This is a genomic window from Bacillus badius NBRC 15713, assembly GCF_001591605.1.
Lineage (GTDB): Bacteria > Bacillota > Bacilli > Bacillales > Domibacillaceae > Pseudobacillus > Pseudobacillus badius.
Map to the genome: position 1 here is coordinate 1 of NZ_BCVF01000013.1, position 91,877 is coordinate 91,877.

Annotated in this window: 89 protein-coding genes and 2 other annotated features; of the genes, 22 read left to right on the forward strand and 67 right to left on the reverse strand. The window is 44.2% G+C overall.

Going from position 1 to position 91,877, the window contains the following annotated elements:
• Window positions 1-36 precede the first annotated feature (36 nt).
• The 5 genes from BBA02S_RS08460 to BBA02S_RS08480 all read right to left on the reverse strand — a co-directional run bounded on the left by BBA02S_RS08460 (window position 37) and on the right by BBA02S_RS08480 (window position 5,870).
• Window positions 37-465: an RDD family protein gene (locus BBA02S_RS08460; RefSeq protein ID WP_041113987.1), complete on the reverse strand. Its 429-nt coding sequence runs from the start codon at window positions 463-465 to the stop codon at window positions 37-39.
• 21 nt (window positions 466-486) lie between these two features.
• Window positions 487-1,902, reverse strand: coding sequence for a M48 family metallopeptidase (locus BBA02S_RS08465; RefSeq protein ID WP_041113988.1), 1,416 nt, complete (start codon window positions 1,900-1,902; stop codon window positions 487-489).
• Between the two features lie 326 nt (window positions 1,903-2,228).
• Window positions 2,229-2,762 (reverse strand): MFS transporter, encoded by a 534-nt coding sequence (locus BBA02S_RS08470; protein WP_041097662.1) that lies wholly within the window; start codon window positions 2,760-2,762, stop codon window positions 2,229-2,231.
• Window positions 2,759-4,195: an FAD-binding oxidoreductase gene (locus BBA02S_RS08475; protein ID WP_041098263.1), complete on the reverse strand. Its 1,437-nt coding sequence runs from the start codon at window positions 4,193-4,195 to the stop codon at window positions 2,759-2,761. Before BBA02S_RS08475 ends, BBA02S_RS08470 begins: the two co-directional genes overlap by 4 nt.
• A 226-nt stretch (window positions 4,196-4,421) precedes the next feature.
• Window positions 4,422-5,870, reverse strand: coding sequence for an N-acetylmuramoyl-L-alanine amidase (locus tag BBA02S_RS08480; protein WP_052475138.1), 1,449 nt, complete (start codon window positions 5,868-5,870; stop codon window positions 4,422-4,424).
• Between the two features lie 243 nt (window positions 5,871-6,113).
• Between BBA02S_RS08480 and BBA02S_RS08485 the strand changes: the two genes are divergently transcribed.
• On the forward strand, window positions 6,114-6,257 hold the full coding sequence (locus BBA02S_RS08485) for an acid-soluble spore protein N (protein ID WP_041097666.1): 144 nt from the start codon (window positions 6,114-6,116) through the stop codon (window positions 6,255-6,257).
• A 57-nt stretch (window positions 6,258-6,314) separates the two neighbouring features.
• Here BBA02S_RS08485 and BBA02S_RS08490 read toward each other — a convergent pair whose 3' ends face one another.
• Entirely contained in the window at window positions 6,315-7,133 is an 819-nt protein-coding gene (locus BBA02S_RS08490) for a squalene/phytoene synthase family protein (RefSeq protein ID WP_041097668.1), read from the reverse strand.
• Between the two features lie 360 nt (window positions 7,134-7,493).
• On the opposite strand from BBA02S_RS08490, the gene BBA02S_RS08495 reads away from it, so the two are divergent.
• Window positions 7,494-8,516: an AI-2E family transporter gene (locus tag BBA02S_RS08495; RefSeq protein ID WP_041097670.1), complete on the forward strand. Its 1,023-nt coding sequence runs from the start codon at window positions 7,494-7,496 to the stop codon at window positions 8,514-8,516.
• Between the two features lie 56 nt (window positions 8,517-8,572).
• Here BBA02S_RS08495 and BBA02S_RS08500 read toward each other — a convergent pair whose 3' ends face one another.
• From BBA02S_RS08500 to BBA02S_RS08520, 5 genes are all read right to left on the reverse strand, one after another.
• Window positions 8,573-8,785, reverse strand: a complete 213-nt coding sequence (locus BBA02S_RS08500) for a hypothetical protein (protein WP_041097672.1) — start codon at window positions 8,783-8,785, stop codon at window positions 8,573-8,575.
• Between the two features lie 54 nt (window positions 8,786-8,839).
• On the reverse strand, window positions 8,840-9,340 hold the full coding sequence (locus BBA02S_RS08505; RefSeq protein ID WP_052475139.1) for a DUF1648 domain-containing protein: 501 nt from the start codon (window positions 9,338-9,340) through the stop codon (window positions 8,840-8,842).
• A gap of 106 nt (window positions 9,341-9,446) precedes the next feature.
• Window positions 9,447-9,824 carry a hypothetical protein gene (locus tag BBA02S_RS08510; protein ID WP_041097675.1) on the reverse strand — a complete coding sequence of 126 codons (378 nt, stop codon included), beginning with the start codon at window positions 9,822-9,824 and terminating at the stop codon, window positions 9,447-9,449.
• A gap of 63 nt (window positions 9,825-9,887) precedes the next feature.
• Window positions 9,888-11,603, reverse strand: coding sequence for an assimilatory sulfite reductase (NADPH) hemoprotein subunit (gene cysI, locus BBA02S_RS08515; RefSeq protein ID WP_061786749.1), 1,716 nt, complete (start codon window positions 11,601-11,603; stop codon window positions 9,888-9,890).
• A 28-nt stretch (window positions 11,604-11,631) separates the two neighbouring features.
• A complete protein-coding gene (locus BBA02S_RS08520; RefSeq protein WP_041113989.1) occupies window positions 11,632-13,452 on the reverse strand; it encodes an assimilatory sulfite reductase (NADPH) flavoprotein subunit in 1,821 nt (606 codons plus the stop codon).
• A 333-nt stretch (window positions 13,453-13,785) separates the two neighbouring features.
• Here BBA02S_RS08520 and BBA02S_RS08525 point away from each other — a divergent pair, with 333 nt between their 5' ends.
• Window positions 13,786-14,226: a YueI family protein gene (locus tag BBA02S_RS08525; protein ID WP_052475140.1), complete on the forward strand. Its 441-nt coding sequence runs from the start codon at window positions 13,786-13,788 to the stop codon at window positions 14,224-14,226.
• Between the two features lie 78 nt (window positions 14,227-14,304).
• On the opposite strand, the gene BBA02S_RS08530 is transcribed toward BBA02S_RS08525, so the two are convergent.
• The 3 genes from BBA02S_RS08530 to BBA02S_RS08540 form a co-directional block, all read right to left on the reverse strand.
• Window positions 14,305-15,390 (reverse strand): M42 family metallopeptidase, encoded by a 1,086-nt coding sequence (locus BBA02S_RS08530; RefSeq protein WP_041097683.1) that lies wholly within the window; start codon window positions 15,388-15,390, stop codon window positions 14,305-14,307.
• A 77-nt stretch (window positions 15,391-15,467) separates the two neighbouring features.
• Entirely contained in the window at window positions 15,468-15,956 is a 489-nt protein-coding gene (locus BBA02S_RS08535) for a dUTP diphosphatase (RefSeq protein WP_041097685.1), read from the reverse strand.
• A 14-nt stretch (window positions 15,957-15,970) separates the two neighbouring features.
• Window positions 15,971-16,213, reverse strand: coding sequence for a DUF1294 domain-containing protein (locus BBA02S_RS08540; RefSeq protein ID WP_041098268.1), 243 nt, complete (start codon window positions 16,211-16,213; stop codon window positions 15,971-15,973).
• A gap of 175 nt (window positions 16,214-16,388) precedes the next feature.
• Here BBA02S_RS08540 and BBA02S_RS08545 point away from each other — a divergent pair, with 175 nt between their 5' ends.
• A complete protein-coding gene (locus BBA02S_RS08545; RefSeq protein WP_041113990.1) occupies window positions 16,389-16,604 on the forward strand; it encodes a hypothetical protein in 216 nt (71 codons plus the stop codon).
• Window positions 16,605-16,656: 52 nt separating this feature from the next.
• Here the strand turns inward: BBA02S_RS08545 and BBA02S_RS08550 are convergent, their stop codons facing one another.
• The 4 genes from BBA02S_RS08550 to BBA02S_RS08565 are packed head-to-tail and all read right to left on the reverse strand — an operon-like array spanning window position 16,657 to window position 20,650.
• On the reverse strand, window positions 16,657-17,913 hold the full coding sequence (locus BBA02S_RS08550) for a peptidase (RefSeq protein WP_041113991.1): 1,257 nt from the start codon (window positions 17,911-17,913) through the stop codon (window positions 16,657-16,659).
• Between the two features lie 58 nt (window positions 17,914-17,971).
• Entirely contained in the window at window positions 17,972-18,613 is a 642-nt protein-coding gene (locus BBA02S_RS08555) for a 3-oxoacid CoA-transferase subunit B (protein WP_041113992.1), read from the reverse strand.
• Entirely contained in the window at window positions 18,598-19,293 is a 696-nt protein-coding gene (locus BBA02S_RS08560) for a CoA transferase subunit A (protein ID WP_041113993.1), read from the reverse strand. Before BBA02S_RS08560 ends, BBA02S_RS08555 begins: the two co-directional genes overlap by 16 nt.
• The gene (locus BBA02S_RS08565; protein WP_041113994.1) at window positions 19,268-20,650 is read right to left on the reverse strand and encodes an aspartate aminotransferase family protein; all 1,383 of its coding nucleotides are present in this window, start codon (window positions 20,648-20,650) and stop codon (window positions 19,268-19,270) included. The genes BBA02S_RS08560 and BBA02S_RS08565 overlap by 26 nt, the downstream gene beginning before the upstream one ends.
• A 135-nt stretch (window positions 20,651-20,785) precedes the next feature.
• Between BBA02S_RS08565 and BBA02S_RS08570 the strand changes: the two genes are divergently transcribed.
• The 4 genes from BBA02S_RS08570 (at window position 20,786) to BBA02S_RS08585 (ending at window position 24,874) form a co-directional block, all read left to right on the forward strand.
• The gene (locus BBA02S_RS08570) at window positions 20,786-22,330 is read left to right on the forward strand and encodes a PucR family transcriptional regulator (RefSeq protein WP_041113995.1); all 1,545 of its coding nucleotides are present in this window, start codon (window positions 20,786-20,788) and stop codon (window positions 22,328-22,330) included.
• 285 nt (window positions 22,331-22,615) lie between these two features.
• Window positions 22,616-23,338 (forward strand): amino acid ABC transporter ATP-binding protein, encoded by a 723-nt coding sequence (locus tag BBA02S_RS08575; RefSeq protein ID WP_041097699.1) that lies wholly within the window; start codon window positions 22,616-22,618, stop codon window positions 23,336-23,338.
• 34 nt (window positions 23,339-23,372) lie between these two features.
• The gene (locus BBA02S_RS08580; RefSeq protein ID WP_041113996.1) at window positions 23,373-24,161 is read left to right on the forward strand and encodes an ABC transporter substrate-binding protein; all 789 of its coding nucleotides are present in this window, start codon (window positions 23,373-23,375) and stop codon (window positions 24,159-24,161) included.
• A gap of 11 nt (window positions 24,162-24,172) precedes the next feature.
• Entirely contained in the window at window positions 24,173-24,874 is a 702-nt protein-coding gene (locus tag BBA02S_RS08585) for an amino acid ABC transporter permease (protein WP_041097701.1), read from the forward strand.
• Window positions 24,875-24,927: 53 nt separating this feature from the next.
• Here BBA02S_RS08585 and BBA02S_RS08590 read toward each other — a convergent pair whose 3' ends face one another.
• From BBA02S_RS08590 to BBA02S_RS08695, 22 genes are all read right to left on the reverse strand, one after another.
• Window positions 24,928-26,112, reverse strand: coding sequence for a thiolase family protein (locus tag BBA02S_RS08590; RefSeq protein ID WP_041113997.1), 1,185 nt, complete (start codon window positions 26,110-26,112; stop codon window positions 24,928-24,930).
• 185 nt (window positions 26,113-26,297) lie between these two features.
• A complete protein-coding gene (gene rplT, locus BBA02S_RS08595) occupies window positions 26,298-26,657 on the reverse strand; it encodes a 50S ribosomal protein L20 (protein ID WP_041097705.1) in 360 nt (119 codons plus the stop codon).
• Window positions 26,658-26,689: 32 nt separating this feature from the next.
• Window positions 26,690-26,890 carry a 50S ribosomal protein L35 gene (gene rpmI, locus BBA02S_RS08600; RefSeq protein ID WP_041097707.1) on the reverse strand — a complete coding sequence of 67 codons (201 nt, stop codon included), beginning with the start codon at window positions 26,888-26,890 and terminating at the stop codon, window positions 26,690-26,692.
• 22 nt (window positions 26,891-26,912) lie between these two features.
• Window positions 26,913-27,431, reverse strand: coding sequence for a translation initiation factor IF-3 (gene infC / locus BBA02S_RS08605; RefSeq protein WP_082028145.1), 519 nt, complete (start codon window positions 27,429-27,431; stop codon window positions 26,913-26,915).
• A 72-nt stretch (window positions 27,432-27,503) separates the two neighbouring features.
• Window positions 27,504-27,635 (reverse strand) — a sequence feature (ribosomal protein L20 leader region).
• Window positions 27,636-27,755: 120 nt separating this feature from the next.
• Window positions 27,756-29,696, reverse strand: a complete 1,941-nt coding sequence (gene thrS, locus BBA02S_RS08610) for a threonine--tRNA ligase (RefSeq protein ID WP_041113998.1) — start codon at window positions 29,694-29,696, stop codon at window positions 27,756-27,758.
• A gap of 52 nt (window positions 29,697-29,748) precedes the next feature.
• Window positions 29,749-29,974, reverse strand: a binding site (T-box leader).
• Window positions 29,975-30,037: 63 nt separating this feature from the next.
• The gene (gene dnaI, locus BBA02S_RS08615; RefSeq protein WP_170808512.1) at window positions 30,038-30,970 is read right to left on the reverse strand and encodes a primosomal protein DnaI; all 933 of its coding nucleotides are present in this window, start codon (window positions 30,968-30,970) and stop codon (window positions 30,038-30,040) included.
• The gene (locus BBA02S_RS08620; RefSeq protein ID WP_041114000.1) at window positions 30,954-32,357 is read right to left on the reverse strand and encodes a replication initiation and membrane attachment family protein; all 1,404 of its coding nucleotides are present in this window, start codon (window positions 32,355-32,357) and stop codon (window positions 30,954-30,956) included. Before BBA02S_RS08620 ends, dnaI begins: the two co-directional genes overlap by 17 nt.
• Window positions 32,358-32,442: 85 nt before the next feature.
• The gene (gene nrdR, locus BBA02S_RS08625; RefSeq protein ID WP_041097719.1) at window positions 32,443-32,901 is read right to left on the reverse strand and encodes a transcriptional regulator NrdR; all 459 of its coding nucleotides are present in this window, start codon (window positions 32,899-32,901) and stop codon (window positions 32,443-32,445) included.
• A gap of 118 nt (window positions 32,902-33,019) precedes the next feature.
• Window positions 33,020-33,397 (reverse strand): adenosylmethionine decarboxylase, encoded by a 378-nt coding sequence (speD, locus tag BBA02S_RS08630; protein WP_041097721.1) that lies wholly within the window; start codon window positions 33,395-33,397, stop codon window positions 33,020-33,022.
• Window positions 33,398-33,769: 372 nt separating this feature from the next.
• On the reverse strand, window positions 33,770-34,798 hold the full coding sequence (locus BBA02S_RS08635) for a glyceraldehyde-3-phosphate dehydrogenase (RefSeq protein WP_041097723.1): 1,029 nt from the start codon (window positions 34,796-34,798) through the stop codon (window positions 33,770-33,772).
• Between the two features lie 143 nt (window positions 34,799-34,941).
• Window positions 34,942-35,256, reverse strand: coding sequence for a hypothetical protein (locus BBA02S_RS08640; RefSeq protein WP_041114001.1), 315 nt, complete (start codon window positions 35,254-35,256; stop codon window positions 34,942-34,944).
• Window positions 35,249-35,458: a helix-turn-helix transcriptional regulator gene (locus tag BBA02S_RS08645; RefSeq protein WP_041097727.1), complete on the reverse strand. Its 210-nt coding sequence runs from the start codon at window positions 35,456-35,458 to the stop codon at window positions 35,249-35,251. Before BBA02S_RS08645 ends, BBA02S_RS08640 begins: the two co-directional genes overlap by 8 nt.
• 134 nt (window positions 35,459-35,592) lie before the next feature.
• Complete coding sequence (coaE, locus tag BBA02S_RS08650; protein WP_041097729.1) at window positions 35,593-36,195, reverse strand: dephospho-CoA kinase; 603 nt, start codon at window positions 36,193-36,195, stop codon at window positions 35,593-35,595.
• Between the two features lie 18 nt (window positions 36,196-36,213).
• Entirely contained in the window at window positions 36,214-36,846 is a 633-nt protein-coding gene (ytaF, locus tag BBA02S_RS08655) for a sporulation membrane protein YtaF (protein WP_041097731.1), read from the reverse strand.
• A 66-nt stretch (window positions 36,847-36,912) separates the two neighbouring features.
• Window positions 36,913-37,749, reverse strand: a complete 837-nt coding sequence (gene mutM / locus BBA02S_RS08660) for a DNA-formamidopyrimidine glycosylase (RefSeq protein WP_041097733.1) — start codon at window positions 37,747-37,749, stop codon at window positions 36,913-36,915.
• 30 nt (window positions 37,750-37,779) lie between these two features.
• Complete coding sequence (gene polA, locus BBA02S_RS08665; protein ID WP_041097735.1) at window positions 37,780-40,407, reverse strand: DNA polymerase I; 2,628 nt, start codon at window positions 40,405-40,407, stop codon at window positions 37,780-37,782.
• On the reverse strand, window positions 40,382-42,181 hold the full coding sequence (gene pnpS / locus BBA02S_RS08670) for a two-component system histidine kinase PnpS (protein ID WP_041114002.1): 1,800 nt from the start codon (window positions 42,179-42,181) through the stop codon (window positions 40,382-40,384). The genes polA and pnpS overlap by 26 nt, the downstream gene beginning before the upstream one ends.
• Window positions 42,178-42,891, reverse strand: a complete 714-nt coding sequence (locus BBA02S_RS08675; RefSeq protein WP_041098272.1) for a response regulator transcription factor — start codon at window positions 42,889-42,891, stop codon at window positions 42,178-42,180. The genes pnpS and BBA02S_RS08675 overlap by 4 nt, the downstream gene beginning before the upstream one ends.
• 158 nt (window positions 42,892-43,049) lie before the next feature.
• The gene (gene mdh, locus BBA02S_RS08680; RefSeq protein ID WP_041114003.1) at window positions 43,050-43,988 is read right to left on the reverse strand and encodes a malate dehydrogenase; all 939 of its coding nucleotides are present in this window, start codon (window positions 43,986-43,988) and stop codon (window positions 43,050-43,052) included.
• Window positions 43,989-44,071: 83 nt separating this feature from the next.
• A complete protein-coding gene (gene icd, locus BBA02S_RS08685) occupies window positions 44,072-45,361 on the reverse strand; it encodes an NADP-dependent isocitrate dehydrogenase (protein WP_255211750.1) in 1,290 nt (429 codons plus the stop codon).
• Between the two features lie 86 nt (window positions 45,362-45,447).
• On the reverse strand, window positions 45,448-46,566 hold the full coding sequence (citZ, locus tag BBA02S_RS08690) for a citrate synthase (RefSeq protein WP_041097742.1): 1,119 nt from the start codon (window positions 46,564-46,566) through the stop codon (window positions 45,448-45,450).
• Window positions 46,567-46,850: 284 nt separating this feature from the next.
• Window positions 46,851-47,306, reverse strand: a complete 456-nt coding sequence (locus BBA02S_RS08695; protein ID WP_087903769.1) for a DUF441 domain-containing protein — start codon at window positions 47,304-47,306, stop codon at window positions 46,851-46,853.
• Window positions 47,307-47,411: 105 nt separating this feature from the next.
• Here BBA02S_RS08695 and ytvI point away from each other — a divergent pair, with 105 nt between their 5' ends.
• Window positions 47,412-48,542, forward strand: coding sequence for a sporulation integral membrane protein YtvI (gene ytvI / locus BBA02S_RS08700; protein WP_041097744.1), 1,131 nt, complete (start codon window positions 47,412-47,414; stop codon window positions 48,540-48,542).
• A gap of 117 nt (window positions 48,543-48,659) precedes the next feature.
• Here the strand turns inward: ytvI and BBA02S_RS08705 are convergent, their stop codons facing one another.
• The 8 genes from BBA02S_RS08705 to dnaE form a co-directional block, all read right to left on the reverse strand.
• Window positions 48,660-49,046, reverse strand: coding sequence for an FxsA family protein (locus BBA02S_RS08705; protein ID WP_041114004.1), 387 nt, complete (start codon window positions 49,044-49,046; stop codon window positions 48,660-48,662).
• Window positions 49,047-49,219: 173 nt separating this feature from the next.
• On the reverse strand, window positions 49,220-50,980 hold the full coding sequence (gene pyk, locus BBA02S_RS08710) for a pyruvate kinase (protein ID WP_041097749.1): 1,761 nt from the start codon (window positions 50,978-50,980) through the stop codon (window positions 49,220-49,222).
• A gap of 28 nt (window positions 50,981-51,008) precedes the next feature.
• Window positions 51,009-51,968: a 6-phosphofructokinase gene (pfkA, locus tag BBA02S_RS08715; protein ID WP_041097751.1), complete on the reverse strand. Its 960-nt coding sequence runs from the start codon at window positions 51,966-51,968 to the stop codon at window positions 51,009-51,011.
• 284 nt (window positions 51,969-52,252) lie between these two features.
• Window positions 52,253-53,203 carry an acetyl-CoA carboxylase carboxyl transferase subunit alpha gene (accA, locus tag BBA02S_RS08720; protein ID WP_041114005.1) on the reverse strand — a complete coding sequence of 317 codons (951 nt, stop codon included), beginning with the start codon at window positions 53,201-53,203 and terminating at the stop codon, window positions 52,253-52,255.
• Entirely contained in the window at window positions 53,200-54,072 is an 873-nt protein-coding gene (accD, locus tag BBA02S_RS08725; protein ID WP_041097755.1) for an acetyl-CoA carboxylase, carboxyltransferase subunit beta, read from the reverse strand. The genes accA and accD overlap by 4 nt, the downstream gene beginning before the upstream one ends.
• Window positions 54,073-54,150: 78 nt before the next feature.
• Window positions 54,151-54,759, reverse strand: coding sequence for a FadR/GntR family transcriptional regulator (locus BBA02S_RS08730; protein WP_223661929.1), 609 nt, complete (start codon window positions 54,757-54,759; stop codon window positions 54,151-54,153).
• 4 nt (window positions 54,760-54,763) lie between these two features.
• Entirely contained in the window at window positions 54,764-56,002 is a 1,239-nt protein-coding gene (gene ystJ / locus BBA02S_RS08735) for an NADP-dependent malic enzyme (protein WP_041097757.1), read from the reverse strand.
• A 108-nt stretch (window positions 56,003-56,110) separates the two neighbouring features.
• On the reverse strand, window positions 56,111-59,443 hold the full coding sequence (gene dnaE / locus BBA02S_RS08740; RefSeq protein WP_370670948.1) for a DNA polymerase III subunit alpha: 3,333 nt from the start codon (window positions 59,441-59,443) through the stop codon (window positions 56,111-56,113).
• A gap of 147 nt (window positions 59,444-59,590) precedes the next feature.
• On the opposite strand from dnaE, the gene ytrH reads away from it, so the two are divergent.
• The gene (gene ytrH, locus BBA02S_RS08745; RefSeq protein WP_041097759.1) at window positions 59,591-59,926 is read left to right on the forward strand and encodes a sporulation membrane protein YtrH; all 336 of its coding nucleotides are present in this window, start codon (window positions 59,591-59,593) and stop codon (window positions 59,924-59,926) included.
• Complete coding sequence (ytrI, locus tag BBA02S_RS08750; RefSeq protein ID WP_041097760.1) at window positions 59,923-60,432, forward strand: sporulation membrane protein YtrI; 510 nt, start codon at window positions 59,923-59,925, stop codon at window positions 60,430-60,432. The genes ytrH and ytrI overlap by 4 nt, the downstream gene beginning before the upstream one ends.
• Before the next feature lie 3 nt (window positions 60,433-60,435).
• Here ytrI and BBA02S_RS08755 read toward each other — a convergent pair whose 3' ends face one another.
• On the reverse strand, window positions 60,436-61,377 hold the full coding sequence (locus BBA02S_RS08755) for a DHH family phosphoesterase (RefSeq protein WP_041114006.1): 942 nt from the start codon (window positions 61,375-61,377) through the stop codon (window positions 60,436-60,438).
• A gap of 96 nt (window positions 61,378-61,473) precedes the next feature.
• On the opposite strand from BBA02S_RS08755, the gene BBA02S_RS08760 reads away from it, so the two are divergent.
• Window positions 61,474-61,779 carry a YtpI family protein gene (locus tag BBA02S_RS08760; protein WP_041097764.1) on the forward strand — a complete coding sequence of 102 codons (306 nt, stop codon included), beginning with the start codon at window positions 61,474-61,476 and terminating at the stop codon, window positions 61,777-61,779.
• A gap of 74 nt (window positions 61,780-61,853) precedes the next feature.
• Here BBA02S_RS08760 and BBA02S_RS08765 read toward each other — a convergent pair whose 3' ends face one another.
• Together BBA02S_RS08765 and BBA02S_RS08770 are read right to left on the reverse strand one after the other, a co-directional pair.
• On the reverse strand, window positions 61,854-63,167 hold the full coding sequence (locus BBA02S_RS08765) for a DRTGG domain-containing protein (RefSeq protein WP_041097766.1): 1,314 nt from the start codon (window positions 63,165-63,167) through the stop codon (window positions 61,854-61,856).
• A gap of 114 nt (window positions 63,168-63,281) precedes the next feature.
• Window positions 63,282-63,962: a metal-dependent hydrolase gene (locus BBA02S_RS08770; protein ID WP_041097768.1), complete on the reverse strand. Its 681-nt coding sequence runs from the start codon at window positions 63,960-63,962 to the stop codon at window positions 63,282-63,284.
• A gap of 143 nt (window positions 63,963-64,105) precedes the next feature.
• On the opposite strand from BBA02S_RS08770, the gene BBA02S_RS08775 reads away from it, so the two are divergent.
• Both BBA02S_RS08775 and BBA02S_RS08780 read left to right on the forward strand, forming a co-directional pair.
• Window positions 64,106-65,200, forward strand: a complete 1,095-nt coding sequence (locus BBA02S_RS08775) for a M24 family metallopeptidase (RefSeq protein WP_041097770.1) — start codon at window positions 64,106-64,108, stop codon at window positions 65,198-65,200.
• An 81-nt stretch (window positions 65,201-65,281) separates the two neighbouring features.
• Window positions 65,282-65,731 carry a universal stress protein gene (locus BBA02S_RS08780; RefSeq protein WP_041097772.1) on the forward strand — a complete coding sequence of 150 codons (450 nt, stop codon included), beginning with the start codon at window positions 65,282-65,284 and terminating at the stop codon, window positions 65,729-65,731.
• Between the two features lie 152 nt (window positions 65,732-65,883).
• Here the strand turns inward: BBA02S_RS08780 and argH are convergent, their stop codons facing one another.
• Window positions 65,884-67,278 (reverse strand): argininosuccinate lyase, encoded by a 1,395-nt coding sequence (gene argH, locus BBA02S_RS08785; RefSeq protein WP_041114007.1) that lies wholly within the window; start codon window positions 67,276-67,278, stop codon window positions 65,884-65,886.
• Window positions 67,275-68,483 carry an argininosuccinate synthase gene (locus tag BBA02S_RS08790; RefSeq protein ID WP_041097777.1) on the reverse strand — a complete coding sequence of 403 codons (1,209 nt, stop codon included), beginning with the start codon at window positions 68,481-68,483 and terminating at the stop codon, window positions 67,275-67,277. The genes argH and BBA02S_RS08790 overlap by 4 nt, the downstream gene beginning before the upstream one ends.
• Window positions 68,484-68,699: 216 nt before the next feature.
• Between BBA02S_RS08790 and BBA02S_RS08795 the strand changes: the two genes are divergently transcribed.
• The 4 genes from BBA02S_RS08795 to BBA02S_RS08805 all read left to right on the forward strand — a co-directional run bounded on the left by BBA02S_RS08795 (window position 68,700) and on the right by BBA02S_RS08805 (window position 71,521).
• Window positions 68,700-69,017, forward strand: a complete 318-nt coding sequence (locus BBA02S_RS08795) for a hypothetical protein (RefSeq protein ID WP_041114008.1) — start codon at window positions 68,700-68,702, stop codon at window positions 69,015-69,017.
• Between the two features lie 219 nt (window positions 69,018-69,236).
• Window positions 69,237-69,368: a cytochrome c oxidase subunit 2A gene (locus tag BBA02S_RS20600; RefSeq protein WP_156136609.1), complete on the forward strand. Its 132-nt coding sequence runs from the start codon at window positions 69,237-69,239 to the stop codon at window positions 69,366-69,368.
• Between the two features lie 15 nt (window positions 69,369-69,383).
• Complete coding sequence (locus BBA02S_RS08800; protein WP_041097781.1) at window positions 69,384-69,872, forward strand: cytochrome c oxidase subunit II; 489 nt, start codon at window positions 69,384-69,386, stop codon at window positions 69,870-69,872.
• The gene (locus BBA02S_RS08805) at window positions 69,869-71,521 is read left to right on the forward strand and encodes a b(o/a)3-type cytochrome-c oxidase subunit 1 (protein ID WP_041114009.1); all 1,653 of its coding nucleotides are present in this window, start codon (window positions 69,869-69,871) and stop codon (window positions 71,519-71,521) included. The genes BBA02S_RS08800 and BBA02S_RS08805 overlap by 4 nt, the downstream gene beginning before the upstream one ends.
• 37 nt (window positions 71,522-71,558) lie before the next feature.
• Here the strand turns inward: BBA02S_RS08805 and BBA02S_RS08810 are convergent, their stop codons facing one another.
• From BBA02S_RS08810 to sppA, 8 genes are all read right to left on the reverse strand, one after another.
• Window positions 71,559-72,410, reverse strand: a complete 852-nt coding sequence (locus BBA02S_RS08810; protein WP_041114010.1) for an EcsC family protein — start codon at window positions 72,408-72,410, stop codon at window positions 71,559-71,561.
• A gap of 327 nt (window positions 72,411-72,737) precedes the next feature.
• Window positions 72,738-73,928: an acetate kinase gene (locus BBA02S_RS08815; protein WP_041097789.1), complete on the reverse strand. Its 1,191-nt coding sequence runs from the start codon at window positions 73,926-73,928 to the stop codon at window positions 72,738-72,740.
• 56 nt (window positions 73,929-73,984) lie between these two features.
• Window positions 73,985-74,977, reverse strand: coding sequence for a class I SAM-dependent methyltransferase (locus BBA02S_RS08820; protein WP_041114011.1), 993 nt, complete (start codon window positions 74,975-74,977; stop codon window positions 73,985-73,987).
• A gap of 74 nt (window positions 74,978-75,051) precedes the next feature.
• Window positions 75,052-75,552: a thiol peroxidase gene (tpx, locus tag BBA02S_RS08825; RefSeq protein ID WP_041097793.1), complete on the reverse strand. Its 501-nt coding sequence runs from the start codon at window positions 75,550-75,552 to the stop codon at window positions 75,052-75,054.
• A gap of 111 nt (window positions 75,553-75,663) precedes the next feature.
• Entirely contained in the window at window positions 75,664-76,107 is a 444-nt protein-coding gene (gene ytfJ, locus BBA02S_RS08830) for a GerW family sporulation protein (RefSeq protein ID WP_041097795.1), read from the reverse strand.
• A gap of 27 nt (window positions 76,108-76,134) precedes the next feature.
• Window positions 76,135-76,752 (reverse strand): DUF2953 domain-containing protein, encoded by a 618-nt coding sequence (locus BBA02S_RS08835; RefSeq protein ID WP_052475141.1) that lies wholly within the window; start codon window positions 76,750-76,752, stop codon window positions 76,135-76,137.
• A gap of 107 nt (window positions 76,753-76,859) precedes the next feature.
• Window positions 76,860-77,453, reverse strand: coding sequence for an RDD family protein (locus tag BBA02S_RS08840; protein ID WP_082040252.1), 594 nt, complete (start codon window positions 77,451-77,453; stop codon window positions 76,860-76,862).
• A gap of 14 nt (window positions 77,454-77,467) precedes the next feature.
• Window positions 77,468-78,478, reverse strand: a complete 1,011-nt coding sequence (sppA, locus tag BBA02S_RS08845) for a signal peptide peptidase SppA (protein WP_041097797.1) — start codon at window positions 78,476-78,478, stop codon at window positions 77,468-77,470.
• 141 nt (window positions 78,479-78,619) lie between these two features.
• Between sppA and BBA02S_RS08850 the strand changes: the two genes are divergently transcribed.
• A complete protein-coding gene (locus BBA02S_RS08850) occupies window positions 78,620-79,420 on the forward strand; it encodes an NAD kinase (protein ID WP_041097799.1) in 801 nt (266 codons plus the stop codon).
• 38 nt (window positions 79,421-79,458) lie between these two features.
• On the opposite strand, the gene rarD is transcribed toward BBA02S_RS08850, so the two are convergent.
• The 5 genes from rarD to ezrA form a co-directional block, all read right to left on the reverse strand.
• Window positions 79,459-80,388, reverse strand: a complete 930-nt coding sequence (rarD, locus tag BBA02S_RS08855; protein WP_052475142.1) for an EamA family transporter RarD — start codon at window positions 80,386-80,388, stop codon at window positions 79,459-79,461.
• A 204-nt stretch (window positions 80,389-80,592) separates the two neighbouring features.
• Entirely contained in the window at window positions 80,593-82,173 is a 1,581-nt protein-coding gene (gene mbcS, locus BBA02S_RS08860; RefSeq protein ID WP_041114012.1) for an acyl-CoA synthetase MbcS, read from the reverse strand.
• A 161-nt stretch (window positions 82,174-82,334) separates the two neighbouring features.
• A complete protein-coding gene (gene thiI / locus BBA02S_RS08865) occupies window positions 82,335-83,537 on the reverse strand; it encodes a tRNA uracil 4-sulfurtransferase ThiI (RefSeq protein WP_041114013.1) in 1,203 nt (400 codons plus the stop codon).
• A gap of 5 nt (window positions 83,538-83,542) precedes the next feature.
• Entirely contained in the window at window positions 83,543-84,679 is a 1,137-nt protein-coding gene (locus tag BBA02S_RS08870) for a cysteine desulfurase family protein (protein WP_041114014.1), read from the reverse strand.
• Between the two features lie 247 nt (window positions 84,680-84,926).
• A complete protein-coding gene (ezrA, locus tag BBA02S_RS08875; protein ID WP_041097807.1) occupies window positions 84,927-86,615 on the reverse strand; it encodes a septation ring formation regulator EzrA in 1,689 nt (562 codons plus the stop codon).
• Between the two features lie 192 nt (window positions 86,616-86,807).
• On the opposite strand from ezrA, the gene hisJ reads away from it, so the two are divergent.
• Complete coding sequence (gene hisJ, locus BBA02S_RS08880) at window positions 86,808-87,638, forward strand: histidinol-phosphatase HisJ (protein WP_052475143.1); 831 nt, start codon at window positions 86,808-86,810, stop codon at window positions 87,636-87,638.
• 3 nt (window positions 87,639-87,641) lie between these two features.
• Window positions 87,642-88,121 (forward strand): GAF domain-containing protein, encoded by a 480-nt coding sequence (locus BBA02S_RS08885; protein WP_041114040.1) that lies wholly within the window; start codon window positions 87,642-87,644, stop codon window positions 88,119-88,121.
• Window positions 88,122-88,233: 112 nt separating this feature from the next.
• On the opposite strand, the gene BBA02S_RS08890 is transcribed toward BBA02S_RS08885, so the two are convergent.
• Window positions 88,234-90,054, reverse strand: a complete 1,821-nt coding sequence (locus BBA02S_RS08890; RefSeq protein WP_052477339.1) for a sensor domain-containing diguanylate cyclase — start codon at window positions 90,052-90,054, stop codon at window positions 88,234-88,236.
• 541 nt (window positions 90,055-90,595) lie between these two features.
• Between BBA02S_RS08890 and rpsD the strand changes: the two genes are divergently transcribed.
• Window positions 90,596-91,198, forward strand: coding sequence for a 30S ribosomal protein S4 (rpsD, locus tag BBA02S_RS08895; RefSeq protein ID WP_041097809.1), 603 nt, complete (start codon window positions 90,596-90,598; stop codon window positions 91,196-91,198).
• Window positions 91,199-91,877: the final 679 nt, after the last annotated feature.

Here is a 91,877-nt window from a genome sequence, read left to right on the forward strand (position 1 = left end):
AGCTGCCTCTAGGAGAAGAGGCAGCTTCTTGTTTTCTTACAGCCAGACGATTTTCTCTGATTCTGGCTTTTCGCTTGTTACATACGTGCCGGCAATAAAATCATGAATTGCACGCTTATCCTCACGCAAACCGACCATGAAGGCGCTGATAATCAAACCGATTCCTAAAGTCAGCACATACACAAGCCCAGCTACTACTGTTCGCATAAACATCGCTCCGATTCCTAGTTTTTCCCCATTCACCTTCACAATGCGAATGCGCATGATCTTCTTTCCAATCGTATAGCCGGACCAAACAACAGGGGTAATTAAAGCATAAACAAAATTCAATGAATTCGTAAATGCATCTCCATCCCAATCACCCGCAATAAAATAGCTAATAATAGACAAAGGCACTCCAATAATCAGTCCATCTAATAAGTTGGCTACCAGCCTTATCCAAAACCCTGCCGGTTGTGTCATCATATCATTTCTCTCCTTTTCTGATCATTCACTTGCTTTCTTTAGTGATTCAATTATATGACGATTGCCTGTCTCAATTGCATGCATTAAAATCGTTATATTTTCGCTATCCTTGTGCTCCGCATCCGCCCCGAGCTCCAAGAGTGCCGAGACTGTCGCTGGATCTTCGCTGAGAACCGCATAGAATAAAGGCGTTGTTTCAGCCTCCTTACTTTGATAGTTTGGATCGCCTCCTGCTCTTCCCAGACGTTTCACCATTTCGGCATTGCCCTGCTCAGCGGCTTTGGCCAATGGAGTCATTCCATAATAATCTTCCTCATTGGGATTGGCTCCTGCTTTCAACAGCAACTCTACCATTTTCGGATTATTATCAAGCACCGCCCAATGAAGCGGCGTATACCCTTGATTATCGATCGCATGAACATCCTCGTCTTTTTCAATAAAGGCGGCTACTTTTTCTGTATTTCCGGCCACAGCTGCTTCAATGATTGGCGGGATTGGCTCTGCCGTCCCTTCCTCTTCACCGTAATCTTCATACTCTTCATAGCCTTCTCCAGCTGTCCATTCGGCGATTTTTTCAAAAGCGTAAACTCCCGCCGCTACAAACAAGGCAAAAATAGCTGCAGTTGTCGGCACCCACAGCCAAATAAGCTTAGATGTTTTTTTCTCAATGACGGTTTGCTCCGGTTCACCAAAGAATACAGCAATCTCATTAATTCTTTTTGGCAAAGGCGGGTGTGTAGACAGCATTTCGCTTAGCCAGACAAAAAAACCTTTTTCCTTATTCATCTGATCTAAATACTCTGCTCTGTTCACCTGCTGATAAAGTTCCTTGCCCACGGCAAGAATGGTTAAACTTCTCTTGGCAGCTTCCCTATTATTAATGTAATAAGCAGCGTACCTGTCGCACGTATACTCACAAGCCCGCAAATACAATTCGGCAATGCCGGGAATCCACATAGCCGGCAGGATAAACATCATTTTAGTGAGATGATTCCGCTTTATATGAGCTAACTCATGTGCAATGACAAACGTTAATTCATCTTTGGCCTCATGATGAGCCAGTTCAAAAATCTCTGAATATAGCACAACCATATTCCGTCCGAAAAAGCGCGTGGCAAAAGCATTTAGTATGCCTTGCGATTCCATCACATACACATCCGGCACCTGTTTAATTTCCATTGCCTCACTTAGTTTTTTGACTTGCCCATACACTTCTGGAAATTGGTTTTCTGTCAGCTTGACTGCATTTGCGCGAATATGCCCAAGCGAAAGTGCATGCAAAAACAATGAAAGAGCAAACAACCCTAAAATAATAAAAATACCTATAATCGAAGCTATTAAACCCACATAAGTAACAAGACTTATGATAAGAACAAGCCAAAAGTATTTTTTCTCGTTTTTATGAACGAGACTCTGAAGAGGAATTTCTTGATTCATTTTACTTATCTTAGCTCCTTTTTTAATCATCATCTTAGAATAACAGCGAAACGTAAAACATGCTATAGGAATAGAGCAGAAAAGTGAGTTTCTGCCTAAAGTGACGACTATTTATTTCAATGGATTTACATTTAAAGGAAGAAACACAAAAAACCTAGGGGACTCTAGAAGAAGGTTCCCTAGGAGAGGGGCGATTCATCGGAAAAGCCTGAAGAATATTGCTGTAAAAAGTTCACCAAGCCAATGAACGCTGTCTTTTCATCTGCCTTTCTCTTCATTGCTATGCGCAAGGCAGATAAAGCTGCCAGACTGTCTGCCTTGCTAAATTAAGGCTTTTGTTTCCATAACATCCATCCGCTAATCACATACACGATCGAAGCCAGATAGAAGATCGTTCCGATTGTGAGAAAGTCAACAATATAGCCGGTTAAAATAATCGCAATGGCCGCTGCGATAGATGTCCATGTATGATAATGGCCGATTTGCCTTCCGGCCGTTTCCTTCGCAACATAGCGGGCGAGTGACGTTTTTTCGGTATTTTTCTGCAAGGCGCCCAAAAGCCCCATAACAATTTGCAATATGTACACTTGCCATACTTGATCAACCAGCGGGAAAAACAACAGAATGACGGCCGTCCCCCACGTATACGTAACGAGTAGCACTTTATCGCCCAAATGATCAGCCATCTTTCCGATCACTGGATAGGCTAGTGCAGAGGTTAATGCAAATAAACCGTATGCCCATCCAAATTGCGCATAACTATCGCCTACGTTTCGCAACAGCAGGACGTAAAAGGGAAAAATCATGCTGCCGGCCATCATAATTAAGCTTTGTGCCCATATAAACTGGCGGAAATTCATCTTCCATACTCCTCATAGAAAAAATTCATAAAACGTTCATCCGGATCGTACTTTCTTTTCATCTGAAAAAATTCTTTGCTGCGCGGATATGCACGGTGCAATTGTCTTTTATCCGGATAAGAATAATAGGGCAAATAGTAGCTGCCATCGTGTGCAAGCGTGACATCAATCATTTTTCTAATAACCGTTTCCGTATGCCGCCTGTCCGCAGTGGACGTTCCTTGATTAATCAGCAAAACCAGTGCAAACATGTCTGCTTTGGCATAGGACAACACAGCCTGTTCATCTTTCTCCACATAGCGGATTGTAATATTCAGCAAATTAAACTTCTCTTCCTGCTGCAGCACTTCCCGCAGATCATCGATGTAGTCAGTAAATTGATTGACGGGAACAAAATATTCCTGCAGCACCTCGGTTCGGCTGCTGCTCTCATATTCCATGAATGCTGTTTCCGATCTCATGACATTGTTTCTAGTCTCAAACTTGCCATTTCCCCGCTCCATATACATTCGCTGCAGCTCCCAAAACTTATCCTTTCCCCAATCACTATAACGGGACAGGCCCAGCAGCAGCTTAGGCGCAGCAATGATTCGGTCTTTTTTCAACTGACTGTAGCCGGTCCGGTCATGCTTGCTGGCCGCCTTTGTCCAGTTTGTTACATACATCTCCCGCAAAAAACTATCAGGCGCTATCGAGATCCGGGCCAGATGCATTTTAACCTGCGGCTGACCGGCTGCTTTACGAAAGTAGGACGCATATTCCTTGTAATCTATCATTCTCGTATGCGTTTCATATAATTCATCCTCTGCTAACGTAAGGGTGACATCCAGAATGATCCCGAATAGGCCGTAGCCCCCGATGACGAGCGGAAACAGCTCTTTATTTTCTTCTCTGCTGACGTTAATAATTTTGCCTTCAGGCGTTAGCAGCCGAAAAGATTCAACCGTGTCAATTAACGAGCCGTAGCGAATGTCCCGCCCATGGACGTTGACGCTGAGCGAGCCGCCGACAGTGAAGATATTCTGTGATTGCATCACTTTGACAGCGAGCCCATAAGGATTAATCCGCTGCTGAATATCGTCCCAGGTCGCTCCGCTTTGCACAGTAATTGTCCGCTTTTTAGGATCAAAATGCAGAATTTTATTATACTTCTTCATATCAATCATGATCGCATTCGGATAATATGTATGACCTCCCTGGCTATGCTGCATGCCGGCAATAGACAGCTTGCTGTCTGTATCATTTGCCTCACGGACAATTTTTTGCAGCTGCTCTTCTCCTGCTGCCTGTTGGATGCTTTTTACCTCTGTAGGCAGCAGCCGGCCGGCATCATTGGCGAGCGGGCGGGAAAAGTGCTGGTTATACATATAGGCAGAGCTTGCAAACAGCACACTATATCCAATTAAAAAAGAAATGATTGCTCTTTTTCCCATAAGCCCTCCGGAAAAAATTGTCTGTTTTTGTTCCATCTATCATTTAACACCATTTTACTTTTTAATTAAAATTTGGTTATTTACCTTATTATGCATGAATTCGACAAGTTTTTCTATCATTATTTTTCGGGAAATAAAGTCAAGAAACGGCTGATCACCTTATAAAAAAAGAAGCTGCTCAACGAGCTGGCATCTTGCCGCTGTTGAGTAGCTTCTTGATTTTAGATTATTTTGCTGCGCTATAAAGGGAGTCCACTTGATAGCCTTTGGCTTTATAGTAGTCTAGAATTCCAAGATAAAGCGCTTTGGCGGCTTGTGTACGCCAGTAATCTGACTTCAGCTTTTCATTGTCCTTTGCATTGTCAATGAATCCAAGCTCAGCAAGCGCAGCCGGCATGCTGTTGTATTTGATTACATAATAACCGTATGGTTTAACTCCGCGGTTTTTCAACTGTAAAGCATCAAGCATCCGCTGTTGAATTTTTGTGGCTAGCAGTTTGCTGTCAGATACATAAGGGTTAGTGGCTGCTGATGAATAATAATAGGTTTCTGTACCATTCCCTGCCCCGTTGCTAGCATTTGCATGAATGCTGACAAAGACATTGCCGTTTTTGCTTTTAGCAAACTTCGTGCGGTCTGATAGGGACGGGAACGTATCGCCGGTACGGGTCATATACACTTTAAATGGTGTTTTCTTGAATAATTCATTTGTTTTTAATCCAGTATCAAGCACAACATCCTTTTCGCGCAAGTTAAAGCCTGAGGCGCCAGGATCAGTGCCGCCGTGTCCAGGATCAAGAATGATTACTTGATTGGCAAGCCGCGGATCGGCATTGCCGATGGTGCCGGGGTTGCTGCCATTGTCATCCTCGCCCGGCCGGCTGTTACTGGCTTCTTCTGTATTTCTCAGATAGCTTTTATGGACAAAGCCAGTGCCATTAGCTGATTTAATATAAACCCAACTGCCAACTTCATGGCTGCTTACTACTTTTACATCTTTTTGCAGAGAAGCACTTTTGCTGTACCTCGTAGATGGGCCTGTACGGACATTTAAATTGTTTGTGTTCACCCAAAATGTTTGTTTGAAGCTTGCTGTCTGTTTCATGCGAAATTCCGGATTGATTGCACGGGCAAGAAACACAGAAAAGTCTACACGAGTAATTTGTTTGTCCGATCCAAATGTGCCATCTTCCATTCCGCTTGCAATTCCGCGGGATGTTAGCGCTTTGGCTGCCCCGGACAGGCTGCCTCCAAACTCATAGCCGAACGCTCTTGACATCATGACAGCCATTTCGCCGCGTGTGACGTCTTTATCAGGAAGAAATCTTCCGCCGCTGTAGCCTGACAGAATTCCTTTATCAACTGCTGATTGAATATAACCGGAAGAAGGATTGCTTGCTGCTACATCCTTAAAAACCGTCTGCTTCTGTTTTCCATCTAATTGCAGGGCGCGCGCAATAAACGTCGCTGCTTCCGCTCTTGTCACGATTGTATCAGGGGCAAAGATTGTTGCAGATGAACCAGTGGCAATTCCCCCTTCCGCCAGATAATTTACTTCTTTTAATGCCCGCTTAGGCACATCGGTGAAACCGCTTGCCTGGGCTGTCGTATGAAATCCAAATAGAGGAAGAATAAAGCAAAACGCCAGCGTCAAAATAATTGAACTCTTTCTCACAAGTGTATCTCCCTTCACAAAATTTACCATTTATATTCTAGCATATAATATGTCTGCTAAACATACAAAATTCGACTCTTATTGTATTCTTCGGTAAAAAAGGCTAAATATATAGGTTTCTCGACTTCTTGTAACGATAAAAATATCTTTGTAATGTTTTTGTAATAAAATATCCCAAAGTGACGCCAGTATAAATATTTCCTCCTGTTTTGGCAAAGCTATCATCGAAAGGAGGGATAGACAATGAGTAAGCCGAGAACAAGCAGAAATCAATTTGCCTCAAACCGCACTGGTTCTCCTCCTACTTCCTTCGAAGGAAACAAAGGAAAAAAGATGCAGGATACATCAGGAAAGCATGCGCAAGTGATCCAGACGAAAGGCGAGTAATCTCTTGGTTCACAAAAAAAGACAGGAAGCTGCCGTAACAGCCTCCTGTCTTTTTTTTCATTTTTCTATTACTTGGCTCACCATTTCTGTGACCTCTGCTCTGCTCATTTTTTCTTTTCCTTTTTCCAAAGCAGACAGTGTGCCGTGAGCAAGGGCCAAAGGGATTTTGCAGAAGTTAAGAATCGAGCCCGGCTGGATATCTTCTATGTAACGGTCAGCCATGGCCAAGTTGCGTTTTGCGTAGCTGAACATGTCCTCTAATTCCCAGCCCTCGGGAAAAAAGCTGACACCTCGCTCGCGATCTTCCACATGATTGCGGAGAATATTAACCGACTGCAAGCCGCGCCCATAAGCAATCGCTAATTGTTTATCGGTTTCAGTGCCATCATGCCACTTCCAAATATCAGAAAGCATAACACCTACGAGCCCGGCAACATAATACGTATAATCATCTAAGTCTTGCTCGTCCTTCACTTTCCAGCCTTTCATCGCCCAGTCAGCCATGCCTTTTGCCATAATAGATGTCGCCTGTAAAACCGTATCAGCTGCTGTCTCTGGACAATACTCAATCCAATCCGCCAGCCGCAAAGTCACCTCCGGCAAAAATGCCCGATGCGGCGCAACAATAGACTCAAAGCTTTCCCGGTTGAACGGTCCTTCCAAGATCTCGCTGATAGAATTCAGCAGCTCGCTTTTCAACGCTGGCTCAAGTTCCGGATGGTCTTCAATTTCGTCGATCGCTCTCATGCATAAATAAGCTGCTGCTACCGCCTCCTGTACACCCGGATCAAGTTGGCTGATCGGAATAAAAAACGTTCTGCTCGTTTCTTTCAGTACATTGATCGCATCTCTTTGTAATTCATTTCTTTCGCTCATCTGTTGCTGCCTCCTACTATTTTCACGGTCACCCACTAAATGTTTTTAGAAACCTGATAGTATTTTCACTGATAACAGTATTTTAACATAAAAGAACCGCTTCTCCTTATATTTGATTTTCAAATCATCAATCTGTTAATTTATGGGACCGTTTCTGTCCTCCTTCAAAAGAATGCTTTGCACATTTGCTTGCAGAACTCCAAAAAACGAGTGATTGATCATGCGGCAGAGTTTATTCCTTTGTTATTCTTAGAAAAACTGCCTTAAGTACTTGTAAACTTTTGATGGCAAGTTAATAATAAAAATAAAGAAGAACAAATGTATGAACAGATAAGAAACTTGCTAAGGAGTCGTAGTGGAATGGATGAGATCAAGGGGTTTTTTCAAAGAACAGGAGTTAAGCGCTTTCTTATTGCCGCTTTAATTATACTGATTTTATATTTAATGAGAAGCATGATTAATTTAATCTTATTTACGTTTATTTTTGCTTTTTTAATGGACCGTCTCGTAGAGTTTACAGCTAAGCGCATCCCGTTGAACCGCAAGCTTCTCGTTTTATGCATGTATTCCCTCATTGTTACTTTATTAACATTTGGGCTCGTGAAATACCTGCCTATTATTACTGTAGAAATCGGCCAGCTGATCAAGCGTATTACCGCGTTTTATGCCCAGCCGCACGACAATGTTTTTATGAACTATATTGAAGAGGTCATCTCCAGCGACCAAATTACTGCTTATTTAGAAAATGGCGTATCTTTTCTGATTAAATCTTTTAGTGACATCAGCAAAACGAGCATCAATATCCTCATATCGCTAATCCTGAGCTTGTTTTTCCTGCTAGAGAAACCGCGCTTACAGGAGTTCACACAGAAATTTAAGCATAGTAAAGTTGCCCCCTTTTATTATGAAATTGAGTATTTCGGAAGAAAGTTTACTCGCACATTCGGCAAAGTTATTGAAGCACAATTTATTATCGCCTTTATTAATTGCATACTGTCGGTTATTGCATTGATGATTTTAGGTTTTCAGCAAATCTTCGGATTGGCCATTATGATTTTCTTTTTGGGGCTGATTCCTGTTGCTGGAGTGATTCTTTCACTCGTCCCGCTTTGCTTGATTGCTTATACGATTGGCGGGTTCATTAAAGTCATCTATGTTATCATTGCGATCGCCATTATCCATGCGATTGAAGCGTATATTTTAAATCCGAAGCTGATGTCTTCAAAAACAGATCTGCCCGTCTTCTATACGTTTGTCGTGCTGATCTTCTCTGAGCATTTCTTCGGCGTCTGGGGACTGATCATCGGTATCCCTGTATTTGTCTTCCTGCTGGATGTACTAGAAGTGACCAATAAAGACACAGCGCCTCTTCCTCCATACTAACAGCAGCTTTGCAGCCTGTCCTGAAGACAGGCTGCTTTTTTTAAGCGACTAAGTCTTTACTCCAAGTCTTTTGATTGCGCTGCTGCTTTGATCAATTCCCCAAGCTTCTCGTTTCTCTCTCGGTCGAGCTTGATTTTCGTGTTCATAAACTGGAGCGTCTTCATCACAAAATAGATGCCGAGACTAATAAAAATAATATTTATAATAATCGGCCAGAATGTGAAGAAAACAATCAGTCCATCTGATGCAAACAATGTGTCATTAAGCATGAATATTCCTCCTGTCCTACTAGTCGATTCTGTTTACAAGAAAGGGCAGCGTGGCTAGACTCCTTTCCTGCTGATTTTATAATTCCGGTAAAGAAAAACACCCATTGTGCCAAAAACAGCGAGGAGAAAGACAGGAAGCTCAAAATATCCTAACCCTGCTTCATTGCCGCGCGACCATTGCACACTTTGCCAGCTAGTATACACAAGGAAAATAATAATTTCGCTTTTCATTACATTAAGCATAGCCCGGGTATTCATAAACAGCTGTTCTTTATTTTCTTCCGTTAAGTTAGGAATATTATAAAGGTGCGGCATTCTTTCCAGTGCGGTCATCACCCCCCATAACAGAAAAGCGATGAAAGGAAGAAACCAGACCATTCCCTTGCCTCCCCAGCCATCTGCTTCTCCTTTCGCATTAAAATGAATCGGTACTTGCCCAGGGATTTCCTTCCATTGAACAAGTAAATAAATGATATTAATGATAATAAAAGCGAACGACACAAACGTAGACACTTTCTCAAGTGTTCTTTTTTCCGGCTGACTATCTGTATTCACTTAATCCCTCCTTCATGACGCCCCTTTCTTAACGAGCGCTTCTTATTCTAAGGGCTCTGTAAACCCATCATATCCTTTGCCTTCACTGACCTGATTCCCTGCTTTTTCATTTAGCCTCTTTCATCCTCAAAATAAACTCTTCGATGATTGGCCAGTTCCTTATCCAAGTGAGCATTCGGACAATATGAAACGGAGCGGCCAGTACGATTACAAGCAGAATAAGAAAAAACAAGGCAATGCCGGCAAACTTCATCTTGCCCGCTTCCTTGTAAAGGATGGCCTTATAACCGGCGAGCGCTCCTCCAAGCATAAAGAGCAGGCCGACAGCAAATAAATACTCCACAAAATCGGTAAGGAGAAAAGAAAGTCCGGCAAATACCGCTCCAATTAAGGTAAAGAGGACTGACGACAAACTATAGATTTGCATATTTTCACCCTTTTTCTTAATTGTACCAATTATTCCTTCCCTTGGGTATTGCTGCAAATAAAAACCACCCGCAGCAACGGGTGGTTAAACATATCAACTTAATCTAGCCTGCTTTATCGGTCAATCGTGAAAATCAGTTCCAGAATAAACCTCTTTTACAATACCGGCACGAATGACAAAATCGCCGAAGCGTTCGCCCTCTTGCCGTTCTTTTGCATACTGAAAAAGAATAGAGCGCAATGCCTCCAAAATTTCTTTTTCGCCAATGTTTTCTTTGTAAAGCTTGCTTAAACGGTTTCCCGAAAAACCTGCTCCCAAATACATATTGTACTTGCCTGGAGCTTTGCCGATAAAGGCGATTTCCGCCAGAGCCGGACGGGCGCAGCCATTTGGACATCCAGTCATGCGAATAGTGATCTCTTCTTCATGCAAGCCGCTTTCCTCTATAATCTCCTCAATCTTTTCCAATAAATTCGGCAGATAGCGCTCTGCTTCAGCCATGGCGAGTCCGCATGTAGGCAGGGATACACACGCCATTGAATTTCTGCGCAACGCTGAGTAATGCTTGCCGTCTGTCAGCCCATACTTTTGAATCAGCCCAACAATTTGCTCTTTCTGCTCGCCTGTCACATTGGCAATCACAAGGTTTTGGTTCGGAGTAAGCCGAAAGTCACCGGTATGGACGTTAGCAATCTCCCTCAAGCCCGTCATCAGCGGATAGCCTTCTAGGTCCGTCACTCGGCCATTTTGAATAAATAATGTAAAGTGCCAGTTGCCGTTGCGGCCTTCCACCCAGCCATAACGGTCACCATTATGATCAAAGCGGAAGGTGCGCGCTTCTTCCAGCTCCCAGCCCAGCCGCTTATGCAGTTCTTGCTTGATCGCATCGAGCCCCAGCCGGTCCACTGTATATTTGAAACGGGCATACTTTCTCACAGAACGATTGCCGTAGTCACGCTGGATAGTAATCACTTTTTCGGCGACATCAAGGATTTGATCCGGCCGGCAAAAGCCAATCACTCTCGCCAGCTGCGGATACGTATTTTTATCGCCATGCGTCATTCCCATTCCTCCGCCGATTGCTACGTTAAAGCCGGCCAATTTCCCATTTTCCATGACCGCGATAAAGCCAAGATCCTGAGAAAAGACATCCACATCATTAGAAGGAGGAACGGCGATGCCGATCTTGAACTTTCGAGGCAAATAGAGCTCTCCGTACATCGGCTCTGTCTCCTCTTCCGGCGTGCCGGCCACCTTTTCCTCGTCCAGCCAAATTTCATGGTAAGCCCTCGTACGCGGGGAAAGATATTCACTCAGCTGTCTAGACCATTCATACACTTCTGCATGAACCTCTGACTGATACGGATTCGGATTGCACATCACATTCCGGTTCACATCTCCGCAGGCAGCCAATGTGTCCATTAACACAGCATTGATCTCTTGAATGCTTTTCTTCATGTTCCATTTTAAAATACCGTGCATTTGAAAAGCTTGGCGGGTAGTCAGCTTGAGCGTGCCATTTCCATACTTGCGGGCAATCTCATCCATTGCAAGCCATTGCTCCGGCGTTGCTACTCCTCCCGGCGCACGTACCCGCACCATAAACTGATAGGCCGGTTCAAGCTTTTGGCGTTCGCGCTCATTTCTTACATCCCTGTCATCCTGCAGGTAGCTTCCATGAAATTTCATCAGACGGTTATCATCATCCGGAATTCCCGCCGTAAGCGGATCAGCCAGCGTTTCGGCCAGTGTGCCGCGCAAATAATTGCTCTCTTCCTTTATCCTTTCTACGTCGCTTGGAGAGCCTTCCGGCGCCTTCAATGCTTTATCTTCAATCATTTCTCTTGCTCCTTTCAGTCAAGGCTTAATATACATCGCGCTGATAACGTTTAGAATGCTGCATCTCGGCAAGATAAGCCTCTGCCTGCTCCCGGTTAAATCCGCCTTCTTTTTCAATAATTTGGATCAGCGTTTCATGAACATCATGCGCCATGTTTTTCTCGTCGCCGCACACATAAACGACTGCCCCTTCTTCAAGCCACTGGTACAATTCTCTGCTTTGCTCCAGCATACGATGCTGCACGTATGCTTTTTTCTCTGTATCCCTTGAGAAGGCAACATCCATTTTCGTTAACACATCTTTCTTTAACCATTGCTGCCACTCAGTCTGATACAGAAAATCCGTGACAAAATGCTGATCGCCGAAGAATAACCAGGTTTTCCCTTGAGCAGCCAGCTCTTCTCGCTCTTGAAGGAACGACCTGAACGGGGCCACACCCGTTCCCGGACCAACCATGATAATCGGTGTCTCAGGATGAGGAGGAAGCTTAAAGTTCTGATTGCGCTGAATATAGACCGGCAAATAGTCTCCCGGCTGAATTCTCTCTGCACATTGGATAGAGCAAACACCTTTGCGGCTTCGCCCGTGTGCTTCATACCTCACCGTACTAATTGTCAGGTGCACTTCATCCGGATTCGCCCGTAAGCTGCTGGCGATGGAATAAAGGCGGGCCGGCATTTTCCGCAAAATCGAGACGAAGGAACTCGCTGTGACTTCCTTAAAATTGAAATCACGGATAAGATCCAACAAATCTCTTCCTTCAATATATGCACGCAGTTCTTCTTCCTGTCCAGGCAATAACAGCTGGTCTAATGGAGTCTCCGACAGTAATTCCGCTGCTTTTTGCAAAAGTGGCTTGGTCAATACAGTAATTTCATAATAAGAAATGAGCGCCTCACGTAATGAACGTGTTTCTCCTTGTTTATTGACCGTGATAACTTCATCTGGATTCCAATTCATTTCTTGAATAATCCCGTCGGCCAGCTCGGGGTCATTTTCAGGGTAAATGCCTAAGCTGTCTCCCGGCTCAAACTCCAAATGAGAGCCTTCAAGCGAAAGTTCTAAATGCCGCGTTTCTTTGTTTGATCCGCGCCCGTTCAAGTTGATATTTTCAAGCACCTCTGCTTTAAATGGATTTGTCCGTGAGTAAACCGGCTGGCCTGCCGATGTTCCCGCTTTAACAGAAGCAGGACGAAAAGCAGCTTCCGGACTTTTTCTTTCACTTAAACCTTTCACAACACCCTCCAGCCATTCAGCCGCGGGCTCATCATAGTCCAAGTCACAATCAAAACGCGGGTACAGGCGCTGACCGCCCAGCTCCTCTAGGCGCTTGTCGAAATCCTTTCCTGTTTGGCAAAAAAATTCGTAAGAGCTGTCTCCTAAGGAAAGAACAGAAAAACGGAGATCCTTCAGCTGGGGCGCCCGTCTCCCGTGAAGAAATTCATAGAGAGAAAGGGCATTATCCGGCGGGTCTCCTTCTCCGTGTGTGCTTACTAAGATCAGAAGATTTTGAACCTTTTTGATATGATTTGCCTTAAACTCATTCATCGAAGCAAGCACCACTTGAAAGCCATGCTCTCTCAGCTTTTCAGCCGCCTTCTCCGCAAGTGCTTGAGCATTGCCTGTTTGGGAGCCAAACAAAACAGTTACTTCTTTCGATACAGCGGAAGCTTGTTGTTCAGAAAGTATTTCACCTTCAGCCAGCTGCGGCAAAGCCGTGCCCGCTGCTCCCGCAAGATAGCCGCTTAACCACAGCTTTTGCGGTTCTGTCAAGGTTGGCAATAAACGATTAAGGAGCTCTGTCTGCTCCTGAGTCAAAGGACTATTCATTACTTGCAGTTGCAATGATATCCACCTCACAAAGGAATATAGATCACCCGTCATTCATCCTAAAGAAGAAATGACGGCATTCGCCATCATCAGAAATAGCAAAAAGGGAACGAAATGAATGCGCCCTTTTGACGAGGCTATGTAGTCATAGAAAAAGCCTGAAGGCCTCAATAATTAAGTTTTATATTATATTTATTAATCCTATATGTCAAGTAGGTTTTATGCCCATTAGTCTGTCTTTTCTCATTATTTTTATTAATCGGCCAGCAGATACATAGGAATGAGGACTTTCCAAAATGAACTTTCTGGCATATCGTTTAATATACTATGAAAAAATTGAGGAGTTCGATGATGGTCAAAAAAAGCGTGGATGATGTTTTACAAGAAGGGATTTACGGAAAGAAAGAGCTTCATCCAGAGGAGCGGCGCAAGTTTCTTGGCACATTAAGAGAAAGAATTATTGCCGCACTGCGACAAAGCCAAGTGAGAGAAAAAGAAACATACCCCGAATTAATTGAACTGATGAAGCAGCACCCTCAAGCCAAGCTGTATTTAAACGGAGCATTAAATATTACGTTTCTAAAAAAATACATCACAGCTGCCGACAAACATAAGCTGGACTATACGGTTGTCATCAACAAAAATCACGATACCGATATTGGGCTCGTGCTCGCTTACGACTATGCTGTTGATCAAGAGGAGATTTTCCTGTCCAGACCGAAAAAACAGCAAAAACCAGCCAAGAACAGCAAGCTAGCCTCTCTTTTCAATTGGTTCAGACGGAAATAGCAGACCTGGAATCGAAAGATTATTGAAGCTTCTTTTATAAAAAAACGGTCACGGGAAGTTCCCGTGACCGTTTTTCTATTAGTCAAATTTAATTTTGTTGACCGTTTCCTGATCCAAACGCAGGATAACTTCACCGATCAGTTTCACAGCATTTTCATAATCATCGCGGTGGAGCATAGCAGCATGTGAATGGATATAGCGGGTAGCAATAGTGATGGATAAGCTTGGCACACCGCCTGATGTCACATGAATAGCGCCTGAGTCTGTTCCGCCGCCAGCCATTGCATCAAATTGATAAGGGATATTAAGCTCATCAGCCACGTCGGTCACAAAGTCGCGCAGCCCTTTGTGAGAAACCATAGAAGCATCGTATAAAATAATTTGCGGCCCGTCGCCCATTTTGCTCATCGCTTCTTTGCTGGACACTCCAGGCGTATCGCCGGCAATGCCAACATCTACCCCAAACGCAATATCCGGCTGAATCGCTTGAGCAGAGGTTTTCGCCCCGCGGAGCCCAACCTCTTCCTGCACCGTGCCGACACCATATACTGTATTTTTATGCTGCTTGTCTTTAACATACTTCATCACATCAATGGCAATCGCACACCCGATGCGGTTATCCCATGCTTTCGCAAGCAGCATTTTTTCATTATTCATTACAGTAAATTCAAAATAAGGAACGACCATATCGCCCGGGCGCACGCCCCACTCCTGTGCTTCTTCTTTGCTGGAAGCACCGATATCAATAAACATGTCTTTAATATCCACCGGCTTTTTGCGCGCTTCAGGAGACAGAATATGCGGCGGCTTTGAGCCAATCACTCCTGTAATGTCGCCTTTGCGTGTCACAATTGTCACGCGCTGGGCCAGCATGACCTGGCTCCACCAGCCGCCAACTGTTTGAAAGCGGAGAAAGCCTTTATCATCAATTTGTGTAATCATAAAGCCCACTTCATCTAAATGGCCGGCAACCATGATTTTCGGCCCATTAGCATCGCCTGACTTCTTGGCAATTAAGCTCCCTAGATTATCCGTTGTTACTTCATCAGCAAACGGCTCTATGTATTTTTTCATTACAGCTCGGGCTTCCCGTTCATTTCCGGCAATTCCCTTTGCATCCGTTAAGTCTTTCAGCATGGTTAAAGTTTCATCCATTTTGGCCATACATCATTCCTCCTGTAAAAAAATATGGATCCGTTTTCATTATACGTATTTTTCTGATTTTATACAAAAATTTCCGCTCAATAGCCTTGCTGCTGCCGTTCATAGTTAACTTCATTTTTGGCGACGTATGCCTTTTCCACCTCTTCTGCGGAAAACCCTAACAGCCGGCCCAGAGCAAAATAATCATTCAGCATTCTGCTATATGCTTCCGCTGACTTTTCCTTCTTAAATAACTGGACAGCTTCATATACAAGAAGAAACTGCTCTGTAATGGAAGCGCTCGGATCTTCTTCTGTGACATCCGCTTCTTCTTCTAAAGAACACGTCAATCCAAGTGATAAAATAAAATGGACGCCATCCACAAATTCTTCCAAGATCACTTGGCGCTCACTTGGCTTTTTTAAGCTCCAAAATTTAAAGCAGCGCGTTTCATTAGCTAATTCTCCAATTTCAACAAGCAGGGCAAGTACTTTTTTATCAAACAAGTCAGCCTCCTGCAAGCCATGTTCTGTCTCAATATATTGATCGAGTGCCCGCTGCATGCGAAACAGCTTTGATACGTTCATTTCCATTCCTCCATTCATGAAAAGTAAACAAGTACACTAAGGTCAATGACCGCTAAGATGGGCATGCCGTATTTAAATGCCGGGTGCTTCGTCTTATGGCGATGCGTTTGCATAGCTACCCAGCTGCCTGCCGCACCGCCCATGAGAGCTAAGAGCCAAAGCGTGCTCTCACGCGTCCGCCATTTTCCCTGCTTGGCCTTGCGCTTGTCATTTCCCATTACGATATAGCTGATTAAGTTAATAAACACAAAATACATAAGCACGCCATTCACTCCCCTTTGTTAGTGTAGCAAAAAAGCCGGAAGATAGTGAGAGACAAATGTCTTTTTACGCTGTAATGTTTTCCTGCAATCTCCCGTGTTCATATAGCGCATAACCCGTCAGGAAAAGCAAATAATAGAACAAACTATATATGGAAGCAGGTGAAGGACTATGCCGCGCGAAAGAGAAAACATCCAAACGAATAATGGGGACCCGCACTTTGACGGGAAATACGAAGGAGTGATTGCTGTTCCTGAGGGGACAGAGCAAATGGGCATCCGGATAGACCGCAAGCAGTCAGAAAGTGCGTATGATGTGACTAAATTAAAGATAGATCCTGCCCTCCAAAGATTTCAACAGTTTTTTAAAGGAAGCAAGCCAAAGTAAATAATATGAAAAAAGACTGCCGGCAGCAGTCTTTTTTTAGCTTGTTCAGCTCTCAACCTGAAACTTCACACCACTCCAATATGGTTAGTGCAATCACTTCCGCACAGGCAATCATTTTATCCAGCTCAATATACTCATTTGGATAATGTGCCATGCCAGTAATGCCCGGACCAAATACTATAGAAGGCACTTCGCCAACTTTATTTAACAACCCTCCGTCTGTTCCCCATGGGGAGGCTTCTACCATCGGCTCACATTTCATTACTTGACGGAATTTGCTAATAATCTGATTCATTAAGAGGTGCTCGGGATCGATCGTTCCTGGCACCCACTGCGCTCCGAACCATTCTAATTGAGGAGGCTCGCTAAACCAATCATCAAGGTGCGAAAGATGATTCAAAGCCTCCTCCATTTCTTTCTTTGCTTGCTCCATATTTTCCTCCGGTGCTACTCCCATTCGCCCTTGCAATTCTACTTGATCAGGTACAGAAGAAGGCCAGTCTCCTCCTTGAATGACCCCTATATTAATAGGAATGGGGATAGGGATATTCTGGTAAAGAGGATCGGTTACTCTTTCATTTCTTTTTTTCTCCAGCCTCTGAATTTCTTCAATCACAATCATGCTTTTTTCGATCGCACTTATACCTTCATACCTAGTTCCCCCATGAGCAGACCGGCCTTTTACTCGAATCTTAAACCACATAGATCCTTGCTGCTTCGGAAAAATTTTCATGTCAGTCGGTTCAGGAATAATTGCTGCATCTGCCCGGTAGCCGCGCAAGATGGCAGATAGCGTACCGCCACCGCCGCTCTCTTCTTCGATGACGCTTTGAAAAATAACATCTCCTTTTAATTTAATGCCCAACTTCTTCAAGCACTCGATGGCGAACAACAGAGAAGCATTCCCTCCCTTCATGTCAGTTACTCCCCTGCCATACATTTTTCCACCTGTCACCTTGCCGCTGAATGGATCATGAAGCCATTGCGTTTCATCGCCCGCTGGCACGACGTCAATATGGCCATTAAGGATTAATGATTTTCCGCCGCCGGTTCCTCGCCATACCCCTACAACATTAGGACTTCCAGCAAAGTCCGTGCGAGTCGCACAGAAATAAGGATGCTTAATAAACTCTTCTCCACCAGGCTCCCAAATATCAACCTCTAACCCCATTTGTTTTAACTTATTAGCTACCTTTTCCTGAGCTCCGATTTCTTTTCCTTGAATACTCGGCTCTTGTACAATCTCTTTTAAAAAATCAATCGCTTGCTGCTGATTAGCATGCATCCACTCTTTGACAACCCGTTCCATAGTCACTCTCCCCCTGTCAGGTCAATTATTGTACAGCTTAAATCCAGACAATAGAACGTTAAGAAAAATGCAGCTCGGCTTCTGTACTCGAAATGACTTCCTCCATAGTGTATGGAGCCAAAATTCTCCGAACATGAAGTTCATTGTTGATTACATCAATAATCGCCCGTTCGGTAATAATGACGTCTACACAAGATGGAGCCGTCAGCGGCAAGGTGCATTTCTTAACAATTTTGGCCTCTCCTGATTTATTGGTATGATTCATTAAAACAATTACTTTTTTCGACTTTTGAGCCAAATCAATTGCTCCACCCATTCCCGGAACCCGTTTTCCCGGTACAATCCAATTAGCAAGATCTCCTGCTTCACTGACTTGGAGCGCCCCTAAAATAGTGACATCCAAATAACCGCGGCGAATAATTCCAAAGGCCATCGTGCTATCAAAAAAAGAAGCCCCAGGGACAGCGGTTACTGGAAACCCGCCAGCATCACATAAGTTTTCATCTTCCCCTCCTTTGATCGGATAAGGGCCTGTTCCTAAGATTCCATTTTCAGCATGGAACATCACATTATAATGTTCAGGTACAAAACCGGCGACAAGTGTAGGCATGCCAATCCCAAGATTCACATGCATGCCAGGCTTAATTTCTTTAGCAGCCCATTCAGCAATGACTCGACGATAATCTACTCCCACATCCACTGCCAGTTCACCCCTTCACTTTGTACGATGTAATCGACGAATACACCCGGTGTTACAATGTTTTCTGGATCCAGTTCGCCATTCGGCACAATTTGTTCTGCTTCTACAATGGTGACATCCGCCGCCATGGCAACAAGCGGGTTAAAATTTCGTGCGCTCTTATCAAAAACTAAATTACCGTATTCATCAGCCTGCTTTGCATAAACAATTGCCACTTCAGCTGTAAGCGCTTCCTCAATTAAGTATGTTTTATTTTGTATCTCTACTTTTTCTCTGCCTTCTTCCGCCATGGTTCCAAGGCCGACATCCACCAAAATACCGCCAAGCCCCATGCCGCCGGCTCGGATTTTCTCTGCCAGCGTTCCTTGCGGAAAAAAAGTAACATCTAGTTTGTTTTCCGTCATCAATCTGCCGGCATTAGGGTTGGAACCGATATGAGAAGTAAGGAGTGAACGGGCGCGTCCTTCACTAATCAATCGGCCGATCCCAATGTTCGGAAAGCCAGCATCATTTCCAATTAAATCTAACTGACTAACCTTCATTTGCAATAATGCTTCAATGATACTTGGCGGGCTGCCTATCCCCCCAAAACCGCCATACATTAGGCTGGTTCCCCGCTTTATATGGGACAGCGCTTCTTTCAATGACACAACCTTAGATATCTGACGGACATGATTCATTCTCTATTACTCCCTTCTCAATCAGCTCTTCTGTCAATTGTCTAATCGTTTCATCCAGTATACTTAGTAAATGGTCGATCTCTCTTTCACTAATGACAAATGGAGGAGCAATAATAATAGCATCACCAGCCTGGCCGTTAACGGCTCCCGATGCATTATAAACAAGCAATCCGTTTTTCATAGCCTGATTAATCAATTGGTCTGTTATTTTTTCAGATAACGGAAACGGTGATTTTCCGACTCGGCTATTTTTAACGAATTCTATGCCATAAAGCAGGCCCTTGCCCCGAATATCTCCTATAATTGAATGCTTCTGTTTTAGCTGCTGCATGCCTCTTGATAAATATAACCCTCTCTCATTTACTTGGTTTAACAATTGCTGTTCGTCAATATAATTCATCACAGCAAGTGAAACAGCGGCAGACTGCGGATTGGCGCTATAAGTATGACCGGACATAATAGACTGCGAGCCTTCGCGGATCACCTCAATAATTCTGTCGCTTACAATAGCAGCAGCCATCGGTGTATAGCCTGCACTCATGCCCTTGCCCAGAGTCATTATGTCTGGAATCACTCCCCAATGGTCAATTCCAAACCTTTCGCCGGTTCGTCCATTTCCTGTCATCACCTCATCGGCAATAAATAATATGTCATTTCTCTCGCAAATTTCTTTAATCCGGTTGTAATATTGCGGCGGCGGCGTGACTGCCCCTCCCGCTGCCCCGATGATCGGTTCGGCAATGAATGCGGCAATATTCTCAGCTCCGATACGCTGAATTACTGTCTCCAATTGCTCAGCACAATGCAAACGGCAATCAGGATAGCTAAGGTTAAAAGGACAACGGTAGCAATAAGGAGGCTCCAAAACAGGCGCCGGTTCAAGTGTTGAAGCAAATCGCTTTCTCCGTGAAATATGTCCAGATAAGGATAAAGCCCCCAGCGTAATCCCGTGATAGCTCATCCAGCGTGACAGGATTTTATTTTTTCCTTTACAGCCTTTTTCTTGCCAGTACTGAATGGCAACTTTCATAGCTGTCTCATTTGCCTCCGATCCACTGTTGACAAAGAATACTTGATTTAAGTCTCCCGGTGTCCAGCTTGCAATTTTCTCTCCCAGCTGCTCTGCCGGTTCACTTGTGAATTGAGAACGATAAGTAAAAGAAACTTTGTGTGCCTGGTCGCACATTGCTTGGATTACCTCCCGTACGCCGTGGCCAATATTAGCTGTCACCGCTCCACTGCATCCATCCAGGTACGCTTTGCCGTTCACATCATATAAATAAACACCGCTGCCATGAGAAACAGTCGGATACACTTGATCTAAATACGGTTTGATAACGTTTGTTTGTAATTCCAATCTTTTCTCCCTCCTTATTTCCCTCTCTTATTTCCTCCATAATAACAAAGCAAGTTTTCTGAAAATATTATCAATATAAGAGGATTTTATAGTATAATTTTTGTACTTTATGTATAAGAAGGAGGTGATTTGGCGATGTCGATCACAGTGAAGGAAGCCCTTTCGCTTCCAGATTTTCAACAAATAAAGTTAATTGCCGGTGAAGCAGGCGCTCATCGGATCATTAAATGGGTAACCATTGTAGAGATTATTGAAGATGTCACCCGTGTCCAGGCAGGAGAGTTCCTGATTACAACCGGGTATGGCATGGAGGTAGAAGAGAACCGCCGCCGTTTGATTGATCAGTTGGCTAATCAGCGATTATCAGCTATCGCTGTTCACACAGGCTTTTACCTCAAAACCATCCATCCGGATTTAATCGACGCTGCCAATCGCTATGAACTTCCCTTAATAGAAATTCCCAAGCATCTTAATTTCTCTGATGTTACACAAACTTTGCTTGGACATATTGTTAATAAGAATTTCCAAAATATTCAAATCACTCAAAAAGTTCATCATGAACTTACTTCTCTTGTTCTAAGCAATAAAGGGCTTTCTGCTGTTTTGGCTACTTTATCCAAGCATATGGAGGCGGAGGTTTACTTGTATAATTCATTGCAGGGATGCTTTGAAGGAGAATACATCCCAGTTGAACTATCCGACTGGAAATTAGCTCCTCCGGCAAAACCTACATTGATTAATGACAGTCAATTCGTTTATCCGATTGCAACAGATCAGAATTATTATGGGTATTTAATGGTCGTTAAACATATTCCGCTAACCGAGCTAGATGACTTATTGCTTGAACAGGCCAGCATTGTATGTGCGCTTGAGTTTCTAAAACAAAAAACGGTACAGGAAGTGTTTCTTCGCCTGCAAGGAGACTTTTTTGATGAACTATTAGAACAACCAGAACTAGACCCAAAATATATCCAGGAACAATGTTATAAACTGAATTACGATTCATCAGGAGAATTCTTGATCATGCAATTACACAGCACGACAAGCGAAAGCGCTGTACTTACGTCTTTTATCAGGTATTGGAATATGACATGCAAAGTAAATATTCTCATACGGGAGAAATATCATTCTGTTATCCTCTTAATAAAACTGCCAGTAAATAAAGAAGAACGCTCGACTATGATTCAAACGATCGTTCAAGGCTGGAAAAATTATGCGAAGGAGCCTCTTTACATTGGAATAAGCGATGCCTTTCAAGGCCTTAATGACGTTTCCGTCCGTGCTCGTGAAGCAAAATATGCCTTACAGACAGCTTTATTAACAAAAAAACAGGTTTTATCCTATCGGGAAATTGGCGCCTATGAAGCTCTCTTTGAGATGAAAGAAATGAAAGTAGACTTATCCAAGTTTTATTCTAAGTGGCTTCAGCCCCTGCTGGCCTATGATGAAAAACATGAAAGCTATTTGCTCAATACATTGGAATGCTACTTACAAAACAAAACAAATATAAAGAATGCAGCAGCCGAACTCTTTATTCACCGCCATACATTAAAGTACCGTCTTGAAAAGATTGAAGAAAAAACGGGAAGAGACCTTCAGGATGCTCATAACTTAACACAATTTCACCTCGCTATAATGGCTTACCGGCTAGATCATTCCGATTCATCCCTCTTTTATTAAAGAGTCTTTTGCAGAGAGCCTGTCCTCTTTTACAGAGGACAGGCTCTTAAAAGTGAATAGAACCGTTCACAAAAATATTTTTATTAAAATATTCTGATTATACACAATGTATAGAAAATAATATTTTTTTTATCATTATTGCAGATAGGCACCAGAACTTCTGTCTATTATTATTACCTTATCAGAAAAGATAGAAGTTGATTTAGCAAGAGCAGACTTGTTTTCCCGCTGCTTCTCTTTATGAAAGCGTTCACACTATTATACTTAATTGATTGGAGGCTTTATATGATTTGTATAAAACAGCTGCATAAGTCTTTTGGTTCATTAGAAGTATTGAAAGGGATCGATTTAACAATCAACAAAAATCAGGTAGTTGTTCTATTAGGATCAAGCGGATCCGGTAAAAGCACCCTCCTGCGGTGCATCAACTTCCTGGAATTTTATGATCAGGGAGAAGTATGGATCAACAATAAAAAAATAGATTTTCATCAAACGGACTTAAACAAAGTAAGAGAAGAAGTCGGTATGGTTTTTCAGCATTTCAATCTCTTCCCTCACAAAACTGTGTTGGAGAACATCATAGAGGCTCCTATTTATGTGAAAAAGATGAAAAAACAAGAGGCTGAGCACACAGCTTTAGAACTGCTCGCTAAGGTAGGGTTGAAAGATAAAGCAGGTGAATATCCACATATGCTTTCAGGAGGCCAGAAGCAGCGGGTAGCTATAGCAAGAGCACTTGCCATGGAACCTAAAGTGATGTTATTTGATGAGCCAACTTCTGCTTTAGACCCGGAATTAGTCGGAGAAGTGCTGCAGGTAATGAAACAACTAGCAAGTGAGGGGATAACTATGGTAGTGGTGACCCATGAGATGGGGTTTGCCAAGGAAGTCGCTGATCAAGTTGTGTTTATGGATGAGGGAAAAATCCTTGAGCAGGCACCGCCCCATGTATTTTTTAACCAGCCAGAAAGCGAGAGATCAAAGAAATTTTTGCGGAGAGTATTATAATCATTCTTTTTATAATTAAATGGGGGGATAAAAAATGAAAAACTATCGAAATTATCTTATATGCTTATTTGTACTATCATTATCTTTATTCATAGCTGCCTGCGGTTCAAAAACAGAAAATCAGGACTCAGGCCAGGATAATGAACAAAAAACATTCCGCTACGCAATGAGTGGTCTGTACAAGCCATTTAACTTCAAAGAAGGCGGACAATTGGCCGGATTTGATGTAGAAATCGGCCAAGCATTAGCCAAAAAAATGAACATGAAGGCAGAGCCGGTAACAAACCCGTGGGAAACCATTATCCAAGGGCTCCAATCCAATAAGTATGACGCCATTTTAGGCAGCATGGCAGTCACTGAAGAACGGAAAAAAGCCGTCAGTTTTACCACTCCTTATTATCGTTCCGGCACACAAATATTTGTGGCGCAGGGCCATTCATCAATTAAATCTGCTAAAGATTTAAAAGGAAAGAAAATAGGGGTTGTAAAAGCCAGTCCTTATAAAGATCTTGCTGAAAAGTATACAGATCAGGTACAAGAATACGATAGTGATTTAACTGCTTTGCTCGACATTACAACGGGACGGTTAGATGCCGTCATTACCGATCAAATGGTCGGCTTCCGGGTCATGAAAGAGAAAACAATGAAGATCAAAGATGTTGGAAAGCCATTAACGTATGATGAAATGGCTATTGCAGTTAGAAAAGACGACAAAGAACTGGAGGATAAGTTAAATAAAGCCCTTGCAGAGATTATCGAGGACGGCACTTATGAAAAAATAAGCGACAAATGGTTTGGCCGGAATATTTATAAAAATGATTAGAGGTGTTCGATGTGATTGATATTTTTTTATCAACATATAAATTTTTTTTAGGAGCGACATGGTTAACCTTAAAATTAACTCTTACTTCTCTTTTTTTAGGAAGTTGCATCGGCATCATCTTTGCTTTCTTCCGGCTCTCAAAGAAAAAAGCGCTGAATTATTTGGCTACTATCTATATTAATGTCATTCGCGGCACGCCGCTCATTGTACAAATTGCCATTCTCTACTTCGGAATAGCGAATATCGTCACATTGTCTCCATTTTGGGCAGGCTCACTGGCACTTGCTATTCATAGTGGAGCCTATATTGCAGAAATCTTTCGCGGTTTAATTCAATCTATTGATAAGGGGCAAATGGAAGCTGCTCGCTCTCTTGGAATGCCCTACCATTTAGCTATGAGACGAATTGTATTGCCCCAAGCATTTAAGTTAGCTATCCCCCCGCTTGGAAATCAATTTATTATCGGCTTGAAAGATTCTTCACTTGTCGCTTATGTTGGCATGCAAGACCTATGGGGAGCTGCATTAAGTGAAGCTTCCTCCAACTTTCAACAAATGAATACCTATATTATAGTCGGCTTATATTATTTGGCGCTTGTGCTTATCCTTTCTTATTTAGTCGGCAAATTAGAGGCGAGATTAGAGGTAGATTCAAAAAATAGACCAAACCGGACTTTCAAAAATTTATTTCAATTTAAAACGGCCAGTTCATAAAAAGCAAAAAACTCCTGTTGCCATATTGAAACAGGAGTTTTTTGTCTAGAACGTCAGCAGCTATTCATATTTTCATAGATCACTGTCAATCCCATTCCGCCGGCCATACACAACGTGACCATTCCATATCTTTCCTGCGAGCCGATCATTTCATACATAAGACTGACCGTTAGCTTGGCACCCGTTGCCCCAACTGGGTGACCTAGAGCAATAGCACCGCCGTTTACATTTACGCGCTCAGGATGCATCTTCAATTCTTTCATGACTGCTAAAGCCTGTCCGGCAAAGGCTTCATTCAATTCAACTCGTCCAATGTCCTCTAACGACAGCCCTGCTTTTTCCAGCGCTTTTCTTGTTGCCGGCACAGGACCGATTCCCATGATGCCCGGATCAACCCCTGCACTAGCAAAAGCTTTAATTTTTACCATTGGCTCAAGCCCTTTCTCTATCGCTTTTTTGTGCGACATTAAAACGACAGCCGCTGCCCCGTCATTCATTGGGCAAGCGTTCCCCGCTGTAATGGTCCCTCCTTCTTCAAATACGGGACTTAATTGCGCAAACTTGGAAAAGCTAGCCTCTGGCCGCACCGATTCATCCTTTGCAAATATGAATGCTTTCTTTTTTCCTTTGACTTGCAGCGGGATGATTTCCTCTTGGAAGCGGTCCTCTTCGATCGCTTTCTTTGCCTTTTGATGGCTTCGAAAAGCAAAACTGTCTTGTTCCTCGCGGCTAATATTATATTTTCGGGCCAGCCTTTCAGCAGTTGCTCCCATATGCTCATTTTCTAACGAGCATGTTAAGCCGTCTGTTAACAAAGCATCCTCTATTTGTAAATGGCCAAACTTGCCTCCCCAACGATTTCTCAAAAGGTAAGGCACCTGGCTCATACTTTCTACTCCTCCGGCGATGACAATTTCCTCCTGCCCTGCCATGATTGCTAATGCCCCGCTTGTGATCGCCTTTAAACTGGAGCCGCAAGCCTTAATAATAACATGTGCTGGAATGCTCTCGGGAAAGCCGGCTTTTTGTGAAGCGATGCGGGCGGAGTTTAGCCCTCCTCCATGCACATATCCATGTCCAAAAATAATTTCATCCACTTCTTTCTTTTCAATGGGCACTTTTTTCATAACCCCTTCGAGAACTTGCTTTCCTAACTCTACTGCCGAAACCTCTTTTAATGATTTTCCAAATGCGCCAACCGCCGTACGTCCCCCTGCAACGATCACGACATCCTCCATATGATCCACTCCCCTCTGTCTACTTCCTTTAGTATACCGAGGGGGTCTCTTTGCTTTCTATTCTACATATACAACAAAAAGCAGGGAAATATATATACAGGATAGAGAATACCAGTACTCTGCTTTCTTTATCTGAGCCAATAAAAAAACAGACCCGTCAAAACGGATCTGTTTTTCAAACGATCTTATTTATTTAACTGAGCTTTAGCTGCTTCAGCCAATTGGTTGAATGCTGGTAAATCGTTAACAGCTAGATCAGCAAGCATTTTGCGGTTAACTTCGATGCCTGCAAGTTTTAAACCGTGCATTAAACGGCTGTAAGAAAGGCCATTCATGCGTGCAGCTGCGTTGATACGAGTGATCCAAAGCTTACGGAAGTCGCGCTTTTTCTGGCGACGGTCACGGTAAGCATATTGCAGGGATTTCATAACCTGCTGGTTGGCTACTTTATATAAACGGTGTTTAGCACCGAAAAAACCTTTTGCTAATTTAAGAACTTTTTTACGACGTCTGCGAGTTACTGTTCCGCCTTTTACGCGTGGCATAATATTTACCTCCTAAAATATAAGTGCTAATCTTACTTAAGATTGTCTAACATGTGACGAATGCGTTTGAAATCGCCTTTAGATACGAGAGTTCCTTTGCGGAGCTTACGTTTTTGTTTTGTAGATTTGTTAGCAAATAAGTGGCTAGTATAGCCATGAGAACGCTTCAGTTTACCAGAACCTGTTTTCTTAAAACGTTTCGCTGAGCCGCGGTGAGTTTTCATTTTTGGCATTTTGTATTCCTCCTCAAACTGGTTACTTTTCGTTTTTAGGTGCTAATACTAAGAACATACTGCGGCCGTCCATTTTCGGCTTCGTTTCCACAGTAGCTACTTCTTGACAAGCTTCAGCAAAACGATCGAGTACGCGTTGGCCGATTTCTTTATGAGTGATCGCGCGTCCTTTAAAGCGAATAGAAGCTTTCACCTTGTCGCCTTTTTCCAAAAACTTGATCGCATTGCGCAATTTTGTGTTAAAATCATGTTCCTCGATTGTCGGGCTGAGACGCACTTCTTTCAAGTTAATGATTTTTTGATTTTTACGCGCTTCTTTTTCTTTCTTCTGCTGTTCGAACTTAAACTTGCCGTAATCCATAATACGGGCAACCGGCGGTTTTGCATTCGGCGCAACAAGCACAAGATCAAGGTTAACGCGTCCGGCAATTTCGAGCGCTTCGTTCTTTGACTTAACACCAAGCTGCTCTCCATTTTGGTCGATCAGACGAACTTCACGGGAGCGAATCCCCTCGTTTACAAACATATCTTTGCTAATAATGAGCCACCTCCAAGGTTTTTAAGAATAAACGTTTCTATTCCGGAATACACAATATCGGCAATTGGTGTTTTCGCGCAATAAAAAATGCGGGTATGATCGCATACCCGCATTAAACAGCACAAACATGCTATTTATCATTACGTTCAAACCTGCCAACTGCCTGTGCGTCAATCAGGTGAGAAGCGGGTGCTTCTACTTCACACTGTATATTCTGTTCACCATAGCATTATATCATAACGAATATTCTTCGTCAACTCATCGAAAGCAATTCAACAGAAATAATTCTAACAAAATTTCTTCAAATAAGCAACACCTTTTTAAAAGTTATGCTTTTTTTGCTTCCTTTTTAATCATTTCCACAAAGTCTCCAAAAGCAACTGTTTCTGATTTTTGCTCTCCATATTTCCGGACGTTCACAGCATTCGTTTCAATTTCCTTATCGCCGACAACGAGCATATACGGCGTTTTTTGCATTTGTGCTTCACGGATTTTGTAACCGATCTTCTCATCACGGATGTCAAGCTCTACTCGAATGCCAGCTGCCTGCAGCTTTTCTTGCACTTCTTTCGCATAATCAAGATGAACGTCGACAGATACCGGAATCACTTGTACCTGTACCGGGGCAAGCCACGTTGGGAAAGCTCCCTTATATTCTTCGATTAAGAAAGCGACAAAACGCTCCATTGTAGAAACAACACCGCGGTGAATAACAACCGGACGATGCGGCTTGCCGTCTTCACCAATATAAGTTAAGTCAAATCTTTCCGGCAGCAAGAAGTCTAACTGGACGGTAGAGAGCGTTTCTTCTTTGCCCAGCGCTGTTTTCACTTGGACATCAAGCTTCGGACCGTAGAAGGCCGCTTCTCCCTCTGCTTCAAAGTAATCAAGCTCCATTTCATCCATTGCTTCCTTAAGCATGCTTTGCGCTTTGTTCCACATTTCATCGTCATCGTAATATTTCTCGGTATCTTCCGGATCACGGTAAGATAAGCGGAAGGAGTAATCATTCAAGTCAAAGTCTTTGTATACTTCCAAAATTAAATGGACCACCCGCTTGAATTCGTCTTTAATTTGATCCGGGCGGACGAAAACGTGTGCATCGTTCAATGTCATGCCGCGCACCCGCTGCAAGCCGGAGAGCGCTCCTGACATTTCATAGCGGTGCATCGTGCCAAGCTCTGCAATACGGATTGGCAGCTCGCGATAAGAGTGAATGCCGTTTTTATAAATCATCATATGATGCGGGCAGTTCATCGGACGCAGCACGAGCTGTTCGTTGTCCATATCCATTACCGGGAACATATTTTCTTGATAGTGATCCCAGTGGCCGCTCGTTTTATACAGCTCCACGCTTCCCATTACCGGCGTATATACATGGTGATAGCCTAGGCTTTCTTCCTTGTCGACAATGTAACGCTCAATAATGCGGCGGATCGTTGCCCCTTTCGGCAGCCACATCGGCAGGCCTTGACCAACCTTTTGCGAGTTCATGAACAGGTCAAGCTCTTTGCCGATTTTACGGTGATCGCGCTCTTTTGCTTCTTCAAGCATTTTCAAATGGTTGTCCAAGTCTTCTTTTTTGAAGAAGGCTGTACCATAAATACGCTGCAGCATTTTATTGTCACTATTGCCGCGCCAATACGCCCCCGCGATGCTCAGCAGCTTGAATTCCTTAATTTTGTTGGTGGATGGCACATGTACGCCGCGGCACAAATCAAAAAACTCGCCTTGTTCATAAATAGTTACTGTTTCATCTTCCGGAATCGCATCAATTAACTCAATTTTATACTCGTCACCGATCTTTTCGTATAATTCTTTCGCCTCATTGCGGCTTACTTCTTTGCGGACGACTTCTAAGTTTTCACCGATAATCTTTTTCATTTCTTTTTCGATTTTCGGCAAATCTTCTGGTGTAATGGATTCATCTAAATCGATGTCATAATAGAATCCGCCTTCGATGACCGGTCCAACACCCAGCTTGACTTTGTCCTGGCCGTACAGACGTTTAACCGCCTGAGCCATTAGGTGAGCCGTGCTATGGCGCAAGATTTCAAGCGCGTCTTCATGATCCGGCGTAACGATCTCCAGGCTGCCGCTTTTTTCGATCGGCGTGCGCAGATCAAGCAGCTGGCCATCCACTTTTCCAGCCAGCGCTTTCTTTCTTAAGCCCGGGCTGATGGACTGGGCAATTTCTTCTGTAGTTGTTCCTTTCGGAAATTCCTTGACTGATCCATCAGGAAAGGTAATATTCAGCATTTCAGACATTCTTAACACTCCTTAGTTTTTTGACAAAATAAAAAACCCCGTCCTTCAATAACGAAGGGACGAGGTTTAATTCGCGATTCCACCCTACTTTTCAACAAAAATGTTGAAATCTCCAGATCAGATAACGGCTGCTGCCGTCGGTCCATTACTGGCATTGCTGCGTTCACGGCCGAAGTTCAAAGGCGGTAAGCACAATCTTCGTGTTAGGAAAGTTTCAGCCTTGCTCTCCCTCTCTGGAAACCGTAAGAAAATGCTCATGTCCTTATCAACACTTGTGACACTATTTACATGTATGTCCGTATTATATGCCTTGACTATTTAAAAATCAATAGGCTCGCTCTTTATTTTCGCCGATTGATCCCCTTCATCTCAACAGGCACCGTCAAAAACTTGATCCGCTCCATTACCCGCTTCGCCTTCATCTCTTCCTTCTCGCCCCGCTGGGAATGAGCCAAATGATGCTGAAGTTCCTCATAGCTGAAATTAGAAGTGAAGAAAGTTGGCAGCCCCTCCAGCATGCGGAATTGCAAAATCGTTCCGAGAATCTCATCACGCATCCAGCTGGACATTGCTTCAGCACCAATATCGTCAATCATCAATACAGGCGCTTTCTTCACGACTTCAAGTTTTTCATTTAGGGATTGATCGTTGAGAGATTGTTTCATCTCACGGATAAACTCTGGAAAATAAACGATTAAGGACGAAATATTTACATTAGCCAGTTCATTAGCAATAGCCCCTAATAAATAAGATTTCCCAACCCCAAACGCACCGTGAATAAATAACCCTTTTGCTTCTCCGCCTTTAGCGTATTTCTGCGTAAAATGCTCTGCCAGCTCAATAGCCTGCCACCGGCCGGAATCCCCTAAATCAAGATTAGAAAAGTCGGCACTCAAAATATCTTTCGGGACATACAAACTGTTGATCAGCTTTTCATTTTTTCTTTGCTCATCATCGCGCACCTTCCGCGGGCAGCGATGGTAATCGATATCGATCCCTCCGCGCCGCCAGACCAGCTTCGGTTCAAATCCCTGCATCACATTGATGCATTCCCGTAAATTTGGGCACTTCTCGCAACCAAAGCTTTGCGTTTTATATTCATAGAGCTTCATCAGATTTTTATCAAGCACATCCGGCGTGATTTGCTGTTGATGCTCAAGCAAAAACGACCGAACAGCCGGATCGTTTAAAATTTCCTGGCGCGTTTGTTCATACCGGGTTTTAAAATCCGGTGATTTCGTCAGTTTATTTAACGTTTCATCTATTCGTTTCATGATTGTTTGTCACCTGCCTTTTTAATCGTCTGTTTTTCAGCCGCTCTTCCAGCTCTTTTCGCTTAGCTTCCAATTCCTCATTCGTTTCGGAAGGCGTCTCGACGGCCTGATCGTCCTCATGGAACCAGTCGGGCAGCTTCTCTGTACGGATCACTTTCTGTTTGGGACTTTGCTTGTTCTTGGCCCATTCCGTATATTGACGATGCTCTTTTTTAGCGAGTTCCATTGCTTCTGTGACAGTTTTTACTTTTTTGCGGGCCCAGTGGGAAGCAATTTTCTCCACATAGCTTTTTGTCAGCTTCATATCTGTTTTCAGCATGACGTATTCAATAAGCACATTTACGACGCCGGCCGGCAGTTTATATTGAAAGAGTACACCTTCAATTACCTGCATGTCCGCGCTTGATGGCTGGCTTCCGGAAATGTCAATCAATCTTTGGCGCGGCGATACGGTTTCTAAATAATGGATCAGTTCTTCCTCTTTTGTCGACGGTTCGCTTTGAATTGTACGGAGCGCTTCTGGCTGGGACAAATAAATCAGCTCAGGCAACTTTTCATTTCTCTCCAGCTGATACCAGTCACGAGCCGCTTTGCGCAGCACCTCGATGTCAATCTCATCTTTTTCGTCGACTGACGTAAGCAATAGGTTTTTCATTTCAAGCGGTTCTATTCCATATAAATGAGCGAGCTTTACGATCGTTTCCTTCACAGAAGGCGTGATAGCTGACTTCGATACCATTACGCCTTGAAGAGAGCTTTCCAGCAGGCTAAAATCAAATTGCTCCATTTTTAGCGGCACACCGGTCCTATCCGGCTGAGACATAAAGAGCTTGTCCTCTGAAAGCAGACTGCTTTCCATCACTTCACGGTCCATTGGCGGCGTGCCGGCAGAAAATACTTCCTGAAAATCTTTTGTAATCTCTGTATGGTCCTCTGTGCAGACAATATCATCTGAAAAAAACTCTTTTAATCTTAAAAAATGTGAACGGCCTATTTTTCGATACAGAAAAACGTTAAGCATGCCGTCATTAAAAAATTGTTCCGGCGTAAGAGGCGACTGCAGTTCATAAACAAATTCACGCAGTTCGCCATTTTTTCGAATAAACGTTTTTAATAAGCCAAGGGCCTCCAGCTTCAAACGGGCTTCATAAATATCCTGAAGGTTTTTATCCAGAAAATTCATCAAATGATAATGGTTAGCTGTCGCAGAGCGCAGCCGATTTTCTTCCACTTCCGCCCACAATGTCATATATAAGCTGAAGCATGTTGACCCAAGAAGCGGCTGGTACAAAAACGTTAAGATGCGCCGGTCTGTCTCGTGAAGAATGCCATTCAGACAAACGATGTACTCATCCACCGGCTGTATTTCGTTCCAATGTCTTTTCATGTTAACCATCTAACCTTTCAGTGTTGAAACTTCTAATGCTGACCGATGAAAAAAAGCTAGAGAACGGGTCGTTGCCTCCAGCTTGCTATTCTTCTTTCTTTATCAATTCTTTCAATTCATCTAAAAACACATTAATATCCTTAAACTGTCGATAGACAGAGGCAAAGCGCACATAGGCGACCTCATCAATAGCGGCCAGCCGGTCCATCACCATTTCGCCAACCTTCTCCGATTGGATTTCCGAAAAACCGCAGCTTCTAATTTCTTTCTCGACGTCCATTGTTAGTTTTTCAAGCTGTTCGAGCGACACAGGGCGCTTTTCACAGGCCTTGATTAACCCGCGCAACAGCTTTTCTCGATTAAATTCTTCTCTCGTGCCTTCTTTCTTAACGACAATCAGCGGAAGGTCCTCCACTTTTTCAAACGTCGTAAACCGATAAGCACAAGATTCACATTCGCGGCGCCTGCGGATGGAGCGTGCCTCGTCCACAGGCCTTGAATCAATTACACGGGTGCCATTATGCTGGCAGGCCGGACATTTCATTCTACCAACTCCGATTCTAAATTAATTACTCTCATCATATTAAAAAGAAGCAAAATGCACAAGGCACTATATCCCGTAAATAAATGAAAGAGGTGTATGCCTGCGCATACACCTCTTTTTATAACACACTTGCTTCTTGCTTCATTTGTACAGGGCCCATTCCCCGAGGCATTTCCATTTTTTCTTGTGTCTGTGCCTCCAGCGCCTCTGCAATGTAGTTGGCTGCAATATTCGGATCAAGATCCCCGCAAGTATATACATCAATGCTTGCGTAGCCATGCTCTGGAAAGCTGTGAATGGTTAAATGAGATTCAGAAATGATGACAACTCCACTTACGCCTTGAGGGGCGAATTTGTGAAACGCCACTTCCCGGATTTCAGCACCTGATTTCAATGCAGCATCCACAAAGATTTGTTCAATTGTTTCCATATCATTCAATTTTTCAAGATTGCAGCCCCAAAGTTCTGCAATTACGTGACGACCCATAGTATCCATGATCGCTTCCCCCTTTTACAATTTTTAGAATATTCGTTGTAAAAGTATAACCACCACGGGGGAAAGTTAGTCCGAAGAGGTCCTAACCCTTTAAGCGGTTATTTATTTCACGAAGATTAGTATACTGTGAACAGTTTCATTTTGCAATATCCCTTGAGACATTTTTCTTAAGGATTTTTCAGACGATTCTTCATACTATGAACGTATGGTTAATAAATGATATTTTTTTCCACAATATTGGAGCAAGCAAAGACAACGAGCGGTTGAAACGCCAGCCGTTTATTTTCCCGACACAAAACAAAGCCCCCAGAAAAGCGATCTGCGGGCTTTGTTTTATTTCTGGCGGATTACAAGCAATCCGCTGTCGGTAAATTAAGCAGTTACCTCAACTTTTTTTTTCATATTCTCAGCGACATAGCTGACAAGGTCTACGACACGGCAAGAATAGCCCCACTCGTTGTCATACCAAGCTAGAACTTTGACCTTTGTTCCTTCCATGACGATCGTTGACAAGCCGTCAATGATGGAGGAATGAGGGTTTGTATTAAAGTCAACAGATACTAATGGCTCTGTCGTAAATTCAATAATTCCTTTTAATGCACCTTGAGAAGCTTGAATAAATGCTTCATTTACTTCATCAACAGTTACTTCACGCTTTAAATCCACTACAAGGTCTACTAAAGAAACATTGGAAGTTGGAACGCGCAAAGCCATGCCATGAATTTTTCCTTTTAACTCAGGAAGCACAAGTGACAACGCTTTAGCTGCTCCTGTAGATGTCGGAATAATTGATTGAGCACATGCACGGGCACGGCGCAAATCTTTATGAGGGTTATCAATATTGTTTTGGTCATTTGTATAAGCATGAACAGTGGTCATCAAGCCGTTCTCAATGCCAAATGTATCGTTAAGCACTTTTGCTACCGGAGCCAGGCAGTTTGTTGTACAAGAAGCGTTGGAAATTACTTCATGCTTTTCGATATCTAAATCATCTTGGTTTACACCCATAACAATAGTAACATCTTCGTTTTTGCCTGGAGCTGTCAATACGACCTTTTGCGCCCCTGCTTCTAAATGAAGAGCCGCTTTCTCGCGAGCGTTGAATTTACCTGTTGCTTCGATAACAATCTCGATGCCAAGCTCTTTCCAAGGAAGCTCACGCGGATCACGGTTGTTCACTAATTGAACACGTTTGCCATTTACAATTAAAGCATTCTCTTCAATTTGAACATCTCCGTCAAATTTGCCATGGTTTGTGTCATACTTTATCAAATGAGCAAGCGTCTCCGCAGGATAGCTTGCGTTTACAGCAACAATATCAAACTTATCTTCTAAAATCGCTTTGCGGAAGACCATTCTTCCAATACGTCCAAATCCGTTAATTGCTACTTTCGCCTTCATAAACCGGCTCCTCCTATATAAATAAATGTTATACTTAATTGTTTTTTTATCTGCAATTAGTATAACATATTTATCTCTAAGTGGAAGCCCAAAAACCTCAAAATCATAAATTTAACTATTCAGAAAATAACACATTTGTTCTCCTAGTTTTGGCTGTTAAAATACACGCTTGTTGCAATAAGAGAAAGGTTATGAGCTACCCAGATGCCTGTCATCAAAAAAAACGAAAAAGAAATCCCGTCATAAATAATAATAATAGCCCAGGCAACCAGAAGAATAACTGACGTAGCATTCCAAGCAGCCGCTTTAGCCCGCGAAGCCACATGCTGCTGCCGCTCATCAAACCACCTCTTTTTCTTTCCAATAGACCGGTTAATAAAATAAACGATGACCGCTACCAAAATACCGCCTAGTAAACCTGATAGGACGGTTAAAGCATTTGCCACTGTTTCATTCAATATTCTCATCTCCTTCAAAAATAAATAAATCTTCAATCGAACAATTAAACACTTGAGCAAGCTTATGAGCTAAAACGAGAGAAGGATTATACTTTCCTTTCTCAAGAGAAATGACCGTTTGCCTCGATACATGCAGCTTTTTCGATAGCTCCTCCTGGGTAATGCCGCTCTCTGTCCGCTTCTGGCGAATGTTATTTTTCATTTGCCCTCCTTAATCCAATAGTAAAGTTAACTTTACGTAAAGTATACTTTACACGAACGACCTATGTCAAGTTAACTTTACAAGTATCCACTCAATAAAATGACTAATAAAAAAACCCGTCCATGCAGGACAGGTTAAGGGGTTAATTGCCACTCTTCAATGACACGCAAGAGCTGTTCTTTCGTTTGTTCAATCGTTCCGTTATTATTAATCACCGCATCCGCTCTTTTTGCTTTTTCTGCCAGCGGAAGCTGGGAAGCGATGCGTGCTTTTGCTGCCTCCGTGCTTAAGCTGTTGCGGGCAATCAGCCTGGCCAGCTGGGTGGTCTCATCTGTATAAACAACAATTACCTTTTCCACCATCCATGTCAGTTCACTTTCATATAGGAGCGGAATATCCATAATCACTGTTTGCTTGCCCGCTGCCATTGCCGCGTCTTTTTCCGCAAGCATAAACTGGCGTACAGCTGGATGAACAATGCTATTTAGCTTTTTCCGGTGCTCTTCGTTATGAAAAATAAGGTCTCCCAGGCGGCCGCGGTCAAGCGAGCCATCCGGCAGCAGCATCTCTTGTCCAAATGCTTCTGCAATTTGGGCAAGAGCGGGGCGCCCCGGCTCTACTACTGCCCGGGCTGCCACATCCGCGTCTACAATTGTATAGCCCATCTCCTGCAGCAAGCGGCTGACGGTGCTTTTCCCGCTTGCAATTCCCCCAGTTAATCCGATAATAACTGCCACTATTTCCCCTCCAAGCTGTTAGATTTTCAACGTTCCTAAAATAATTAATAAGATGCCAGGAAAAAAGGAAATGCGCTGCACCCATTGAACGCCAGCAAACTTTCGGCCGCAGGCCAACCCTCCTGTGACGAATAACAGATTCATTACTGCTACAGCGGTGGCAAGCCCAATTGCCGGATAGCCCAGCATAGCCGCTCCCAAACCTGCTCCAAAGGCATCGAGCGAAAGCGCAAAGCCCAAAAGCAGCGCTTCTAATCCATTAATGGTTCCCGATTGATCTAAATCAGCGGCTGTTGGCCGTTTAAAAATATGAATGACGACACCGAGCCGCTTTAACTCTAAATGGATGAGAGGCTTTTCCTCCGATTGCTCATGCTTATGCCCTTCTCGAAAAAATTGCCAAAGCACCCAAGCACCCAGCGCGATTAAAATCGTGCCGCCGAGCCGGTTAGCCGCCTGTTCACTGAACCATCGGCTCAGCCAGTGGCCCGCTCCCATGGCAATAAGAAGCGCAGTTGCCGAGCAAAGCGATAAAATAAGAGAAGACTTCATCGGCAGGTTCAGCTTTTTTAATCCGTAAGCAAGGCCCGCGCTGAAACTGTCTAAACTAACCGCCGCTGCCAGCATAAATAACGAAAGATACCCATCCATTACGCAGCTCCTCCCCTATCAAAACGTTACTGTAGTATATGGAAGGATGGATGGGAAGGTTCGGTTTTATCCGTGCGGCAACGGCTGGCAATTCGGGCAGATATGCGTGCCTCTGCCGGCCGTTCTTATTTTAACAATCAATTCACCGCAGCGTTTGCACGGTTCTCCTTTGCGGCTATAAACAAAGTGAGTTTCTTGAAAGGTTCCGGCTTGTCCTTGACTGTTTACATAGGAGCGCACTGTACTGCCGCCTTTATCAACAGCTTCCCGCAGCGTTGAAATAATTTCCTGGTGCAAAGCGGCTACCTCTTCTTCGTTAAGAGAATGGGCTTTTCGCTCAGGATGAATCTGTGCCCGAAAAAGCGCTTCATCGACATAAATATTGCCAAGCCCGACAAATACCTTCTGATCGAGCAGCACGGCTTTAATATTTCGTTCTGTTTTCTTTAACTTGCTTTTCACATAATCAAGCGAAAAGTCCTCCGAAAATGGTTCAGGACCAAGCTGTGATAATGGCAGAGAATCATATTCTTGCCCTTGCTGGAACAAATGCATCGTCCCGAATTTGCGGACATCCCGGTAATGCAGAGCCGAACCATCCGTAAATGTAAATAAGACATGTGTATGAGGCTCTTCTTTCTCCCCCGGTTCATGAAGGCGGTATTTGCCCTCCATCCGCAAATGGGAAACAAGTGAATAATGATCAAGAATAAAAATCAGAAACTTGCCTCTGCGCAATACGTCATGAATCGTCTCACCGGCTAAAGCATCCGCAAATTGTTCAGCCTGCTCCGGTTTTTTGATTATATTTGGCCACCGGATTTCGACCTCCCGGATGGTTTTGCCGATCACAAGCTGCTTTAATGTGCGCCGGACTGTTTCTACTTCTGGCATTTCAGGCAAATAGCTCTCTCCTCTCTCTATCCTTTATTATTATTTAGCATCGTACCAGGTCGGACCGTACGAATAATCAACTTTCAATGGCACTTTCAATTGAATGGCCTGTTCCATCACTTCCGGAACAAGCTGCTTCATCGTGTCAATTTCTTCTTTTGGCACTTCAAAAATCAATTCATCGTGCACTTGCAGCAGCAGCTTAGATTGGAGCTGCTCCTTCTCCAGCCTCTCCGCTACATCAATCATCGCCTTTTTAATAATGTCTGCGGCACTTCCCTGAATTGGCGTATTCATGGCCGTCCGTTCCCCGAAACCCCGCAAATTAAAGTTGCGGCTTGTAATTTCTGGAATGTAGCGGCGGCGCTGCAGAAGTGTCGTCACAAACCCTTTTTCTTTTGCTTCACGGATAATAGAATCCATGTATTCTTTGACACCCGGATAGGTGTGCAGATAGCGGTCAATAAAGGTAGCGGCCTCTTTTCTCGTAATCCCTAGACTTTGAGACAATCCATAATCACTGATGCCATAGACAATGCCAAAGTTGACGGCTTTGGCCTGTCGCCGCATATGACTGTCGACTTCATCCTGTGACACATGGAAGACATCTGCGGCTGTTGCCGTGTGAATATCGAGATCGTGCAAGAAAGCGTCGATTAATTTTTCGTCATCGGCAATATGAGCAAGCACCCGCAATTCAATTTGCGAATAGTCTGCAGCAAAGATCACCGAGTCTTGTGCTGACGGAATAAACGCCTGACGGATCTTTCTCCCTTCTTCCAGCCGGATAGGGATATTTTGCAAATTCGGCTCAGTCGAGCTTAATCGGCCGGTTTGCGTCAGCGCCTGATTAAAGCGAGTATGAATCTTATGAGTATCAGCATCCACTACCTTGAGAAGGCCCTCTATATAGGTAGACTGCAGCTTGCCCAACTGGCGATAATGAAGAATGTGCTCAACAATTTCATGTGACGGCGCAAGCTTCTCAAGCACATCCGCAGAGGTGGAGTAGCCTGTCTTGGTTTTCTTAATGGGAGGCAGACCCAATTTATCGAATAAAATCGTTCCGAGCTGTTTCGGCGAATTGATATTAAACTCTGTACCGGCAAGTGCATAAATGGTCTGTTCAATAGCCGTCAGCTTGCCCTTCAACTCTTCTCCCATCTCCTTCAAGCGGCCGACATCCACCTGGACCCCTTCTGATTCCATATCTGCCAGAATGAAGGCAAGCGGGAGTTCCAATTCGTAAAATAAATCAAGCTGATGATTGGCTTCCAGTTCCTCTAAACAAACAGCCTTTAACAGGTCAATCGCTGCTGCTTTTGAAGCAATGTGCTCGGCATACTCCGGCTCTTCCGGCAGTTTGCGCTTAGCGCCTTTCCCGTAAACCGCTTCGTCTGATTGAACAGAAGAAACTCCATGGAGCTTTGCCACGGCAGCGAAATCCTCTGGTGATTCAGACGGATTGAGCAAATAAGAAGCAAGCCAGACATCAAAGTCAATTCCCTTCAACTCGATCCCATGCCGTCTTAAACCGATCATTGTACGCTTCGCATCATACACTGATTTTTTCTTTGATTCATCTTCTGCCCACTTTTTAAAAGCAGGTGACGCCAAGGCTGCTTCAGCCGGCACAAAGTACGTTCCTTTTTGCCCGCTGATTCCAAAGCCGGCTACTTCGGCATGATGATAGTTTTCAGTAATCATTTCTAAATAGAGAGATGCTTCTTCGCCAAGCATATCGGCGGTCACCTCTGATGCTTGGGTGTAATTCACCTGCTGATGAGGAGCTGGTTCTTGTGCCGGGCGATCAAGCTTTTCAAGCAGCGAGTTAAAGCCAAGCTCCTTAAACAGCTCATACACTCTTTCATCATCCGGCTCATTGTATTCTAGACTGGTTAGTGAAAAGTCAAGAGGCACTTCACGCAAAATAGTAGCAAGCTCCTTGCTCATCACAGCAAGCTGTTCATGCTCACGGAGCTTTTCCTGCAGTTTCTTGCCGCTGACTTCATCGATGGAGGAAAGCAGCTTTTCCACAGATCCAAATTGCTTTAACAGTTTGATGGCCGTTTTTTCACCGACTCCGGGAATTCCCGGAATATTGTCGGAAGAATCGCCCATCAGCCCTTTCATGTCAATAATTTGCTCAGGCGTGAGACCATACTTTTCTTCCACGTGCGCTGGTGTATATTCTTCAATATCGGTAATGCCCTTTCTGGTGATACACACCGTTGTAGCCTCAGAAGCAAGCTGGGTTAAATCTTTATCTCCGGAATAGATCTTTATGTCAAAGTCTTCCTGTTCAGCTTTCAGAGATAGCGTGCCGATAATATCATCAGCTTCATAATTTTCCAGTTCATAGTGGGCAATGCCGTATGCTTTCAACAATTCCCGAATGTAAGGAAACTGCTCAGACAGCTCAGGCGGCGTTTTTTGACGGCCGCCTTTATAATCGCTGTATGTCTCATGCCTGAAAGTTGTTTTTCCGGCATCGAAAGCCACGAGAAGATGGGTCGGCTGTTCTTCCTTCAGCACCTTTAAGAGCATCATGGCAAAGCCGTAGACGGCGTTCGTATGTACACCTTTATTATTATTGAGCAGCGGCAGCGCAAAAAACGCCCGATAAGCAATGCTGTTTCCGTCAATTAATACGATTTTTTTCTTCAAAGCGGTCACCTTCCTTTTGCTTTTTTAAAGAGACAGTAAACGTAGTCCCTTCATTTGCTTTACTTTTCACAAAAATCTCTCCGTCATGCGCTTCAATAATATGCTTGACGATCGCTAGGCCCAGGCCGGTTCCTCCCGAATTGCGGCTTCTCGCTTTATCTACCCGGTAAAAGCGTTCAAAAATCCGCGGCAGCTCATCCGGGCTTATGCCAATGCCGTTGTCCTCTACCTCCACAATGACCCGCTCTCCTGTTTCGAACGCCCGGACTTCTATCCGGCCGCCTTCCTGTGTATATAAAATGGCATTCGTCAGCAAGTTGAAGAATACTTGCTTTAGCCTGCTGGCATCTCCTGTAATTTTTAAATTTTTCTCCAGTTGAAGCGAAAGCTCAAGCTGCTTGTCTTCAAAGCGATTTTGCAAGGAAGGGATCACTTCTTGAATCACTTCATCTACAGCTAAGGAAGTGATAGTGAGAGAGATTCCTTTTTGTTCGATTTTAGACAGCTCCAGCAAATCCATCACAAGCGACTCCATCCGTTCACTCTCTTTTAAAATAATATTTAAAAACATCGTCAGCGCTTCTTTATCTTCAAGTGCTCCATCTAACAATGTTTCCGTAAAACCTTTAATAGAAGTGATCGGCGTTTTCAGCTCATGGGACACATTTGCGACGAAATCTTTGCGCATTTGTTCAAGTTTTTTCAAATTGGTAATATCATGAAAAACAATCAATATGCCTTTCCATTCGGCATTTGTACCAATGATTGGCGCCCCGGATATTTCAAAATGCTTTCTCTCGATGCCGAGCGGCAACAGCAGCTGCTTACGGACATTTTGCTCGGTCATGAATACTTCCTCAATGATGTCGAGTACTTCCGGATGAGGAATGGCTTCATGATAGCGCTTTTTGATCAACCGTTTATTTTCTAAGCGGAAATAACTTTTAAATGACCGGTTTACCATAATGATAAAGCCGCGGTCATCTATTAACAGCAAGCCGCTTTCTATGTTCTCGATTAATGTGGACAGCCGGTTTTGATGGACCTCCTGTGCCTGCATCATTTCCTGCAGGTTGCGAGCAAGGATATTGATCGAAGTGTTGAGCATTCCAACTTCATCTGGCGGGATTTCATGCGTCCGCGCCCGGTAATTGCCTTTCGCCAGTTCAATCGCCACTTTGGTAGCTGACTCAATCGGCTTCGTATACCGATTTGTAATTTTTGTCCCAAATAAGGACAGCAAGACGAGCGAGGCGCCAAGAGAAAATAATAAAATGATCCAAATCTGCCGATAGATTTGATCAAGATCTTTCACTTTTGTATTTAGCACGACCATTCCATCCGCTTGCCCTGACTGGTTGGTCAGCATTCGCCAATGATAATGTTCTCCAAATTTACTGGCGAGAGATTCCTGGTAAGCAGTCGATGGATCGGTATCGGCAAGTCGCTTGACAATCTTTTGATGGTCAGAAGCGGGTGTGCCGTGATTCGTCGCCCCGCTGTCAAAGATTAAGCGGCCGGAAGCATCAGCAAGAGAAATGCGCACCTTTAATTCGTCGCTCCAGCTTTTGATGATCTCTGTATCAAAGGAGCGGACACCGCCCTCCCGCCGGATTTCTCCTGCCAGTATTTCTGTCTCTTTTTCCAGGCGTTCATTAAATGTAGATAAATAATAGCCCTTGAACATTTGTCCGAGCATAATTCCCAGCGCTGCAAGGACGAGAATAATGAGAGAGAGCAGAGCCAAGACGAGCCGGGTGCGAAACTTAATCATGTAGCTTTAGGCTCCTCTAGTTTATAGCCTAATCCGCGGATCGTTTTTATGTACTCTGGTTTCCTTGTGTTATGTTCAATTTTTTCACGCAAATGGCTAATATGTACGTCAACAATTCGTGTGTCTCCGGCAAAGTCGTATTTCCATACAGCGCTTAGCAGCTGATCCCGCGTTAATACACGCCCCTTGTTTTCCATTAAATAGAGAAGCAATTCGAATTCCTTCGGCGTCAACTCGAGAAGGCTGCCCCGAAAATAAGCTTCATATTTTTCAGGATAAATTTCAATATCTGCCACAGTAAGCCCTTGCTCTTGTCCGCTATCCTCTTCCAGCTTTGGCATATGAGTCAAACGGCGCAAAATCGCCTTCACCCTTGCCAGCAGCTCTCTTGGGCTGAATGGCTTGGTCATATAATCGTCCGCCCCTAGCTCCAGGCCAAGCACTTTGTCAAATTCTTCATCCTTTGCTGTAAGCATTAAAATAGGGGTGGGTATTTTGCGCTGGCGCAGTTCCTTGCATACCTCCATGCCATCCATCCGCGGAAGCATCCAATCTAAAATGAGCAAGTCCGGAAATTCCTCCAGGGTTTTTTTCAGCGCTTCTTCTCCGTCAGCTGCCGTAATGACTTCATAGCCAGCCTGTTCTAAATTATATTTAATCAGTGTTGCAATTGATGGTTCATCATCTACGACTAAGACTTTTTTATTCATTTTGCCCTCCCAGGAAAGTAATGACCGTTCTTCCCTCATTATACCTTAACCTTCTCCTGTTGAAAAAGGAAGAAACGAGCTTAGACGGCGGATTTCCCCTCCTGCCGCAAATCAAAAAAACCGCCAGTTCAACTGGCGGTTTTTGGCATACCTATTCATTAAGAGAGAACACTCATTACGCTTCGTACGGAATCAACCGACTTTTGCAAAGCGGCTTTCTCATCTTCCGTTAATTCCAGCTCGATGACTTTTTCGATGCCGCCTTTACCAAGAATCGTTGGTACGCCCAGGTAAAGTCCTTCATGGCCATATTCGCCTTCAAGATAAGCGATAGCAGGCAGAATGCGACGCTGATCTTTCAAGATCGCTTCTGCCATCTCTACAAGAGAAGCGGCAGGCGCATAATATGCAGACCCATTGCCGAGAAGGGAAACAATCTCGCCGCCGCCTTTGCGCGTCCGTTCAACAATAGCATCAAGACGGTCTTGCGGGATGAGTGTTTCCAGCGGGATGCCGCCTGCATAAGAATAGCGCACAAGCGGAACCATATCGTCGCCATGACCGCCAAGAACGAAGCCTGTAATATCTTTCACAGACAGGTTCAATTCTTGCGCCACAAATGTGCGGAATCGTGCAGTATCAAGCACACCTGATTGGCCAATTACACGGTTTTTCGGGAAACCCGATTCTTTAAACACAGTATATGTCATCGCATCCGCAGGATTTGTTAACACGATGATGTGACAATTTGGAGAGCTCTTTACGATTTCAGCAGTCACAGCCTTCATTACCTTTTGGTTGGTTTGCACTAAATCGTCACGGCTCATTCCTGGTTTGCGCGCTACACCGGCTGTAATGATGACAAGGTCAGAGTCCTTTGTATCTTCGTAGCTCGATGTACCAATAATATTTGTATCAAACCCTTGTACAGGGCTTGCTTCAAGCATATCAAGCGCTTTTCCCTTCGTTGGCCCTTCCGCTTGCGGAATATCGACTAGAACTACATCTCCCAACTCTTTTTGTGCAAGCAAGAATGCTGTAGTGGCTCCTGTGAAACCGGCTCCGATGACAGAAATCTTTTTACGTTTTAAAGACATGAGAAAGTTCCCCCCTTAAAGTTAGGTAGAGTATACACTTCATGTAGCATCGCCCTTTTTTTCAAGGACGATAAAGCTGCCTATTAAAGGTTTTTAATTAATTCATCAGCAAACTCAGAAGTTTTCACTTCAGTTGCACCTTCCATTAAACGGGCAAAGTCGTAAGTAACAACTTTAGATGCAATTGTTTTTTCTACAGATGCAGTAATCATGTTGGCTGCTTCATTCCATCCTAAGTGCTCAAGCAGCAATACGCCTGAAAGCAGAACAGAAGATGGATTTACCTTGTCAAGACCGGCATATTTCGGAGCTGTGCCATGTGTGGCTTCAAAAATAGCATGTCCTGTTTCATAGTTGATGTTAGCTCCCGGAGCAATTCCGATTCCGCCAACCTGTGCAGCAAGTGCGTCAGAAATATAGTCTCCGTTCAAGTTCATTGTTGCTACGACATCAAACTCTTTCGGACGAGTCAAAATTTGCTGAAGGAAAATATCTGCAATCGCATCTTTAATGATGATTTTGCCGGCTGCTTCTGCATCAGCTTGTGCTTTATTAGCTGCTTCTGTGCCTTGCTCTTCTTTTATTTTGTCATATTGAGCCCAAGTAAATACTTTATCGCCGAATTCTTTTTCAGCTAGCTCGTAGCCCCAGTTTTTAAACGCGCCTTCTGTGAACTTCATAATGTTACCTTTATGTACTAAAGTAACAGATTTGCGTCCTTCTTTAATCGCATAGTTGATAGCTGAACGAACTAAGCGAGTTGTTCCTTCTTTAGAAATTGGCTTAATGCCGATACCTGAAGTTTCAGGGAAGCGGATTTTATTAACGCCCATTTCATTTTTCAGGAATTCGATGACTTTCTTCACTTCATCGGAGCCCTCTTTGTATTCGATGCCTGCATAAATGTCCTCTGTATTCTCACGGAAGATCACCATGTCTGTGTCTTCAGGACGTTTGATTGGAGAAGGTACTCCGTCAAAATAACGCACAGGGCGCAAGCAAACGAATAAATCCAATTCCTGGCGAAGCGCCACATTCAATGAACGGAAACCGCCGCCAATTGGTGTTGTTAATGGACCTTTAATCGCGATTAAATACTCGCGAATAAGCTCTAATGTTTCTTCAGGAAGCCATTCGCCTGTTTTGTTGAATGCCTTTTCTCCTGCGTATACTTCTTTCCACTCAATTTTCTTTTCGCCATTGTATGCTTTCTCAACAGCTGCATCAAGCACGCGGGAAGCTGCTGCCCAAATGTCCGGGCCAATTCCATCTCCCTCGATAAACGGGATGACTGGATGGTTTGGTACATTTAATACTCCGTTTGATACAGTAATTTTTTCGCCTTGTGTCATGAAAAATACCTCCAATTCCATAATCAAAGGTTAGAGGCCTGCGCCGTCTAACCTTTGTTACTCAATTTATATTACACCAATTTTTTTGGCTTTTGTAAATATTAGAATTACTTGCGCTCGCCAATCGGCACGTACTCCTGCATGCCAGGTCCTGTGTACTCAGCACGCGGACGGATCAGGCGGTTGTTCGCATACTGCTCTAGAATATGCGCGAGCCAGCCGGATACACGGCTTACCGCAAAGATAGGCGTGAACAAATCATGTTCAATGCCCAAGCTGTGGTAAACAGAAGCTGAATAGAAGTCAACGTTTGGCGGAAGCTTTTTCTGGCTTGTCACCAGTTCTTCAATTTGCGTGGACATCTCGTACCATTGCTTCTCTCCAGTTAGTTCTGTCAGCTTTCTTGACATTTCCTTTAAATGCTTGGCCCGCGGATCGCCTTGACGATATACACGGTGGCCAAACCCCATGATTTTCTCTTTATTGTTTAACTTATTTAAGATATAAGGCTCTACGTTATCAACAGAACCGATATCTGTGAGCATTTTCATTACTTGCTCATTCGCTCCGCCATGAAGCGGGCCTTTTAATGCAGAAATAGCTGCTGTTACGCCGGAATATACATCAGATAAAGTGGCTACGCAGACGCGAGCGGTAAATGTGGAAGCATTCAATTCATGATCCGCATGAAGAACAAGCGCTTTGTCGAACGCTTCAATTTCTACAGCCTCTGGTTCTTTTCCGGAAAGCATGTATAAGAAATTTTCTGCTAAACCGAAATCCTTGCGCGGTGCAATCGGATCTTCTCCTTTGCGGATACGGGCAAAAGCGGTAACAAGCGCAGGAATCTTCGCTTGCAGACGGATAGCCTTGCGGTAATTAGCCTCCTCGTTCATTACATCGGCTTCTTCATCATATAAACCAATTAATGAAACAGCTGTTCGGAGGGCGGCCATTGGATGGACTTTATCAATTGGATACATTTTAAAGTGGTTAATTACTTCTTGAGGAAGATCATAGCTGTCTGATAATTGCTGTTTTAACTCGTCCAGCTCTGCTTGTGTAGGAAGCTTGCGATGCCACAGCAGATAAATTACCTCTTCAAAGCTGGCATTTTCAGCTAAATCATCAATGTTATAGCCTGCATATGTAAGGGTATCATCAATAATTGAGCTTACTGAAGATGTTGTTGCTACTACTCCTTCTAATCCACGAGCGGTCGTCATAATCATTCTCTCCTTCGACTGTTAATTTCCCCCATTGCTTTTTTTTGAAACCACTTTATCAACTGAGTGATTGCTCGGTAAGGTTCCATGTAAAACACGAACATTATAAAAAGATTGCGCTTTCACCTGCTATTATAAACAATAAATTGGTGTTTGTGAATGAAAAGTGTCTAAAAATCTACAAATTCGTCATGGTTTCTCAACAAAACATGGGAAAAAAACATGTTATACTAATAAATTATTTTTCTTACTTTAATTATTATACATCGGAATGGATGGAATTTCTATTGAAACCACTCGATAACTTTCATCGCTGTATACGCAATGCCCGCGCCGATCAGCGGACCGACCGCTACACCATTGAAAAGGGCGACTGCTGCAATGGTTCCGAAAACAAGCGCTGTCGTAATATGAGGATCTTCTGAAAGCAAAACGACACCGTTTTTGCCGAGGAGGGCAACAAGCACTCCCGCGATAAGAGCAATCCACGCATACGGCGATTTCAACGATTCCCCCAGTTCTTTAAAACCGATTTCTCCTGTTGCGATTGGAACGAGCACAGCAATGGTAATAATCGCTACCCCCCAATTAATTCCCTTTGCCTGTACAGCAGCAAACACCTTATCATCAAGCCCGACGGCTTTCAGCACAAGCAGGAAGATAACGGCAATAAGCAAAGACTGATTTTTCGCAATCACACCAATCGCAAGAAGCATGATTAAAAATAAATAAGGCTGCATCTCTTTCTCCTTTCTTTTCATGCAATTTTTGTCGTTATAAAACGAGCTATTTTTCTTTCTATGCCCGTCCCAGCTTGATACAATGTCAACAAAGGAGGTGGGCTCGTGCATCCATCCAGCTGGCAAAGACTGATACGGCTATTCATTGTGGTGGTTTCCGCTGTCTTACTTATCCTCTCCTTATATTATATCGCGAAAATAACCTACCCATTTATCATCGGGTTTGCTGTTGCCTTTCTGATTAAGCCGTTCATCCGCTTTCTAGAAGTAAAGCTCAGGCTGCCCCGGGCCGCAGCTGCAGGTACAGCGATTCTTCTTATCCTGGCTGTTTTCGCGGGGGGGATGACGCTTCTTATCGCTGAAATTGTATCGGGAGCGAATTACTTTGCTTCAGTCGTCCCCCGTCATATCTATGTGGTAGTCGAGCAAATAGAGACTATATTTGCCTCACAGGTCATCCCTCTGTATGAACGGGCTGCTGGCATATTTCATTCACTGGATACAGGTCAGCAGGAAACCATTGCCTCAAATATAAGGGAGGCTGGCGAACAGGTCGCTTCGACGGCAGGAGCCTTTATACAAGACTTCTTTTTAAAGCTTCCTAAGCTGATTTCTTGGATTCCCAGCTTTGCGACCGCATTAATTTTCTCATTTCTTGCTGCTTTTTTCATCAGTAAAGATTGGGAAAGCCTTCAGCAGCGGACCGTTCATTATTTGCCTCTGAAGGCAAGGACAAGCTTAAGCAAAGTGTTTTTTGCTTTAAGAAAGGCTTTATTTGGCTTTTTGCGTGCACAATTCACGCTGATTTCCATCACCACATTTATTGTGCTTGCCGGATTGCTTATTTTGCGGGTTAATTATGCCATTACACTTGCCCTTGTCGCCGGACTGGTTGACTTGCTGCCGTATCTAGGCACCGGGACGCTATTTGTTCCATGGATCATCTATGAATTTATTGCCGGTGAGACTGGACTCGCCATTGGCCTGACCGTACTGTATGTCATTATCATTGTCCAGCGGCAGATCATGGAGCCGAAAGTATTGTCTTCAAGCATCGGACTTGATCCTTTGGCTACACTGATTGCTTTATTCGTCGGCTTTAAGCTCGCTGGTTTTTTCGGTTTGATTCTCGGTCCTATCGCCCTGGTTATTATTAATGCGCTGCACAACGCCGGCGTATTTATCGATCTGCGCGATTATATTATGGGCAAAGAGGTTCCTCCGGCAGCAAAATAAAAAACGTCAGCGGCCCGCTGACGTTTTTAAGTTATGCAACATGCTTTCTCAATCTTCAGCTGCTGGTTGACACCTAAACAAGTGAACACCAGCAAAATAAGCAGGCCGGAATTTAGTTTATTTCATAATGATAATATTATTATTTTGGAACGAACGGCGAAACAGACCAAGCAAAAGCGGCTGCAGCCATCGTCTTGTATAAGGAAGCAGGAGCAAAAAGCCTGAAATATCCGTAACAAATCCCGGGGTTAATAACAACAAACCGCCAACTAAAACACAGACACCATCCATGACTGCCTCTCCAATAAAACGGCCGTTCTGAAGGTCTTCCCGAAGCTTCACTACTACATTCATCCCTTGTTTTTTGGCAAAATAGGCGCCTAAAAAACCGGTTGCTAAGATAAGTAAAAACGTCGGCAAAATCCCGATCGCCTTTCCGGAAAGCATCAACAGGCTAATTTCAAGTGCAGGGACAATAATAAAAATAAACAATAGATATCGCAACGGATTTTCTCCTTTTTAAACAATTTATGTTCCTTTTCATTGTATCATTCCCCTGAGGGTGCCGGCAAAATATAAGGCTGTCTTCCTTTTCTCGCCTAGCATCGCCCCCGATTCTGCACTAAAAAGGCTCAACAGCTGGTCATTTCTGTGCTGTTGAGCCTTTTCGCTAATGGTTAAAGGACGTTAGCATGTCCGTTATAAATAATTCCTCTGGCGGCATCTACGGTAATTTCCTGTCCGTCTTTTAAAGCAGCCGTTGCTTCTTCGACTCCCACGAGAACTGGTATGCCAAGGTTGATGCCAATCACTGCGGCATGGCTTGTCAAGCCGCCCTCTTCCGTAATTAAAGCGGCGCACTTTTCAATAGCCGGGACCATATCCCTATCGCTGCCGATGGTTACGAGAATATCCCCTTCTTCGACTTTCTCAAGGGCCTCTGCGGCATCTTTGGCAACGACAACCTTCCCGTAAGCTGACTTGCGTCCAATTCCCTGGCCTTTCATCAAAATATCTCCGATGACATGGATTTTCATTAAGTTGGTCGTGCCGGACTCGCCTACTGGAACGCCGGCAGTGATCACGATGAGATCTCCGTGTTTGACAAGACCTGTACTTAAGCTTTTTTGCACAGCGAGTTCAAGCATTTCATCTGTTGTTTTCACTTTCGGACCAATATTTGGGAATACTCCCCAAACAAGCGCCAGGCTTCGCGATACGCGCTCACTGGATGTAACAGCGACAATTGGCGCCTTTGAGCGGTAGCGGGAAATCATACGTGCGGTATGTCCGCTCTCTGTTGGCGTCACGATGGCCTTTACATCTAAATTATTCGCTGTGTGGGCAACTGACTGCCCAATGGCATCGGTCATCGTATGACCGCTCGCTTTGCTGCGCGCTGATAGAATTTCTGAGTAATTTAATGCGGTTTCCGTACGGTCAGCGATGCTGTGCATCGTCTGTACAGCTTCAAGAGGATACATGCCTGCCGCTGTTTCCCCTGAAAGCATAATCGCATCTGTTCCATCAAAAATCGCATTGGCCACATCACTTGCCTCCGCACGTGTCGGACGCGGATTGCGCTGCATGGAATCAAGCATTTGTGTAGCTGTGATTACCGGCTTGCCAAGAGCATTGCAGCGCTGGATCAATCGTTTCTGCACGAGCGGCACCTCTTCTGCAGGGATTTCTACACCCAAGTCGCCCCGCGCGACCATTAAACCGTCAGATACCTCAAGGATGCTGTCAATATTATCGACTCCTTCTTGATTCTCGATCTTCGGGATAATTTGAATATGGTTAGCGCCGTGACGCTCAAGCAATTCATGAATTTCCAAAACGTCAGATGCCCGGCGGACAAAGGAAGCAGCGATAAAGTCAACATCTTGTTCAATGCCAAATTTAATATCTTCTGCATCCTTTTCAGTGATCCCCGGCAGGTTAATCGAGACTCCAGGAACATTTACACCTTTTTTGTTTTTTAGCGTGCCGCTGTTCAATACCTTAGTTGCAATTTCTCCCTTTTGCTTATCAACCTTTATCACCTGTAGGGCAATTAAACCATCATCAAGCAAAATTTTTCCGTCCGGCTCAATATCATTAATTAACCCTTCATATGTAACGGAGAATTTTTCAGGGGTGCCAAGAACTTCGTGCATAGAGACGATGACCTCGCTGCCTGCAGCCAATTCAATTGCATCGTTCTCCATGTTATGTGTGCGGATTTCAGGACCTTTCGTATCTAATAAAATCCCCACCGTCTTTCCGGCTTTCTTTGCTGCTTCACGAATGTTTTTAATACGCTGGGCATGCTCTTCGTGATTGCCGTGCGAAAAGTTCAAGCGGGCAATATTCATTCCTGCTTCCATCAGTTTTTCAAGCATGGATGGACTTTCGCTTGCCGGGCCAATGGTACATACAATTTTTGTCTTTCTCATCTTCTGAGAGCCTCCTCATAAAAATCGATTAAATAGATAACTCTTTCGCCAACCGGGAAATATTCAAATCCAGCTTGTGCGGAATCGCCAGCGCTTCAATAATGTCATAGTCAACCAGCTCGTTCCGCTCAATGCCAACAGCGCGGCCGCCTTTTCCTTTCAATAAGAGTTCAACCGCTTTAGCACCAAGACGGCTCGCAAGCATTCTATCGGCTGCCGTAGGAGATCCTCCCCGCTGCATATGGCCCAAAACTGACACTCTCGTATCAATCCCGGTCATTTGCTTTACTTTTTCCGCAAATTCATTGCCGCTCATTACTCCTTCAGCAACGATGATAATGCTATGTTTCTTTCCGCGCTCCAGTCCTTTAAGAAGCCGATCCTTAATTGACTCCATGTCAAGCGGATCTTCAGGAATTAAAATGGTTTCCGCTCCTCCCGCAAGGCCAGCCCATAACGCCAAGTCACCCGCATCTCTTCCCATTACCTCTATAATAAACGTGCGCTCATGAGAACTGGCTGTGTCACGGATTTTATCAATGGCGTCAATAATTGTATTTAAAGCTGTGTCAAAGCCGATCGTGAACTCTGTCCCTGGAATGTCATTATCAATTGTTCCAGGAACACCTACGCATGGATAGCCAAGTTCGGTAAGCGCCTTTGCTCCGCGGTAGGAGCCGTCTCCACCGATCACCACAAGCCCCTCAATACCATGTGCCTTCAACTGCTTTAAGCCTTTTTCCTGCCCTTCTGGTGTTTGAAATTCAGGGCATCTTGCTGAACGGAGAATCGTTCCTCCCCGATGAATGATGTCACCAACAGAGCCTACTTCCATTTTGTGAATATTGCCCGAAATTAATCCTTGATATCCTTGATAAACGCCATACACCTCCAAGTCGTGGTAAATGGCTTTGCGGACAACAGCCCGGACAGCTGCATTCATTCCTGGTGCATCACCGCCGCTTGTCAATACTCCGATGCGTTTCACATGGACCCCTCCATCTCTCGACAGTATATGTACTCTTATAAAATAACAGAAAGGTCTGACCTTCACAACGTTTATGAAGTTACTGAGCAGATTAAGGAGAACGAAAGATTGCAGGTAATTTTCAACTACTCTCTAGGTGTATCTGCTTTTCAGCAGTCAACGAAAACACCCTTCTTCATTTCGGCCAGTTTATAACTGTTCCAAAAGCTGTTTGATTTAAAAAAGAACGTGCCTCCGCCTTTCGCTGCACGTTCTTTTTCCCGATTTCTATTTGCCTGAAACAATTAGAGAGTATACTCTCCGATTTGCTTATACTTCATATAACGTTCGCCCAGTAATTCCGGAACAGATAATTGAAGCAGTTCTTCAAGCGCCGGCTTCAACGTTTGATCAATTAATGCCGCCTGTTGAGCAACATTCCGGTGTGCGCCTCCGCTAACTTCCGGAATAATGGCATCAATGACTCCCAATTCCTTTAAATCGCCTGCTGTAATTTTCATCGTTTCCGCTGCCCGTTTCGCTTGGGCCGCATCTTTCCAAAGCAGAGCAGCAGCCCCCTCAGGAGAAATAACCGAGTACGTAGAGTTTTCGAGCATAAATAATTTATCGCCAATCCCCAAGGCAAGCGCTCCGCCGCTTCCGCCTTCACCGATAACGATACAAATCACCGGAACCTCCATGCCAGCCATTTCAAACAGGTTCTTGGCAATGGCTTCGCTTTGTCCGCGCTCCTCTGCAGCTTTCCCTGGATAGGCGCCTTTCGTATCAATTAAGCAAATAATCGGACGCTTAAACTTTACTGCCTGATTCATTAACCGCAGCGCTTTCCGATACCCTTCAGGATGAGGCATGCCAAATGTGCGCTTAATATTCTCCTTCGTATCGCGTCCGCGCTGATGACCAATGACAGTGACGGGCATGCCGTGGTATTTCGCTACTCCGCCGACAATCGCTCCATCATCGCCAAACAATCTGTCGCCGTGAAGCTCCATAAAATCCGTAAACAGGTAGCCAATATAATCAAGCGTTGTTGGCCGTTCCGGATGACGGGCCATTTGTACGCGGTCCCATGGCGTCATGCTTTCGTAAATATCTTTTTCAAGCTTTTTCAAGCGCTGCTCAAGCTTCTCAATTTCTTCTGTTAAATCCACATCTGAAGTCGATGTAAATTCCTTTAGTTCAGCAATCTTTCCTTTTAGCTCCAACACTGGTTTCTCAAATTCTAAACCAATCATGCCAGTTCACCCCCCTGTTGATGAATATCAAGTAAAAAGGCGATTTTCTCCTTCATCTCATGACGGTGAATGACCGCATCAAGCTGACCATGCTTTAATAGAAATTCGGCTGTCTGGAAATCTTCCGGCAGCTTTTCATGAATGGTCTGTTCAATAATCCGTCTGCCAGCAAATCCAATAAGCGCTCCCGGTTCTGCGAAGTTATAGTCTCCAAGAGAGGCAAAACTTGCAGATACGCCGCCCGTTGTAGGATGTGTCATGACTGAAATAATCAATCCGCCATTTTCACTGAAACGCTTTAAAGCTACACTTGTTTTTGCCATTTGCATTAATGAGAGCACGCCTTCTTGCATACGGGCGCCTCCTGAAGCAGTGAAAATAATGAATGGCACGCCTCTTCTGCCTGCTTCTTCAATCGCTCTTGTAATTTTCTCACCCACTACTGATCCCATGCTTCCCATGCGGAAGTTAGCATCCATAATGGCCACAACTGTCTCGAAACCTTCCACACGGCCAACGCCGGTTAACACAGCTTCATTCATTTTTGTCTTTTGCTTATCCACATCTACTTTTTCTAAGTAGCCCGGGAAATTCAGCGGATTAGTTGAAGTAAGCCCGGCGTCAAACTCTTGGAATGTCCCTTCATCAATAAAAGAATCACGGCGTTCAACAGCTGTCATCCCATGATGATGGCCGCATTGCATACACACATTTAAATTCTTCTTTAGCTCTTTTGTATACATGATCTTCTTGCACTTCGGGCATTTCTGCATAATGCCTTCAGGGACATCCTGCTTGCTTGCTTCTGTAGGTATCGTCGCATACTTTTTCTTTTTTGGTTTTTGTTTGTTAAATAGATCTTTAATCAAGTTGCATCCTCTCCCTATAAAAAGCTTAAACCTAGTTATGTGACTTGTTGAGACGGACAGCAAAAAAAACAGAACAGCTTAAAGCTGTTTGTAAGCGTCAAAAATATCTTTTATATTTCTTGCCTTTACTCTATCAATTAAGTGGATAAATGCGTCTTTATTTGTTAACAGCCGATCCTCTTTATGAATCGCAGCGGCATAATCAGATACGATCAGCCAAATCTTTTTTAAAAGAGAGTTCCCGCTTGCATCCATCAAAAAAGTAAAGAAGTCACGTTCTGTAAAGCCCTCTTCTCTCATGCTCTCAGACAGATTGGACATTCGTTCCTCGAGGTCTGAAAGCATGGCGAGAGAAGACAAACACCCCATCTCTAAAATCTCTTTCGTCAACCGGACATCCTGCTTCGTCTGCTCCCGTTGTAAAATAAATGTGCTAAGCAGCTGCACAAGCTGATGATCATTGAAATCACGGAGAAAGGTGCCCTCCCCGCGCCTCGTTTCAATCAAACCGAGCAATTCCAAGGCCCTCAACGCCTCCCGCACAGAAGAGCGAGCGGCAGACAGCCGCTCGGACAATTCACGTTCGGATGGCATCTTATCTCCGGGCACCAGTCCATCCGCTGCGATCATCTCACGAATCTTGTCAACGACCTCTGCAAACTTTGATTGCGGCCGCTCATTCTCCACGGCTTTATTCACCTTTTCCGATAAGAGACAACTGCATTGTGCGTTCACGGATTTCTTCAGGGTCGGCCTTTAAGCGGGCAACGCCTGTTTCCATCGCCGCTTTTGCCACCGCTGCTGCTACAGCAGGGGCCACACGCGGATCAAACGGTCCTGGAATCACATAATCAGCATTTAACTCGTGCTCCTCAATCAAGCCGGCGATTGCTTCTACAGCCGCCTGCTTCATTTGTTCATTGATATGTGTGGCCCGAACATCCAGCGCTCCACGGAAAATCCCTGGGAAAGCCAGAACGTTATTTACTTGGTTCGGAAAATCGGAACGCCCCGTTCCAATTACACGCGCCCCTGCCATTTTTGCTTCTTCAGGCATCACTTCCGGAACCGGATTGGCCATCGCAAAAATAACAGGCTCCGGGTTCATCATTTGAATCATTTCTTTTGTAAGAGCCCCTGCAACAGATACACCGATAAATACATCTGCCCCTTTAATAACATCCTCTAACGAACCTTCCTGGCGATGAACATTAGTAAACTTGGCTACTTCTTCTTTCACCGGGTTCATCCCTTCCTGACGGCCTTCGTAAATAGCTCCGCGGGAATCGCACATAATGATGTCGCGGACCCCATAGCTTGCCAGCAGCTTAATGATAGCAATGCCGGCTGCACCAGCCCCATTGGCTACCACTTTAATATCCTTGAACTTTCTGCCTGTTAATTTCAAAGCGTTCAGCAAGCCGGCAACTGTAACAATCGCTGTTCCGTGCTGATCATCATGGAAAATCGGGATATTTGTTTCTTTTTTCAGCCGTTCCTCAATTTCAAAACAGTGAGGAGCAGCGATATCCTCTAAGTTGACACCGCCGAATGTCGGCTCCATCAGCTTAACGGTTTCAACAATTTTGTCTGCGTCTTCTGTATCCAGGCAAATCGGAAACGCATCTACGCCGGCAAAGCTTTTAAACAACACTGCTTTCCCTTCCATAACCGGCATAGCTGCTTCTGCACCGATATTTCCAAGCCCAAGAACGGCTGTGCCATTAGAAACGACTGCCACCGTATTTCCTTTAATCGTATAATCAAATACAGTTTCAGGTTTTTCATAGATTTCCTTACACGGTTCAGCCACTCCCGGGGAATAAGCAAGGCTCAAATCTCTTGCATTTTTCACTTTTGTTTTAACCCCAGTGGACAACTTTCCTTTATTGGTTTTATGCATATGTAATGCTTCTTCTCTAAGTGACATTATTTTTTTCGCTCCCTATTTCAGCAATTCCAACTTCCTCTAGTGGTCAGACCACATTTTCGTCTATTACACACAATAAACTAAAGGCAAGCGGTTGTAAAGTAGTAATTATTTAAGCACCACGTTCTCCTCACCAATGATCTCACGCAATTCAGTGAGCAGAGGTTCTGCCGGCTTAACGGAGTTTCTTCTGTGAAGCCTAACCGTTTGCCGGTTCTTCTCATAATGAAGAACGACAGGTGTTTCTCCTTGAAACCGATGGATTAGCCGGTGAATATCTTCAAGGATCAAATGCTCATCCGGCGCTTCCGGTATTTTGATGTATAAGATTTTCTCTCTCTCTGCGCACCGCTCTTCCACTTGCTTGAGCGTATAGGCCGTTTTCACTATGAATTGCTTTCGTCCGCTTCTCTCTTCAGTATCCCCCGCTAAGTACAGGATCGATCCTTTTTCCAAAAGAGCGGAATACTTTCTGTAAACGGCCGGAAAGAACACGGTTTCTATTTCGCCGCTGCTATCTGAACAGTGGGCAAATGCCATGTTTTCTCCTTTTTTCGTACGGATCACTTTAACTTCATTTACAAATACGCCTATAGACACTCCGCGGCTGCCCGGGGACAATTCAGTAGCAAAAACCGCTCCTTCTTGCTTAAAAAGCGGTTCATACCGTTCTAACGGGTGTGCTGATAAATAAAAACCAAGAACCTCCTTCTCCAATTGAAGCTTGTCCTCCATGCTCATCGGCTCTGTTGATGCATACTTTGGTTTTGGAAAGAAATCCTCTTCCGCACCCTCCATTGGCTGAATAAGCTGAGCATGCTCAATAGCAATATCAAGCGTAGCCAGCAAAACAGCCCGGTCCTCGTGAAATTCATCAAATGCTCCGGCAAACAGCAGTGCCTCAAGTGCTTTGCGGTTCACTATTTGAACCGGCACCCGCAGGCAAAAGTCAAACAAATCGGCAAAAGGTCCTTTTTCCCGGGCATCCGTGATAGCCTTCATTACGCCTGCTCCAATACCCTTAATGGCAGCCAGGCTAAATCGGATGCTGTCCCCTTCAGCCTTAAAAGGGTAATGGCTGGCATTAACAGACGGCGGCAGCAAAGCGATCCCCATTCCTTTCGCTTCCGCAGCATACTGTCTGACCTTATCCTCGTTGCCGATGGCGGAGCTAAGCAATGCAGCCATAAAAATAGTCGGATAATGTGCTTTAATATAGGCCATGCCATAAGCAATAAAACTGTAGGCCACCGCATGGCTGCGATTAAATCCATAATTAGCAAACTGAACAATCATCTGATAAATCGCTTCGGCAGCTTCTTTGCTGTAGCCATTCTTTATTGCTCCTTCGACAAAATGGCGTCTTTCGCTGTCGAGCACATCCTTTTTCTTTTTACTGACAGCCCTTCTCAATAAATCCGCTTCTCCCAATGAAAAACCGGCGAACTTAGAGGCAATTTCCATAATTTGCTCCTGATAAATCAGCACCCCGTAAGTGGGCTCTAAGATGTCCTTTAAGTCCGGATGCGGATAGTGAACCGGCTGCCGCCCATGCTTCCGCTCTATATAGAGCGGGATGCTTTCCATCGGGCCCGGCCGGTACAGCGCATTGACTGCGACAAGATCTTCGAACCGGTTCGGCTGAAGCTTTATCAAAACGTTACGCATTCCAGCCGATTCCAGCTGAAAAATTCCCGTTGTCTTCCCTTGCGCGAGCAATTGAAAGGTTTTCTCATTCTGTAAAGGTATATTCTGCAAAGTTAGCCGTTTTCCTTCAACATAATAAATAGAATCGATCATCCTTTCCAGAATGCTCAAGTTGCGCAGGCCGAGCAAATCAATTTTTAACAGCCCTAATTCTTCAAGGTCGCCCATCGGAAATTGGGTTAAAAGCACATCATCGTGGCCAGCTTGCACAGCAACAAGATCGGTCAAAGGCGGCTCTGTAATGACCATTCCAGCTGCATGTGTAGAGGTGTGGCGCGGCAGTCCTTCAAGCGTCAGGGCCGTTCGGTAAATGCTCTCATGTTCTCCTGTTCGATGCACCCACTCCCGAAAGCGGACAGAGTCTTGATACTGCTGTTCAAGTGTTAGCCCCGGCCGTGAAGGAATCATTCTTGACAGTTGCTCCAGTTCTTGGGAGGTTAAGCCAAATACCCGGGCTACATCGCGAATCACCGCTTTCGCAGACAATGTCCCAAACGTAATAATTTGCGCGGCATGAAGCGTTCCATACTTGTTGGCCACATAGCGAATCACCTCATCCCGCCGATGATCGGGAAAATCAAGATCGATATCCGGCATCGTTACCCGCTCAGGATTAAGAAACCGTTCAAATAGAAGGCCGTACTCAAGCGGATCGACTGTGGTAATGCCGAGCACATAAGCGACGAGCGAGCCGGCGGCCGATCCCCTGCCCGGTCCCGTTAAAATATGCTTATCCTTGGCAAACTTCATAAAATCCCAAACGATCAGAAAATAGTCACAAAACCCCATTTTTTTAATCGTTTCAAGTTCATAGGCAAGCCGGTCTCTATAGGCTGGCTTTTCGGAAAGACCGGCTTCCTCCAGCGCATTGACACAAAGCTCTTTTAAGTATTCAGAAGCAGACCGGCCTTCCGGCAACGGATACTTCGGAAGCATGCGGCGATCGAAAGAAATCTCCACTTCGCAAGCGCCTGCAATGTTGACTGTTTGCTCCAGCGCCTCCGGCAAATCAGCAAACAGCTCCTTCATCTCCTCTTTAGAAGAAAAATATGACCGGTCATTCGCATCAATTTCCTTATCTGCTAATTTCCTGCCATCTCTGATCGCTTCCAGACACCGGACAGCGAACGCCTCTTCTTTATGTAAATAAGTAACCCGGTTCGTTACAAGCAGAGGAATCGAAAGATCCCCGCTCAACTCTTTCATCTTCTCGGTCACCATTTCCTCGTCCTTGCGTCCATGACGGGCTACCGACAAAAAAAAGTGCCCTGGGTCAAACTGCTGCTGCAATAAATCAGCCGCTTCTTTTGCCCGGACAGGATCGTTGATAAGCAGCTGCTCTACTTCTCCTTCATCCCCCGGAGTAAAGGCAAACAATCCAGAAGAATAGCCCTTGAGCCACTTTATTGGAATTCCTGTTTTTGCTCTTGTCTGAATAGCACTGGAAATTTTCAAAAGGTGATGATAGCCATCATTATTTTTGGCTAACAGCACGAGCGGATAAGAACGCTCCTCACCCAGTACGCTTTCAACATCCGCAATTAAACCGATAATCGGCTTAATGCCCGCTTTAAGGCACGATTTATAAAAAGGAACAGCTCCATACATCACATTGCGGTCTGTAATGGCGAGCGCGTCATAACCTAGCTCCTTCGCTCTTGCGGTTAGCCGATCAATGGCGATGGCACTAGACAATAGACTGTAGCCTGTTTGAACTTGCAGATGGGTAAACATCGGTCTCATCCTTCCTTGACGCTTTTCGTCCCTGACTTCTTTCTTCATTATAAGACGGAGGCTGGCAAAAAGAAAATATGTTCTGTTTTCATAGGCCGGCCTGCTGCTACATATATAAATAGAAAGACAAGCAACTGTGGAGGGCATATGGCAGAAACTTTTTTTGATGAACTATTTAAATGTTATTTTATCGCATTTGGCGTTTTGCTGGGCGGTTCGTTAATTGGCGGTCTAGCATCCTTTGCGACGGGGAGGCCGCTTCTAACCGGCATTTCTCAAATTAGCGAAGGCTTGCGGATTTGGGCTATCATTGCAGCCATTGGCGGCACATTTGATACGGTATATAGTTTTGAACGCGGCTTTTTAAATGGCGAAACGAAAGATCTATTTAAACAATTTTTGCTTATTCTATCGGCAATGGGCGGCACCGCTACAGGGACGGCCATTATCGTCTGGCTGACCGGGGAGCATATCTCGCCATGAGAGTTCCATCTTTGCACAATAGACAAAGAACTAAGCAACTGCTGGCCGGGGCAGCAGTTGGATTCTGCCTCAGCTGGCTGCTCTTTCTCTACATGTTCGGGGCTATGCAGGAAAGACAGGCGGCCAAGCTGGAAAAACAAAAAAAAGTGATGGATGAATTAAAAGTACAGCTGGAGATCTGGCAAGAAGAGTATAAGGAGCTGAACAAAAAAAACCTGCACAAGTTGACTGTGCAGGAAATAGAAATTGATATTATCAATTATAAAAAGTATGGAATTGATGATTCCCAGAGTATTTTCGCTGCAAAAGAACAAATAAAAGAAGATTTATCTGTTTTGTATGCGAAAGATCTGGAGACGGTCTACTCTCATAAAGAATTAATTCGGCAGACCATTGAAAACAAGAGATTAAAAATGAATAAGCGCAGCTACTCTCTTCATGTCAAAGAGTGGTATTTTTACACAACCGTTCATATTCAGCTAGAACTGGGCTTAGAAGGCGGCTAACTATTATTTACTTTCCTGGCATAACCGTTCCAGATCGGCGGCTACTTTCTCCGCTTCCTCCCATGAATATACAGAAGCACCGGCTGCAAGCGGATGGCCGCCGCCTTTATATTTTTTCGCAATTTCATTAATGACCGGCTTCTTAGAACGCAGACGAACACGAATTTGATCGGCTTCTTCAATAAAGAAAACCCACGCTTTGATTCCTTTTACGCTGCCAAGTGAGCTAACGAGCAGCGAGGCCTCAGAGGGGGCCACTTGAAATTCTTCAAGAAGCTCTTTTTTAAGCGTAACCGAAGCCGCCCCGCTCGGTGATAAGCGGAATGTCTGTAAAATATGGCCTTGAAGCTTCAGCACTTTTTCTTCTGTTTCATACATCCGGTCAAACAGCTCATTACGGTCAAAGTTATATTGCAGCAGCTCACCGGCAAACTCCATCGTACGCGTTGTTGTGCTGGGGTAAAGAAAGCGGCCCGTGTCGCCGACAATGCCGGCAAACAGCAGCCGTGCGGCCTCATCGTTCAAGCGCAATCCTTCTTCTTTGCCGCTAATATACAAATCATAAATCATTTCACTCACAGAGCTGGCCGATGTATCCACCCACAAAAGATCGCCGTACGGATCTTCATTCGGGTGATGATCGATTTTGATCCATTCCTTTCCGAGCTTATAGCGCTGGTCACAAATTCTTTCCTGGTTGGCAGTATCGCATACAATAACGAGCGCCCCTTCGTACACTTCATCCTGAATGACATCCAGCTTGCGCAAATAGGCAAGTGTCGGCTCTTCTTTCCCGACCGTATACACATTCTTATGGGGAAAGGAAGCACGAATCATTTCCGCTAACCCTCCTTGTGATCCGTAGGCGTCCGGGTCAGGGCGAACATGACGGTGAATAATAATCGTATCGTACTCTTTTATTTTTTTGATAATTTGACTCTTCATTCCTGTCTCCTTTGTGACATTCAGTTTTTTTAGTAGAATTTCCTCTGCATTCTCGTTAAAATGGAGATGTTTGAACAAATAAATGGAGGAAAATCTATGCCCGTTTTAGCCTTTATTATCATTTTATCGTTGGCTTTTTACATTTTTTACAAAGTACAATATGTGAGAAGCAGACGGCCAATGGAGAAAAAATGGTTATCCGCTAAATCCAGTATGGCGCTAGGCTTGTTTGTCGGCATGTTTGGCTTGAATACATTATTTATCCAGCAGACGACAGTCTCATACATCGTTGCTGCTTTATTCATGCTCATTGGTTTCACAAGCTTGTGGACAGGCTTTAAAGCTTACCGCCACGTACTTCCTTATGCACAAAGGGAAGCTGAGGAATTAAATAACCAATAAGGTTTTGAAAGGAGGATGCCCTGCAGTCGTGGGACATCCTCTTTTTGACGCTCGGCGATAGCGGCTCTTTTCTGTTATTGCCTATCCAGAATTTGGCACATCATTAAGGCTTTCCCGACAAGAAGGCCGCCGTTGTAGACTTCCACATCGACCTTCCCGAATTTACGTCCGACCTCCAGAACGTTCGGGTGGATTTCAAGCAAGCTTTCCATTTGTACCGGCTTCGAGAAGTAAATCGTAATATTCTCCACAACAATGTCGCCTTTTTTTCTAGCCCGCAATGAACGCCTTGCCGCCTCCGTAACAATGGTCGTAAACACCCCATAAGAGATCGCGCCAAGCTGATTCGTCATCTGCGGAGTTACTTCAAACGTGTATGTTTCTTCTTCCTTATTGCCTGATACGTCAATTTGATTCGTAATCGTATCATCCAGCGTTTCTCCCATTTGCGGCTGGCGCTGGGCCATTTGCAATGTTTTCAGCACATCCTGCCGGCTGACAATGCCTTGAATACGATTTTGATCATCAACGACCGGCAGGAGCTCAATGCCTTCCCAGATCATCATGTGGGCGGCAGCTGCCACGCTCGTTTTCATCGTAACGGTGATCGGCTGCTTTGTCATCACCTTTTCGATCAGCGTATCCTTATCTGTCCCCATTATATCCTTCGACGTAACAATTCCCTGCACCTTCAGCTGACGGTCAAGCACAGGAAAGCGGCTATGAAGGGTTGTCCGGTTTTTCTCAATCCACTGGTTGACTGTATCGCCTACAGTAAGTGAAACTGTCTGGTCAAATGGAGTAAAAATGTCACCGACAAGCACAATTTCCTTTTTAATTAGCTGGTCATAAATCGCGCGGTTAATCATCGTAGCCACGGTAAATGTATCATAGGCGGTGGTAATGACGGGAAGCTCCAGCTCGTCTGCAAGCTTCGTTACATGATCATCCGCCTGGAATCCGCCAGTAATCAGCACGCCCGCTCCAGCTTGCAAGGCCAGTTCATGTGCTTTTGTCCGGTTGCCGACAATAAGCAGATTATCCGGGCCAGTATATCTCATCATTGCTTCTAGCTTCATGGCGCCAATGACAAAACGGTTTAGGGTCTTATGCAAGCCGGCCCTGCCGCCTAGTACCTGGCCGTCAATAATGTTCACGACTTCCGCAAAGGTCAGCTTCTCAATATTTTCTTTTTTCTTTTGTTCGATCCGGATGGTTCCAACACGCTCGATCGCTGAAACAAATCCTTTAGCTTCTGCATCCTTGATCGCACGGTAGGCTGTCCCTTCACTAACTGAGAGCGCTTTAGCAATTTGCCGCACGGAAATTTTCTCGCCGATCGGCAATCCCTCTATGTATTGTAAGATTTGTTCGTGTTTTGTAATCAACTGTTTCACCTGTCCCTTTCAGACTCGCTAATACAGTTATTATACTTTGAAATAAGAAGGGATTCAATTTGATTCAGAAAAGGCTGCAAGGTTCCTCTTGCAGCCTGAATGCTGTTACAGTTCAAGTGATTGTCCGGGCTCTAACACTTTGCCGTTCTTCGCTTCCAGCTTTTCAGCAAATGCGTGAGGGTCCTGCTGGATAGGCGGGAACGTATTGAAGTGGATCGGAACTACTTGCTTTGCCTGCAAAAACTTAGCAGCAAGCGCCGCGTCATCTGGCCCCATTGTGAAATTGTCGCCTATTGGCAGAAATGCAAGATCGATCGGATGAAGTTCGCCAATGAGCTTCATATCAGAAAAAATCCCTGTATCGCCGGCATGATAAATGGTCTTTCCTTCAGCCATTAGCAAAACACCGGCTGGCATCCCCATATAAAGGAACGTACCATCTTCCTGCTCGATCCCCGATCCGTGAAACGCCTGTGTAAATTTTACGCGTCCAAACTCAAACTCGCGGCTTCCGCCAATATGCATAGGGTGAGCATTCACTCCTTGATGGCTAAGATAAGTAGCCAGTTCATTTACTGCGATCACAAGCGCATTGCTCTTTTTGGCAAGTTCTACTGTATCTCCCACATGGTCCCCATGGCCATGCGTCAAAATAATAAAATCCGGCTGTTCATTTTCAACTTTTAAATCCGTTAAATCATTGCCAGTAATAAATGGATCAATCAAAATTGTCTTGCCGTTTGTTTCCACCTTTACGATGGAATGTCCATGATAAGATACCTTCATATGTAAAAACTCCTTTCACAAAATCATTTCCACTTCTACTATTCGATGAAACAACAAATTCCCCTGCATGTCTATCTTATTTACTTACTTCTCATTTATTGATAGGCTTTAACTGTCTCGATTTTTTTGAGGAGGAAGAAATAATGAACAAACGATTAACCGCATTAACAGAGTGGATGAAAACAAAAGACATCCCTTTTGCTTTCATTACCGCTCCTGAAAACGTCTTTTATTTAACAGGATTTAGAAGCGATCCGCACGAGCGCCTGCTTGGCGTTGCCGTGTTTCCGGAAGCGGAGCCTTTTCTTATCTGTCCTAAGCTAGATGCAGCCGATGCCAAGAGCAGCGGCTGGGCATTTGAAATCATCGGTCATACAGATATCGAAAATCCTTGGGATATGATTGAAGCCGAAGTGAAAAACCGAGTAAAGAATGTACAGCAAATAGCGGTCGAAAAGCAGCACTTAAACGTTGAGCGTTATGAAGAGCTGGCCGGACGTTTCCCCGGCGCTGTGTTTGTTGCTGCCGAGGAAAAAATGGAGCAGCTGCGCCTGATTAAAGATAAACAGGAGCTCGCAGCCCTTAAAAAAGCAGCAGAATATGCAGATTTAGCAGTAAAAACTGGAGCGGAAGCGATTCGTGAAGGCAAATCAGAGCTGGAGATTTTGTCGGAAATTGAATTTGAAATGAAGAAACAAGGCATTGCTGAAATGTCCTTCTCGACCATGGTGCTCACGGGCACCAATGCTGCTTCCCCCCATGGAACACCAGGAAGCACGAAGGTACAAAAAGGCGACCTGGTTTTATTCGATCTTGGCGTAGTGTATGAAGGGTATTGCTCTGACATTACCCGTACAGTCGCTTTTGGGGAAATTTCTGATAAGCAGCGGGAAATTTATGAAACCGTATTAAACGCACAAGAGGCCGCTGTTGCTGCTGTCAAACCCGGCGCGATGGCAAAAGACATTGACTTGACTGCAAGAAACATGATTGCAGAAGCGGGATATGGCGACTTTTTCCCTCACCGCCTGGGACATGGGCTTGGAATCAGCGTTCACGAATATCCAGGCATTACAGAAACAAATACGCTCGTTTTAGAAGAAGGCATGGTCTTTACAATTGAACCGGGCATTTATGTGCCAAATGTAGCAGGCGTCCGAATCGAAGATGATGTATATGTCACAGCGGACGGTGTGGAAATCTTGACCTCTTTTCCTAAACAATTAACATTTGTTTAAAAAATTTCATATTTTTCGACTCACATCGGCTGTATCCCTGCTCTTTTTCATGTAGAATAAAAGAAAAAGGGGGAATCAATGATGACAATGAAGTATGAAAGCATTCTAGTAGCAGTTGACGGTTCAAAAGAGGCAGAATGGGCATTCCGAAAATCGATTGAAATCGCTAAACGCAATGGAGCCGCACTTAACCTGATCCATGTGATCGATACTCGCTCATTTGCAGCCATCGAAGCATATGACCGCTCGATCGCTGAACGGGCCACTGCTTACGGCAGCGACTTGTTGAAAGAATACAAAGAAACAGCTGAAGCAGCGGGTGTAGTCGCCATCAATACTTATGTCGAATATGGTTCACCAAAAGTTATCATCCCTAAAGAAGCAGCTAAACAAGTAAAAGCAGATTTAATTGTATGTGGAGCAACTGGCTTAAACGCTATGGAACGTTTCCTCATCGGCAGTGTATCTGAACATATTACTCGCGCCGCTAACTGTGACGTTCTCGTTGTTCGTACAGACAAAGGAGAATAATAAAAAAACCGCCTGTAACCGGGCGGTTTTTTTATCGCTCTTCTAGCGGTGTATAGTCTATTTTCTCAAGAGAAATACTTAAAAATATATTATAAAAGCCCCTCTTTTCTTCAAATGTTTTTGAAAAAAAGAGGGGCTTTACTCGACAGTCCCTACTTCTTTAGGGACTGTTCGTTATGAATCAAGTGCTTCGCTGTCTCAATTTGGAGCTGAACCTGGTCAAAGCCAGTGCCGCCTAAAGACTTCCTTCTTTTAACGGCCTCATATGGAGACAACACTTGATAAATATCTTCTTCAATGCTCTCAGACGCTGACTTTAGCTCCTCTAAAGACAGGTCGGCAAGGTAGCATTGATTTTGAATGCAATGAAGCACAAGCTTTCCAACAATTTCATGTGCTTCGCGGAATGGAATGCCTTTTGACGCTAAATAATCAGCGAGCTCCGTGGCATTGGAGAAATCATTATGGACAGCTTCCTCTAAGCGATCCTCATTCACCTTCATTGTCTGAACCATTCCTGTGAAAATCTTTAAGGAACCAATGATCGTATGTACCGTATCGAACATGCCTTCCTTGTCTTCCTGCATATCTTTGTTATATGCAAGCGGCAGGCCTTTTAATACGGTGAGCAAGCTGAACAGGTTGCCATAGACGCGCCCTGTTTTACCGCGGATCAACTCCGCCATATCAGGGTTTTTCTTTTGCGGCATAATGCTGGAGCCGGTTGAGAACGCGTCATCCATTTCAATGAACTGGAACTCCTGGCTTGACCAGAGAATCATCTCTTCGGCCAGTCTGGACAGATGCATCATCAAAATAGAGGAACTGCTCAAGAATTCAAGAATGAAGTCCCGATCACTGACTGCATCCATGCTGTTGGCATATACGCTTGAGAATCCAAGCAGGCTGGCTGATAATTCACGGTCAATCGGGAAAGTGGTTCCGGCTAGCGCTCCCGCCCCTAAAGGCGAGACATCTATGCGCTTCAATCCTTCTTGAATCCGCTCCTTATCTCTTTGCAGCATCCAAAAATATGCCATTAAATGGTGGCCGAATGAAATCGGCTGAGCTCTCTGCAAATGTGTATAGCCAGGCGCAAGTGTTTCCACATGCTGTTCGGCCTTCTCCACAAGTGCCGTTTGAAATTGTTCAATTAATCCAATGATAAGCTTGACCTGCTTCTTCAAGTACAAATGCATATCAGTGGCTACCTGATCGTTACGGCTGCGGCCGGTATGCAGCTTGCCTCCGACCGCTCCGATTTCTTCGATCAAGTATTTTTCCAAATTTAAATGGATGTCCTCTTGGGCAACCGAGAATGTTAATTCACCTTTTGAAGCTTTCTTCTTTAAAGCTTCAAGGCCGCCCAAGATTTGATTTGCTTCCTCTTCCGTTAAGATGCCGCTTTTCCCGAGCATCGTTACATGTGCCATGCTGCCTTCAAGGTCTTCAAAAACAAGCTCCTGATCAAAGTGGATAGAGGCGCCGAATTCATCTACCCATTCTTCCGCTGATTTTTGAAAGCGCCCTCCCCAAAGCTTGCTCATTGCTGAACTTTCACTTTCTCTTGCTGAATCATAGAGTTCACTTTTGTCGGCAGACCCCACAGTTGAATGAATCCGACAGCTGCTTCGTGGTCAAATTCATCTTCTGTTGTATAAGTAGCAAGCTTTTCATCATACAAGGAGTACTCTGATTTTCTTCCTTCCACAATCGCATGGCCTTTAAATAATTTCACGCGCACTGTACCAGTAACAAACTTTTGAGTTTCTTTTAAGAATGCTTCCAGCGCTTTTTTCAGCGGAGAGAACCATAGGCCTTCATAGATCAGCTCTGTTAATTTCTTTTCAATCACTGGCTTGAAATGAGCCATCTCTTTCACAAGAGTTAAATCTTCTAATTCTTTATGAGCGAGAATGAGCGTCATAGCACCCGGACATTCGTACACTTCTCTTGATTTGATGCCGACGAGGCGATTTTCAACGTGGTCAATTCTTCCGACTCCATGTTTGCCGGCAATTTCATTTAGTTCAAGAATAAGCTGGGCTAAAGAGTAGCTTTGGCCATTCAGCGCAACAGGCACTCCCTGTTCAAATTGGATTTCAATTACTTCCGGAGTATCCGGCGTATTCTCAATCGCAGCCGTTAAGTCGTAAGCTTCTTCCGGCGGAGCAGCCCATGGATCTTCTAAGATGCCGCACTCATTGCTTCTTCCCCATAAGTTCTGGTCAATAGAAAATGGGCTGTCTAAGTTGATTGGAATCGGAATATTGTTTTGTTTCGCATATTCAATTTCTTCCTCACGCGACCATTTCCAGTCCCGTACAGGCGCCAATACTTCAAGATTAGGGTTTAGTGCTTTAATAGAAACCTCAAAGCGGACCTGATCGTTTCCTTTTCCTGTACATCCGTGAGCAACCGCAGTCGCATTTTCTTTTTCAGCTACCTCTACTAGCTTTTTCGCAATAAGCGGACGTGACAGCGCAGACACTAGCGGATATTTTCCTTCATACAATGTATGGCCTTGAAGAGCAAGCAATGCATATTCATTTGCATATTCTTCTTTCGCGTCAATCATATAGCTTGCCACAGCGCCAACTTGTAAAGCTTTGTTTTTAACAAACTCTAAATCTTTCCCTTCGCCCACATCTAAACAGCAAGCGACAACGTCGTATCCTTTATCTTTTAACCACGGAATGGCTACTGATGTATCCAGGCCTCCGGAATAAGCTAACACTACTTTTTTGTTCATTGATATATCCTCCTCTAAGCTGCTATCCGTTAGTATAAATATGCAATCATTTTTATTTTTATTCTTTTCTATGAATAGAATATATCATGTTATTTTCCTCCTTTCAAGTACTTATTTGAAAAAAATTCATTTTGTTGAATAAATACTCACCTTTTTTTTCTTTCCTTTGCAGAAAAGCCGGGAAACAGCTACGATAAAAGAAAAAAGGAGAAAACTATGCAATTTTTCTTAAATCAGCGGCTTGGCATTTTGCTTCCCCATTCTAATAAGAAATGGAGCGACTATCCTGTCACGGAACAGGAGCAAATTCTTGAAAGGTGGGAAAGAATCCGCGGAAGCATTCCTGACCGGATCCAAGCGCTTGAAAAAGAGATTAATATTTTGCAAAGCCGGCTGGAGGAGGAGGAAGAGTTCCTTTTCTCCTGCCGTATTAATGAAGAAATTAGTGAGATTGCTTCTATTATTAATGATTTATGGATTTGGTTTCGCACCTCTCCATCTATTGAGAACCCTTCCTTTCCTCCTTTTGATTAAAAACAAAGACCGGCAGCTGATAGCTGCCGGTCTTCATATGAGAAGGACCTGTTTATTTTGTCTACATTTCCCGCCTCATTTTTCTGATCCAATATCAGGATTTCATCATTTCTTCACATTACCGTGAAATAATCTTCACATTTATGTGAAGATTATCACAAAGTTTCAACGTAAAATGATAATAGATATTTAATCCTAATCGCAAAGGAGGATAACCGCATGAAGAATGAAAAAGAGAAAACGTATCCAAAAGATTCATTAAAGGGAACTTTCCTTTCTGTCCTTACGGTTGGAGGGATGATTCTTTTAGCTTGGTTCATCGCGTGGAATTTGTTTATATCAAGAATGTAATGGGGAGGAAGTTCTATGCATCTGCACAAATATGAAAAATTATGGCTGGCTTTCGGAATTAGTTCACTTGTTTTATTTTTAGTCATTGTGGGAGTTAATGCCTTTGTAGCCGGAAATCAGCCGCCAAGCTCCGCAAAAACTGTAGATCCGGGAGCGGTGGAGGTCACAGCTCCATTTGATCAGCCCGGCCTGAAAAAAATCGGCGACAACGAATATCAGCTCGTTGTTGTAACTTCGGCTTTTTCCTTCGATGTCGGCACGCAGGATAAAGTAGTAGAAATCCCTAAAGGAGCCACTGTCCATATCGTGGCGACAACGAAAGACGTTGTTCATGGGTTTGAAATTGCCGGCACAAATGCCAACATGATGCTTGAGCCCGGCCATATCAGTGAAGCCACTCAGGTGTTTCGAAATGAAGGTGAATTTACGCTTTTGTGCAATGAATATTGCGGAAGCGGACATCACTTAATGCATGCAAAAATAAAGGTGGTTGATCAATCATGAGGGAAACAATAGCCAAAGTAGATAAGAAAGATGCCAAACTGGCTTTAGCACATATGATTGTTGCATTTACCGCTTTGTTTCTCGGCGGCATCTGCGGGCTTTTGCAAGTGCTGGTCCGCTCCGGAAAAATGGAACTTCCTGCAGGCATCGGTTATTATCAGCTTCTTACCGCTCACGGCGTGTTACTTGCTCTTATTCTAACAACTTTTTTCATCATTGGTTTTCAATTCGCCGGCATGAGCCGGACCGCCGGTACCCTGTCTGATAAAACCCGCCTCGCTGGCTGGATCGGCTTCTGGACAATGACAATCGGCACAGCAATTACGACTTTTTACATTTTAACTGGTGAAGCATCTGTCCTTTATACGTTTTACGCTCCCCTCCAAGCCCACGTCGGCTTTTACATTGGGCTGGCTTTAGTGGTTGTCGGAAGCTGGATTGCAGGATTTGCTATGTTCGTCCATTATGCAAAATGGAAAAAGCAGCATCCAGGTCAAAATGGCCCGCTGTTAAGCTTTATGATTGTTGTCAATATGGCTCTCTGGCTAATTGCCTCTCTTGGGGTGGCAGCTACTGTTTTGCTTCAATTCATCCCATGGTCTCTTGGCTGGACAGAAAACATTAACGTATTAGTCAGCCGGACGCTGTTCTGGTATTTCGGGCATCCGCTTGTATACTTCTGGCTGCTTCCTGCTTATATGATCTGGTATGTTGTGATTCCAAAAGTTATTGGCGGCAAAATCTTTTCTGATTCTCTGGCAAGAATGTCGTTTATTTTATTCTTATTCTTTTCTGTTCCGGTTGGATTCCATCACCAATTAACAGAGCCTGGGATTGATCCATTCTGGAAATACATTCAAGTAGTACTGACGTTAATGGTTGTTATTCCTTCTCTCATGACAGCATTCAGTATGTTCGCCATGTTTGAACGGTTCGGCCGCTCCAAAGGGGCCAGCAGCCTATTTGGCTGGCTCAGATTCCTTCCGTGGAAAGATGCTCGTTTTCTCGTTCCTTTCATTGGAATGATCGCCTTTATTCCGGGAGGTGCTGGCGGAATCATCAATGCTTCCCACCAGCTGAACCAAGTCGTTCACAATACGATTTGGGTAACTGGGCACTTCCACTTAACCATTGCCACTACGGTGATACTCACCTTCTTTGGTGCAGCATACTGGCTGATTCCGCATCTAACAGGGAGAACGTTCACTAACCAGTTGAATCAGCTGGCTATTGTTCAAGCTGTGGTATGGTCGATCGGCATGCTCATCATGTCAGGCGCGATGCACTGGGCAGGGCTATACGGAGCTCCAAGACGGTCTTCATTCTCTCTATACGGCAATTCTAGCCAGGCGGCTGATTGGATTCCTTATCAAATCGCCCAGGCCGTTGGCGGCACTATGCTTTTCCTTGGCATTCTTCTTGTCTTATATATCGTCGTCCAGCTTTTATGGTTTGCGCCAAAGGGAGACGAGGAATTTCCAATTGGGGAAACAGAGGAACATGCGGAAAAAACACCGTTATTCTTTGACAAATGGTGGCTGTGGATTATCATTGTTGTCGTCTTGATTTTACTGGCTTATACGATTCCATTTGCTCACATGATTGAGCAGGCACCGCCAGGTTCTCCAGGATATCGTAATCTATGCTAATAGAAAAAGCGTTTGGATGCTGCCATCCAAACGCTTTTTATGCATTTATCTTCATGTTTTCTCTCTTGTCCTGAAGCCAGCGGTATTGATAATATCTTTCCGCAAAATCAATCATTCTTTTTGTCAGCCGATAATTGACACCGGCACCGATCGCCACACTGATCAGCGGCAGGTTGGCCATTTTTTGATTTTTGAAAAGTGTAATCGCCAGCAGCTTGCCGAGCTGTGTAACCGGACGCTCCATCCATGTCAAATCGGTCAGCTGGTCCACCTCATTATAGAAGTAAGGGTGATCCCGCTCCTCCAATTCAATCAGCAGTTCCTGCCATCCATCCGCCTTTAGCCGGTCAGGCAAAGCAGCGGCATGAAAAACTTTTAAAGAAGCCATCATTTCAAACGGCAGCTGCGGATCATACCCATATGTCATGGCTGTCATTTGTATAGCCCGCAGGTTAAGAACAGCCATCGCCGCAAAGTCCGTGCTCAGCGTAAGCGCTCCTCCCGTACCCGTGATGCCTCCTTGAAGCAGTGAATAGAACCGGTGCCTTGACGACTGTTGGCTGCTTAAATAGCGAATCTGGTCAATAGTCAGCTTCTTCAGATCATCAAGCGCTGCGATATCCTCCCTGAAAATGCGGGCGGAGGTTAAAATTCTCTCCTTCGCCTCGTTTTGAAATTGCGAGCCTTGAAGCAGAGAATGCATTTGGAATAATACATTATCCAGCTGTCCAAAGAAAGCAGACAGTGTTTCCTCCGGTATAGTAGAAAGCGCTGTGTTCAGCCACTTTGAATATGTATATTGAAAGTCGTTGCCCTCATACTCAGCAAGCGACTGCTCCCAGGCCATAATCTCGTCCCAGACAATTTTATCCCGTTCTGTCCAAGTCATATTTGCCTCCCCTTTCCATGCTGCTTCCTGTCTCTTCATTTTCTATGATCGCTGAACAAATGTCAATTTCAGCCTTACACAGGCTGCAGCATACTTTTTTAAAATAATATGCACCAGCCCCGTACTCTTTGCCTTATTTTTATAAAAAGAAAAAAGCAGGTGCTTGGGGCGCGGAGGAGGCTCACCGCCCGCCCCGCGGAAAGCGAAACGCCTGGAATGGAAGGCAACTGTTCCCACCCGCGAGCCAAATAAAAAAGGCGGAAGACAAACTCAATTTTCATTGAAGCTTGTCTTCCGCCTGCATCAGCTGCTGCTTTAGGATGTTTTTTAAAGCCCGGCTAACTTTACAGTATCAAAAGCGATCATTACTTCCTCATCCGTCGGAATGACAATTACTTTAACCGGGGAATGAGGATAGTTAATAAAGGTTTCCTGACCGCGCACCTGGTTGCGGGCAGGGTCCCAATAGACGCCCATAAATTCCAAGCCGCGCAGTACACGCCCCCGAATAACAGGGCTGTTTTCTCCTATGCCCGCTGTGAAGATAATGGCATCTACACCAGACATGCGGGCTGCATACGAACCGATATATTTGTGTATCCGGCCAGCGAATACTTCAAGAGCAAGCTCGGCACGTTCATTGCCTTTAGCTGCCTCTTCCTCGATATCGCGCAGATCGCTGGAAAATCCAGATACCCCCAGCATGCCGGACTCTTTATTCAATACGTCCAGCACTTCGTCCGCTGTTTTTCCCGTCTTTTCCATAATAAAAGGAATGAGTGCCGGGTCGATATTCCCCGATCTGGTCCCCATCGTTACGCCGGCAAGCGGTGTAAACCCCATGGATGTATCAATGGACTTGCCGCCGCTAATAGCCGCGATGCTCGCTCCATTTCCCAAGTGGCAAGAAATCAGCCGAAGCTGCTCAATTGGCCGTTCCAGCAATTCAGCCGCGCGCTGTGAAACATATTTATGGGAGGTGCCATGGAAACCATATTTACGAATGCCGTAATCTGTATAGTAATGATAAGGCAAGCTATACAAGAAGGAGCTTTCCGGCATCGTTTGATGAAAAGCGGTATCAAAAACGGCAACTGCCGGCACATCGGGAAGAACTTCTTTAAATGCCCGAATTCCCGTCACATTTGCTGGGTTATGAAGAGGAGCCAAGTCCGACAATTGATCAATTTTTTCTATGACCTCATCGGTAATGATGACTGAATCGGTAAATACTTCTCCCCCATGGACAACCCGATGGCCAACCCCATTGATTTCATCAAGCGATTGGATAATTCCCATATCCGTCAATTTATTTAAGAGAATCCGAACCGCTTCAGCGTGATTGGGAATATCCATGATCTCTTTCTGTTTATGCCCGTCTGCTGTAATATTGAACAAAGCCCGCGGCAGACCGATTCTTTCAACTAGCCCCTTCGTAATAACCCTTTTTTCCGGCATCTCAAACAGCTGGAATTTTAATGAGCTGCTTCCGGCATTGATGGCGATAACTTTTGACATAAAGACCTCCTCCATTTCACAAAGTGCTGGCACGGCTTCTTTGCTTTATCTTGTGACTATCGTTTGTTTTCCTTAAACCACGCTTCCATTTTCATCATGACTGACTGCATCGCCTGGCGGTCTTTCATAGACGGCATTGCTGCCAGAAACACTTGATTCGGAGCCGGAATTCCTTCTTGCTGTTTTTGTAAAATCAAAATGCTCTTTGCGGCCTGTTGGTTTTTAAACATCGACATCGGCAATTGAATCAGCCCCTGGATGTGCACGTGTTTTTGAAAAAAGCGGTGCAGCTGCTGAGCGCCTGCCTCTTCAAACAAGCCGTTAGGAATAAGAAGAAAAAGATAGCCTCCAGGCTTCGTGTGCTTCACACTTTGCTCTATAAATAAATGATGGGCATAGGAATGGCCCTCATCTGCTTTTAATTCATAATTCGCTGCTCTGGCATCATTTGGATACCAGCCAACCGGCAAATCGCAGATTACAGCGTCTACCGGATCAATCAAAAGCGGTTCTAACGCATCTTGATTATAAAATTGAATGGACTGTTCAATCAAGTTGGCACTGCACCAAGCAAGCTTTAATAATAAATCGTCTACTTCCACACCGGCAGCGGCAACCGCTGCTTCGGGCTGCCGATTTAAAACAGTCATCAGCAGGTTTCCTGTTCCGACTGCAGGATCGAGAATGGTAAACTCTTTTTTCTCACTCATGAATTTTTCCAATAAATAACTCATAAACAAGCCAATGGAATCAGGTGTCATTTGATGATGCGGCTGCACATTTTTCTGCATGCCTTTTAAAATAGCGAATTGATAAGCTTGTCGAATCTCTTCTTTGGAGTAGTCAGCAAGATTCACTTCTTCGTATTGTTTCCATACCCGTTTCTTTGTAATATCGCTCATTTCTTCCTGTAAAACTTGATTTTGGAATAAGTTTTCAGCTGTTTCTGCCAAAGCATCCAAATAGGTGCATTCAAGCTCCTGCTGGAGAATAGCTGCTGTTTTATTGAAGAGGTTAAATAAGCGTTCAATCGGGGAAAAATCATTCATATTGGTTCCTCCTGTAAAGCTTTATCGCTTTAAAAAGGCTGACTCCTCAAGAGCCAGCCTTGCATTTTTATTTTTTACTTAGCGGCTTTTGCTGCCTCAATTGCTTTTTCGTAATCTGGATGATTCGTCCCTTCGCTTACATACTCTACATATGTAACCTTGCCTTCACTATCTACGACAAAAACAGAACGAGCTAATAATCGAAGTTCTTTCATATGAACTCCGTAAGCTTCTCCAAACGACATTTCGCGGTGATCAGAATAAATGTTCACATTTTCCAATCCTTCTCCCGCACACCAGCGCTTTTGCGCAAACGGCAGGTCAGCAGAAATCGTTATGATTTCCACGTTGTCCAATTTGGAAGCTTCTTCATTAAATTTGCGTGTTTGCTGTTCGCATACCCCTGTATCAATGGAAGGAATCACACTAATCAAACGCACTTTACCTTTAGAATCAGCTAATGTGACTTCTGATAAATCTGTCGCGAGCACCTTAAAATCAGGTGCTTGGTCGCCTGCCTTCACTTCATTCCCAAGCAATGTGACCGGGTTTCCTTTGAATGTTACATTTGCCATATTCATAATCCCTCCTCCATCTTTTTCACACTTAATATCATACTTGTTCGAAAGAGGGAAATGCAAGGAAAAGCCCTGCCAGTACCTATGAAGAATTTATTTTTTCTCTCCCTAGATGGTGAAGTCAGAAGAAGGCTTTTTAGACGATGATTGCTTGGATTGGTTTTTCTGATTAAGCATGCCTTGAATTTTATCAATAACGGCTGGAGCCAAATCAATGATTTTGTCCAATAAATGTGTATTTTCATCTAGATGAAGCATACGCACACCGCTGGAATTGACAATTAAAAAGGCGATAGGCGTGATAGAAACACCGCCCCCGCTGCCGCCGCCGAACGGGCTTTTTTCTTGACTGCCCCCCTGGCCGCCGCCTTGTTTGTCCATTTTAAATTCACTGCCGCCGGCTGCAAAACCAAATCCCACTTTTGAAACAGTCATAATGATACTTCCATCAGGTGTTTCAACCGGATCGCCGATAATGGTGTTAACGTCGATCATGTCCTTTAAATTTTCCATAGCTGTGGTCATCAATCCTTCGATTGGATGGTCACTCATATTTACCCCTCCAGTTGTTTAAGTGTTTTAAAAAAACAGGCCGGCACTTGAACGCTTTTTTCTGCCGCGCCGATGAATAAATAGTTGAATAACTGCAGCTATAGCATGCCCTGCGCGAAAGGAAATCATACACGAACCTTCCACTTTCCAAACAGACTGTCCAAATATAGGTGTCACTTCAATGTCAGGGCGGGTATTCATCTTCATCAAGCGGTCAATGGCTGCCAATACACTTCCTTTTGCAGCCCACAGAGAGCCGGTCAGCATGCCGGTCCAAGCAGCATCCTTCATGCCAACAGCTGTCCGCCATGTCAAAGCACGCACTTCTACTTTCTTTAAAAATGAAAGAGCGATCTGCGGCAAATTCTCAATATATCCGATCCTTTCTTTCAGCTGGACAAGGAAAGTTTCCGCTTCTTGGGGAGGAATCGTGGCGGTTACTCGCTTTTTTACAGCTGCCAGCGCCTTATTTGTAAAAGGAATATAAAAAGTAAAAGATAGCAGTCCATGAAAAAAGAAAAAACGAACATAGGCTTCAGTATGATCGGGCACACGGAGAAAGTAAAAGAGCAGTTGAATGTTTAAAAACCAAACCAGTAACAGCAGGACCGGCACAATAGCGAGCCCCCACCATAAATAAGCCATCCTGTTCCCTCCTTTTCCGCTAAACAGTTTGTCCGCCGGAATAGGAAAGTAAACATAACGGGCCACACAGAAAAAGCTGCCGGCTTTTTGCCGGCAGCTTGCTTTGGTTATAGCGATTGAACAGGAGCTTGAACAGCTAGCGACTCCTCGTGAATAACAGTTGTCTCTGCGAAGTAATCGTGCAGCCCCTGCTTTCTTGATAAAAAAGCGACAAGTACATATAAGAAAGGGATCGTTGCGGATAAATAGCGGCCGATCCACTCCCGGAACAAAACCGTCTGCCAAGAAAGGCCTGAGCCTGCCAGTGAAATCACTTTCAATCCAAACACCATTTTTCCAATCGTCTGCCCCCGCCATTTTGTCATCAAAACAAAATACAAATAGAAAACAAGAGCAGTCGCAATATTTACAGCCGAAAAGATTCCATTGGTCGCCGTATCAATGTCTGCCGCCCGAAATAACGGATAAATAAGCAGGCGGGAAAGACTTCCAACGACGATCAAATCAAGAAGATACGCCCAAAATCGAATCCAAAAGCCGGCATAATGCAAGGCTGGGGCTGTGGAAACTGCAAATGCTGGCTTCTCTTCTGCGTGCCTTTCAGAAGGCCGGTCCTCCATGATCTGTTCCTCTTGCTGGAGAGGTGTTTGTTCCTCCACATGTCTTTGCTCGCCGGTTTCATTATTGACATCTTCTCTCATTATCTGTCCCTCCTTTATTCCGCATACAAATACATCAACCGCGGAGAATTGGGATGTGAAAAGATTTTCAGCAGCGCCTCTGCTTCATCATTTCCGCCGATCAGCTGCTGGGCTTTCATCGTGAAATAGGATGGCCAGCCAAGACTCTCTTCATAGGTCACTACTTGAGCGTCTTGCAGGTTTTCATCTTTCTTCAGCGCCGCAATGGTGTCTTCCAAATAGCCGAAATCATCAATCAAATTCAGTTCTTTCGCTTGACGACCGTCATAAATGCGGCCATCAGCTATTTTTTTGACTTGTTCTGTTGACATATCACGGCCGTCAGCAATAACTTTGACAAATCCGTCGTAAGAATTATTGATCATTGACTGTACTATCTTTCTTTCTTCATCTGTCATCTCACGAGTCGGACTCATAATGTCTTTATGAGGACCGCTTTTGACCGTAACAAAGTCAACGCCGTATTTTTTAGCGAGCTTGGAATAATTCACGCTTTGCATAATCACCCCAAGAGAACCTGTCAAAGTTTCGGGACTCGCATAAATTTTGTCAGCAGGCGCTGATATGTAGTAGCCGCCGGATGCTGCCATCGATCCCATTGATACGTAAACCGGCTTTTTGGCTTTCTCGCGAATCTCTATGATTTTATCGTGGATTTGCGCGCTCTCCACTACTCCTCCGCCAGGTGAGTTCACTTGCAGGATAACAGCTTTTACTTTCTTATCCTCTTTTACTTTTTCAAGCTGCTTCATAAACTGGCGATGATTGTAGCCAGGGGATGAAAACAGAGACTGTGCCGTTCCGGTATCCTGAATCACTCCTTCAACCGGCAAGACGGCAATCTTCTGTGTCTCGCTTCCCTGTTCCTCCACTTGCTCAACAAACTCCTCGCTGCTGGTTCCCATCGCGCTTTCCCATGCGGTAGAAAAGTTCGTATTCATCACCACTGAGGCTGTGTTTACAATAATGGAAACAATAAATAAACCAGCAGCCAGCAATAGAGCAATGGTTCTTTTTTTGCTCAAAGCACTCTCTCCTTCCTATCCTTTCGTTCGCCGGCTTTTAAAAATAAACCGGGGCGTGGTACACTAAAAAAAGGTTCACCTTATTCTAACAAAACATTGAACAACAACCATACTAACTTTTCCAAAAAAGGAGAATTTCTCATGGATCAGCGTCGGAACGTCTATTTTTACGAAACTCGCCGGGAAAATGTGGCAGAAAAAGTGGCGGAATTAAAAAAACTGGCTGCAAAATATGACTTTACGGTCGTCGAAAAATCAGAAGAAGCAAATATCATCGTCAGCATCGGCGGAGATGGCACATTCCTGCAGGCCGTCCAAAAAACCGGCTTTCGCGAAGACTGCTTGTATGCCGGCATCTCCATTTTTAATGAATTAAATATGTACTGTGACTTCCATGCAGATGACATCTCCGGCCTCATCGAAGTGATGTCCAAAGCGGAAATGGAAGTTCGCCGCTATCCAGTTCTGCAAATTGCCGTAGATGAAGATTCCGTTTTCTACTGTTTAAATGAATTCAGCATCAAATCCAGCATCATCAAAACAATGGAAATGAATGTGTATATCGATGACCTTCATTTTGAAATGTTTCGCGGAGACGGCATGATTATTGCTACACCTACCGGCAGCACAGCCTATAACAAGTCAGTAAGCGGAGCTGTGGTTGATCCGCTGCTTCCTTGCATGCAAGTAAGTGAACTGGCTTCGCTGAATAACAAGCGTTATCGAACACTCGGCTCCTCTTTTATTCTGAGCGGAGACCGTACACTTTCACTTAAAATGCTCAAAGGAAGCAATAACTATCCGATTATGGGGATCGATAATGAAGCGCTAAGTATTCAGCACATTGAAGAAATTAACATTTCATTGAGCAATAAGCGCATCAAAACGTTAAAATTAAAAAACAACTCATTCTGGCACAAAGTAAAACGCGCCTTTTTGTAAGAAGCTGGACAATAGAAAAAGGAAGCGCCTCAATCGGTTCAGGCGCTTCCTTTTTTGTGGTTTCTGGCAGCGATATGCCTCTTTTGAGACCATTTTATTTGCGAAAAAGTAAAAATAGCGAGTGCCGTCCAAATAAATGAGAAAGAAATAAACTGTGTAGCGGAAAACGGTTCATCATATACGAACACACCGAGCAGGAGCGTCATTGTCGGAGTAATATACTGTAAAATCCCGATCATGGATAATGGGATTTTTGGCGCTCCCTCTGCGAACAACAGCAGCGGCAAGGCGGTGATTGCCCCGCCAAGAATCAGCAGCAAGGCAGTTGAAAAAGATCCGGAAACTAACGCCAGCTCCCCTTTTGACCACCAGTAAGCCAAAAAAACAACAGCGATCGGCGTAACAGCAAACGTCTCAAGTGTCAAACCAACAGCCGCCTCCACTTGAACCGTCTTCTTCATTAAGCCATACAGTGCAAAGCTGACTGCAAGGCCGAGCGATATCCACGGGAACTGCCCATACGAGACGGTAAGGACAGCAACACCGATAGCGGCAAATAAAACAGAAAAAATCTGTGCTTTTGACAAAGACTCTTTCAGCACAAAAACGCCAAGAAGCACACTCATAAGCGGGTTAATATAGTAGCCAAGACTCGTCTCGATGACACGGTCATTGTTGATTGCCCAAATAAACAAAAACCAGTTGCCGCTCACTAGAAAAGAAGCAGTGACAAGAGCGGCTGCTTCTTTCGGCTTTTCCCTCATCATCTTGAGCGTAGCTTGCAAGTCTCCTAGCTTTCTAGTGATCAAGAGAAGCAGGAACATAGACGCAAACGACCAGAACACGCGATTGGCCAGAATTTCTTCGGCAGGAACGTGGCCCAAGAGCTTCCAATAGATCGGAAAAAGCCCCCACAGCAAATAAGCAAAAAATATATAAAAGGCACCCGCCTTTGTCTGTGCATTCATGTGATCCCTCATTTCCTTCTGTTCCCGAAATAAATTCCATTATACTCCTTTCCTTTTAAAAATCAATAGAATGGCCAGGAAAGCACTAGACTATTATTCCACAAAAAAATCCCCGCTTCTTAAGCAGGGATAACCCATCCAGCCACTCAGCTTATCTGTCTGGCCTACGCCGTCAGGCAAAGTGTATTCATTCAAGCCGACGCATTAACTCTTGACCTTCTGCTCAGCCTGACGCAATTCAATCCGGCGAATCTTTCCGGAAGTGGTTTTTGGCAATTCATCAATAAATTCAATCTTTCTTGGATATTTATAAGGAGCTGTTAATTCTTTAACATGATTTTGCAGTCTTTCAACGAGTTGAGGATCTTCTGCATTGACGCCATCCTGCAAGACCACAAAGGCTTTGACAATGTGTCCGCGGATTTCATCCGGGCTTGCTACGACCGCGCATTCTTTTACATCGGGATGTTTAACAAGAGCATCCTCTACTTCAAACGGACCAATTGTATAGCCGGAGCTGATAATAATATCGTCCCCGCGTCCTTCAAACCAGTAATAGCCGTCCTCGTCCTTTTTCGCCTTATCGCCCGTTAAATAATAATTGCCCCTAAATTGCATGGCTGTCCGCTCTGGATCTTTATAATAATGCTTAAATAAAGCCGGTGTATCCATGTGAACAGCGATATCCCCTACAACACCTGCTTCTACTGGCACGCCGTCCTCATTAATGATTTCCACCCGATTTCCAGGGGTTGGTTTTCCCATCGATCCTGGCTTGACTTCCATCCCTTTCAATATGCCAATGACCAATGTACTCTCTGTCTGGCCATAGCCGTCCCGCACATCCACACCAAAATATTTTTGGAACGTTTCAATGACCTCTCTATTTAACGGCTCACCTGCTGAAACAGCACTGTGCAGGCTGGATAAATCATAATCCGCCAGGTTATCAACTTTAACCATCAGGCGATACTCCGTCGGCGTACAGCACAGAACATTAATTTTATTTTGCTGGAGCAGTTCAAGATACTTTTTCGGCTCGAACTTCCCATTGTATACGAAGCCTGTCGCCCCTGAGCCAAGCACAGACAAAAACGGGCTCCACGTCCACTTTTGCCAGCCAGGCCCGGCGGTAGCCCAGACTACATCACCTTCTGTAATTCCAAGCCAATTGGGCGCAGCTGTTTTTAAGTGGGCGTAGCCCCAGGCGTGCGTGTGGACAACCCCCTTTGGATTGCCTGTGGTGCCAGAGGTATAAGGCAAAAAGGCAATGTCATCCTTGGAGGTATCAACTGTTTCCAGCTCATCAGATGCTCCATCCATCTTTTCCTGGAGATTCATCCATCCCTCTGCTTCGCCGCCAAATGAAAATGTGGTCAACTCTTTTATTCTATCTACCTGTTCAAACTGTTCAGTGAATGGGGCATAACAAACGATCCCCTTCACTCCAGCATGCTCAATTCTGTAATTTAAATCTTTTGTCCGCAGCAATTCTGCGCTGGGAATAATAATTAAACCGGTTTTTAAAGCGGCAAGAAAGACTTCGTACGCTTCAATGAGGCGCGGTGCCATGATTAACACCGGATCACCTTTTTTCAAACCGCTCTCCAAGAAAACGTTTCCAATCTTATTAACATTTTTCATTAGCTGGGCATATGTAATGTCCTTTTTCTGCCCATCTTCACTTTCCCATTTTAACGCCAATCTCTCGGGGTCTTTAGCAAACTTCTCTACTTCCATCACAATATTATACTTTTCAGGTGCAAGTAAATCTTCTCGTTTCATCATCCTACCCCCTTCGTAATATGGATTAATTATACAGAATAATGAGAAATATTTAAATATTTTTAAGAGGAATAAAGTAAATTAATCAAACGGGCTGTCCAATCAGTCTCTAAAATTAAAATCGGCGGAGAAAAAGAATGCCTTTTTCTCCGCCTGTTTTTTTATAGCAAATCAGCAAATTCATCCATTATTTTTTCGTTCGGAAGCTGAAGAGTTTCCATTTCTTCCACGGCTTGCTCCATCATCTCTTCAAAGTCAACAAAGCTTTCAAAGCGCTGCACCTTTTCAAGCTTCGGACGTGTTTTCGGGGATGGCGGCGTAAAAATTGTGCAGCAATCCTCATACGGCAAAATAGAAATGTCATGCGTGCCAATTTTTCGGGCCACATCGATAATTTCAAGCTTATCCATTGTGACCAGCGGGCGCAGCACCGGCGTCGAGGTCACATCATTAATTGCCCTCATGCTCTCAAGAGTTTGACTGGCTACTTGTCCAAGGCTTTCGCCTGTCACGATCGCAAGTCCCCCTCTTTTTTGGCGGATTTTATCCGCCATAGCGAGCATCATCCGTCTCGTTGAAGTCATCGTATAATTTTCCGGCACTTGCTCCTGGATCTTCTGCTGAATAGCTGTGAACGGGACGATGTGAAGCTTGATTTCTGCTCCAAATGCAGTTAACCGCTCAGCTAAGTCAATCACTTTTTGTTTGGCGCGCTCGCTCGTATAAGGAGGACTGTGGAAGTGAATCGCTTCAATTTCCACTCCTCGTTTCAGCATGAAATAACCGGCCACGGGACTATCAATTCCTCCTGAAAGCAAAAGCATTGCACGGCCGCTCGTTCCTGATGGCAGCCCTGCCGCTCCCGGATATTTCTCGCAGGATAAAAAGACACCGCCCTTGCGAACTTCTACCAGCAAATTAATATCAGGGTTTTTCACATCAACTGTCAAGCTCTCCATATTTCTAAGCACATGGCTGCCGATCGCATAGTTAATCTCATTAGTATCAAGCTCAAATTGCTTATCGGAACGGCGGGCAGACACTTTAAATGTGTTTCCTGGGCTGAAATTCCGCTTCACCAGTTCTAAAGCAGCAGCCTTCATTTCCTCAATGTCCTGGCCGGTGCGAACGACAGGACTGAAAGATTGGATGCCGAACACTTGGCTGAGCCGATCTTTCACCGCTTCAAATGGCACGCCATTTAAGTGGATAAACATCCGGTCATGACTTAATTCAACGGTTATAGCAGGAAACTCCTTTAATGAAAGTAAAATGCTTTTTTTTAGTTTCGTAATAAATTGTTTACGATTGCGTCCCTTTGTGGAAAGCTCCCCGTAGCGAATTAATATACGGTCGTAATTCATGGTTGTCACCTCTGAACTTTCGTTAGTTTAGGAAGAGTTTCGTTTAATACACGAAGAAATGCTTGTGCTTCTTCCATCGTGTTTTCATAGGACAAGCTTAGTCTGACGCTGCTGTCGGCTGCAGCGGCCGGCAGCCCCATAGCTACCAGCACTGTGCTCGTTTTTTTCTGTCTGGAAGAACAAGCGCTCGTCGTAGATAAATAGCAGCCTCGCTCTTCAAGAGCATGAATCAGAACTTCGCCTTTCACTCCTGTAATCGAAAAGTTTAAAATATGCGGAGCAGCTTCAGTTTTTGGGGTATGAATCCGAACCCCGTTAATTTTCTCCAGCTCGCTGCGTAAAAATTGCTGAATCTCTTCCATTTCCGCCACACCGTCTGACCGTTTTTCTTCTGTCAGACGCAGCGCTTTTGCCATAGCAATGATGCCGGCGGTATTTTCTGTGCCGCTTCTCCAGCCGCTTTCTTGATTGCCGCCGGATAAAAGAGGCGACAGCTTGACTCCCTTTTTCTTATACAATACACCGCTCCCTTTTAACCCGTGAAACTTATGGGCAGATAAAGAGCAAAGATCAATCTCCTTCAGGTCCAAAACAACTTTGCCGCGCCCTTGAACATCATCCGCATGAAACAAAACCTTTGGGTATTTTTTCAATAACTCGCTGATTTCTTTCATCGGCTGAATGGTACCGGTCTCATTATTCACATGCATGATGGAAACGGCAATCGTTTCTTCTGTCAGGGCTGCTTCCAGTTCTTGTATAGAAATTCTGCCGGATGCATTCACCGGCAAATAAGTCACCTGAAACCCAAGCTCCTCCAGCTGGTGGCAGGCATGCAATACAGAAGGATGCTCTGTTTGCTGGGTAATGATGTGATTCCCGCGATGCCTGTTAGCAAGAGCCGCCCCTTTTAACGCTAGGTTATTGGCCTCTGTACCGCCTGAAGTAAAAATAATTTCCTCCACCTCCGCACCAATCAAGGAAGCGATTTGCTTGCGGGCTTCCTGCAGCAGCCGGTCCGCCTGCATACCGAGATGATGAAGCGAGGAGGGATTGCCGAAAAACTGCTCGTTAGCTTTCGTAAAAGCAGACAAAGCTTCTTTATATGGCTTCGTCGTTGCGCTATTGTCAAAGTAAATCATGGTCGCACCTGCTTTGTTGAGAGTATAGACAAAATCTCTATAATAATTAAACTGCCGAAGAACACGCAGCTGCCAATGCGGCAAGCGCAAAAAAGCAAGTCATTCTTAACAGCCAGCATTCAGTTTGTTCAACTACTTATCATAACATAGCTGCCTTTTGAAGCAAACTTTCCTTTGCTGCCTGCTGATGCATACAACCAAGCGGTGCCGGCTAAATGGAAGGTCAATTTAGCCGGCACCGCTTTGCTTAATTCTTATTCATCATGTCTTCAAGCTGTTTTAACCCTTTTGGATCAACTTTATCGATCGCTGTAGCAGCCTCTTCCAAAGCTGAGCGGTAGTCATAGTTGCGAAATGCCAGCTCAGCCCGGTAAAGCTGATCACTGATACCCGGATGAGAACGTTTATATCTGTTCCCATATTGAATAATGCGCTCAGCCAGTTCTGCTTGATCAATGATTTCTATCGTCTTGCGCTCCAGATTGCCGACAGATGAAACAGCTTCACTCAGCTTTTCCTGAACAGCTTTCATATTTAGCGGTTTTTCATTTAATGCTTGTATGACCTCACTGATGCGATCAGTTGTTTCTTCCGTTAACGATTGATAAAAGTCAGGCACACCCGGCATATTGCTCTTGTTCACTCTCCGGAAAATTTCGTTGATCTTTTTTCGGAGCTCCGCCAGGCTTTCGCGGGCAGCCATCTCTTCTTTACGCAATGTCTTTAAAAAGCGGCTGAAGCTTGTTTGCTCTTTTTGCAGATCTTCCAGCTGGGTCTGCAGCTCTTCCAGTTCTTCATGCAAAAAAGAATAGGCTGTGTTCTGTTCTGTAATTCTCGCTTCGAGCAGTTCATATCTCTTCGCAAGCCGAGAAATATCCTCCTCCAGCTTTTGCGGAACGATCCACTCGTCTTTAGCTAGCTGGTAGCTTTGACGCACATGTTCTGTTTCAGCCTGCAGCTCTTCGTTCGCTGTGCTTGCAGCTTCCAGCTGTTCCTTCGTCACCGTTTCATTTTTTACAATAAAATGCTTAGCATCCACTTCTTTTTCAAGCAGCTCATAAAAGAATTCGATGTTATCTTTTACATCGCGAATACCAACCTCTACCTCGTGTGTTTCTGTCTTCACAATAAAGTCCTTATAAAGATCAAGCTGCTTGCGCAGACTGGCTACTTCCTTTTCAATTTGCAGGTGATCGAGCAAATACCCTTTTTGCTTCATTTCTTTATAACCAGACTCAATTTCATTGAGCTGGGCCGGCAGCAGGTTCGTTGTTTCAGCCATCAGTACAGGGATAACCTCCATCTTATGTAAAATGGTGTCCATATCATGAGTGAGCTTAAGAATAATCTCTCTAGCTGCCAGATAGTTCCCTTCATTCGTCAGTTCCTCAAATTTATCGAACTCTGAAGATAAAGCATCGAGCTGAATTTCCAGCAAAGAAGCTGCTTTGCCGAATGTGTGCCGGTGAGCGAGCAGCCGCTTTCTTGCCTCCCGCCGCTTTTCCTTCAGCTCTTCGCTCTCCTGGCGATTGCTTTCTTCACTGCCAATCAGCTCATCAAGTTCTCTTAGAATGCTCTCTACTTTCCCTTCAGCTTCCTCCAGCTTATCGACGACATCCCCGTTGATTTCTTTCGCCTTGCCAAAACGGAATTGATCGGCTCTTTCTTCAGACTCTACCAGCTTTTCTTCTATATCTGCCAAATCAACAGCAAGCACCTCATCCCACGTTTGGCGCCAGCGATCGAAAAGCTCCTCTGTCTGTCCGGTCATATTTAGCCGCTTTACCTTCGCCAGTTCATCCGTAACCGGGCGGTTCATAATTTCCACTTTTCTTTTTTCTAGTTCATCGATGTCTTTGTATAGTTTTCTTCTATTAAAATAAGCAATAACCAATAAAATGGCTGCTATAAAAATTGCAGCAAAGATGAATTTCATCGTAAGCCCCCTGTTCTTCTGCCAGCAAAAGTATTCGTTCCATCTATATAAATAAGCTAATAAGTTTACTCAATTATTACTAATGATACCATAGGATGTGACATTTTTTGACGACAAAAATCGTTTTTTTTGCGTTCGCGTTCAAAATTTTTGTTACACTCAAAATATGACTATTTTTAAGGGGGATATATGATGAAAAGAGATGGGCATATCCATACGCCTTTCTGTCCTCATGGGACCGAGGATACGCTGCAAAGCTATATTGAAGAGGCACTCCGTCAAGGGTTTACCCGCTTAACCTTTACAGAACATGCACCCCTGCCCTCCGGCTTTACAGACAGTACCCCGACAAAAGACAGCGGGATGAAACTCAGTGATTTGCATGCTTACTTCTCGGCCCTGCAGCAGGCAAGAGAAGAGTACCGTACGGATATTGACATACAGATTGGCTTGGAAGTAGATTATATTGAAGGATTTGAGCAAGAAACAGCTGCTTTTCTGAATGAATACGGTCCGCTTCTTGATGACTCTATCTTATCTGTGCATTTCTTAAAATACCAGTCCGACTGGCACTGCTTAGATTACAGCGCCGATTTATTTGGGGAAATGATAGAAATCTTCGGCTCAACAGCTGCCATTTATAGCAAGTACTTTGAAACCGTTCAGCGCTCGGTTCAAGCCGATCTTGGCAGGTTTAAACCAAAACGCATCGGCCATCTAACCCTTGTGCATAAGTTTCAGCGCCGCTTTCCGTGCAAGGAGGATTTTAGTGAAGAAATAGAAGCGATCTTAAAAACGATAAAGGCGAACGATTACGAAATCGACTTGAACGGCGCCGGCTTGATGAAGCCGCTATGCCTGGAGGCTTATCCGTCACCGAAAATTGCCCAAAGAGCAAAAGAGCTGGGCATTGCACTCGTATATGGATCAGATGCTCATCAGGCGAAGGACATCGGCCAAGGCTACGAATCGATGCTTCCCGCCTTCTTTCATGAATCAAAATCACCGGTAAAGGAGAAATAAATGATGTTCCAAACAGCTAGCTATACAGGAACTAAAGCCCACAATTATCAGCTCGTTATTAAACAGCTGCGCGCATTGCTTGAAGGGGAACGTAACCGTGTTGCCAACTTAAGTAATGCCTCCGCTTTATTAAACCAATTTTTAGAACGGATCAACTGGGTGGGCTTTTATTTAGCTGAAGGCGAAGAGCTTGTCTTGGGTCCTTTTCAAGGTCTGCCGGCCTGTGTGCGCATTCCATTCGGCAAAGGTGTTTGCGGCACGGCTGCCAGCGAGAAGAAAATCCAAAGAATCGCTGATGTCCACGCGTTCCCAGGGCATATCGCCTGTGATGCCGCCTCTCAATCAGAGATTGTTCTTCCTTTATTAAAGGACGGGCATCTCATAGGCGTACTCGATATTGACAGTCCTGAAAAAGACCGCTTCGATGAAATAGATGAACAAATGCTTGCGGCGTTTGCTGCGGTTCTTGTGGATTATTTATAATAAATCTCGTGGAAGCAAACCTGCACAAAATAACTATAAATACGAAAAGAGCTGATATACTGAACCTCCTCCTTACTCATTGGATGTACAGTTCATGATCAGCTCTTTTTGGCTATTTACAGTAATGTCCAACAGTTATCCTGTTCTTGCCTGCTTCCTTCGCTTCATACAAAGCTGCATCTGCATAATTAAATAACTGCTTTTTAGAAGGGGGGTTTTCGTTTGACCAGAAGGACAACCCGCAGGAAACTGTAACCGCAGGAGTCGTGTTTGCCGCTATTTTGGCAATCATTGTTTCCGCTGTCGCTACGCCCTCTTCCAAAGAACAATTAGGGAAATAAACAGCTAGCTCCTCTCCTCCCCAGCGGGCAGCCATATCTTCTTTTCCAATAGCAGCCTTCATAATCTGAGCAACCTGTATAAGTATTTCATCGCCAACTTGATGCCCATATGTGTCATTGACCTTTTTAAAATTGTCGATGTCCACTAATAAGAAGACCCCTTTTTCATCTTTTTCAAGCGACTTTTGGAGAGACCGGTCCAAATATCCTCTTGAATACAGCTTCGTTAAATGATCTGTAATAACCATCTTTTCCAGCTTTTCTCTCAGCATGGCATTTGCCAGGGCTAACGTCGAGTGATGGATGAGCGACTGCAATAGCTTATACATTTCAAATGTAAAGCTGTACGGCTCTCTTCTTAATACGATGCAAAAACCGTTCAGCTCGGTTCCTTGCTCCATCGGTACAGCCATCATCGCGTGAAATGTCGGGAGAACGCCCTCCAGCTTGCCTTCCAGTTCTCCAATAAAGAAGGCTTCCTTCTCTTTTCTCAACTGATTGACAGTGAAGCGAATCAGCTCCTGCCCTTCCGCTTCAAGAAAAAAAGAACTGCTTCCCGATATGATGTCAGTTTCTGCTCCATTCAGAAAAATAAAACCGACTTCACAAGCACGAAAAGAGTGAGTAATTTGCGCGTGCAAAAAGCTGAGAACATCCGAAAAACGAAGGCTGGAATTTAGTTTATGGGAGGCGTCATTGATCAGCTGCAAATCTGCATTTAATTGCCGGGACTGCTCATATAACATGACTTTCTCAATGGCTCCTCCTCCTGCAGCGGCGAGCATGCGAATAAATTCTTTTTTCATTTCAGGCAGCTGGCCCTCTTTAGCAAAGTTAACTTTTAACACACCATATACCCCTTGCTTGCCAATAAGGGGAGCGTAAAGAATACTGCAGATATCATCAACTTCAATTGTCCCTTTCGTATAGGAAGCCATGCCTTCTTCACTTACATCGTCAAAGTTGAAGTGGCTGACCGGAAGCCCGGTGTACGACCTTTCCATAGCCATCAGAAAATGATAGGAATATAAAGGAAAAGCTTTCTCTAACGCAGCGATAATTTCCTTTAGCACAAATTCGATATCTGTAGAAGAATGAAGTTTTCCTGTAGCATCAAATAAATCTTTATATCTGTTTACTCTTCCTTCTATTTCCTGTCTATCCTTCGCCCATTGAATCAGCCGGCTGCTTTCCTCTGCGAAAAACAACAAGTCTTCCTCTGTCAAGTCCGACAGAAGCTCTTCATCGGCATTTAAAAGCAAGTACAATTGCTTGTCTTTACAAAAGCCGCTTAAGCGAAATCCAAGGTTATATAATCCAGGCCCCTTACTTGTCTCTTCTTTATACAAAAGATAAGGAGCATCGACTGCCTTTATTAACGCTGATTCCTGTTCGTCAGCGCAGGTTGGCTGCGTCTGCCTGTCTATGTGAAACAGCCGCAGCTGAGAAGTATGGAACTGTTGCCCCACGAAACAAAGCCATTCCTTCTGAAGTTGTTCCGCATCGAATAAATCATCCCGGAAGCCAGCCATTAAATCATACAGCAATGCTTTCCAGCTCATCGCCCACTTGCTTTCATAACGCTGATTCATGTAGTAACCACCTGCCATTTTAATTGGACAACATAGCTGTTTTTCCTTTTCTAGCGATTTTTTATTGAAAAACGACTCATTTTTGCAAACGGTCATGTTAAAACGCAAAATTGATTTTTACTTCACTCACCAAAAGGTTTCTTCAGCACGAAGGAGCTATAAAATGAAAATCAGCCGTGCGAATTACCATAACTCGCAAAAAAACAAATGATATAAAAGTAACAACTTAAATACCAAACTAGGATAATTATACCACAAAAAATGAGTATAAAGTCTTATTAAATTAATATTTTTTTATCTCTTCAAACCTTCTCTTGACAGAGGCTCCCATAAATTATATACTAGCAGTTGTGTAAAATAATGCAGCCTATGTGAACACCTTTATGTGTTCATTTTGTTCCTTTGCATGTTAGATGCAAATGGTGCATCGCGTAACCCTTTGCTGCTAGGGCGATGGTGCATGAAAACAAAATGACCTAATTGCTGTCTCACCGGTTTTTATTTTACAACAAAATAAAAACATTAAAGGAGGAGCTATCTTATGGCTCGCTATACTGGCCCAAGCTGGAAAATTTCCCGCCGCCTTGGAATTTCTCTAAGCGGTACTGGAAAAGAATTAGAAAAACGTCCTTACGCACCAGGACAACATGGTCCTAACCAACGTAAAAAATTATCTGAATATGGTCTTCAATTACAAGAGAAGCAAAAGCTTCGTCATATGTACGGCATGAACGAACGCCAATTCAAAAACTTGTTCGTAAAAGCTGGTAAAATGAAAGGCGTTTACGGCGAAAACTTCATGATCCTTCTTGAAGGCCGCCTGGACAACCTTGTTTACCGTCTTGGTTTGGCTCGCACTCGCCGCCAAGCTCGTCAGCTTGTTAACCATGGACATATCCTTGTAGATGGCAAACGCGTAGATATTCCATCTTACCAAGTAAAACCTGGTCAAACAATCGCTGTTCGCGAAAAATCTAAAAACCTTGCTATTGTTAAAGAAGCAATCGAAGTAAACAACTTCGTACCTGACTATTTAACATTTGACGCAGACAAATTAGAAGGCACATACACTCGCCTTCCAGAGCGTTCTGAGCTTCCAGCTGAAATCAACGAAGCTCTTATCGTAGAGTTCTACTCTCGTTAATAAAACCGGGTTGTCTACCTGGTTGCGAAAACCCTGCAAAACGTTGTTATATCAATGTTTCGCAGGGTTTTTTCTTTTTCTTCTGCTTTGTATTTTACTGTATTCTCCCCCAAACAATTGGGGGAACCTGTGGGGGAACTTTTTGAGAATGAAAATTTAGTGGACAGACGTGCAGGTCCAGCTATTAAGCTGGATCTTTTTTTGCCTATATTTTAAAAAATTAGCGACAGCACTCCCAAGCATGCTGAAATTATAAGATAATCTTTTTTCCTCATCAGAAAGCCTTTTTGTTTGAATCCAATATGATCCGGATGAACCCTTTCACTTTCACCAATTTAATTGCTTTAGTCAAAACACAAAGAGTCCTTTCTATTAAGAAAGGGCAGTAGAAAGAGACGAAGAAGGAACAACAAATCCCTAACTATGCGGGGACCATTATACTTAAGTCTTCAATACCGATCGGTTTATAGACCGGACTTAATCCGAAACTCTCCAATTTTATTTTTACTTCATCTCTGGAATCCGCACAGACGAAAAAAATTTCATGGCTAACTCTACCTTTAGTTAACTCATCTTTAAGCGTTTGCATGTACTTAACCTCTTTACAGCCTATTCCAACAGGGTGAACTTTGGATTGTCAACACTAAATCAAACAACTTTTTTAAGGGACGCCCGGTTG

Bases quoted from the DNA above. Each gene is read 5' to 3' on its own strand.
- BBA02S_RS08775 (WP_041097770.1), top strand. From the start codon at position 64,106: ATGAACAAACGATTAACCGCATTAACAGAGTGGATGAAAACAAAAGAC.
- hisJ (WP_052475143.1), top strand. From the start codon at position 86,808: ATGAAAAGAGATGGGCATATCCATACGCCTTTCTGTCCTCATGGGACC.
- rpsD (WP_041097809.1), top strand. From the start codon at position 90,596: ATGGCTCGCTATACTGGCCCAAGCTGGAAAATTTCCCGCCGCCTTGGA.
- BBA02S_RS08570 (WP_041113995.1), top strand. From the start codon at position 20,786: ATGTCGATCACAGTGAAGGAAGCCCTTTCGCTTCCAGATTTTCAACAA.
- rarD (WP_052475142.1), bottom strand. From the start codon at position 80,388: ATGAATGCACAGACAAAGGCGGGTGCCTTTTATATATTTTTTGCTTAT.
- dnaE (WP_370670948.1), bottom strand. From the start codon at position 59,443: ATGTTTACCCATCTGCAAGTTCAAACAGGCTACAGTCTATTGTCTAGT.
- pyk (WP_041097749.1), bottom strand. From the start codon at position 50,980: ATGAGAAAGACAAAAATTGTATGTACCATTGGCCCGGCAAGCGAAAGT.
- BBA02S_RS20600 (WP_156136609.1), top strand. From the start codon at position 69,237: ATGAAGAATGAAAAAGAGAAAACGTATCCAAAAGATTCATTAAAGGGA.
- ytrH (WP_041097759.1), top strand. From the start codon at position 59,591: ATGGCAGAAACTTTTTTTGATGAACTATTTAAATGTTATTTTATCGCA.
- BBA02S_RS08870 (WP_041114014.1), bottom strand. From the start codon at position 84,679: ATGATTTACTTTGACAATAGCGCAACGACGAAGCCATATAAAGAAGCT.
- BBA02S_RS08835 (WP_052475141.1), bottom strand. From the start codon at position 76,752: ATGGCTTATTTATGGTGGGGGCTCGCTATTGTGCCGGTCCTGCTGTTA.
- BBA02S_RS08770 (WP_041097768.1), bottom strand. From the start codon at position 63,962: ATGAAGGTATCTTATCATGGACATTCCATCGTAAAGGTGGAAACAAAC.
- ezrA (WP_041097807.1), bottom strand. From the start codon at position 86,615: ATGAAATTCATCTTTGCTGCAATTTTTATAGCAGCCATTTTATTGGTT.
- BBA02S_RS08560 (WP_041113993.1), bottom strand. From the start codon at position 19,293: ATGAATCATGTCCGTCAGATATCTAAGGTTGTGTCATTGAAAGAAGCG.
- BBA02S_RS08760 (WP_041097764.1), top strand. From the start codon at position 61,474: ATGCCCGTTTTAGCCTTTATTATCATTTTATCGTTGGCTTTTTACATT.
- BBA02S_RS08815 (WP_041097789.1), bottom strand. From the start codon at position 73,928: ATGTCAAAAGTTATCGCCATCAATGCCGGAAGCAGCTCATTAAAATTC.
- BBA02S_RS08885 (WP_041114040.1), top strand. From the start codon at position 87,642: ATGTTCCAAACAGCTAGCTATACAGGAACTAAAGCCCACAATTATCAG.
- BBA02S_RS08575 (WP_041097699.1), top strand. From the start codon at position 22,616: ATGATTTGTATAAAACAGCTGCATAAGTCTTTTGGTTCATTAGAAGTA.
- ytrI (WP_041097760.1), top strand. From the start codon at position 59,923: ATGAGAGTTCCATCTTTGCACAATAGACAAAGAACTAAGCAACTGCTG.
- BBA02S_RS08500 (WP_041097672.1), bottom strand. From the start codon at position 8,785: ATGCTTAATGACACATTGTTTGCATCAGATGGACTGATTGTTTTCTTC.
- BBA02S_RS08890 (WP_052477339.1), bottom strand. From the start codon at position 90,054: ATGAATCAGCGTTATGAAAGCAAGTGGGCGATGAGCTGGAAAGCATTG.
- dnaI (WP_170808512.1), bottom strand. From the start codon at position 30,970: ATGAAACGAATAGATGAAACGTTAAATAAACTGACGAAATCACCGGAT.
- BBA02S_RS08465 (WP_041113988.1), bottom strand. From the start codon at position 1,902: ATGAATCAAGAAATTCCTCTTCAGAGTCTCGTTCATAAAAACGAGAAA.
- icd (WP_255211750.1), bottom strand. From the start codon at position 45,361: ATGGAATTGGAGGTATTTTTCATGACACAAGGCGAAAAAATTACTGTA.
- BBA02S_RS08850 (WP_041097799.1), top strand. From the start codon at position 78,620: ATGGATCAGCGTCGGAACGTCTATTTTTACGAAACTCGCCGGGAAAAT.
- BBA02S_RS08675 (WP_041098272.1), bottom strand. From the start codon at position 42,891: ATGAATAAAAAAGTCTTAGTCGTAGATGATGAACCATCAATTGCAACA.
- BBA02S_RS08795 (WP_041114008.1), top strand. From the start codon at position 68,700: ATGCAATTTTTCTTAAATCAGCGGCTTGGCATTTTGCTTCCCCATTCT.
- ystJ (WP_041097757.1), bottom strand. From the start codon at position 56,002: ATGTCACTTAGAGAAGAAGCATTACATATGCATAAAACCAATAAAGGA.
- mbcS (WP_041114012.1), bottom strand. From the start codon at position 82,173: ATGAAACGAGAAGATTTACTTGCACCTGAAAAGTATAATATTGTGATG.
- BBA02S_RS08790 (WP_041097777.1), bottom strand. From the start codon at position 68,483: ATGAACAAAAAAGTAGTGTTAGCTTATTCCGGAGGCCTGGATACATCA.
- BBA02S_RS08550 (WP_041113991.1), bottom strand. From the start codon at position 17,913: ATGGAACGGGTTGTCAAAGAGTGGATGCATGCTAATCAGCAGCAAGCG.
- BBA02S_RS08495 (WP_041097670.1), top strand. From the start codon at position 7,494: ATGGATGAGATCAAGGGGTTTTTTCAAAGAACAGGAGTTAAGCGCTTT.
- BBA02S_RS08810 (WP_041114010.1), bottom strand. From the start codon at position 72,410: ATGACTTGGACAGAACGGGATAAAATTGTCTGGGACGAGATTATGGCC.
- BBA02S_RS08535 (WP_041097685.1), bottom strand. From the start codon at position 15,956: ATGAACGTATCAAAGCTGTTTCGCATGCAGCGGGCACTCGATCAATAT.
- ytfJ (WP_041097795.1), bottom strand. From the start codon at position 76,107: ATGAGTGACCATCCAATCGAAGGATTGATGACCACAGCTATGGAAAAT.
- nrdR (WP_041097719.1), bottom strand. From the start codon at position 32,901: ATGAAATGTCCGGCCTGCCAGCATAATGGCACCCGTGTAATTGATTCA.
- BBA02S_RS08485 (WP_041097666.1), top strand. From the start codon at position 6,114: ATGAGTAAGCCGAGAACAAGCAGAAATCAATTTGCCTCAAACCGCACT.
- thiI (WP_041114013.1), bottom strand. From the start codon at position 83,537: ATGAATTACGACCGTATATTAATTCGCTACGGGGAGCTTTCCACAAAG.
- pnpS (WP_041114002.1), bottom strand. From the start codon at position 42,181: ATGATTAAGTTTCGCACCCGGCTCGTCTTGGCTCTGCTCTCTCTCATT.
- BBA02S_RS08780 (WP_041097772.1), top strand. From the start codon at position 65,282: ATGACAATGAAGTATGAAAGCATTCTAGTAGCAGTTGACGGTTCAAAA.
- BBA02S_RS08540 (WP_041098268.1), bottom strand. From the start codon at position 16,213: ATGTATTTTGTGTTTATTAACTTAATCAGCTATATCGTAATGGGAAAT.
- BBA02S_RS08470 (WP_041097662.1), bottom strand. From the start codon at position 2,762: ATGAATTTCCGCCAGTTTATATGGGCACAAAGCTTAATTATGATGGCC.
- BBA02S_RS08580 (WP_041113996.1), top strand. From the start codon at position 23,373: ATGAAAAACTATCGAAATTATCTTATATGCTTATTTGTACTATCATTA.
- tpx (WP_041097793.1), bottom strand. From the start codon at position 75,552: ATGGCAAATGTAACATTCAAAGGAAACCCGGTCACATTGCTTGGGAAT.
- BBA02S_RS08645 (WP_041097727.1), bottom strand. From the start codon at position 35,458: ATGAAAAATAACATTCGCCAGAAGCGGACAGAGAGCGGCATTACCCAG.
- speD (WP_041097721.1), bottom strand. From the start codon at position 33,397: ATGGATACTATGGGTCGTCACGTAATTGCAGAACTTTGGGGCTGCAAT.
- BBA02S_RS08800 (WP_041097781.1), top strand. From the start codon at position 69,384: ATGCATCTGCACAAATATGAAAAATTATGGCTGGCTTTCGGAATTAGT.
- BBA02S_RS08805 (WP_041114009.1), top strand. From the start codon at position 69,869: ATGAGGGAAACAATAGCCAAAGTAGATAAGAAAGATGCCAAACTGGCT.
- BBA02S_RS08695 (WP_087903769.1), bottom strand. From the start codon at position 47,306: ATGCAGCCTTATTTATTTTTAATCATGCTTCTTGCGATTGGTGTGATT.
- rpmI (WP_041097707.1), bottom strand. From the start codon at position 26,890: ATGCCAAAAATGAAAACTCACCGCGGCTCAGCGAAACGTTTTAAGAAA.
- BBA02S_RS08490 (WP_041097668.1), bottom strand. From the start codon at position 7,133: ATGAGCGAAAGAAATGAATTACAAAGAGATGCGATCAATGTACTGAAA.
- BBA02S_RS08590 (WP_041113997.1), bottom strand. From the start codon at position 26,112: ATGGAGGATGTCGTGATCGTTGCAGGGGGACGTACGGCGGTTGGCGCA.
- BBA02S_RS08460 (WP_041113987.1), bottom strand. From the start codon at position 465: ATGATGACACAACCGGCAGGGTTTTGGATAAGGCTGGTAGCCAACTTA.
- BBA02S_RS08635 (WP_041097723.1), bottom strand. From the start codon at position 34,798: ATGAAGGCGAAAGTAGCAATTAACGGATTTGGACGTATTGGAAGAATG.
- ytaF (WP_041097731.1), bottom strand. From the start codon at position 36,846: ATGGATGGGTATCTTTCGTTATTTATGCTGGCAGCGGCGGTTAGTTTA.
- thrS (WP_041113998.1), bottom strand. From the start codon at position 29,696: ATGTCTGAAATGCTGAATATTACCTTTCCTGATGGATCAGTCAAGGAA.
- BBA02S_RS08525 (WP_052475140.1), top strand. From the start codon at position 13,786: ATGATGGTCAAAAAAAGCGTGGATGATGTTTTACAAGAAGGGATTTAC.
- BBA02S_RS08545 (WP_041113990.1), top strand. From the start codon at position 16,389: ATGCCGCGCGAAAGAGAAAACATCCAAACGAATAATGGGGACCCGCAC.
- BBA02S_RS08475 (WP_041098263.1), bottom strand. From the start codon at position 4,195: ATGGGAAAAAGAGCAATCATTTCTTTTTTAATTGGATATAGTGTGCTG.
- rplT (WP_041097705.1), bottom strand. From the start codon at position 26,657: ATGCCACGCGTAAAAGGCGGAACAGTAACTCGCAGACGTCGTAAAAAA.
- BBA02S_RS08840 (WP_082040252.1), bottom strand. From the start codon at position 77,453: ATGAGAGAAGATGTCAATAATGAAACCGGCGAGCAAAGACATGTGGAG.
- BBA02S_RS08820 (WP_041114011.1), bottom strand. From the start codon at position 74,977: ATGAATGATTTTTCCCCGATTGAACGCTTATTTAACCTCTTCAATAAA.
- mdh (WP_041114003.1), bottom strand. From the start codon at position 43,988: ATGTCTTTAAAACGTAAAAAGATTTCTGTCATCGGAGCCGGTTTCACA.
- citZ (WP_041097742.1), bottom strand. From the start codon at position 46,566: ATGACGACCGCTCGTGGATTAGAAGGAGTAGTAGCAACAACATCTTCA.
- accA (WP_041114005.1), bottom strand. From the start codon at position 53,203: ATGATTGGTTTAGAATTTGAGAAACCAGTGTTGGAGCTAAAAGGAAAG.
- BBA02S_RS08620 (WP_041114000.1), bottom strand. From the start codon at position 32,357: ATGAAAAGACATTGGAACGAAATACAGCCGGTGGATGAGTACATCGTT.
- argH (WP_041114007.1), bottom strand. From the start codon at position 67,278: ATGAGCAAGCTTTGGGGAGGGCGCTTTCAAAAATCAGCGGAAGAATGG.
- BBA02S_RS08755 (WP_041114006.1), bottom strand. From the start codon at position 61,377: ATGAAGAGTCAAATTATCAAAAAAATAAAAGAGTACGATACGATTATT.
- BBA02S_RS08530 (WP_041097683.1), bottom strand. From the start codon at position 15,390: ATGGCCAAAATGGATGAAACTTTAACCATGCTGAAAGACTTAACGGAT.